Origin of the sequence: Rhizobium sp. PvP014, assembly GCF_017876855.1 — a bacterium.
Lineage (GTDB): Bacteria > Pseudomonadota > Alphaproteobacteria > Rhizobiales > Rhizobiaceae > Neorhizobium > Neorhizobium soli.
This window is the reverse complement of record NZ_JAGIOT010000002.1, coordinates 2908800-3020889: the sequence shown is the minus strand read 5'-3', so window position 1 is coordinate 3020889 and position 112090 is coordinate 2908800. Positions and strand designations below refer to the sequence as shown.

General features: G+C 60.8%; 113 protein-coding genes, 2 tRNA genes and 1 other RNA gene (2 of these 116 only partly in view). 63 read left to right on the top strand and 53 right to left on the bottom strand.

All coding sequences use genetic code 11. From position 1 onward, the window contains the following. The 7 genes from J3A65_RS19125 to J3A65_RS19095 form a co-directional block, all read right to left on the bottom strand. A protein-coding gene (locus tag J3A65_RS19125) for a CpaF family protein (RefSeq protein ID WP_113109333.1) crosses the window boundary here: on the bottom strand, nucleotides 1-1465 show its 5' portion. The gene continues 32 nt to the left of window position 1, outside the view; 1465 of the gene's 1497 nt are visible here — the first part of the coding sequence; the start codon lies at nucleotides 1463-1465; its stop codon lies off the left edge, out of view. Between the two features lie 27 nt (nucleotides 1466-1492). Continuing rightward, nucleotides 1493-2782: a CtpF protein gene (locus J3A65_RS19120; protein WP_209902840.1), complete on the bottom strand. Its 1290-nt coding sequence runs from the start codon at nucleotides 2780-2782 to the stop codon at nucleotides 1493-1495. A gap of 25 nt (nucleotides 2783-2807) precedes the next feature. Continuing rightward, a complete protein-coding gene (locus J3A65_RS19115; protein WP_209902838.1) occupies nucleotides 2808-3524 on the bottom strand; it encodes a CpaD family pilus assembly protein in 717 nt (238 codons plus the stop codon). A gap of 13 nt (nucleotides 3525-3537) precedes the next feature. Next, a complete protein-coding gene (locus tag J3A65_RS19110) occupies nucleotides 3538-5100 on the bottom strand; it encodes a type II and III secretion system protein family protein (RefSeq protein ID WP_062454121.1) in 1563 nt (520 codons plus the stop codon). Between the two features lie 13 nt (nucleotides 5101-5113). Next, a complete protein-coding gene (cpaB, locus tag J3A65_RS19105; protein ID WP_062454122.1) occupies nucleotides 5114-5920 on the bottom strand; it encodes a Flp pilus assembly protein CpaB in 807 nt (268 codons plus the stop codon). A 119-nt stretch (nucleotides 5921-6039) separates the two neighbouring features. Further along, a complete protein-coding gene (locus J3A65_RS19100; protein ID WP_062454123.1) occupies nucleotides 6040-6558 on the bottom strand; it encodes a prepilin peptidase in 519 nt (172 codons plus the stop codon). A gap of 102 nt (nucleotides 6559-6660) precedes the next feature. Continuing rightward, the gene (locus J3A65_RS19095; protein ID WP_062454124.1) at nucleotides 6661-6831 is read right to left on the bottom strand and encodes a Flp family type IVb pilin; all 171 of its coding nucleotides are present in this window, start codon (nucleotides 6829-6831) and stop codon (nucleotides 6661-6663) included. A gap of 415 nt (nucleotides 6832-7246) precedes the next feature. Here J3A65_RS19095 and J3A65_RS19090 point away from each other — a divergent pair, with 415 nt between their 5' ends. The 7 genes from J3A65_RS19090 to J3A65_RS19060 all read left to right on the top strand — a co-directional run bounded on the left by J3A65_RS19090 (nucleotide 7247) and on the right by J3A65_RS19060 (nucleotide 12691). Next, complete coding sequence (locus tag J3A65_RS19090; protein ID WP_092664131.1) at nucleotides 7247-7645, top strand: pilus assembly protein N-terminal domain-containing protein; 399 nt, start codon at nucleotides 7247-7249, stop codon at nucleotides 7643-7645. Between the two features lie 157 nt (nucleotides 7646-7802). Next, nucleotides 7803-8456, top strand: a complete 654-nt coding sequence (locus J3A65_RS19085; RefSeq protein WP_209902836.1) for a TadE/TadG family type IV pilus assembly protein — start codon at nucleotides 7803-7805, stop codon at nucleotides 8454-8456. Continuing rightward, a complete protein-coding gene (locus J3A65_RS19080; RefSeq protein WP_062454127.1) occupies nucleotides 8456-9046 on the top strand; it encodes a TadE/TadG family type IV pilus assembly protein in 591 nt (196 codons plus the stop codon). Before J3A65_RS19085 ends, J3A65_RS19080 begins: the two co-directional genes overlap by 1 nt. Nucleotides 9047-9160: 114 nt before the next feature. Next, the gene (locus J3A65_RS19075; RefSeq protein ID WP_209902834.1) at nucleotides 9161-10381 is read left to right on the top strand and encodes a phosphopentomutase; all 1221 of its coding nucleotides are present in this window, start codon (nucleotides 9161-9163) and stop codon (nucleotides 10379-10381) included. Then, nucleotides 10378-11364, top strand: a complete 987-nt coding sequence (locus J3A65_RS19070) for an adenosine deaminase (RefSeq protein ID WP_209902831.1) — start codon at nucleotides 10378-10380, stop codon at nucleotides 11362-11364. Before J3A65_RS19075 ends, J3A65_RS19070 begins: the two co-directional genes overlap by 4 nt. Nucleotides 11365-11423: 59 nt before the next feature. Beyond that, nucleotides 11424-12053, top strand: coding sequence for a uracil phosphoribosyltransferase (upp, locus tag J3A65_RS19065; RefSeq protein WP_062454129.1), 630 nt, complete (start codon nucleotides 11424-11426; stop codon nucleotides 12051-12053). A gap of 113 nt (nucleotides 12054-12166) precedes the next feature. Beyond that, nucleotides 12167-12691, top strand: a complete 525-nt coding sequence (locus tag J3A65_RS19060; protein ID WP_209903621.1) for a TIGR02281 family clan AA aspartic protease — start codon at nucleotides 12167-12169, stop codon at nucleotides 12689-12691. 3 nt (nucleotides 12692-12694) lie between these two features. On the opposite strand, the gene deoA is transcribed toward J3A65_RS19060, so the two are convergent. From deoA to J3A65_RS19010, 10 genes are all read right to left on the bottom strand, one after another. Further along, nucleotides 12695-14005, bottom strand: coding sequence for a thymidine phosphorylase (gene deoA, locus J3A65_RS19055; RefSeq protein ID WP_209902829.1), 1311 nt, complete (start codon nucleotides 14003-14005; stop codon nucleotides 12695-12697). A gap of 5 nt (nucleotides 14006-14010) precedes the next feature. Then, complete coding sequence (deoC, locus tag J3A65_RS19050) at nucleotides 14011-14781, bottom strand: deoxyribose-phosphate aldolase (protein WP_113166911.1); 771 nt, start codon at nucleotides 14779-14781, stop codon at nucleotides 14011-14013. Nucleotides 14782-14893: 112 nt separating this feature from the next. Then, the gene (locus tag J3A65_RS19045) at nucleotides 14894-15682 is read right to left on the bottom strand and encodes a purine-nucleoside phosphorylase (protein ID WP_062454133.1); all 789 of its coding nucleotides are present in this window, start codon (nucleotides 15680-15682) and stop codon (nucleotides 14894-14896) included. Then, complete coding sequence (locus J3A65_RS19040) at nucleotides 15679-16083, bottom strand: cytidine deaminase (protein ID WP_062454134.1); 405 nt, start codon at nucleotides 16081-16083, stop codon at nucleotides 15679-15681. The genes J3A65_RS19045 and J3A65_RS19040 overlap by 4 nt, the downstream gene beginning before the upstream one ends. A gap of 5 nt (nucleotides 16084-16088) precedes the next feature. Next, nucleotides 16089-17060: an ABC transporter permease gene (locus J3A65_RS19035; protein ID WP_062454135.1), complete on the bottom strand. Its 972-nt coding sequence runs from the start codon at nucleotides 17058-17060 to the stop codon at nucleotides 16089-16091. Between the two features lie 4 nt (nucleotides 17061-17064). Beyond that, entirely contained in the window at nucleotides 17065-18183 is a 1119-nt protein-coding gene (locus J3A65_RS19030) for an ABC transporter permease (RefSeq protein WP_062454136.1), read from the bottom strand. Between the two features lie 76 nt (nucleotides 18184-18259). Then, nucleotides 18260-19780, bottom strand: coding sequence for an ABC transporter ATP-binding protein (locus J3A65_RS19025; protein WP_113109323.1), 1521 nt, complete (start codon nucleotides 19778-19780; stop codon nucleotides 18260-18262). Nucleotides 19781-19858: 78 nt separating this feature from the next. Continuing rightward, a complete protein-coding gene (locus J3A65_RS19020; RefSeq protein WP_209903619.1) occupies nucleotides 19859-20851 on the bottom strand; it encodes a BMP family ABC transporter substrate-binding protein in 993 nt (330 codons plus the stop codon). 253 nt (nucleotides 20852-21104) lie between these two features. Continuing rightward, on the bottom strand, nucleotides 21105-21755 hold the full coding sequence (msrA, locus tag J3A65_RS19015; protein ID WP_062454138.1) for a peptide-methionine (S)-S-oxide reductase MsrA: 651 nt from the start codon (nucleotides 21753-21755) through the stop codon (nucleotides 21105-21107). A 41-nt stretch (nucleotides 21756-21796) separates the two neighbouring features. Continuing rightward, a complete protein-coding gene (locus J3A65_RS19010; RefSeq protein ID WP_209902827.1) occupies nucleotides 21797-22126 on the bottom strand; it encodes a hypothetical protein in 330 nt (109 codons plus the stop codon). A 187-nt stretch (nucleotides 22127-22313) separates the two neighbouring features. Here J3A65_RS19010 and J3A65_RS19005 point away from each other — a divergent pair. After that, nucleotides 22314-22403, top strand: a tRNA-Ser gene (locus J3A65_RS19005). A 48-nt stretch (nucleotides 22404-22451) separates the two neighbouring features. On the opposite strand, the gene J3A65_RS19000 is transcribed toward J3A65_RS19005, so the two are convergent. Next, a complete protein-coding gene (locus tag J3A65_RS19000) occupies nucleotides 22452-23459 on the bottom strand; it encodes an NAD-dependent epimerase/dehydratase family protein (RefSeq protein WP_184654241.1) in 1008 nt (335 codons plus the stop codon). A 63-nt stretch (nucleotides 23460-23522) separates the two neighbouring features. Then, nucleotides 23523-23918, bottom strand: a complete 396-nt coding sequence (locus J3A65_RS18995; RefSeq protein ID WP_062454141.1) for a response regulator — start codon at nucleotides 23916-23918, stop codon at nucleotides 23523-23525. A 191-nt stretch (nucleotides 23919-24109) separates the two neighbouring features. Between J3A65_RS18995 and J3A65_RS18990 the strand changes: the two genes are divergently transcribed. Beyond that, nucleotides 24110-24511, top strand: a complete 402-nt coding sequence (locus tag J3A65_RS18990; protein WP_062454142.1) for a DUF1236 domain-containing protein — start codon at nucleotides 24110-24112, stop codon at nucleotides 24509-24511. Nucleotides 24512-24584: 73 nt separating this feature from the next. Here J3A65_RS18990 and pncB read toward each other — a convergent pair whose 3' ends face one another. The 7 genes from pncB to J3A65_RS18955 all read right to left on the bottom strand — a co-directional run bounded on the left by pncB (nucleotide 24585) and on the right by J3A65_RS18955 (nucleotide 33375). Continuing rightward, nucleotides 24585-25889 (bottom strand): nicotinate phosphoribosyltransferase, encoded by a 1305-nt coding sequence (gene pncB / locus J3A65_RS18985; protein ID WP_062578663.1) that lies wholly within the window; start codon nucleotides 25887-25889, stop codon nucleotides 24585-24587. 158 nt (nucleotides 25890-26047) lie between these two features. Next, the gene (locus tag J3A65_RS18980; protein ID WP_139283899.1) at nucleotides 26048-26392 is read right to left on the bottom strand and encodes a hypothetical protein; all 345 of its coding nucleotides are present in this window, start codon (nucleotides 26390-26392) and stop codon (nucleotides 26048-26050) included. A 109-nt stretch (nucleotides 26393-26501) separates the two neighbouring features. Then, entirely contained in the window at nucleotides 26502-27452 is a 951-nt protein-coding gene (locus J3A65_RS18975) for a glyoxylate/hydroxypyruvate reductase A (RefSeq protein WP_209902825.1), read from the bottom strand. 22 nt (nucleotides 27453-27474) lie between these two features. Then, nucleotides 27475-29103: an ABC transporter ATP-binding protein gene (locus J3A65_RS18970; protein ID WP_209902823.1), complete on the bottom strand. Its 1629-nt coding sequence runs from the start codon at nucleotides 29101-29103 to the stop codon at nucleotides 27475-27477. Nucleotides 29104-29107: 4 nt separating this feature from the next. Then, on the bottom strand, nucleotides 29108-30250 hold the full coding sequence (locus J3A65_RS18965; protein ID WP_209902821.1) for an ABC transporter permease: 1143 nt from the start codon (nucleotides 30248-30250) through the stop codon (nucleotides 29108-29110). Continuing rightward, nucleotides 30250-31332 (bottom strand): microcin C ABC transporter permease YejB, encoded by a 1083-nt coding sequence (locus J3A65_RS18960; RefSeq protein WP_209902819.1) that lies wholly within the window; start codon nucleotides 31330-31332, stop codon nucleotides 30250-30252. Before J3A65_RS18960 ends, J3A65_RS18965 begins: the two co-directional genes overlap by 1 nt. A gap of 201 nt (nucleotides 31333-31533) precedes the next feature. After that, on the bottom strand, nucleotides 31534-33375 hold the full coding sequence (locus J3A65_RS18955; RefSeq protein WP_113109317.1) for an extracellular solute-binding protein: 1842 nt from the start codon (nucleotides 33373-33375) through the stop codon (nucleotides 31534-31536). Between the two features lie 177 nt (nucleotides 33376-33552). Between J3A65_RS18955 and mepA the strand changes: the two genes are divergently transcribed. The 6 genes from mepA (at nucleotide 33553) to J3A65_RS18925 (ending at nucleotide 39564) form a co-directional block, all read left to right on the top strand. Further along, a complete protein-coding gene (mepA, locus tag J3A65_RS18950) occupies nucleotides 33553-34629 on the top strand; it encodes a penicillin-insensitive murein endopeptidase (RefSeq protein WP_209902817.1) in 1077 nt (358 codons plus the stop codon). A 102-nt stretch (nucleotides 34630-34731) separates the two neighbouring features. Beyond that, on the top strand, nucleotides 34732-35106 hold the full coding sequence (locus J3A65_RS18945) for a methylglyoxal synthase (RefSeq protein ID WP_092663925.1): 375 nt from the start codon (nucleotides 34732-34734) through the stop codon (nucleotides 35104-35106). A 16-nt stretch (nucleotides 35107-35122) separates the two neighbouring features. Continuing rightward, nucleotides 35123-36142 (top strand): glucokinase, encoded by a 1020-nt coding sequence (locus J3A65_RS18940; RefSeq protein WP_209902815.1) that lies wholly within the window; start codon nucleotides 35123-35125, stop codon nucleotides 36140-36142. Nucleotides 36143-36276: 134 nt separating this feature from the next. Continuing rightward, nucleotides 36277-38064 carry an ABC transporter ATP-binding protein gene (locus tag J3A65_RS18935; RefSeq protein ID WP_209902813.1) on the top strand — a complete coding sequence of 596 codons (1788 nt, stop codon included), beginning with the start codon at nucleotides 36277-36279 and terminating at the stop codon, nucleotides 38062-38064. A gap of 23 nt (nucleotides 38065-38087) precedes the next feature. Then, on the top strand, nucleotides 38088-38906 hold the full coding sequence (dapB, locus tag J3A65_RS18930) for a 4-hydroxy-tetrahydrodipicolinate reductase (RefSeq protein ID WP_209902811.1): 819 nt from the start codon (nucleotides 38088-38090) through the stop codon (nucleotides 38904-38906). 22 nt (nucleotides 38907-38928) lie between these two features. Continuing rightward, nucleotides 38929-39564 (top strand): 2,3-bisphosphoglycerate-dependent phosphoglycerate mutase, encoded by a 636-nt coding sequence (locus tag J3A65_RS18925; protein WP_062454154.1) that lies wholly within the window; start codon nucleotides 38929-38931, stop codon nucleotides 39562-39564. A gap of 64 nt (nucleotides 39565-39628) precedes the next feature. Here the strand turns inward: J3A65_RS18925 and phnF are convergent, their stop codons facing one another. Further along, nucleotides 39629-40348 (bottom strand): phosphonate metabolism transcriptional regulator PhnF, encoded by a 720-nt coding sequence (phnF, locus tag J3A65_RS18920; protein ID WP_209903617.1) that lies wholly within the window; start codon nucleotides 40346-40348, stop codon nucleotides 39629-39631. A 105-nt stretch (nucleotides 40349-40453) separates the two neighbouring features. Between phnF and phnG the strand changes: the two genes are divergently transcribed. The 15 genes from phnG to J3A65_RS18845 all read left to right on the top strand — a co-directional run bounded on the left by phnG (nucleotide 40454) and on the right by J3A65_RS18845 (nucleotide 52970). After that, nucleotides 40454-40927, top strand: coding sequence for a phosphonate C-P lyase system protein PhnG (phnG, locus tag J3A65_RS18915; RefSeq protein ID WP_209902808.1), 474 nt, complete (start codon nucleotides 40454-40456; stop codon nucleotides 40925-40927). Beyond that, entirely contained in the window at nucleotides 40927-41526 is a 600-nt protein-coding gene (phnH, locus tag J3A65_RS18910) for a phosphonate C-P lyase system protein PhnH (protein WP_174195431.1), read from the top strand. Before phnG ends, phnH begins: the two co-directional genes overlap by 1 nt. Before the next feature lie 19 nt (nucleotides 41527-41545). Further along, nucleotides 41546-42652, top strand: a complete 1107-nt coding sequence (locus J3A65_RS18905) for a carbon-phosphorus lyase complex subunit PhnI (RefSeq protein ID WP_209902806.1) — start codon at nucleotides 41546-41548, stop codon at nucleotides 42650-42652. Beyond that, nucleotides 42649-43533, top strand: coding sequence for an alpha-D-ribose 1-methylphosphonate 5-phosphate C-P-lyase PhnJ (locus J3A65_RS18900; RefSeq protein ID WP_113109309.1), 885 nt, complete (start codon nucleotides 42649-42651; stop codon nucleotides 43531-43533). The genes J3A65_RS18905 and J3A65_RS18900 overlap by 4 nt, the downstream gene beginning before the upstream one ends. Beyond that, nucleotides 43530-44306 (top strand): phosphonate C-P lyase system protein PhnK, encoded by a 777-nt coding sequence (gene phnK, locus J3A65_RS18895; RefSeq protein ID WP_209902803.1) that lies wholly within the window; start codon nucleotides 43530-43532, stop codon nucleotides 44304-44306. Before J3A65_RS18900 ends, phnK begins: the two co-directional genes overlap by 4 nt. Nucleotides 44307-44315: 9 nt before the next feature. Then, entirely contained in the window at nucleotides 44316-45026 is a 711-nt protein-coding gene (phnL, locus tag J3A65_RS18890; RefSeq protein ID WP_209902801.1) for a phosphonate C-P lyase system protein PhnL, read from the top strand. After that, nucleotides 45023-45640: a DapH/DapD/GlmU-related protein gene (locus tag J3A65_RS18885; protein ID WP_209902799.1), complete on the top strand. Its 618-nt coding sequence runs from the start codon at nucleotides 45023-45025 to the stop codon at nucleotides 45638-45640. Before phnL ends, J3A65_RS18885 begins: the two co-directional genes overlap by 4 nt. 113 nt (nucleotides 45641-45753) lie before the next feature. Next, nucleotides 45754-46608, top strand: a complete 855-nt coding sequence (gene phnC / locus J3A65_RS18880) for a phosphonate ABC transporter ATP-binding protein (RefSeq protein WP_209902796.1) — start codon at nucleotides 45754-45756, stop codon at nucleotides 46606-46608. Nucleotides 46609-46690: 82 nt separating this feature from the next. Further along, nucleotides 46691-47596 carry a phosphonate ABC transporter substrate-binding protein gene (gene phnD / locus J3A65_RS18875; RefSeq protein ID WP_062454164.1) on the top strand — a complete coding sequence of 302 codons (906 nt, stop codon included), beginning with the start codon at nucleotides 46691-46693 and terminating at the stop codon, nucleotides 47594-47596. 162 nt (nucleotides 47597-47758) lie between these two features. Next, nucleotides 47759-48679, top strand: coding sequence for a phosphonate ABC transporter, permease protein PhnE (gene phnE, locus J3A65_RS18870; RefSeq protein WP_192087767.1), 921 nt, complete (start codon nucleotides 47759-47761; stop codon nucleotides 48677-48679). Then, on the top strand, nucleotides 48679-50031 hold the full coding sequence (gene phnE / locus J3A65_RS18865; protein ID WP_209902794.1) for a phosphonate ABC transporter, permease protein PhnE: 1353 nt from the start codon (nucleotides 48679-48681) through the stop codon (nucleotides 50029-50031). Before phnE (J3A65_RS18870) ends, phnE (J3A65_RS18865) begins: the two co-directional genes overlap by 1 nt. A 113-nt stretch (nucleotides 50032-50144) precedes the next feature. Beyond that, complete coding sequence (locus tag J3A65_RS18860) at nucleotides 50145-50858, top strand: DUF1045 domain-containing protein (protein WP_209902791.1); 714 nt, start codon at nucleotides 50145-50147, stop codon at nucleotides 50856-50858. Further along, nucleotides 50855-51994 carry an alpha-D-ribose 1-methylphosphonate 5-triphosphate diphosphatase gene (locus J3A65_RS18855; protein ID WP_209902789.1) on the top strand — a complete coding sequence of 380 codons (1140 nt, stop codon included), beginning with the start codon at nucleotides 50855-50857 and terminating at the stop codon, nucleotides 51992-51994. Before J3A65_RS18860 ends, J3A65_RS18855 begins: the two co-directional genes overlap by 4 nt. After that, nucleotides 51994-52587: a phosphonate metabolism protein/1,5-bisphosphokinase (PRPP-forming) PhnN gene (phnN, locus tag J3A65_RS18850; RefSeq protein ID WP_209902787.1), complete on the top strand. Its 594-nt coding sequence runs from the start codon at nucleotides 51994-51996 to the stop codon at nucleotides 52585-52587. The genes J3A65_RS18855 and phnN overlap by 1 nt, the downstream gene beginning before the upstream one ends. An 80-nt stretch (nucleotides 52588-52667) precedes the next feature. Next, nucleotides 52668-52970, top strand: coding sequence for a hypothetical protein (locus tag J3A65_RS18845; RefSeq protein ID WP_209902785.1), 303 nt, complete (start codon nucleotides 52668-52670; stop codon nucleotides 52968-52970). 10 nt (nucleotides 52971-52980) lie between these two features. Here the strand turns inward: J3A65_RS18845 and polA are convergent, their stop codons facing one another. Continuing rightward, nucleotides 52981-55971, bottom strand: a complete 2991-nt coding sequence (polA, locus tag J3A65_RS18840; RefSeq protein ID WP_209903615.1) for a DNA polymerase I — start codon at nucleotides 55969-55971, stop codon at nucleotides 52981-52983. Between polA and J3A65_RS18835 the strand changes: the two genes are divergently transcribed. The 3 genes from J3A65_RS18835 (at nucleotide 55909) to J3A65_RS18825 (ending at nucleotide 58364) form a co-directional block, all read left to right on the top strand. Continuing rightward, nucleotides 55909-56121, top strand: a complete 213-nt coding sequence (locus J3A65_RS18835) for a hypothetical protein (protein WP_209903680.1) — start codon at nucleotides 55909-55911, stop codon at nucleotides 56119-56121. The genes polA and J3A65_RS18835 overlap by 63 nt on opposite strands. A 248-nt stretch (nucleotides 56122-56369) precedes the next feature. After that, nucleotides 56370-56801 carry a MarR family transcriptional regulator gene (locus J3A65_RS18830; RefSeq protein ID WP_062454171.1) on the top strand — a complete coding sequence of 144 codons (432 nt, stop codon included), beginning with the start codon at nucleotides 56370-56372 and terminating at the stop codon, nucleotides 56799-56801. Between the two features lie 174 nt (nucleotides 56802-56975). After that, a complete protein-coding gene (locus J3A65_RS18825; protein WP_113166877.1) occupies nucleotides 56976-58364 on the top strand; it encodes a dipeptidase in 1389 nt (462 codons plus the stop codon). 303 nt (nucleotides 58365-58667) lie between these two features. Here J3A65_RS18825 and J3A65_RS18820 read toward each other — a convergent pair whose 3' ends face one another. After that, a complete protein-coding gene (locus J3A65_RS18820; RefSeq protein WP_062454173.1) occupies nucleotides 58668-58877 on the bottom strand; it encodes a cold-shock protein in 210 nt (69 codons plus the stop codon). A gap of 550 nt (nucleotides 58878-59427) precedes the next feature. Between J3A65_RS18820 and J3A65_RS18815 the strand changes: the two genes are divergently transcribed. Continuing rightward, nucleotides 59428-59907: a YbaK/EbsC family protein gene (locus tag J3A65_RS18815; RefSeq protein ID WP_113166876.1), complete on the top strand. Its 480-nt coding sequence runs from the start codon at nucleotides 59428-59430 to the stop codon at nucleotides 59905-59907. 15 nt (nucleotides 59908-59922) lie between these two features. Here the strand turns inward: J3A65_RS18815 and J3A65_RS18810 are convergent, their stop codons facing one another. From J3A65_RS18810 to J3A65_RS18790, 5 genes are all read right to left on the bottom strand, one after another. Further along, nucleotides 59923-60297, bottom strand: coding sequence for a hypothetical protein (locus tag J3A65_RS18810; protein ID WP_139283901.1), 375 nt, complete (start codon nucleotides 60295-60297; stop codon nucleotides 59923-59925). Between the two features lie 95 nt (nucleotides 60298-60392). Further along, nucleotides 60393-60605 carry a hypothetical protein gene (locus J3A65_RS18805; protein WP_062454175.1) on the bottom strand — a complete coding sequence of 71 codons (213 nt, stop codon included), beginning with the start codon at nucleotides 60603-60605 and terminating at the stop codon, nucleotides 60393-60395. 276 nt (nucleotides 60606-60881) lie between these two features. Beyond that, nucleotides 60882-61079: a hypothetical protein gene (locus tag J3A65_RS18800; protein WP_062454176.1), complete on the bottom strand. Its 198-nt coding sequence runs from the start codon at nucleotides 61077-61079 to the stop codon at nucleotides 60882-60884. A 104-nt stretch (nucleotides 61080-61183) separates the two neighbouring features. Further along, on the bottom strand, nucleotides 61184-61426 hold the full coding sequence (locus J3A65_RS18795) for a hypothetical protein (RefSeq protein WP_062454177.1): 243 nt from the start codon (nucleotides 61424-61426) through the stop codon (nucleotides 61184-61186). Between the two features lie 111 nt (nucleotides 61427-61537). After that, nucleotides 61538-61741, bottom strand: a complete 204-nt coding sequence (locus J3A65_RS18790; protein WP_209902782.1) for a hypothetical protein — start codon at nucleotides 61739-61741, stop codon at nucleotides 61538-61540. 240 nt (nucleotides 61742-61981) lie between these two features. Between J3A65_RS18790 and J3A65_RS18785 the strand changes: the two genes are divergently transcribed. The 4 genes from J3A65_RS18785 to J3A65_RS18770 all read left to right on the top strand — a co-directional run bounded on the left by J3A65_RS18785 (nucleotide 61982) and on the right by J3A65_RS18770 (nucleotide 69204). Continuing rightward, on the top strand, nucleotides 61982-64543 hold the full coding sequence (locus J3A65_RS18785; protein ID WP_209902780.1) for a transglycosylase domain-containing protein: 2562 nt from the start codon (nucleotides 61982-61984) through the stop codon (nucleotides 64541-64543). A gap of 194 nt (nucleotides 64544-64737) precedes the next feature. Further along, on the top strand, nucleotides 64738-66639 hold the full coding sequence (gene dnaK / locus J3A65_RS18780) for a molecular chaperone DnaK (RefSeq protein WP_209902778.1): 1902 nt from the start codon (nucleotides 64738-64740) through the stop codon (nucleotides 66637-66639). 94 nt (nucleotides 66640-66733) lie between these two features. Continuing rightward, nucleotides 66734-67870, top strand: a complete 1137-nt coding sequence (dnaJ, locus tag J3A65_RS18775) for a molecular chaperone DnaJ (protein ID WP_062454181.1) — start codon at nucleotides 66734-66736, stop codon at nucleotides 67868-67870. 155 nt (nucleotides 67871-68025) lie between these two features. Continuing rightward, a complete protein-coding gene (locus J3A65_RS18770) occupies nucleotides 68026-69204 on the top strand; it encodes a low temperature requirement protein A (protein ID WP_209902775.1) in 1179 nt (392 codons plus the stop codon). A gap of 3 nt (nucleotides 69205-69207) precedes the next feature. Here J3A65_RS18770 and J3A65_RS18765 read toward each other — a convergent pair whose 3' ends face one another. Beyond that, nucleotides 69208-69423, bottom strand: a complete 216-nt coding sequence (locus J3A65_RS18765; protein ID WP_209902773.1) for a SlyX family protein — start codon at nucleotides 69421-69423, stop codon at nucleotides 69208-69210. Between the two features lie 188 nt (nucleotides 69424-69611). On the opposite strand from J3A65_RS18765, the gene recF reads away from it, so the two are divergent. From recF to J3A65_RS18750, 3 genes are read left to right on the top strand one after another with little or no spacing between them, the layout of a single operon-like run. Further along, nucleotides 69612-70736 carry a DNA replication/repair protein RecF gene (gene recF / locus J3A65_RS18760; RefSeq protein WP_209902771.1) on the top strand — a complete coding sequence of 375 codons (1125 nt, stop codon included), beginning with the start codon at nucleotides 69612-69614 and terminating at the stop codon, nucleotides 70734-70736. Nucleotides 70737-70773: 37 nt separating this feature from the next. Then, nucleotides 70774-71562 (top strand): molybdopterin-synthase adenylyltransferase MoeB, encoded by a 789-nt coding sequence (gene moeB / locus J3A65_RS18755; RefSeq protein ID WP_209902769.1) that lies wholly within the window; start codon nucleotides 70774-70776, stop codon nucleotides 71560-71562. Further along, complete coding sequence (locus J3A65_RS18750; protein ID WP_209902767.1) at nucleotides 71559-72041, top strand: GNAT family N-acetyltransferase; 483 nt, start codon at nucleotides 71559-71561, stop codon at nucleotides 72039-72041. The genes moeB and J3A65_RS18750 overlap by 4 nt, the downstream gene beginning before the upstream one ends. On the opposite strand, the gene J3A65_RS18745 is transcribed toward J3A65_RS18750, so the two are convergent. Continuing rightward, complete coding sequence (locus J3A65_RS18745) at nucleotides 72038-73042, bottom strand: D-glycerate dehydrogenase (protein ID WP_062454186.1); 1005 nt, start codon at nucleotides 73040-73042, stop codon at nucleotides 72038-72040. The genes J3A65_RS18750 and J3A65_RS18745 overlap by 4 nt on opposite strands. Nucleotides 73043-73206: 164 nt before the next feature. Here J3A65_RS18745 and J3A65_RS18740 point away from each other — a divergent pair, with 164 nt between their 5' ends. After that, nucleotides 73207-73749, top strand: a complete 543-nt coding sequence (locus J3A65_RS18740) for an SH3 domain-containing protein (protein WP_062454187.1) — start codon at nucleotides 73207-73209, stop codon at nucleotides 73747-73749. On the opposite strand, the gene J3A65_RS18735 is transcribed toward J3A65_RS18740, so the two are convergent. After that, the gene (locus J3A65_RS18735) at nucleotides 73742-74734 is read right to left on the bottom strand and encodes an adenosine kinase (protein WP_062578597.1); all 993 of its coding nucleotides are present in this window, start codon (nucleotides 74732-74734) and stop codon (nucleotides 73742-73744) included. The two genes, J3A65_RS18740 and J3A65_RS18735, sit on opposite strands and share 8 nt — an antisense overlap. A gap of 349 nt (nucleotides 74735-75083) precedes the next feature. On the opposite strand from J3A65_RS18735, the gene J3A65_RS18730 reads away from it, so the two are divergent. Continuing rightward, entirely contained in the window at nucleotides 75084-76028 is a 945-nt protein-coding gene (locus J3A65_RS18730) for an AEC family transporter (protein ID WP_209902765.1), read from the top strand. A 25-nt stretch (nucleotides 76029-76053) separates the two neighbouring features. Here J3A65_RS18730 and J3A65_RS18725 read toward each other — a convergent pair whose 3' ends face one another. Continuing rightward, nucleotides 76054-76641 carry a cytochrome c family protein gene (locus J3A65_RS18725; RefSeq protein WP_062454190.1) on the bottom strand — a complete coding sequence of 196 codons (588 nt, stop codon included), beginning with the start codon at nucleotides 76639-76641 and terminating at the stop codon, nucleotides 76054-76056. A gap of 150 nt (nucleotides 76642-76791) precedes the next feature. On the opposite strand from J3A65_RS18725, the gene J3A65_RS18720 reads away from it, so the two are divergent. Beyond that, on the top strand, nucleotides 76792-77550 hold the full coding sequence (locus J3A65_RS18720) for a 3-deoxy-manno-octulosonate cytidylyltransferase (RefSeq protein ID WP_209902763.1): 759 nt from the start codon (nucleotides 76792-76794) through the stop codon (nucleotides 77548-77550). A 12-nt stretch (nucleotides 77551-77562) separates the two neighbouring features. After that, complete coding sequence (locus tag J3A65_RS18715) at nucleotides 77563-78426, top strand: prephenate dehydratase (RefSeq protein ID WP_209902761.1); 864 nt, start codon at nucleotides 77563-77565, stop codon at nucleotides 78424-78426. 18 nt (nucleotides 78427-78444) lie between these two features. On the opposite strand, the gene nudC is transcribed toward J3A65_RS18715, so the two are convergent. Beyond that, complete coding sequence (gene nudC / locus J3A65_RS18710; RefSeq protein ID WP_209902759.1) at nucleotides 78445-79401, bottom strand: NAD(+) diphosphatase; 957 nt, start codon at nucleotides 79399-79401, stop codon at nucleotides 78445-78447. Next, entirely contained in the window at nucleotides 79398-79808 is a 411-nt protein-coding gene (locus J3A65_RS18705) for an HIT family protein (protein ID WP_209902757.1), read from the bottom strand. The genes nudC and J3A65_RS18705 overlap by 4 nt, the downstream gene beginning before the upstream one ends. 85 nt (nucleotides 79809-79893) lie before the next feature. On the opposite strand from J3A65_RS18705, the gene ffs reads away from it, so the two are divergent. The 3 genes from ffs (at nucleotide 79894) to J3A65_RS18690 (ending at nucleotide 82290) form a co-directional block, all read left to right on the top strand. Then, nucleotides 79894-79990: signal recognition particle sRNA small type (ffs, locus tag J3A65_RS18700), an RNA gene on the top strand. 76 nt (nucleotides 79991-80066) lie between these two features. After that, on the top strand, nucleotides 80067-81944 hold the full coding sequence (locus J3A65_RS18695) for a DNA polymerase III subunit gamma/tau (protein WP_209902755.1): 1878 nt from the start codon (nucleotides 80067-80069) through the stop codon (nucleotides 81942-81944). A 22-nt stretch (nucleotides 81945-81966) separates the two neighbouring features. Continuing rightward, nucleotides 81967-82290, top strand: a complete 324-nt coding sequence (locus J3A65_RS18690; protein WP_062454196.1) for a YbaB/EbfC family nucleoid-associated protein — start codon at nucleotides 81967-81969, stop codon at nucleotides 82288-82290. 54 nt (nucleotides 82291-82344) lie between these two features. Here the strand turns inward: J3A65_RS18690 and J3A65_RS18685 are convergent, their stop codons facing one another. Beyond that, entirely contained in the window at nucleotides 82345-82977 is a 633-nt protein-coding gene (locus J3A65_RS18685; protein ID WP_209902753.1) for an MOSC domain-containing protein, read from the bottom strand. Between the two features lie 54 nt (nucleotides 82978-83031). Between J3A65_RS18685 and recR the strand changes: the two genes are divergently transcribed. Together recR and J3A65_RS18675 are read left to right on the top strand one after the other, a co-directional pair. Further along, nucleotides 83032-83637, top strand: a complete 606-nt coding sequence (recR, locus tag J3A65_RS18680; protein ID WP_062454198.1) for a recombination mediator RecR — start codon at nucleotides 83032-83034, stop codon at nucleotides 83635-83637. A 66-nt stretch (nucleotides 83638-83703) separates the two neighbouring features. Beyond that, nucleotides 83704-84885 carry a lytic murein transglycosylase gene (locus J3A65_RS18675; protein WP_245341712.1) on the top strand — a complete coding sequence of 394 codons (1182 nt, stop codon included), beginning with the start codon at nucleotides 83704-83706 and terminating at the stop codon, nucleotides 84883-84885. Between the two features lie 18 nt (nucleotides 84886-84903). On the opposite strand, the gene J3A65_RS18670 is transcribed toward J3A65_RS18675, so the two are convergent. Then, nucleotides 84904-86553, bottom strand: coding sequence for an MFS transporter (locus J3A65_RS18670; protein ID WP_209902749.1), 1650 nt, complete (start codon nucleotides 86551-86553; stop codon nucleotides 84904-84906). 290 nt (nucleotides 86554-86843) lie between these two features. On the opposite strand from J3A65_RS18670, the gene rimP reads away from it, so the two are divergent. From rimP to J3A65_RS18620, 10 genes are all read left to right on the top strand, one after another. Further along, a complete protein-coding gene (gene rimP / locus J3A65_RS18665; protein WP_062454201.1) occupies nucleotides 86844-87446 on the top strand; it encodes a ribosome maturation factor RimP in 603 nt (200 codons plus the stop codon). A gap of 61 nt (nucleotides 87447-87507) precedes the next feature. Beyond that, nucleotides 87508-89124, top strand: a complete 1617-nt coding sequence (gene nusA, locus J3A65_RS18660; protein ID WP_062578575.1) for a transcription termination factor NusA — start codon at nucleotides 87508-87510, stop codon at nucleotides 89122-89124. Further along, nucleotides 89121-89804 (top strand): RNA-binding protein, encoded by a 684-nt coding sequence (locus J3A65_RS18655; protein ID WP_062578573.1) that lies wholly within the window; start codon nucleotides 89121-89123, stop codon nucleotides 89802-89804. Before nusA ends, J3A65_RS18655 begins: the two co-directional genes overlap by 4 nt. A gap of 100 nt (nucleotides 89805-89904) precedes the next feature. After that, nucleotides 89905-92748: a translation initiation factor IF-2 gene (infB, locus tag J3A65_RS18650; RefSeq protein ID WP_209902747.1), complete on the top strand. Its 2844-nt coding sequence runs from the start codon at nucleotides 89905-89907 to the stop codon at nucleotides 92746-92748. Between the two features lie 372 nt (nucleotides 92749-93120). After that, on the top strand, nucleotides 93121-94080 hold the full coding sequence (gene exbB, locus J3A65_RS18645; protein ID WP_245341711.1) for a tonB-system energizer ExbB: 960 nt from the start codon (nucleotides 93121-93123) through the stop codon (nucleotides 94078-94080). 4 nt (nucleotides 94081-94084) lie between these two features. Next, the gene (exbD, locus tag J3A65_RS18640; protein WP_062454205.1) at nucleotides 94085-94591 is read left to right on the top strand and encodes a TonB system transport protein ExbD; all 507 of its coding nucleotides are present in this window, start codon (nucleotides 94085-94087) and stop codon (nucleotides 94589-94591) included. Next, nucleotides 94588-95499, top strand: a complete 912-nt coding sequence (locus J3A65_RS18635) for an energy transducer TonB (protein WP_209902743.1) — start codon at nucleotides 94588-94590, stop codon at nucleotides 95497-95499. The genes exbD and J3A65_RS18635 overlap by 4 nt, the downstream gene beginning before the upstream one ends. Nucleotides 95500-95555: 56 nt before the next feature. Beyond that, nucleotides 95556-96548 (top strand): Ldh family oxidoreductase, encoded by a 993-nt coding sequence (locus tag J3A65_RS18630; RefSeq protein ID WP_209902741.1) that lies wholly within the window; start codon nucleotides 95556-95558, stop codon nucleotides 96546-96548. Between the two features lie 457 nt (nucleotides 96549-97005). Continuing rightward, on the top strand, nucleotides 97006-97632 hold the full coding sequence (locus J3A65_RS18625) for a ribonuclease D (protein ID WP_062454208.1): 627 nt from the start codon (nucleotides 97006-97008) through the stop codon (nucleotides 97630-97632). A 176-nt stretch (nucleotides 97633-97808) separates the two neighbouring features. Further along, a complete protein-coding gene (locus J3A65_RS18620) occupies nucleotides 97809-99701 on the top strand; it encodes a hypothetical protein (RefSeq protein WP_209902739.1) in 1893 nt (630 codons plus the stop codon). Between the two features lie 96 nt (nucleotides 99702-99797). On the opposite strand, the gene rpsA is transcribed toward J3A65_RS18620, so the two are convergent. From rpsA to aroA, 4 genes are all read right to left on the bottom strand, one after another. Next, nucleotides 99798-101501, bottom strand: coding sequence for a 30S ribosomal protein S1 (gene rpsA / locus J3A65_RS18615; protein WP_062578558.1), 1704 nt, complete (start codon nucleotides 101499-101501; stop codon nucleotides 99798-99800). A 156-nt stretch (nucleotides 101502-101657) separates the two neighbouring features. After that, the gene (gene cmk / locus J3A65_RS18610) at nucleotides 101658-102311 is read right to left on the bottom strand and encodes a (d)CMP kinase (protein ID WP_209902736.1); all 654 of its coding nucleotides are present in this window, start codon (nucleotides 102309-102311) and stop codon (nucleotides 101658-101660) included. Next, nucleotides 102308-102949 (bottom strand): FMN-binding negative transcriptional regulator, encoded by a 642-nt coding sequence (locus tag J3A65_RS18605; RefSeq protein WP_209902734.1) that lies wholly within the window; start codon nucleotides 102947-102949, stop codon nucleotides 102308-102310. Before J3A65_RS18605 ends, cmk begins: the two co-directional genes overlap by 4 nt. Nucleotides 102950-102957: 8 nt before the next feature. After that, on the bottom strand, nucleotides 102958-104325 hold the full coding sequence (gene aroA / locus J3A65_RS18600) for a 3-phosphoshikimate 1-carboxyvinyltransferase (RefSeq protein ID WP_209902732.1): 1368 nt from the start codon (nucleotides 104323-104325) through the stop codon (nucleotides 102958-102960). 213 nt (nucleotides 104326-104538) lie between these two features. Between aroA and J3A65_RS18595 the strand changes: the two genes are divergently transcribed. Continuing rightward, a complete protein-coding gene (locus tag J3A65_RS18595) occupies nucleotides 104539-104928 on the top strand; it encodes a TIGR02300 family protein (protein ID WP_062454214.1) in 390 nt (129 codons plus the stop codon). Between the two features lie 154 nt (nucleotides 104929-105082). After that, nucleotides 105083-105158, top strand: a tRNA-Ala gene (locus J3A65_RS18590). Nucleotides 105159-105204: 46 nt separating this feature from the next. Here J3A65_RS18590 and J3A65_RS18585 read toward each other — a convergent pair. The 7 genes from J3A65_RS18585 to J3A65_RS18555 form a co-directional block, all read right to left on the bottom strand. After that, nucleotides 105205-105468 carry a hypothetical protein gene (locus J3A65_RS18585; RefSeq protein WP_156466411.1) on the bottom strand — a complete coding sequence of 88 codons (264 nt, stop codon included), beginning with the start codon at nucleotides 105466-105468 and terminating at the stop codon, nucleotides 105205-105207. A gap of 100 nt (nucleotides 105469-105568) precedes the next feature. Then, nucleotides 105569-106570 (bottom strand): ABC transporter ATP-binding protein, encoded by a 1002-nt coding sequence (locus J3A65_RS18580; RefSeq protein ID WP_092664009.1) that lies wholly within the window; start codon nucleotides 106568-106570, stop codon nucleotides 105569-105571. Between the two features lie 74 nt (nucleotides 106571-106644). Next, a complete protein-coding gene (locus J3A65_RS18575) occupies nucleotides 106645-107709 on the bottom strand; it encodes a Gfo/Idh/MocA family oxidoreductase (protein ID WP_209902730.1) in 1065 nt (354 codons plus the stop codon). Then, nucleotides 107706-108548, bottom strand: coding sequence for a carbohydrate ABC transporter permease (locus tag J3A65_RS18570; protein ID WP_113165757.1), 843 nt, complete (start codon nucleotides 108546-108548; stop codon nucleotides 107706-107708). Before J3A65_RS18570 ends, J3A65_RS18575 begins: the two co-directional genes overlap by 4 nt. Before the next feature lie 13 nt (nucleotides 108549-108561). Further along, the gene (locus J3A65_RS18565) at nucleotides 108562-109515 is read right to left on the bottom strand and encodes a sugar ABC transporter permease (RefSeq protein WP_113165771.1); all 954 of its coding nucleotides are present in this window, start codon (nucleotides 109513-109515) and stop codon (nucleotides 108562-108564) included. Nucleotides 109516-109685: 170 nt separating this feature from the next. Continuing rightward, the gene (locus tag J3A65_RS18560; RefSeq protein WP_062578544.1) at nucleotides 109686-110942 is read right to left on the bottom strand and encodes an ABC transporter substrate-binding protein; all 1257 of its coding nucleotides are present in this window, start codon (nucleotides 110940-110942) and stop codon (nucleotides 109686-109688) included. Between the two features lie 18 nt (nucleotides 110943-110960). After that, entirely contained in the window at nucleotides 110961-111884 is a 924-nt protein-coding gene (locus tag J3A65_RS18555; RefSeq protein ID WP_209902728.1) for an N-acetylmuramic acid 6-phosphate etherase, read from the bottom strand. A gap of 205 nt (nucleotides 111885-112089) precedes the next feature. Between J3A65_RS18555 and J3A65_RS18550 the strand changes: the two genes are divergently transcribed. Further along, nucleotide 112090 carries a 1-nt sliver of an N-acetylglucosamine kinase gene (locus tag J3A65_RS18550; RefSeq protein ID WP_209902726.1) on the top strand. It continues 893 nt past the right edge of the window, so a 1-nt sliver of its 894-nt coding sequence is all that appears in the window; its start codon straddles the right edge of the window (only 1 of its three bases is visible, at nucleotide 112090); the stop codon falls past the right edge of the window.

Genomic DNA, 112090 nt, shown 5'->3' with positions numbered 1-112090 from the left:
CTGCCGCCAGACGGCGCTCCTCGCCGAAGTAGCGTGCGCGATCCCAGAAATGCGGCTTGGCAATACCGGTCGATGCGTGGCGGCCGATCAGGCGACCATTGGCATCCTCGCCTTCGATTTCGTAGCGCATCAGGTCCTGGGTGACGATCACGTCGCCTTCCATGCCGATCACCTCGGTAATCTGGGTGATGCGGCGGGAACCGTCGCGCAGACGTGCCGCCTGGATGATGATGTCGACCGATCCGGTGATGATCTCGCGAACGGTCTTAGCCGGCAGGGTGAAGCCGCCCATGGCGATCATCGATTCCATACGGCTCAGGCATTCGCGCGGCGTGTTGGAGTGGATCGTTCCCATCGAGCCGTCGTGACCGGTGTTCATTGCCTGCAACAGGTCGAAGACTTCAGGTCCGCGCACTTCGCCGACGATGATGCGTTCCGGGCGCATACGCAGGCAGTTCTTGACGAGGTCGCGCATGGTGATCTCGCCCTCACCTTCGATGTTCGGCGGCCGGGTTTCAAGACGCACGACATGCGGCTGCTGCAATTGCAGTTCGGCCGTATCCTCGCAGGTGATGACGCGCTCGTCCTTGTCGATATAGCTCGTCAGGCAGTTCAAAAGCGTGGTCTTGCCCGAACCGGTACCACCGGAAATGACGACGTTGCAGCGGACGCGGCCGATGATCTGCAGAACAGTTGCGCCTTCAGGCGTGATCGCTCCGAACTTGACCAGCTGATCGAGCGTCAGCTTGTCCTTCTTGAACTTGCGGATGGTGAGGGCAGGCCCGTCGAGCGCCAGTGGCGGCGCGATGACGTTGACGCGCGAACCGTCCGGCAGGCGGGCGTCGCAGATCGGCGAACTTTCGTCGACGCGGCGGCCGACCTGGCTGACGATGCGCTGGCAGATCGACAGGAGCTGCGCGTTGTCGCGGAAGCGGATCTCCGACTCGATCGTCTTGCCGCCGACTTCGATAAAGGTCTGGCCAGCGCCGTTGACCATGATATCGGCGATGTCGTCGCGGGCCAGAAGCGGCTCCAGCGGACCATAGCCCAGCACGTCGTTGCAGATGTCCTCGAGCAGTTCCTCCTGCTCGGAAATCGACATCGCGAAATTCTTGATCGTGATGATGTCGTTGACGATGTCGCGGATTTCCTCGCGCGCGCTCTCGGCATCGAGCTTGGCAAGTTGCGACAGATCGATCGTATCGATAAGTGCTGAAAAAACCTGGCTCTTGGTATCGTAATACTGTTCGGTGCGGGCCTGGCGACGGCGGCCGGCAGCCGGTGGCGCAAGCGGTGGCGGTGCGACGGCTTGGCGTACTCCGCCTGTATCGCGCACGGGCTCGGCCAGAATCTCCGGTGCTGTGGATTTCATGGCCGATTGCGGCGTCATGGCAGGCGGCGCAGAGACGGGCTGCATCAAGCCGACGCTCTTCCCAGAACCTTCGTTTCCGCGCTTTCCAAACATTATTTGATCCAGTCCCTAAACGTCTGACTATTTGCGGCCGAGAATTTGCATGACCTTGCCGAGACCGCCCTTTTTCGCCTTCTTCATGGCCACCCGACCGGTGACGATGTGAGCGATCTGCGAGAAGGTTTCGGCCATCGGAGATTTTGCGTCGATCTCCGAGATCATCCGACCGCTGTTTGCGGCATTGCCGAACAACTGCGCATCGAAAGGCAGGATGGCGATCGGTTCGATTTCAAGCGGCTCGACGAAATCGGCAGGCGCAATCTCCGGGCGCTTCGGCATGCCGACCTGGTTGAGGATGAGATGCGGAGCGCGGTCGTTGGGACGCAGCTTCTTCAGCGCATCGATCATGTTCTTGGTGTTGCGCAGGTTGGCAAGGTCGGGAGCCGCACAGATGACCACCTCGTCCACCGACGCGAGAACCGAACGGGTCCATTCCGACCAGCCATGCGGGATATCGAGAACAGCCACGGGCGCCGAGCGCTGCAGGACCTCGATGATCGGCTGGAAAGCCATGCTGTCGAAATCATAGGCCCGGTCGAGCAGCGAGGGGGCGGCCAGAAGCGAGAGGTGTTCGGAGCATTTGGTCAGCAGGCGATCGAGAAAAACTTCGTCGAGGCGCTCGGGTGCAAACACCGCTTCGGCAATACCCTGGGCCGGATCCTGATCGAAATCGATATTGGCGGTCCCGAACGGCAGGTCGAGATCGGCAAGAATGGTTTCGGTGGAGAACAGGCTGGAAATGCCGAATGCGCAGTTATGCGCAATGGTCGATGCACCGACGCCACCCTTGGCGCCGACAAAGGCGATCGAACGGCCCAGAGGCTCGGCTTCCGGATCGACGAAAATGGCCGAAATCGATGCCAGCATGTCCGCCATCTCGACAGGACCGACAAGATATTCCGATATGCCGTTGCGGATCAGTTCGCGGTAAAGCGGGATATCGTTATAGCGCCCGATGACGATCACACGGGTCGTCGGGTCGCAGACTTCCGCAAGCGGTGTCAGCTCGTGCAGCAGGTTTCTTGGCTCCGCATCGGTCTCGAGAATGACCAGATTCGGGGTTGGTGACGACGCAAACATGTTGGCGGCTGCAGCAACGCTGCCGCTTGTGACACGCAGATTGACTTTTGCCATGCGACGGTCGCGGCCCATGCGGTCCATCATCCGCTGCATGGTGTCGCTTTCGCAAAAGGCGTGGATGGAAATGCGCGGCAGAGGCCGCAGGGCCTCCATGTCGCCGTTCCGCTCCGGCTCGGCGCCCGAGATCTCCTCCTGGCCGGAACCGCGAATTTCGTAGTTGATCGCGCTCATGGTTCTCTCCGGTTCAAGGCCGCCGTCAGTTGCCGTTGATGTTGATCGTCGTGCCGCTGCCACTGTCGCTGGTTGTCGTCTCGCCGCGGTAAGTGCGGATCACACCGGCGCGCTGCGTGGCATCGATCGGCGTCATTCCGCGTGGAGCAATCAGGTCCGACGGGTTGGCGATCTGGGCGGCCAGGTTGTTTTGCGAGGCGCAGCCGAAATTGTACCAGTTGCTGTTGTTGTAGGTATCGTTCGACAGGTCTGCCGGCCATTTGCCGCACTGGCCGGTCATCGCCTTTGTCGTGACGAAGGAAAGCCGGATCGGGGCCGCATCGCCGGTCGGCGAGGCTCCATAGCTCGTCATCAGGATGCGCTGTGGCTTGATGCCGTTGGCGATCAGGGTGCGGCGAACGTCGCCGGCCAGATGCGATGCAGCACCGGCATTGTATGAGCCCTGCGGAACCTGGACCTGGATGACGCCGGCAGGCGAGGATACGAACCGCTGTGCGAAACCCTTCACCGTGTCGCGCAGTCCGATCGTCAGGCGAACGTCGCCCGATCCAATCGGAATATCCAGCGACGATTCACCCTCCGCCAGAACGATCGGATGGCGGGTGCGGTAGTCGTCTGGAACCGAGCCGGTCGTCATGTTGTTGCCGCAGGAGGACAAAAGCGCGGCAAGTGCCGCAATGCCCAGGGCAGACCTGATTTGGCGACGCTTTGCAGCGGAGGCCGATGTCGATGTGATGGTCATGATCGATCCCCGCTTACTTGTAGATGAAGCCGACGGAGCCATGATACTGGCTGCCACCGCTTTTGGCCGGCTCATTGCGGCCGTAGATCTTGTTGACACGGTTCAGGAAGAAGGAAGCCGCGTCGTTCTCAGGATTGAAGTTGTCATCCGGGCGGGCGATCTCGTTGCGGGCCACAGGCCTTACGAGATAGGGCGTCGCGATGATGACGAGTTCGGTCTCGTTGCGGATGAAGTCCTTGCTGCGGAACAGCGTACCGAAGACCGGAACCTTGGAGATGCCCGGCAGTCCAGACATCGCCTGGCGGACATTGTCCTGCACGAGGCCGGCGATAACGATCGAACCGCCGGAGGGAAGCTCGACCGTGGTCGAGGCTTCGCGCTTGCGGATCGACATGTATGTGTTGCCCGGAACGCTCAGGCTTGTGCCGTTGCCCGTCGTTACGGAACCCTCATAGGTCGGCTCCGAAACATTGGTTTCGATATTCAAACTGATACGGCCAGGCGACAGAACGATCGGCTTGAAATTCAGCTCGATGCCATAGTCCACGGTGGTGATGGATCGGTTGACCGTCGTCTTGCGGGTTTCGTCGTCAACGTTGACTTCCTGCTCCGCTGGCAGTCGATACTCGCCGCCAACATAGAATTTAGCCTGCTGACCCGAAATCGCCGTCAGGCTTGGTTCGGCAAGCGTGCGCATGACGCCGGCCTGTTCCATGGCATTCATGGTTGTGGCGAGAGTGGCTGCACCAACGGAGCCAGACAATGCCCCCTGGCTTCCCAGACTGACAGCATTCCCCAGATTCGCAGGATTGAAGAAGGAAAAGCTACCCTTGTTGCCGCTGATCGAGCCGTTGAAACCAAGCTGTTTCAGGACCTGGCGGCTGACTTCCGCAACCGTGACCTTGAGCGTGACCTGATCTTCGCCCTCGATCGTCAGCAGGTTGACGATCTGCGACTGCTGGCGGTTTTCGGCGAAGATATCCGCATCGCCGTTATTGCCCTGTGCAGTGATATTGCGGGTGGTTGCCTCACCACCCTTGAGGAATGCGCGGGCCAGTTTTTCAGCCTGCGACGAATCCTGCGGCGTGCGCACCGTGCCCGACAGAACGATGTTGTCGGAGATGATCTCCACCTTGATGTCGGATTCCGGCAGGAACCGGCGAAGGTTCTGCTGCAGACCGGAGATGTCGCGTTCGATCTCGACGTCGAGGCTGACAATTTCCTCACCGTTCGGGCCGAACACGAAGATATTCGTCTGCCCGACGGTCTTCCCGAACAGGTAGATGCGGCGCGAGGTTCGCGTGACCGCATCGGCAAGCGAAGGATCTGCGACCAGGATGTCGTGCGCATCGGCCGGGAGATCGACAACCAGCGCCTTGTTCAAACCGAGTTGGACACGGCGTTTCACGCCAGGGCCGCCTTCGGTGATGCGGATAAGGTTGGCATCGGAAGCGGCGACTGCATCGCGGACCGACAGACCGACCGGCGCGTATCCGCCTGGAAAGCCCGATACCGACAGGCAGAGGGCTATCCCGGCGACCGAGGACCTACGAATTCTGGCTCTTAGCTTGCTCATGTGCCCGCCCCGTTCACTTCGTCTGCTGTGAGGCAGAACTTTTGACGATCGCCCCTGATTTGATGACCTGGACCTCTGCCTTGCCGCCGCCATGCAGCAGATAATCTGCTGCAACCGTATCGGCTTCCTGGGCATCCGCGACCGAACGGAGAGCAAGCGTCAGGCGCTCTGCCATCTGCTGCGCCACCGTGATGATCTTTGCCTGATCGGGGGTCAGTTCCAGCGTGGCGGTCGTTCCGACCACCGACTTGCTGCCATCCGGCGCCTCCTGGATCTGCTGGTCGATCGCGAGCACCCGGACGTTGTTGAGGACGTTTTCGGTGATGAAATTGCCGCTGTCCTTGTTCTCGCGCACCATGATCACATCGACGCGATCATTGGGGAGCACGAAGCCGCCAGCCCCGGTGGCCACGGAAATCTCGGTCGCGACAGCGCGCTTTCCGGACGGAAGCAGCGAGGACATGATGCGGCTGGAGGAGTCTGCAATCTTCTCGGCGCGGATTGGCTCGCCCTTGAAGATCGGCAGGCGCACGACAGAGCCGGCGACATCGGCGATGGCATCCGGCCGGGCGTCGCTCGTGATAAAGCCTTCGACGACGCTGCCGTTCGGCCACTCTACCCACTGGACCGACTTGTCATTGAGCCGGCTGCCGACGGGAATGTTCTCAGCCGAAACGAGAACTTTCGTCGTCGGCTCCCGCTGGATGACCGTCTCGACGAGGTCCGGGCCCTTCTGACCAGTAAGGCGCATCGCCAGCAGGCCGGCAAGACCTGCCGCTACAACTGCGACTGCGAGAATCATAAGACGAGCGGGCTTCATGAGCTTCCTCGGAGGAATACAAATCAATCCTCGAGAGCATGCGCCGGAATGGTGTAATTATGGTTAATAGGAAGCTTACGATTTGGGTTAACGCAATGTTACCCTGCCGTGCGCGTCGATTAGCTTGCGGCCAGAAGCACAAGATTGACGACAGGCGACTGCTGGAAGGTCAAGTAGCCGCCGATCGCGATCGCGATACCATAGGGAATCTTGCTTTCTGTCACCAGCGAAGCCGGCAGGCGTATCCCCATTGCCATTGCTGTATTGGCGTTTGCTCTCAACAGCAGGAAGATGAGTGTAATAAATCCGCCGACGAAGGCGACGGTGACCAGAAACGAAATCAGGGCGGGCGTAAAGCCGAACCAGATTGCCGTTGCCGTCAGAAGCTTGGCATCGCCGCCACCCATCACGTTCATCGCAAACAGCATGAAGCACACAGCAAACACGGCGGAAGCTGCGGCAATACTCATCCCATAGTCCGCCCATCCAAGACCGACCAGCGGTGCGAAGACGAGAAACGAAACGAGGATAGCGGCAGACAGCTTGTTCGGGATCTTCATGGTGAAAAGATCGCTGATGGCAGCGAGCGCAAGACAGAATGGAACGATCAAGGTTACAATGACAACCATTTCAAGCATCCTTTTGGCGCCGCGTCCCTCGATCTTATGTATCAAGGCCTAAAGCTGTAAAACCGCCCCTGGTGGGGCGGTCTACACATAGACATCACGGTTCTTAAGAACTTACTGCTGGTTCAGCTTGGTAGCGAGGTTCTTGAACTGGTTGTTCAGAGCGCCGCCGAGCGTGGTCGCACCGGCGATCAGGGCCACGGAAATGAGAGCTGCGATGAGGCCATACTCGATGGCGGTCGCACCAGACTCATCCTTCATAAAACGAGCAAAAATCTTGGACATGGAATCTCCTATTCCCACCTACGGTTCAGCACTTACCGACAACTGTTTTCCGCTGTTCGGATAACCCAAACTAACCCTAGACGATTGCTATCGACTTAACGAAGAACCTTTCCAAAGTGTTAACTCCGCTGATACGGCACATTGGGTAAACAACCCACCAACAGCATCATTCAAATCGAAAACTGCGTCCCCGAACATTATATTTACCTAATAAAATATCATAAACATGCGGATATGGGATATTTGCAGCCGCATTTTTGCACGGAAATGCCGCTCTTGCTCCTGTCATCATTGGTTAACGTTTCGGAAAGCTCAGCCTCGAGATGTTTACTTAAGGCTTCATTCACCATTCCACGCCATCTTTGAGACACGACTGTTCATCGATTCAAAGGCCACCACGATGGTTGTGCGCAAAATGCTCGTTGCCTTCGCATGCCTTTGCGGCATTGCCACAAGCCTTAGCGGCCCGGCATTGGCGCAGGAAGACGGCCTTGTGCGCGTGTTCATGAATCACGCGCGGGTGCTGAAACTGGATAGGCCAGTGGCCAAGGTGATCGTTGGCAACGCGGAAGTCGCCGACGCGACCGTTGCCGACCCGACAACCATCGTCCTGACGGGCCGTGCGTTTGGAACGACCAATCTCGTCCTGCTCGATGAGGACGGCAATGCAATTGCCGACGAACGTATTCTCGTCTCCATTGACGAAGGCAATACGGTTCGCGTGTACCGTCAGACCGAGCGCTCTGTTCTCTCCTGCACGCCCAACTGCGAGCAGCATGTGGAATTCAAGAATACGGCTGGTGCAACGCCCTGACGGCCTTGATCTGACACGACGCCAGACAGAAAATTGCTCAGCTGCGTCGCCCGACCTGCTCTACGTGGACACAGGTGCCTAAACTCTAATCCCATTCGGCAACGGAATATCAATATTCCCCTCCTAGTATCGCGGCTCGAATGGACCGGGGGCGGCAATGCATCAGAACGATAGGCACACTGACGGCGCTGGCGCGTCGCGCGTGCCGGCGACGCACTCTCGGCGTCCATGGCGCCGGTTCAGCCGGTCCACGGATGGTGCCGCGGCGATCGAATTTGCGCTCCTGGCCATCCCCTATTTCGTGATCGTCTTTGCCATCATCGAAACCTTTGTTGCCTTCGCCGGCGAGCAACTGGTTGCCAATGCCGTCGACACGATGGCCCGCAAGATCAGAACAGGCAACATCACCTACGCTCTCGGCCGTCCCGGCACCGATATGGACCGGACGAAATTCCGGACCGCGTTCTGCGGCGAGATTGCAATCCTGATCAAATGCGATGCATCGGAAATCGCGACCCCGAACAAGCTCTGGCTCGACGTTCGCACCTTTACGACCTTCTCAGCGATCCCGAAGACAGTGCCCCGGACACCCGCAAACACGACATTCGGCGAACTGGATACGGCCTCCATCAACTACTATTCGCCGGGCGGGCCAAAGACCGTCAATATGCTGAGGGCCTATTACAAATGGGAGGTCATCACCGATCTGGTGCGGCCCTACATAACCAATGTCCGGCCAACCAGCGGGACACGGCCCAACTACTTCCTGATCGTCGAGACGGCTGCATTCCAGAACGAGGACTATCCGTGATGGCGACCCCAACAACCAGGCGGGCTGCACAGACCGGATGGCTCTGCCGCTTCAGGGCATTGATCGTTGACACGAAGGGCGCGGGCGCCGTCGAGTTCGCGTTGATCGTGCCGCTTCTGATCTTTCTCTACATCACGGCATTCGAGCTGACGATTGCGCTCAGTGTCTCCAAGCGAACCGCGAGTTCCGCAAGCACGATTGCCGACATCACGACGCAGCAGGCGAGCGTGACACCGACGTGGCTTGCCACAATGAAGGATGTGACGGGCAGCATCTTTGCGCCCTACGCGCCGCAGAACCTGAGCCTGAAGATCACCGGCGTGCAGCTGGACGCAAACAGCAATCCGACGGTTGCCTGGTCGTGGGATCAGTCTAACGGCAAGCCGTACGCGGTGGGCAGCACCGTCAACGTTCCGAGCGACATGCGCACAGCCAGCACGTTTCTGGTGCGTACAGAGCTATCGGTAACGCACAAGTTGCTGATGATCATGCCGGGACTGCTTCCGCCTCAGCTCCAGACGATCACGCTCAGCCGCCAGTACTACTACCGTCAACGCGTCGGAACCAGTATCGACTGTAACGGCTGCTGACGCGGTCCTCTGCTTCCCCTTTGCCAACATGATCGCGCGACTATATGTATCGCCATCCGGGCAGGTGATTTGTGTCACTTGTCCGCACAGGCGATTTCAATTTCCGGGTGACAGATGGCACGGGCCTTCCTCTTCGTTCTCGATTCCTTCGGCGTCGGCGGCGGCCAGGATGCGCAGGCGTATAATGACCTTGGCTCCAACACGTTCGGCCATATTGCCGAATTCTGTGCCGCTGGTGCTGCAGACCGCGCCGGCTTGAGGCAGGGGCCGCTCAGCCTTCCGAACATGTCCTCGCTCGGCCTGCTCGAAATCGCAAAGCTTGCCAGCGGCGACTACCCGATCGGCATGCAGAGGCCCGAACGCGTCTTCGGCCTTCACGGCGCAGCAAACGAACTGTCGCTCGGCAAGGACACGCCGTCGGGACATTGGGAAATTGCCGGCACGCCGGTCACCTTCGACTGGGGTTACTTCCCGACCGAAGGCGATGCGTTTTCGCCCGAACTCGTCGAGGCGATCTGCCGCGAAGCCGATATCCCGGGCATTCTCGGCAACTGCCATGCTTCGGGCACAGACATCATTGCAAAACTCGGAGAAGAGCATGTCCGGACGGGCAAGCCGATCTGCTATACATCGAGTGACAGCGTCTTCCAGATCGCCGCGCACGAGACCCATTTCGGGCTGGAGCGGTTGTTGAAGCTGTGCGAGACCGTGCGGACGCTGCTCGATCCCTTGAATATAGGAAGGGTGATTGCCCGACCATTCACTGGCGAGACGCCGGAGACGTTCGAGCGAACCGGCAACCGGCGCGACTATTCAGTGCTGCCGCCGGAGCCGACATTGCTCGACCGGCTGGTTTCGGCGGGCCGAACCGTCCACGCCGTCGGCAAGATCGGTGATATCTTCGCGCACCAGGGCATCAGCCGCGTGATCAAGGCAAACGGCAACCACGCCCTGATGGATGCGACGCTCGACACGATGGCGCAAGCCGAGCAAGGCGATCTCGTCTTCACCAACTTCGTCGATTTCGACATGCTCTACGGACACCGTCGCGACGTCGCGGGCTATGCGGCCGCTCTCGAAGAGTTCGACCGGTCTCTTCCGGAAGTGCATCGCCGCCTCCAGCCGGGCGATATGGTGATCATCACCGCCGACCACGGCTGCGATCCGACCTGGCGCGGCACCGACCACACACGCGAGCGGGTGCCGATCATGGCGTTCGGTCCCGGCATTCGCTCCCGCTCGATCGGGCTTCGGCCGACTTTCGCCGATATCGGTGAGACAGTCGCTGCCCATCTCCGCATTCCCGCCGGAAGACACGGATGGAGTTTTCTGTGACGAAGAACTTTGTAAAGGCCGAGATCCACTGCCACATCGAAGGTGCCACGCCGCCGCATCTGGCACGGGCGCAAGCCCAGAAATACGGCGTGGACATCGCCCCTCTCCTCTCCGGTGACACCTATACCTGGAAGGATTTTTCCGAGTTCATCCTGAGCTACGACGCCATCGCCTCGCTGTTCCGAACGGAAGCCGACTATGCGCTGCTGACGGAGACCTATCTCTGCGAGCTTGCCGCCTGCAACACGATTTACAGCGAGATCATCGTATCGCCTGATCATGGCGACCGCATCGGGCTCGGTGCCGACGTCTATCTCGCCGGTCTCTGCGACGGTATTCACGCCGCGAAGGAAAAGACCGGGATCGAGACACGCATCATCGTGACCGGCGAGCGGCATTTCGGCCCTGACAGCGTGATTGCCGCCGCGGAATACGCCGCCCGATGCCGGAACCCGCTGATCACGGGTTTCAACATGGCCGGCGAGGAGCGTATGGGCCGCGTTGCCGATTATGCGCGTGCATTCGATATTGCTCGCGACGCGGGCCTTGGTCTGACGATCCATGCCGGCGAAGTCTGCGGGGCATTCAGCGTGTCCGACGCGCTCGATCTCGTGCGTCCATCGCGGATAGGCCACGGCGTTCGCGCCATCGAAGATCCCGCTCTGGTCGAGCGGCTGGTCGAGCTCGGAACCGTGCTGGAAGTCTGCCCCGGTTCGAATATCGCGCTGCAGGTCTTTCCGGATTTCGAAAGCCATCCCCTGAAAGCCCTGAAGGCTGCTGGTGTGCGGGTCTGCATCAATTCCGATGACCCGCCGTTCTTCAAGACTTCGCTTGCCCGGGAATACGACATTGCGGCGGAGGTCATGGGTTTTAGCGATGCCGAAATCGATGCCATGACCCGTGTCGCGATCGAGGCGGCTTTTGTGGACGAGGCGACCCGCGGCGCACTGCTTGCCCGGTTTGACGCTACCGCGGCACAATGACGACTTGCGCGCGCGGTCATTTTCCCGGATGAAGACACGGATAACAGAGAGGTAAAACCATGGACGGCGTGACTGTCATCGATCATCCGCTGGTGCAGCACAAGCTGACCATCATGCGCAAGAAGGAAACCTCGACGGCCGGCTTTCGGCGGCTGTTGCGCGAGATTTCCATGCTTCTCTGCTATGAAGTGACGCGGGATCTCGACCTCACCATGGAGACGATCGAGACGCCGCTGACGCAGATGCAGGCGCCTGTCGTCGAAGGCAAGAAGCTCGTGTTCGTGTCCATCCTTCGCGCCGGCAACGGCCTTCTGGAAGGAATGCTCGAGCTGGTGCCATCGGCCCGTGTCTCGCATATCGGCCTCTACCGGGACCATGACACGTTGCAGCCGGTCGAATACTATTTCAAGGCGCCCGAAAATCTCGATGAGCGATTGCTGATTGTCGTTGATCCGATGCTCGCGACGGGCAATTCCGCGATCGCCGCGATCGAAAAGCTGAAGGAGCGTGGCGCGAAAAACATCCGCTTCCTCTGCCTTCTTGCAGCACCGGAAGGCCTCAAGAATTTCCAGGACGCGCATCCCGACGTGAAGATCTATACGGCTTCGATCGACAGCCACCTCAATGAAAAGGGCTATATCATGCCCGGCCTTGGCGACGCTGGTGACCGGATGTACGGCACGAAGTAACGCAGTTCAGACTTTGCTTACCTAGATTTCATGCCAATGGCCTGCGAAGCTTTTCGCGGGCCATTTTTTCATTGTCCTTTGCTACCTTCAAGGCGAACTCGCAAAGGATGACCATGCTTCTGCGCACCCTTGTTTTCGCTGGCCTCGCAGCTCTGCTTGCAACGCAAATCCCGGCGGTGATGACGCTTGTTGATCGCGTGCCGGAGCCTGCGAGCGGCACTGCGGAAACGCCGAGCTCTGCGAAGGCCCGACCCGCTTCCGTGTCCCCCGGCCGGCTGCGGCTGTTGGCCGATGGCAGAGGCCATTTCAGCGGCCAGTTCCGGATCAACGGCAAGATGGTGGAAGGGCTGATCGATACCGGCGCATCGGCCGTCACCATCAACGAAAGCACGGCCCGCAAGCTGGGCTTCGGGGTCAACAGTCTCGATTTCCGGTATCAGATGAATACGGCGAACGGCAATACGGACGGCGCGCGCGTCATCCTCGATCGCATCGAGATCGGCAATGTCCGGGTCAGACAGGTCGATGCCTTCGTGCTGCGCGACGAGGCGCTTTCCGGCACGCTGATCGGCATGACTTTCCTGAAGAAACTGAAGGCCTTCCAGGTCGAAGATGGAAGCCTGACGCTGATCCCTTAGCGATTACTCGACCCGGCCAAGGATGACCGGCGGCAGAACAGGCGCTTCGTCAGACACTGAATAGCAGGCGGTGACGTCGGCTACGGCGCGTGCTGCATCGTCTTGCGTTGCTGCATGGACCATGGCGATCGGATGCCCCCTGGAGACCTTGGTGCCGAGCGGGAGAAGGGCATCGATACCGACACGGTGGTCGATCGCGTCTCCGGCACGGCGCCTGCCGCCGCCAAGCTCCACCACCGCCATGCCAAGTGCGCGCGTTTCGCAGGTGGCGAGAAAGCCATCGGCAGGGGCCAGAACCGGGCGAATGACCGGTGCGTCGGCAAGATAGACATCCGGCCTCTCGCAGAAATCTGCCGGACCGCCCAGCGCATGGGTCATGCGAGCAAAGCGTTCGAGGGCGGCGCCGGATGCCAGCGCCACTCGCGCAACCTCTTCGGCCTCTGGCATGGTCGCAACGAGATTGCTCAGAACCAGCATTTCCGCAGTTTCGGTAATCACGATGCTTTCCAGCCGCGTCCCTGCTTTCTCTCCCTTGAGCACTGAGAGACAGTTTCTGATCTCCAGCGCGTTGCCGGCTGCATCGGCAAGCGGCTGGTTCATATCCGTCAGCAGAGCCACGGCCTTCAGGCCTGCGCCATTGGCGACATCGACCAGCGAGCGCGCGAGAAGCTCCGCCTCGTCCTTTGACCGCATGAAGGCACCGCTGCCGACTTTCACGTCGAGGACCAGAGTTTCGAGACCGGCCGCAAGCTTTTTCGAGAGGATCGAGGCTGTGATCAGAGAGACGGCTTCGACCGTCGCCGTGACATCGCGGATCGCGTAGAGCCTGCGATCGGCCGGTGCCAGTTCCTGTGTCTGGCCGACGATGGCGCAACCGATATCCCTGACGACGGCACGCAGGCGCGTTTCGTCCGGCATCACGTCGTAACCGGGTATGGCCTCAAGCTTGTCGAGCGTGCCGCCGGTATGGCCAAGGCCGCGACCGGAGATCATCGGAACGGCGAGGCCGCAGGCGGCCGCAAGCGGTGCAAGCATCAGCGAGACATTGTCGCCGACGCCACCGGTCGAATGCTTGTCGGCCACCGGTCGCCCGGCATCCGACCATTGCAGCACACGACCGGAATCGCGCATCGCCAGCGTCAGCGCGATCGTTTCGTCCCGCGACATGCCCTTGAAAAAGACGGCCATGGCGAAGGCTGCAACCTGCCCTTCGGAGATCGTCTCATCCGTCATCGCCGCGATGAAGGCGGCTATGTCATTCGAGGACAGAACCTCGCCATCGCGTTTGCGACGGATGATCTCCTGCGGGATCATGGCGCCTAGTAGCCGGTGGAAGCGCGGGATGCGGGTGCGCCGCTCAACACGCCCAGGATATCGTCGAGAAGGCTGGACGCGCCGAAGCGGAATGTCGATGGCATGAGCCAGTTCGGGCCCATGGTCGATTCGGCAAGCCGGAGGTAGAGATCCGCATCCGCCATTGTGCTGATGCCACCGGCCGGCTTGAAGCCGATGCGCTTCTTGGACGCCCGGATGGCACGCAGCATGCTATCGGCCGCTTCCAGTGTCGCGTTGACGGACACCTTGCCGGTGGAGGTCTTGATGAAATCGGCACCGGCAGCGATCGCGAGTTCCGAACCGCGGCCGACGAGCGATGCGTCCTTCAATTCCCCGGTCTCGAGAATGACCTTGAGGCAGGATTGCGGGCAGGCCGCGCGCACGGCCTCGACCATGTCGGTTACCGCCTGTTCGTCGCCCGCCATCAGCTTGCGATAGGGAATGACCAGATCGATCTCGTCGGCGCCATCTTCCACCGCCTTCCGGGTCTCTTCGACCACGGCGGCGACCGGCAGGTCACCACCTGGAAAATTCACCACCGTGGCAATGCGAACCTTGTGCCCGTGCCCCAGGATCCCGCGCGCATGGGCGACAAAGCGTGGCCAGATGCAGATTGCGGCCGCGGCCCCATACGGGGTCTGCGCCCGCGTGCACAATGTCTCGATCGCGGCATCGTCGCAGTCGTCGCGCAGGTTCGTAAGGTCAAGAAGCGAGAGCGCAAAGGATGCTGCTTCGCGTGGACTATGCAGTTCCATGATCTGCCTCCCTTAAAGAGCGGACATATTTATCGTTGAAAGGATTATATGCAAGCCGTCGGGACCCTAGTGGTCGCCGACGGACAGCTATCCAGCTGAATTGAAACGGGAATCAGGCCAGCATTTCCTTGAGGACGGCAGCCAGCCGCTGGCCGCCGACCGGGGCCATATCCTTGGTTTCATCGTGGCTCAGCTCAGCGCCCGTCATGCCTGCGCCGAAATTCGTGATCACGGACGCTGCTGCGACCTTCATACCGAAATAGCGGGCGAGGATGACTTCCGGCACGGTGGACATGCCGACGGCATCGGCACCGAGCGTTCGTGCCATGCGAATTTCCGCAGGCGTTTCGAAGCTCGGGCCTGAGAACCACATGTAGACGCCGGAAAACAGCGGAATGCCGGCTCGTATCGCGGCATTGCGCATATCCAGCGTCAGGCCCGCATCATAGGCCGAGGTCATGCCGACGAAGCGCTGGTCGCCGCGTTCGCCGATCAACGGGTTCATGCCGGAATAGTTGATGTGATCGGAGATCTGCATGACCGAACCCGGCGGCATGTCTTCCCGGAGCGAGCCTGCGGAATTGGTGAGGATCATGGTCTGGACACCCAACCCGCGCATGACCTCGATCGGAAAGCGCATCGCCTTGGCATCGCCGTGCTCGTAATAGTGGGCACGGCCGGACAGCATGATCACAGGCTCTTCGCCGAGGTACCCGGCAACCAGTTCGCCGGCATGGCCCGTGACGCCGCTGACGGGAAAGCCCTCCAGCATCGTATAGGGAATACGAACCTGATCGCGGACTTCCTCCACCAGCGTTCCAAGGCCGGAGCCCAGCACGATCGCATGGCGCGGAATGAGGCCGTCCAGCCGATCGACGAGCAGATCGATGACGTCTCTCATCCGATCGTATCCGTCTCAAAGGCGTAGGGCAGAAGTTCTGCCATAGTCACGGTCTTCTGCACGCCGGCGTCATCGCAGAGATAGATGAGCGTATCGGCAGAGGCGAATTCGGAGATCTTCTGGCGACAGCCGCCGCAGGGCGTGCAGAGCGGAAGCTTTTCGGCAATCACCGCAAGCGACTTCACCTTCTTGCCGCCGCCCATGATCATGGCGCCGATTGCCGTCGGTTCGGCGCACCAGCCTTGAGGGAAGGACAGGTTTTCGATATTGGCGCCGAGATAGACCTTGCCGTCATCGGCAAGGATGGCGGCGCCGACCGGGAACTTGGAATAGGGCGCATGCGCTTTAGACATGGCATCGCGGGCGGCTTCGAACAGGTCGTGTGGCGAAAATTCGGACATCGCGATTAGCGCTCCTTGGTATAGGGGACACCGCCGGCCTTGGGCGGGCGGGCAATGCCGATAAAGCCGGCGAGTAGCACGCAGGTGAGGATATAGGGCAGCGCCTGGAAAATCTGCACCGGCACCTCGCCGATCAGCGGCAGCGACTTGCCCTGCATGAAATTCGCGAAGGCATCGAGGAAGCCGAACAGCAGGCATGCGAACATGACCGGCACCGGTTTCCACTTGGCGAAGATGAGTGCTGCAAGCGCGATGTACCCCTTGCCGGCCGACATGTTGTTGATGAAGGCCGCCGACTGCGCGATCGCGAGATAAGTGCCGGCAAAGCCTGCGAGGAAGCCGGTGACGATCAACGCCCTGTAGCGCAGCCAGCTGACCGAGATGCCGGCCGTATCGACCGCACCGGGATTTTCACCGACGGCACGAAGACGAAGGCCGAAGCGCGTACGGTAGAGGATCCACCACGACAGCGGCACCATCAGGAAGGCGATATAGGTGAGGATATTGTGGCCGGAGATGACGTTCGCATAGAGCGGTCCGATGATCGGCACCTCCCGCATCATGTCTGCGCCGGGAAGCGTGATGCTTGAGAAGCGGCCGGATGCAGGAACCTGTCCCGTGCGTCCGCCCTGGCTGAACCAGGCCTGGCCGAGCACGATGGTGAGGCCCGCCGCGATGAAGTTCAGTGCCACGCCGGAGACGATCTGGTTGCCGCGGTTGGTGATCGAGGCAAAGCCGTGCAGCATGGAGAACAGGATGGCGGTGACGATGCCTGCGCCAAGTCCGGCCCAGGCGTTGCCGGTGTAATAGGCGACGCAGGCCGAAGCGAACGCCGATACCAGCATCTTGCCTTCAAGCCCGATGTCGAAAATACCGGCGCGCTCGGAAAACAGGCCAGCGAGTGCAGTAAACAGCAGTGGGATCGACAGGCGGATCGCAGAACCGAGAATGCTGATGAAAACTTCGAAATAATCCATGCGCCTATCTCCCCCCTGCCGGCGATCGGGCAAACTGCTGGTAGGCACGCACGATGGCCGGTCGAAGCATATATTCGAGCGCTCCGGCAAACAGGATGACCATGCCCTGGATGACGACGATCATGTCGCGCGTGATCGCCGGCATGTCGAACGAAAGCTCGGCACCGCCCTGGTAGAGGATGCCGAACAGCAGCGCCGAAAGAACGATACCGGCCGGGTGATTGCGTCCCATCAGGGATACCGCGATGCCGACGAAGCCTGCGCCACCGACAAACTCGATCTGCAGACGGGCGGATGCCCCCATGACCGGGTTCAGCGCCATCATGCCGGCAAGGCCGCCGGAGATCAGCATCGTGATCATGACGATCTTCGAATACCCGATACCGGCATAGCTTGCGGCGGATGGGCTGATGCCGAGCGTGCGCATTTCATAGCCGAGCTTGGTGCGCCAGATCAGAACCCAGACGAGGAAGCACATGATGAGTGCGATCAGGAACGAGAAGTTGAGCGGAGCCGCACCGAGCTTGCCGCCGAACATGGCGATCAGCCAGTCGAGCTTTGGCAACTGGCCACCCGGCAGAAAGGTGCGGCTTTCCGGTGCCATCTTGCCCGGAACGATCAGCATATGCACCAGCACGTAGTTCATCAGCGACGACACGATGAAATTGAACATGATCGTGGTGATGACGACATGACTGCCGCGCTTTGCTTGGAGCCAGGCGGGAATTGCAGCGCAGGCGGCACCGAAGAGTGCTGCCCCGATCACCGCAAACGGCATCGTCACATACCAGGGAACATAGGCATCGAGCGAAAGCGCCACCAGCGCGGCGCCGAGACCGCCCAGATAGGCCTGGCCTTCCGAGCCGATGTTGAAGAGGCCGGAATGGATGGCGACTGCGACCGACAGGCCGGTGAAGATGAAGCTCGTGGTGTAAAACAGGGTGAAGCCAATGCCTTCGCCGCGGCCAAGCGCACCGACCAGAAGCAGCTGCAGCGCTTCGAACGGGTTTTCGCCGATCGCCCACACCACGATACCGGAGAAGAAGAACGCGAGCGCGAGGTTGATCAGCGGGATGACGCCGTAATTGATCCAGCCAGGCAGGGGCACGGATGCGGTGCTCATGCGCCCTCTCCCTTCCAGTCGTTTGCAGGGAGAAGCCCAGGCATCGTAAACTCCAAAAATATCATTCCAGGCCGGATCATGCTGCGATCCCGGCCATCATCAGGCCCAGTGTCTGCTCGCCCGCCTCGCCCGACTTTTCACCGACGACCTTGCCGGCAAACATGACGAGGATACGGTCCGACAGGGAGCGGATCTCGTCGAGTTCGACGGAGACCAGAAGCACGGCCTTGCCGGCATCGCGCGTATCGATGATGCGCTTGTGGATGAACTCGATCGCGCCGATATCAACGCCGCGGGTGGGCTGGCCAATGATCAGCACATCCGGATCGCGCTCGATCTCGCGGGCGACGACGATCTTCTGCTGGTTGCCACCGGAGAAATTGGCGGTCTTCAACCGCGCATTCGGCGGGCGGATGTCGTATTTGACGATCTGTTCCTCAGCCTGCTTGCGGATCGCATCGAGATCCAGCATCGCCCCGCCATAGCGGCGGTCGCGATGATAGCCCAAGATGGAGTTCTCATATTCCTCGAATTTGAGGACGAGGCCCATATGATGGCGGTCTTCCGGAATGTGCGCGAGGCCGAGCGCGCGCAACATGGCGGGATCTGAACCGGCAATCGACTGGCCGTTGACGATAATCTCGCCGGAGGACGGCTTGCGGATGCCGGCGATGGCCTCCAGCAGTTCCGACTGGCCGTTTCCAGCGACACCGGCAATGCCGACGATCTCGCCGGCGCGCACCTCGAACGACACGTCGTCGACCATGGTCACGCCGCGGCTGTCCTTGACGGTGAGGTTCTTGACCGACAGCAGAACCTTGCCCGGATCGGCCTCGCCCTTTTCGACACGCAGCAAAACGCGGCGACCGACCATCAGTTCGGCAAGTTCTTCCACCGTCGTCTCAGCAGTCTTGCGCGTGGCCACGATCTCGCCGCGGCGCATGACGGAGACCGTATCGGTGATCGCCATGATCTCGCGCAGCTTGTGGGTGATGAGAATGATCGTCTTGCCCTGGTCACGCAGCACGCGCAGGACCTTGAACAGGTGGTCCGCCTCGGGCGGTGTCAACACGCCGGTCGGCTCGTCGAGAATGAGGATTTCGGCGCCGCGATAGAGGGCCTTCAGGATCTCGACACGCTGCTGGCGTCCGACCGGCAATTCCTCGATGACCGCATCAGGATCGACGTCGAGGCCGTAATCGTCCTCCAGACGCTTCAGCTCCTTGCGGGCACTGGCCACGCCCCGGCGCAGCAACTGGCCGCCCTCGGCGCCCAGCATGACGTTTTCGAGCACCGTGAAATTTTCGACCAGCATGAAGTGCTGGTGCACCATGCCGATGCCCGACGAGATCGCGGCCTGGCTGTCGCGGATCGTCACCGGCTTGCCGGAGATGCGAATCTCGCCCTCATCGGCCTGATAGAATCCGTAGAGGATCGACATCAGCGTCGACTTACCGGCGCCGTTTTCGCCGATAATGCCGTGGATCGAGCCTTTGGCAACCGTGAGGTTGATGTTCTTGTTCGCGTGCACAGCGCCAAACTTCTTGTCGATCCCGACAAGTTCGATCGCCGGCTCTTTCGCAGGTTCGAAGCTCAATGATCCGCCCTTCCACTGGATATACAAAAAGGGCGCATGACGACATCGATCGCCATGCGCCCTTTGATGGTTACCTGCTTACATCGGGCAGGCGTTGTCCGACATGTAGTCGTGAACCTTGACGGTGCCGGCAATGATGTCAGCCTTGGCCTTGTCGACGGCTGCCTGCATTTCAGGGGTGATCAGCGACTTGTTGCTGTCGTCGATCGCAGCCGAAACGCCGTCTTCCTTGACGCCGAGCGACTGGATGCCGGCCGTGAACTTGTCGTCCTTCAGATCCTTGTAGGCATTGTAGACAGCCAGATCGACGCGCTTGACCATCGAGGTCAGGACCGAACCCGGATGAAGGTGGTTCTGGTTGCTGTCGACGCCGATCGAGAACTTCTTGTTGTCGGCCGCCGTCTGAAGCACGCCAAGACCGGTCGCACCTGCTGCCGCGTAAACGACGTCGGCACCCTGATCGATCTGGTTCTTGGTGAGCTCGCCACCGCGAACCGGGTCGTTCCAGGCAGCGCCGGTCGTGCCGGTCATGTTCTGGAACACCTGCGCATCAGGCTTTGCTGCCTTGACGCCCTGGGCATAGCCGCAACCGAACTTGCGGATCAGCGGAATATCCATGCCGCCGATGAAGCCGACCTTGCCGGTCTTCGAGGCGAGGCCTGCGAGAACGCCGACGAGATACGAGCCTTCCTCTTCCTTGTAGAGAACGGAACGCACGTTCTTCAGGTCAACGACGGAATCGACGATGACGAACTTGGTGTCCGGGAATTCCGCGGCAACCTTCTCCATCGCCGAAGTCCAGGCAAAGGAAACGGCGACGACCGGGTTATATCCGCGGCTTGCGAAGTTGCGGATAGCCTGCTCGCCCTGCGTATCGTCCTTCGGCTCGAAGTCGCGATAGTCGGTGCCGGTTTCCTTTTTGAACTGCTCGGCGCCGGCATAGGCTGCTTCGTTGAACGATTTGTCGAACTTGCCGCCGGTGCCATAGACGAGCGCCGGCTTGACTTCGGCGGCGATCGCTGTCGACGACAGCGCGGCCACGGCGATGAGGCTCAAAAGTGTTTTTTTCATCATTCAGCCCTGTTTTTTTAAGTTAGGTCCTCCCGCAGCGCCTCACAAAGGTATCGCTCACGGTCACCTGCCCCCCTCTTCGAAGGCTTGGCTGTCGAATACTCTTGCATGGGTGTTGGAAAATTTCACGAGATTTTTTTCGTTTGGTAAAAAACCACAGGCAGGTCGCAACCCTGCTCAAGGCTTCACCAAATTCGCGCCGGCGTCGCTCAAATCCATAGCGGCCTGGGATGATTTTAGGCAGCCAGCCCGGCTAGGCGACGGGACAGCTCACCCCTGTTCCGCGCAAGCCGCAATAGCCGCCGGGGTTCTTCGCCAGATACTGCTGATGGCACTCCTCGGCGTAGTAGTAATTGCCAATCGGCGCGATCTCGGTCGTGATCGAGACGTCACGCCCCGCAGCAGTCAATGCAGCCTGAAACGCGGCAAGCGCCTTGCCGGCCGCAACCACCTGCTCTGCCGACGTGGTATAGAGCGCGGACCGATAGGTCGTGCCGATATCATTGCCCTGCCGCATCCCTTGCGTCGGATCGTGCTCCTCGAAAAACAGCTTCAGAAGCTGACGGTAGGAGACGATCTCCGGGTCGAACACGACTTTCACGATTTCCGCGTGACCGGTCAGCCCGGTTGTTGTCTCGTGATAGGTCGGGTTCGGGGTCAAGCCGCCCGCGAAGCCGACCGAGGTGACATGAACGCCCGGGACTTGCCAGAACAGCCGCTCGGCGCCCCAGAAGCAACCCATGCCGAAATACGCCACATCCAGACCTTCCGGATAGGGTTCCTTCAGCGCGCGGCCGTTGACGAAATGATGGTCCGACGTTGCGACCGGTGTCTCTCTGCCGGGCAGGGCCTTTTCAACCGATGGCATGACAGTTTTCTTGCTGAACATATCGATCAAGAACATTTCAACCTCCCGAGTGAGGCGCGCCTCGCCTGCCTCTTGCCCTACCTAGCAGAAAAACGCCCGAACGGCGCGGGTTTCCTGTATCCGACCATCCAGAAAAACAGTGCCAGCCCGAGAAAGATCACAAAGGCCGGCTGCGCCAGAACCGGGGCCACGTAGGGACGCCAGATATCCGAGCCGACATAGGAATTGGCAGAAATCTCCGCCATCGTCAGGCCTTCGGGATCGAAGTTCAGCCAGGCATTGCCGAGGCTCGTCATGACGACCGAGGAGGAGGAAACCGAATTGACCGAGTCCATCGTGCCGGCGACGACGGCTGCGATGAGCGCCGCGAGGCTCAAAGCCCGCATCAGAAACCTTACTGTCCTCATCGCAGGCTCCCCTGATGGCACTCAATCGCTGCAGGAAGCAAAATAGTGGCAAGCCTGATCCGTGACAACGCATGACATAAGATTTGTGCAACTGGCGCAAATCGTCCAGATTCCGGTTGATCCTTGGAAATTCATTGGTATATATCGCGCCGACCGCTGCTTCGCCCAAGGCTTGCGTCGGTTTTAAGGACAGGTGGCCGAGTGGTTGAAGGCGCACGCCTGGAAAGTGTGTATACGTGAGAGCGTATCGCGGGTTCGAATCCCGCTCTGTCCGCCATCACTTCCCAACCCAATCTTCAGACTTCCCCGTTGAACATTCCGAGCGCTAGTCGATCTGGCTGCGGTGTTCCAGATACCATTCGACGAAAGCCCCGACGCCCTCGTTGAGGCCGATCTCGGGTTTGCGGCCGGTCAGTGCGAGCAGCAGGTCGGGGCTTGCGAAGGTGCGGGGGACGTCGCCCTGCTGCATCGGCAGCATTTTCCGTTTGGCCGGTTTGCCCATGATCTTCTCGATCGTTTCGACGAAATCCATCAGACCGGCAGGCTGACCACCGCCGATATTGACGATGCGGAACGGACCCTGATGCGACAGCGTGTCGATACCGGCGACGCGGTTGTCTTCAGACGGAATGATCGACGCGAGATCCACGATCGAATCGACGAGGTCGTCGATATAGGTGAAATCGCGGCTCATCTTGCCTTCGCCGTAGATCTCGATCTCCTGATCCTCGATCATCGCCTTGACGAATTTAAACAGCGCCATGTCCGGCCGGCCCCAGGGGCCGTAGACGGTGAAAAAGCGGAAGGCCGTGGTCGGGATCTTGTAGAGATGGGCGTAGCTATGGGCCATCGCCTCCATTGCCTTCTTGCTGGCCGCATAGAAGGTGAGCGGCTCGTCGGCCTTGTCGGTTTCGCGGAAGGGAATATCCGGATTGGCACCGTAGACCGAGGAGGTCGAGGCCAGCAGAAGGTGGCCGACATTGGCTTCGCGGGCCGCTTCGAGCACGTTCCACGATCCGATCAGATTGCTATCGAGATAGGCCTTGGGGTTTTCGAGACTATACCGGACGCCCGCCTGGGCGGCGAGATGGACGATCACGTCAGGTTTGAATTCGCGGGTTGCCGCATGCAGCGTTTCCCGGTCTTCCAGCATCGCCTCGACGGGGCGGAAGGAGGGAAACTGCACGAGGCCGGCGACGCGGGCTTCCTTAAGCTTGAGGCTGTAATAGGGCGTCATTCCATCGAAGCCGAGAACCTCGTGACCATCCTGGAGCAGACGCCGCGCCAGATGGAAGCCGATAAATCCCGCCGTGCCAGTGATGAAATACCGCATCAATCGTCCCGCAATTGCTTTGCGTAACGTCATAACCGCTTGATGCGGCTATGGACAGACCAATTAGTGGAACAGCCGCAGCCTTGCCGGCGGCGTTCCCTGACGGCCATTCTTGCGATCCACCGCAAACTGGATGAGATCCATGGAGGCCTGATCGGTCAGGGGCTTTGCCATAACGCCCACAACGCCTGAAACTCCGGATGCGACAAGGCCCGGATTGCCGGTGATCATGATGACGATGATGCCGAATTCGGCAAGCGTCTTGGCGATTTCAGGACCCGTCTCGCCGTCTGCCAGCCTGACATCCACGAAAGCGATGTCGGTCTCTCGGGTGTAGTTCAAGGCAACGGTCATGTCGGGTGCAATGCCCACGACGTCGTGCCCGCTGCGATGGACGGCATCCTCGATGTCCATGGCGACAAGCAAGCTGTCTTCGACAATCAGAAATCGGTATTCCACATCAAATTCCTCTGCGCGTTGAAGGAAAACATAGGCGGAAGCGCGGCAGAGGCAAGCCCTGCTCCACATCCGCCGATGCCAAGAGCGCCGCACAACGTTACATCCGGTTACGAAAGGTGACAACCGCTCCGGAACGAGTTTGCGAGTTCTACCGTTGTTAGGCCCGAGCGTATAGAAAAAGGAGAACCACCATGAAGAAGCTGACATTTGCTTCCTGCATCATCCTCGCGACAGCCTTTACCGGCCAAGCCTTTGCACAGCAGGGTACTGTTACAGGCGCCGCAGGCGGCGCGGTCACCGGCGCGATCGTTGGCGGCCCGGTTGGCGCTGCAGTTGGTGGCGTTATCGGCGCCGTTGCCGGGACAGCAATCGACCCACCACCGCGCGAAGTCGTGACCTACGTCCAGGAACAGCCGCTGCCTACCACCGCCTACCGGGTCGAGCAGCCGATCGCCGTCGGCAAGCGGATCCCGCAGACCGTCGTCGTGACCCCTGTGCCAAGCAATCCGAAATACGCGTACACGGTCGTCAACAACCAGCGCGTCATCGTTGATCCGGAAACCAACACCGTGGTTCAGGTGATCGAGCAGTAAGTTCGGTCTGACATCACCAGACCGACAAGGCCCGGCGAGCTTCCTCGTCGGGCCTTATTGATTGCGGAAATGACTAGACGACGACCTTTTGGTCGACCCGGTCTTCCTGACCGAAGAATTTGAGATAGCGCTCGACTTCCGACGGTTCGCCGGTAGCCTTGCGGGGATTGTCGGAAAGCTTGACGGCGGGGCGGCCATTCGCTTCGGTCACCTTGCAGACGACCGAGATCGGCTTGAGACCGGCGATTTCCTGTGGCGCACAATCGGCAAAATCATTGGTGAGGTTTGTCCCCCAGCCGAAGCTCATGCGTGCCCGTCCCTCGAAATGGCGATAGGTATCGACGATTGCTTCGACATCCAGACCGTCCGAAAAGATCAGCAGCTTTTCTCTCGGATCACGCCCCATCTTGTTCCACCAGGCGATGATCTTTTCGCCGCCTTCAATGGGCGGTGCGCTGTCCGGCCGGAAGCCGGTCCAGTCGGCAACCCAGTCCGGCGCGTCGCGCAGGAAGGCGGCCGTGCCGAACGCATCGGGAAGCACGATCAAGAGGTTGCCGTGATAAAGCCGGTTCCAGTCTTTCAGCACCTGATAGGGTGCCTGACGCAGGTCCTCGTCGGTCTCCGCCAAGGCTGCGGCAACCATCGGAAGTTCGTGCGCGTTGGTGCCGACGGCTTCGAGATCGGAATCCATTGCCAGGAGCACGTTGCTCGTCCCGGTAAAGGCGCCGCCGATGCCTTCCTTCAGGGCCTCGACACACCAGCGCTGCCACATGAAGCTGTGGCGGCGCCGCGTGCCGAAATCGGAGATACGAAGACCGGGAAGCGTGCGCAGACGCTCGACCTTCTCCCACATCTTGGCCTTGGCACGGGCATAGAGCACATCGAGGGTGAAATAGCCGAGCGTCCGCATGGCGGAGCGGGACCGCATTTCGTTGATGATCGCCAATGCGGGGATTTCCCACATCGTCGTCTCCATCCACTTGCCGTGGAAGGTCAGCTCGTATTGGCCGTTATGCTTGGAAAGTTCGTATTCCGGCAGTTTAAAGGTCGACAGCCAGGTCAGGAATTCCGGCTCGAAAATCTGCTTCTTGCCGTAGAAGGTGTTACCGGTGAGCCAGATCATTTCCTTCTTGGAAAGACCGACAGTGCGGGCATGATCGAGCTGCTCGCGCAAGGCAGCCTCGTCGATTTCCTCGGCGAGTTTCACGCTGGTCGTCCGGTTGATGACCGAAAAAGTCGCGTTGACGTCCGGATAAAGTTTCCAGATCATCTGCAACATCAGCAGCTTGTAAAAATCGGTGTCGATCAGACTGCGTATGATCGGGTCGAGCTTCCAGGTGTGGTTATAAACCCTGGTCGCAATATCAGTCTTCGTCATGCCTGCCCCTGCCCGGCCAGACGGCCGGCTCCACCACATCGGCGTCTCGCGAGATTTCGAAACCCTGCGCCAATCCCGGGCAAAGTCTTATCGGCAAATGACTTGGCAAGTCCAGAACGCAATTCGGCCGCGAGATCGCGGCCGAACGAGACGGCCAATCATGGATTTCCGGAGGGACGATCATTGGTTGTCGGGGCCTGCGGCTGGGTGACCGGTGCGTTGCTGGGTGCTGCGCCGGTGGAGTTGCCAGGTGTCGTGCTACCAGCCGGCGGCGTGGCGGTTTGCTCCGTCGGAGCATCTGTCGATTCGCCCCACCACTCGGCGCCGCTCCAGGCGACGACCGCAAGAACGAGACCGCAAACCAGCACGATCAGCATCGGCTTGCCGTAGGAACCCTGCCGCGCTTCGGTCGCAGTTTCCTGAACCGGTGCGCCGTTCGGGTTGGAACTTGTGCCGCGCGAGACGTTCGGTGTGGGTTTGTCGGCATCGAAACGGGTGTTCATGATCACTCCTCCATTGCCGGCATCATCGTCGTCACGCCGGTCCATGCCAGCTAAACCGCGGGTTGGTGCGAATGGTTCCGTTTCGGCCCTTCGGGATCGGGAACATGGCCTAATAGCCGGCTGTGCGGTCCACGACGTGCTGCAGTGCCTCACCGGCTTCGAACCGCTGCATCTGCACCTCGGCATTGCGAAACAGTGCGCGGATATCCGACGCGGAGGCTGCATGCGGCGTCACGATGACGTTGTCCATGGCCCAGAAAGGGCTCTCCTTCGACAACGGCTCCTGTTCGAAGACATCCAGCGACGCTCCGCCCAGCATGCCACTCTCGAGCGCTGACACGAGATCGGCCTCGACCTGGCTGCCGCCGCGGCCGGCGTTGATGAAGACCGGTTTGCCAAGAGCGCCACCTTGACGGAGTTTCGCAAACAGCGACGAATCGAACAGGCCGCGGGTCTCCGGCGTCAGCGGCAGGAGGCCGACAAGGATATCGGTGCGGCCGAGAAATGTATTCAGCCCATCGGCATCGAACGTTTCGACGCCTTCGATGACCTTGGGGCTGCGTGACCAGCCGACGACGTTGAAGCCCATGACCTTGAGCTTGGCGACGGAATCCAGACCGAGCTTGCCGAGGCCCATGACACCGACCGTGAGGTCCTTTGCCTCCGGCTGGGCGAGCTCACGCCATTCGCTGCGACGCTGCTGGGCAAGGTAGGTCGGCATCTGTCGCAGGTGGCTCAGCGCCTGCAGGACAACCCATTCGCTCATGCGTGTCGTCAGGCTCTGATCGACGAAGCGGACGATCGGGCGATCCGGCAGTCCGGGTGTGGCCAGGATTGAATCGACGCCGGCGCCGCCGGAAAAGAGCACGTCGAGGTTCGGCGCGCGCTGGAAGAGATCGACATCCGGCTTCCACATGACCGCATAGCGCGCCTGGGACAGATCCGCCGACTTGTCTGCGGCATGCAGGATGGTTCGCCCGGGAAACGCTCCCTCAAGGGCCGCGTGCATTTCACGCTGCTCGAATTTGAGATCGATGACGACCGCGCCTTTTTCGGACATGTCCTGTTCCCGGATTTTGAGATTACTGATTGATGGCGCCGGCTTCGACGGCTTCCAGGTTGAAGGCGGCGGCCATCAGGGCGCGGGTATAATCCTCGCGGGGTGCCCGGAAGATCTGATCGGCCGGGCCCTCTTCGACCACCTTGCCGAGCCGCATGACGATGACGTGGTTGGCGAGCGCCTTCACCACCTTCAGGTCATGGCTGATGAAGAGGTAGGCGAGGTTATGCTTCTTCTGCAGGTCGCGCAGAAGATCAACGACCTGCGCCTGCACGGTCATGTCGAGCGCCGATGTGGGTTCGTCGAGCATGACGAAGCGCGGCTTCAGCACCATGGCGCGGGCAATCGCGATACGCTGCCGCTGGCCGCCGGAGAATTCGTGCGGGTAACGCCAGCGCGTGGCCGGATCGAGCCCTACTTCGCCAAGCGCCCAGACGACGCGGGTATCGCGCTCATCGGCCGAAAGCTGGCTCTCGTGAACCTTGAGGCCTTCGGCAATGATTTCGCCGACCGGCATGCGCGGGCTGAGCGAACCGAACGGATCCTGAAACACGACCTGCAATCGATCGCGGAACGGCCGCATCTGCTTGAAGGTATATTTGCCGATATCGTTGCCGATGAAGACGATGCGGCCTTCGGACGAAATCAGCCGGGCGAGCGCCAAGCCCAGCGTCGTCTTCCCGGAACCGGATTCGCCGACGACGCCGAGCGTTTCACCGGCGCGCAGCGTCAGGTCGACACCATCGACCGCCTTGACGTGATCGACCACCCTGCGCATGAAACCGGCCTTGACCGGGAACCAGACACGGATGTCCTTGCCTTCCATTACCACAGGGCTTTGCGGATCGACGACCGGCGGTTCGCCGCGCGGTTCGGATGCCAGGAGATGCTGGGTGTAAGGGTGCTGCGGCTTGGTGAAGACGTCCTCGACGCTGCCGGCCTCGACAATCTTGCCCTTCGTCATGACGCAGACACGATCGGCGAATTTGCGCACGATGCCGAGATCGTGGGTGATGAACAGCATCGACATGCCATGCTCGCCCTTCAGCGCGCGCAACAGATCGAGGATCTGTGCCTGTACCGTGACGTCGAGCGCCGTGGTCGGTTCGTCGGCGATCAAGAGTTTCGGCCGGTTGGCAAGCGCCATGGCGATCATCACGCGCTGGCGCTGGCCGCCCGAAAGCTCGTGCGGATAGGCCTGTAGGCGCTTTTCCGGATCGCGGATACCGACCTGGTTCAGCAGTTCCAACGTACGATCCCGCGCCGTCTGGCCGGAGACGCCCTGATGCAGGTCGAGGATCTCGCCGATCTGCTTCTCGATCGTGTGAAGCGGATTGAGCGAGGTCATCGGCTCTTGAAAGATCATCGTGATGTCGTTGCCGCGCACTCGGCGCAGGTCCGGCTCCGATGCCTGGAGGAGATCGCGGCCATCAAACAGGATCTGGCCGGAGGGATGGCTGGCCGCTGGATAGGACAGGAGTTTGAGGATGGAATTGGCGGTTACAGACTTGCCGGACCCGGATTCGCCGACAAGCGACAGAACCTCGCCAGGTTTGATGTCGAACGACACCTTGTCGACGGCAAGCGTCGTTGCGCCGCCCTGATGGAAGGCGACGGAGAGATCACGCACGGAGAGAAGCGGTTCGGTCATGGTTTCACCCAAACGTCTTTCTCGGATCGAAGGCATCGCGCACCGCCTCGCCGATGAAGATCAGCAGCGACATCATGATCGACATCGTGAAGAAGGCCGTGAGGCCGAGCCATGGCGCCTGAAGGTTGTTCTTGCCCTGGGCGATCATTTCACCGAGCGACGGCGATCCGGCCGGCATGCCGAGGCCCAGAAAATCGAGCGAGGTCAGTGTCGCAATCGAGCCCGACAGGATGAAGGGAAGGAAGGTCAGGGTTGCGACCATCGCGTTCGGCAAAAGGTGCCGATACATGATCGTGGCATTGCCGACCCCCAGGGCGCGGGCGGCCCGCACATATTCGAAATTGCGGGCGCGCAGGAATTCCGCCCTGACGACGCCGACAAAGCCTACCCAAGAGAACAATAGCATGATGCCGAGCAGCACGAAGAAGCCCGGCGGCAGAATGGCGGCGATGATCAGCAGGATATAGAGCACCGGCATCGACGACCATATTTCGATGAAGCGCTGCATCAGGAGATCGACCCAGCCGCCGAAATAGCCCTGAATGGCGCCTGAGGTCACGCCGATGACGGCCGAACAGATGGTGAGCGCAAGGCCAAACAGGACGGAGAGACGGAACCCGTAGATCATCCGCGCCGTCACGTCGCGCGCCTGGTCATCCGTGCCGAGCCAGTTGAGGTTGCCGAGGCTGCAATTGGGATCCTGTGTGCCCTGCGGATAGGCCTTGCAGCGTTCATCGGCAGACATCAGCCAGAAGGGTTTTGTCGGCGCCGAATGGGGGATCTGCGAATTCACCGTTTGATAGGAATAGCGGATCGGCGGCCAGATCATCCAGCCATTGGCCTCGATTTCCTGCTGGATGAAGTCGGAGCGGTAATCCGTCGTGGCGAGAAAGCCGCCGAATTTCTCTTCCGGATAATCGATCATCACAGGATAGAGGATCTCGCCCTTGTAGGACGCAATGATCGGCCGGTCATTGGCGATCAACTCGGCGGACAGCGCCAGAACGAACAGGACCATGAAGATCCAGAAGGACCAGAAGCCGCGCTTGTTGGCACGGAAATTGGCCAGCCGTCGTCGATTGGTCGGCGACATCAGCGGGCGCTTTACGGGGATTGTCTCGGACGGTGTCACGGCAGGTGTCTGCATCACACGTCCCTCCGCTCGAAATCGATGCGCGGATCGATCCAGGTATAGACGAGGTCGGAGATCAGGCTGACGACAAGGCCCATCAGCGAGAAGATGTAGAGCGTGCCGAACACGATCGGATAATCGCGGTTGATGATGGAGAGGTAGCCGAGGCGGCCAAGCCCATCCAGCGAGAAGATGTTCTCAATGAGCAGCGAGCCAGTGAAGAAGGCCGAGATAAAGGCGCTCGGGAAACCGGCGATGACGATCAGCATGGCGTTGCGGAAGACGTGGCCATAAAGCACCTGCCGCTCGTTGAGACCCTTGGCGCGGGCGGTCGTGACATACTGTTTCTTGATCTCGTCGATAAAGGAATTTTTGGTCAGAAGCGTTGTCGTGGCAAAGGCCGATAGCGACAGCGCGATCAGCGGCAGCGTCAGGTGCCAGAAATAGTCGATGATCTTCTGCCACCAGGTGAGCTGGTCGAAATTATCAGAGACGAGGCCCCGCAGGGGGAACCAGTCGAGGAAGGAACCGCCTGCGAACATCACGATCAACAGGATGCCGAACAGGAAGCCCGGAACCGCATAGCCGACGATGACGATGCCCGACGTCCAGACGTCGAAGGTCGAGCCGTCCTTGACCGCCTTGCGGATGCCGAGCGGGATCGAGATCAGATAGGACACGATCAGGATCCAGAAACCGAGCGAGATCGACACCGGCAGCTTGTCGATGATCAGGTCGATCACGGACGTGTTGCGGAAGAAGCTTTCGCCGAAATCAAAGCGCGCGTAGTTCCACATCATGTCGAGGAAGCGGGTGAGCGGCGGCTTGTCGAAACCGAATTGCTGCTCGAGCTTCTTGATAAATTCCGGATCGAGCCCCTGAGCGCCGCGATAGCGCGATTCATCGCCACCGCCGCCCTGCCCGATCATATCGCCACCACCGGACAGGCGGTCGCCGCTATCCTGTCCCTGAACCTGCGCAATAATCTGCTCGACAGGCCCGCCGGGTGCGAACTGCACGACGAGGAAGGAGATTGCCATGATGCCGACCAGCGTCGGGATCATCAGCAGCAGGCGACGAAGAATATAGGCGCCCATCAGAGAACCCTGCTTTTCGGCTGTGGCCCGATGTCGGACAAAACTCCGGACGCACGTCCGCTTCGCACGTCTGCTGGGACTGCTCTCGCATCACCGAAATCCGGCGCAGGGGTCAAACGGCAATCCTCATCGTAGGTGCGAATCAATCGGGTCATTTGGAACAGGTGCGCAGAAGCCACGCAAGCCCGTCAGTTTCTATGATCACTTCTTGGCCGCGGTCGACGACCATGTCGAGGGGAAGCCGATACCATATTCCGGCAGCTTTGCAGGATGGGTGATCCGGTTCCAGTAGGCGATCTTGGCTTCGCCGGAGTAAAAGAGTGGAACCACGTAACGTTTTGCCAGCAACACGCGATCCATCGCCTTGACCGCAGCGACCTGGTCGTCACGGTTCGGCGCGAAGACGATTTTCTTGATCAGGGTATCAACGGCCGGATCGGCGATGCCGGCAAAGTTGCGCGATCCATTGCGATCGACCGACTCCGATCCCCAGTAATCCGCCTGTTCGTTGCCGGGGTTCATCGATTGTCCCCATACGTTCCAGATCATATCGTAATCGAAGCTGCGGGTTCGATTGATATACTGCGAGGAATCAACGGTGCGAAGCCGTGCCTCTACCCCGATCTTTTTCAGACTTGCCACGAAAGGATTGACGGTACGCTCCAGCGAGGCGCTGCCGAGCAGGATCTCGAAACTCATCGGCTGTCCGGTTTTGGCATTTACCATCCGGTTGCCTTTCAACTCCCAGCCCGCCTCTTTGAAAAGGCTGATTGCCTTGCGCAGATTGTCACGAACCTTGTTGGGGTCGCCACCGACCGGATTTGTAAACGGGGTGGTGAAGACCGATGGGGGAACCTGGTCCTTCACTTCGTTCAGGATCTCAAGCTCGCGTCCCTGCGGCAGACCGGACGAAGCAAGTTCGGTTCCCCAGAAGAAACTATCGACACGCTTGAGACCACCAAAGGCGAGGTTCTTGTTCAAATCTTCAAAATCGAGCGCGTAATTCAGTGCCTCACGGACCCTCGCGTCCTTGAACATATCGCGCCGGCCATTCGGCACGAGCGCCTGCATGATGCCGCTTGCCCTGAATGGATTGGCGAGCGCTTCCTTTTTGATGCGCCCGTCCTTCACAGCGTCGAAATCATAGCGGGTGACCCACCGGCTGGAACTGTTTTCCTGCCGGTAATCGATCGTGCCGGCTCGGAAAGCCTCGAACTCGACATCGGCATCGGAGAAATAGGTGTAGCTGACGGTCCTGAAATTATTCTGGCCGAGGTTGATGGGCAGGTCTTTACCCCAGTAGTCGTCGCGCAGTTCGAAGCGGATGGCGGATCCGGGCTGCACCGAAGCGATCTTGTAGGGCCCGGACGCCATCGTGGGCTCAAGCGTCGTGCGGGAAATGTCGCGTTGCTTGCCGGCCGCATCCTTGCCTTCCCACCAATGTTTCGGGAGGATGGGGAAGTCACCGACGATAGATGGCAGCTCGCGATTGTTTTCCTGGTCAAACCGGAAGGTTACTTCGCGGTCGCCGGTCTTCTCGACGCTTGCGACATGGCGATAATAGCCGGAATACATGGCACTCAGCTCCTTGAGCTTCGCCATGCTGAAGATAACGTCCTCCGGCGTGACCGGCTGACCGTCAGCCCATGTCGCTTCCGCTCGCAGCCTGAACGTAGCAGTCGACATGTTCTCCGGATAAGACACCGCTTCGGCCAGGAGACCATAGGTGCTGAAGACCTCGTCCTCGGACCGTTTCATCAGCGTGTCGTAAATCATACCGACACCGGCTGCGGAAGCTCCGCGGTCTATCGCCGGGTTGAGGTTGTCGAACGTCCCCTCATCCGCCAGACGCAGTTCGCCTGCCTTCGGAGCGTTGAGATCCACATAGGGCAGTTGCTTGAAATCTGGGGGCAGAGCAAGATCGCCGATGACGGCGATCCCATGCCGCCATCTGGTGCCTGCATCCTGTGCCGCAACGGATGTGCCAATGACCGCGACGGCTGCCACGGTTACAAAACCCATCTTCCACCAAGCCAAGCCCATGCAACATCCCTTTGTCATTCGTGTTGCAGTGAAGCATAGGGCAAATAACAGCAAAAGACAGGCAGCCGCTGTCACAAGCGATTTATCCGCGAAATCCGGCAGCGGATGCGATCTCCATTTCAACAAAATCGCATTCCACGGTAGAAGAAGGACTGATTTGATTTGCGGCGGATGTGCATGAGACCGATTTCTAAGACCATTCTGGGCCTGGCTGCTGCCGCTTTGTTCTGCGGTGCGATTTCCGAACCGACGTTCGCCCAGGAGGAAAGGACTGCCAAACAGCTGTTCGGATCCGTGAAACTGCCCAATAGAGGCGATGCCGAACCGCTCGGCTTTTATGCCAAGGGCTGCCAGTCCGGCGCCGTGGCCTTGCCGACGGACGGGCCGACCTGGCAGGCGATGCGCCTTTCGCGCAATCGCCGCTGGGGCAATCCGGCGATGATCTCCCTGCTGGAGCAGTTCTCACGCGATGCGGCAGGTCTCGGCTGGGGCACGGGCATTCTGGTCGGCGACATCTCGATGCCGCGCGGGGGGCCGATGCCAAGCGGCCATGCCTCGCACCAGATCGGCCTGGACGCAGACGTCTGGTTCACGCCAAAGCCGCAGCGGCCGCTGTCGCCGGCGCAGCGCGAAGACATTCCGTTCACCTCGATGCTGGACAAGAGCAAGTTCCTGACCGTCGACAGCCGCCGCTGGAGCACCACCCATGCCCGTCTGGTGATGCAGGCGGCGAGCTATCCGCAGGTGCAGCGCGTTTTCGTCAATCCGGCAATCAAGAAGAAGCTTTGCGAGACCTGGTCCGGAGACCGCAGCCTGCTCGGCAAGGTGCGGCCGGTCTATGGCCATGACGAACACTTTCATATCCGCATGAACTGCCCGCCGGGCGCTGCCGGCTGCGAACGCCAGGCATCGACGCCTTCCACCGACGACTGCAACAGCAAGGCGCTCGCCTGGTGGTTTACCAAGGAGCCTTGGGCGCCGCCGAAGCCTGCGGATCCGAACAAGAAGCCGGTAAAGCCGCGCCAGGTTATGCTGTCCAACCTTCCCAGGGCCTGCGCTGCGGTTCTTAGCGCCCCCTCCCGCTCCGAGCAGGACGCGACTTTCCAGGGTGGTGGCCAGGGTGGCGGCGGGATGGCCTACTCTCCATCGGTACCGCTTCCTGCCGCGGCCAGCAGTCTGGATACGATGACGGACGGCGAGATGCCCGGCCCGGGCTCCAACGTTCCACTGCCGAGCCCGCGTCCTTCGCGCTGATCGGGATTCCGTCGGGACCATCTTTTCTTCCCGCCGGAGGCAGGCTAGAAGGCCAAGCATCAATCGCCAGCAATCCGATCTATGGCTTTGCAGAGGAATTCCATGTCGACGCTTCCCTGCATCGCGCTTATTGCCCACGACCTGAAGAAGGACGAGATGGCGGAATTTGCGCGCCGGCATCAGGCGGCGCTGTCCCGCTTCCGTATCGTCGCCACCGGCACGACCGGTGGCCGCGTTCTTGAAGCTGCTCCCAATCTCGATGTCACCCGTTTGAAAAGCGGTCCGCTTGGCGGTGACCAGCAGATCGGCGCGATGATCGCAACCGGCGAAGTGGGCATGCTGATCTTCTTCATCGATCCTTTGAGTGCCCTTCCCCATGACGTCGACGTCAAGGCGCTGACCCGGCTTGCAACCGTCTACGATATTCCGATGGCGCTCAACCGCGCCACGGCAGAAAAGCTTGTTGATTTCCAGTAGGAGGAGAGAATTCGCCATGGCTGAAGTGCAACCGCACACATTCGCCTTCCCGATCCTGATCGGCGATATCGGCGGCACCAATGCCCGCTTCTCCATCCTCGTCGATGCAACGAGTGCGCCGGATCAGTTCCCGCATGTGCAGACGGCAGACTATGAAACGATCGACGATGCGATCGCCGATGTCGTCTTGAAGAACTCCGTGCACAAGCCACGCAGCGCGATCCTTGCTGTCGCCGGCCCGATCGATGGTGACGAGATCGACCTCACCAACTGCGACTGGATCGTGCGTCCGAAAAAGATGATCGGCGAACTTGGCTTCGATACGGTTCTCGTGCTCAACGATTTCGAGGCCCAGGCACTGGCCGTTGCCTCGCTGTCTGCAGCCGATCGCCAGCCGATCGGTCCGATCGCCGAAGCGACCGAGGCTTCGCGCGTCGTGCTGGGTCCCGGAACCGGTCTCGGCGTCGCAGGGCTCGTTCATGCCCGTAACACCTGGTTCCCAGTCCCCGGCGAAGGTGGGCATGTGGATATCGGTCCGCGTTCGAAGCGGGATTTCGAGATCTTCCCGCATCTGCGCCGCATCGACGGCCGGGTGTCGGCCGAAGAAATCATTTCCGGCCGCGGTCTTCTCAACATCTACAACGCCGTTTGTGCTGCCGATGGCATCGCTCCGAGCCTGGATGCTCCGCCCGAAGTGACCGAACAGGGACTTTCCGGCGAAAACCCGCAGGCGACGGAAACGATCGAGCTTTTCGTCCGCTATCTCGGTCGCCTTGCCGGTGACCTCGCGCTCATCTTCATGGCACGCGGCGGCGTCTTTCTCGGTGGCGGCATCTCGCCGCGGATCCTTGATGCATTGACGAAGCCCGCGTTTCGTGAAGAGTTCGAAGACAAGGCGCCGCACAACGAGCTGATGAAGACCATTCCGACCTTTGTCGTCACGCATCCGCAGGCGGCCCTTGCCGGTCTCGCCAGCTTTGCGCGCTCGCCTGCGACCTACGGAATTGCGCTGGAAGGCCGTTGCTGGCAGCGGTAGTTGCGCCGGGCCGACGTGCCCGAATGCAACAGCGCGATGGAATCACCCGCGATTGGCTGGCAAAAGCCTGCCCAAGCGTTTAATAGCGCCTTCGGAAATATACTCCGGCATGACGCCGAAACGGGAACGCCCTATTGAACGCCGCAAAAGACAAGAAGCGCCACGTGGATTCCGTCACCATCGTGAGTGTGCTCAAGCGGGTGATCGCCGAGAATGGCCGGGATCACGTGCGATCCTATGCGTTTGCGATCTCCTGCCTGGTCATGGTCGCCCTTTCGACAGCCTTCACGGCGTGGATCATGGAGAAGGTCGTCAACGAGGCGTTCGCCAACAAGCGGGCGGATATCGTCTGGCTGATCTGCGGATCCATTCTTGCCGCCTTCGTGCTGCGCGGCTTTGCCACTTACGGCCAGGCTGTGACGCTGTCGAAGATCGGCAACAATATCGTTGCCCGTTATCAGCGCCGGATCTACTCGCATCTGATGTCGCTGTCGGTTGGCTTCTTTGCCGAAGCCCGATCCGCCCATCTTGCTGCCCAGATCAGCCAGAACATCAACGGCGTTCGTGACGTCCTCAACCTGACGGTCACCTCCACGGCGCGCGATCTCCTGACGCTGGTCGCGCTGATTGGGGTGATGGTGACGAAGGACTGGGTCCTGTCGCTCATCGTCTTTGCAGTCGCACCGCCGCTTCTTTATGCGCTGCGCTATGTTTCCAAGCGCCTTCGCGCCGCCACAAGAGAGGCTGTTGAACAGAACAGCCGCGTGCTTGGCGCCATGCAGGAAACCATCCAGGGCATCGCCGTGGTCAAGGCTTTCACGATGGAAGGCGAACTCGACAGCAAGGTGAGCCGCATCATCAAAGCGGCAGAAGGCCGCGCCAACCGTATCGCCCGTCTGTCGGAGCGCACGTCGCCGCTGACGGAAACCTTTGCCGGCTTTGCGATCTCCAGCGTGCTGGCCTATGCGGCGTTCCGCTCGATCTATGACAACGTACCTCCAGGCGCTTTCTTTGCCTTCGTCACCGCGCTGCTGATGGCCTATGACCCGGCACGACGGCTGGCCAAGCTGCAGGTGCAGCTCGACCGTGCCGTCGTCAACGCGCAGATGATTTATGCCCTTCTCGATATGCAGCCGGCACAGCGGGAAATGGCCGGTGCCAAGGACCTCGTCGTCGACAAGGCGCGCGTCGAACTGAAGAACGTCGTGTTCTCCTACGGCAGTGGCAGCCCGATCCTGCGCGGTGTCGATCTTGTGGCCGAAGGTGGCCAGACGACGGCGCTTGTCGGTCCATCCGGCGCCGGAAAATCGACGATCATCAGCCTCATTCCCCGTTTCTACGACCCGGCGGAAGGCGCAATCCTGATCGACGGGCAAAACATTGCCGAGGTCACCAAGTCGTCGCTGCGCCATCAGCTCGCCTATGTCTCGCAGCAGCCCTACCTGTTTGAAGGCACCATCCGCGACAACATCCGCTACGGCCGGCCGGAAGCGACGGATGCCGAAGTGGAAGAGGCGGCAAGACTTGCCTATGCCCACGACTTCATCCTGGCGCAGCCGCTTGGTTACGAAACGCCTGTCGGCGAAAACGGCATGAGCCTGTCCGGCGGCCAGCGGCAGCGGCTTTCGATTGCCCGCGCATTGGTGCGGAATGCGCCGATCCTGCTGCTCGACGAAGCAACGTCTGCGCTCGACAACGAGTCCGAGGCCGCCGTTCAGAAGGCGCTCGATACCGCCATGCGCGGACGCACCGTCATCGTCATCGCGCATCGTCTTTCCACCGTCGTCAAGGCCGACAAGATCATCGTGATGCATGAGGGCCGGGTGATGGAAGAAGGCACGCATGAGGTTCTTGCGCAGCGCAAGGACGGGCTCTACGCTCGCCTCAACAACCTGCAACTGCCCGTCAAAGATTTTTCGTAAACCCTTTAGGAAACCCGTCGCCCATGGCCGCAAACGACATGAAGCTTGTAGTGGTTGGCGCGGCAGGCCGTATGGGCCAGGCCCTGATCCGGATCATCCACGAGACCGACGGTGTCACGCTGCATGCCGCGATCGAACGGGACGGCTCAGCTTTCGTCGGCAAGGATGCCGGTGATCTTGCAGGAACCGGGCCGCTTGGCGTCATCGTCACCACCGATCCCCTGAAGGCGTTTCTCGACGCCGATGGCGTTCTGGATTTCACGGCACCCGCAGCAAGCGTGACGTTTGCCGGGCTCGCCGCACAGGCGCGCATCGTGCATGTGATCGGCACGACCGGCTGCGGACCGGAGCACGAGGAAAAATTCGAGGCTGCCGCCCGGCATGCACGGGTCGTGAAGTCCGGCAACATGAGCCTTGGCGTCAATCTGCTCGGCGTGCTGACGCGCGATGCGGCGAAAGCGCTTCCTGCTATTGGCTGGGATATCGAAATCGTCGAGATGCACCACAAGCACAAGGTGGATGCGCCATCCGGCACCGCGCTGCTGCTTGGCGAGGCAGCGGCTGCCGGGCGTGGCATCGATCTTGCCACGCAATCGGTTCGGGTGCGCGACGGCCATACCGGCCCCCGCCCCGCCGGCACGATCGGCTTTGCGACGCTTCGCGGCGGCTCCGTTGTCGGCGATCATTCGGTCATTCTTGCCGGCGAAGGTGAGCTGGTGACGCTGTCGCACAGTGCCCGCGACCGTTCGATCTTCGCGCGCGGCGCGGTGACTGCGGCCGTCTGGGCGCGCGACGAAAAGCCGGGTTTCTATTCCATGCTCGACGTTCTCGGGCTTTCTTGACACTATCGGAGGAATTCAATTCATGAGCGGTACACTCGTCCTCGTTCGCCACGGCCAGAGCGACTGGAACCTGAAGAACCTTTTCACCGGCTGGAAGGACCCCGAGCTTACCCCGCTCGGCATTCAGGAAGCCGAGACCGGCGGCCAGGCGCTTGCCGATACCGGCATCAAGTTCGATATCGCCTTCACCTCCGACCTAAAGCGCGCCCAGGATACGCTGAAGATCGTGCTCGACAAGCTCGGCCAGACCGACCTTGAAACCATCCGCGACCAGGCCCTGAACGAGCGCGACTACGGCGATCTCTCCGGCCTCAACAAGGACGACGCTCGCGCGAAGTGGGGCGAGGAACAGGTGCATATCTGGCGCCGTTCCTACGACATCCCGCCACCGGGCGGCGAGAGCCTGCGCGACACCGGTGCCCGGGTATGGCCCTATTACATGACCGAGATCCTGCCGCGCGTGCTGCGCGGCGAAAAGGTGCTTGTTGCTGCCCATGGCAATTCGCTGCGCTCGCTGGTGATGGTTCTCGACCGTCTCAGCAAGGAAGAGATCCTCAAGCTCAACCTCGCGACCGGCGTGCCGATGGTCTACGTGCTGAACGCGGATTCGACCGTCGCTTCCAAGAAGGTTCTGGGCGACATGTCCGCCGCCCACTAAGACGCGCCAAGTCTTCAAGATCGCGCCGGCTCGCATGAACAATGCGGGCCGGCGTTTGCATTTGTCAGTTCTCGATCGTGAACTGCACCATGTCGGCCGGGAAGCGGCTGATTGCATATTGCACGGGCACGCCGTCCGGATCTGCGTTCAACGCGCGCGTGACCAGCATGATCGCACCCGGTGACAATTCCAGATCTGCAAGGTCGCCGCTGTCTGCGTGAACTGCCGTAACCTCGGTCGAGACGCGGAGATAGTCGGTCAGGCCGATTGCCGCGAAGGCTGCGGTTATGGAGCCGCTCTCGCGATAGGCCTCTGCGATCCCTGAAAAGCGATCGGCCGGGAACCAGGCGGTTGCCCGTGATACCGGACGGCGATCCGCTTTGCGCAGGGTTTCAAGCCGGATCACGGCAGCGCCGACCGCAAGCTGCAGGCGCGACGCCAGGTCCGGTGTCGCCGGTTCCTCGGATGCGGCCAGTAGCAGACCTTCCTTTTCTTTCGCCTGATCGCCGATGCCCTCGCTGAACCTCGTGCGCCTCGAAATCGGGAAATTGAGCCGCTCCTTGCGCTCGATCAACGTTCCCCGTCCCTGAACGGCCCGGACGATGCCTTCCTGCGCCAGCGCTGCCAGCGCGCTTCTGACCGTATGACGGTTCACGCCGAACTCCGCCGCCAGCGAGATCTCCGGCGGCACCTTGCCGGTCGCGTCGTAGTCGCCGTTTGCGATCGCCGTGCGGATACGGTCGGCTATCTGCCGCCACAACGCGACGCCACTCTGCCTTTGCACAATCACCCGGTCAGTACCCCTGTCACACGCTTGTTATACGCCAGCTTTATTGGTACATGTAATTTGTATGGTTGTCTATATAAATAGACATTTAGGAGATGACCGATGGATCTTGCGGGAAATCACAAGGCGCTGGCGGAACCGGAACAGCGGCGCCGCTGCATCGAACTTCTGGCGCAGACTTCGTGCGACGAACTGAAGGCCGCGTGGAACGGGCTATCCGAAAAGCAAACCGTCAAGCCGGTGCGTGGACCGGAAACCGGTCTGGTGATGGTTCGCGGCCGGATCGGTGGCGGCGGTTCGCCCTTCAATCTGGGTGAAGCAACAGTCACCCGCGCAACGATCCTTCTTGCCTCCGGCACGGCGGGCCATGCCCAGGCGCTCGGCACCGACAAGGAAAAGGCGTGGCTGTCTGCGATATTCGATGCCCTGTGGCAGGAAGCAGAGACGCGCAATTTCGTCGAAACGGCGCTTCTTTCACCCACGGAAAGCCGCATCGCCGCTGAGGACAGACAGAACGCCGAAGAGACCGCGGCAACCCGCGTCGACTTCTTCACAATGGTACGGGGAGACGATTGATGGCCGTTCATGCACAAGCACTCGCCGGTGGGTTCACCGATCCGGTCTTCCAGTCCCAGACCATTTTCAAAACGCTGATGGACGGAATGGCGCGGCCCGGAACGATCAGCAGCACCGAACTTCAGGCCGGGCAGCCGGAACCGCTCGGCAATGCTGCCGGCGCGATTGCGCTCACGCTCTGCGATCACGATACCCCGGTCTGGCTGAGCAACGGTCTTGCAAAGTCTGCGATGCCGGAATGGATCGGTTTCCATACGGGTGCACCGATAACCTGCGAGAAGGCGCAGAGCAGCTTTGCCTTTATCGAAGCCGGGACAGCGCCCTCTTCCTTCGGCCTGTTTGCCGCCGGTACCCAGGAATACCCTGACAGGTCCACGACGCTGATCCTCGAAGTCGCCGCTCTTGGCGAGGGTGAAAAACTGAGCCTGACCGGACCAGGGATCCTCGGCACCAGGACGGTCGCAGTCTCGGGACTGCCGGATATGTTTCAGAGGCTCTGGGACGACAACAGGGCGCTCTTTCCCCGCGGAGTCGACGTCATCCTCACCGCCGGAGCGCAGTTCCTGTGCCTGCCGCGCACCACCCGGATTGCCGGCTAAGCCGAAGGAGATCAAACCCATGTATGTTGCAGTCAAGGGTGGCGAGGCCGCCATTACCAACGCTCACGCATTGCTTGCCGACCGCCGTCGCGGCGACCGGGCGCTTCCCGCACTCACGATCGAGCAGATCGCCGAACAGCTTGGCCTTGCCGTCGATCGGGTGATGGCGGAAGCCTCGCTCTATGATCGGTCGCTGGCAGCGCTTGCCGTGCGCCAGTCGCGTGGCGATCTGATCGAGGCGATCTTTCTGCTTCGCGCCTACCGCACTACGCTGCCCCGCTTCGGCTCTTCCGTTCCGGTGGATACCGCGGCCATGAAGGTCGAGCGGCGCGTCTCGGCGACCTACAAGGACCTGCCGGGCGGCCAGCTGCTCGGCCCTACTTTCGACTACACGCACCGGCTTCTCGATCCCTCGCTGCTGACGGATGAGGTGATCGCCGATCCTGCACGCAAAGAGGCGTCCGGCGAGGAGATCATGCGCGTTTCCGACATTCTCGCACACGAAGGACTGATCGAGCCGGATGGCGACCTGCCCGATGACCACGCGGCAGGAGACCTGACCCGCGAGCCGCTGGAATTTCCGATGGGTCGTGACCTCAGGCTGCAGGCACTCGCCCGCGGCGACGAGGGCTTTCTGCTGGCGCTCGGCTACTCGACGCAGCGGGGCTACGGCCGAAACCACCCGTTCGTCGGCGAAATCCGGATCGGCGAGGTGGAGGTGGAGGTAGACATGCCGGAACTCGGCTTCCCGGTCTCGCTCGGGCGCATCCAGCTGACCGAGTGCCAGATGATCAATCAGTTCAAAGGCTCCTCCATCGCGCCGCCGCAGTTTACCCGCGGCTACGGGCTCGTGTTCGGGCAGAGCGAGCGCAAGGCGATGTCGATGTCGCTGGTGGATCGTGCGCTTCGTGCGGAAGAGCTTGGCGAAGACATTACGGCGCCGGCGCAGGACGAGGAGTTCGTCATTTCGCACTCCGACAATGTGCAGGCGACCGGCTTCGTCGAACACCTGAAACTGCCCCATTATGTCGACTTCCAGGCGGAGCTTGCCATGGTGCGCAAGATGCGCGCCGAGATTGAGGCCGCTCGCCACGGCGATACCGAGATGAAGGATGCTGCCGAATGAGTGCCGATCTCGCCACCTACAATTTCGCCTATCTGGACGAACAGACGAAACGGATGATCCGCCGGGCGATCCTGAAAGCGATCGCCATACCCGGCTATCAGGTGCCGTTTGCTTCGCGCGAAATGCCGATGCCCTATGGCTGGGGTACCGGCGGCGTGCAGGTGACGGCCGCGATCATCGGTCCGGACGATGTGCTGAAGGTCATCGACCAGGGTGCCGATGACACGACCAATGCGGTCTCGATCCGCGCCTTCTTCCAGAAGGTCGCCAATGTCGCGGTGACCACCCACACCAAGGATGCGACGATCATCCAGACGCGCCATCGCATTCCCGAGCAGAAGCTGACCGAGGGCCAGGTGCTGGTCTACCAGGTGCCGATCCCGGAACCGCTGCGTTTCCTCGAGCCGCGCGAAACCGAGACCCGGAAAATGCATGCACTCGAAGAATACGGGCTGATGCATGTGAAGCTTTACGAGGACATTGCCCATAACGGCCGCATCTCCAAGACCTATGCCTATCCGGTCAAAGTGGACGGTCGCTACGTGATGGATCCCTCGCCGACACCGAAATTCGACAATCCGAAAATGCACATGTCCGATGCGCTGCAGCTGTTCGGCGCCGGACGTGAAAAACGGATCTATGCGGTTCCGCCGCATACCGAAGTGGTCAGCCTGGATTTCGAGGACCACCCGTTCGAGATCCAGACATTCGAGCAGGATTGCGCACTCTGCGGCGCACACGGCGTTTATCTCGACGAAGTGGTGCTCGACGACCAGGGCGGACGGATGTTCGTCTGCTCGGACACGGACCATTGCGAAGACCGCCGCGAACATGGCCATGTCGGCGAGATGCTCGCCCCCAACAAGGAGGCTGCGGAATGAGCGACAATCCCCTTCTCAAAGTCAGCGGCGTTTCGAAATTCTATGGTAGCCGGATCGGTTGCCAGGATGTCAGTTTCGATCTGTGGCCGGGCGAAGTGCTCGCCATCGTCGGCGAATCCGGTTCGGGCAAGACGACGCTGCTCAATTGCCTGTCGACCCGGCTGATACCGAGCGCCGGCAGCGTCGAATACCGGATGCGCGACGGCAACTTTCGCGATCTCTATCACATGAGCGAGGCCGAGCGGCGTTTCCTGATGCGCACCGACTGGGGTTTCGTTCACCAGAACCCGGCCGACGGTTTGCGCATGACGGTATCGGCGGGCGCGAACGTCGGCGAACGGCTGATGGCGGTCGGTGACCGCCACTACGGCAAGATCCGCGAAACGGCGACCGACTGGCTGGGACGCGTGGAAATTTCCGCCGACCGCATCGACGACCAACCCCGCGCCTTTTCCGGCGGCATGCGCCAACGTCTGCAGATCGCCCGCAATCTCGTGACAGGTCCGCGCCTCGTGTTCATGGACGAACCGACCGGTGGCCTCGACGTCTCGGTGCAGGCAAGACTGCTCGACCTTGTGCGCGGGCTCGTCAACGATCTCGGCCTTTCGGCCATTGTCGTCACCCATGATCTCGCGGTCGCCCGCCTTCTCTCGCACCGGATGATGGTGATGAAAGACGGTCATGTGATCGAACAGGGGCTCACCGACCGTGTCCTCGACGACCCCCGCGAGCCCTACACGCAGTTGCTCGTTTCCTCGATTCTCCAGGTATAGGACAGACCGATGGCCACTCCACTCGTCGTCTCGGAAGTCTCCAAAAGCTTCATCATGCACCTGCGCGACGGCATCAAGCTGCCGGTCGTCAACGACGTAAACTTCTCCGTGGCCGGCGGCGAATGCGTCGTGCTCGGCGGACCCTCGGGGATCGGCAAGAGCTCCATCCTGAAAATGCTCTACGGCAACTATGCCGTCGATGCAGGCCAGATCCTGGTGAACCACCAGGAGAAGATCGTCGATATCGCGGCAACGGATCCGCGCACGATCATCGAGGTTCGCCGGCATACGATGGGTTACGTCAGCCAGTTCCTGCGCACCGTGCCGCGTGTGGCTGCCGTCGACGTGGTCGCAGAGCCGCTCGTTGCCCGCGGTATCGATGCGGCGGAAGCCAAGGACAGAGCGGTCGAACTCCTCGCCAGGCTCAACCTTCCGCACGAACTCTGGTCGCTTCCGCCTGCCACCTTTTCCGGCGGCGAGCAGCAGCGCGTCAACATTGCCCGCGGGTTCATCACCAGCCACCGTATCCTGCTTCTCGACGAGCCGACCGCATCGCTCGACGCCACCAACCGGCGGGTGGTGATCGAGATGATCGCTGCCAAGAAGGCCGAGGGGGTTGCCATGCTCGGCATCTTCCACGACGAAGAGGTGCGCGAGGCCGTTGCGGACCGTATTCTCGATGTCAGTGCGTTTTCACCACGAAAGGCAGTTGCCGCATGAGTGCCAAGGTCGGTATCAACCCCGTTATCCACGCGACGGCGAGCGTCAGCAATTCGACGATCGGTCGCTACACGGAAATCTCCGAGCGCTGCCGCATCGACGAGGCCGAGATCGGCGACTACTCGTATATCATGCAGGATGGCTCCATCTGGTGCGCGACGATCGGCAAATTCGTCAACATGGCCGCTTCCGTCCGCATCAATGCAACGAACCACCCGACATGGCGGGCCACGCTGCATCATTTCACCTACCGTGCCGCCAACTACTGGGACGATGCGGATGACGAGACCGACTTCTTCGAGTGGCGCCGCGACAACCGCGTGACGATCGGCCATGACGTCTGGATCGGCCATGGTGCCACCGTGCTGCCGGGCGTAACGGTCGGGAACGGGGCGGTGATCGGCGCCGGAGCCGTGGTGTCGAAGGATGTCGCCCCATACACGATCGTCGGCGGCGTGCCGGCCAAGCTGATCCGGGAACGCTTTACGAGGGAGGTCGGTGACGGCATGGATCGCCTCGCGTGGTGGGACTGGGATCACCTCAAGCTGCGCACCGCACTCGATGACTTCCGGGCGCTTTCGGCTGAGGACTTTCTTGCGAAATACGCGGCTTAGCAAAGCATTCCAGCAGCGCAAAGATGTAACAAAACCTACATAAAACCGACATTCAGGGTTCATCAACGAAGTCTAATCCGATCCTCACCAGGCAATGGGACGGATTGAAAAACATGAAGTTTGAACTGAGGAATGTCACCCGACGTTTCGGCGATCATATCGCAGTCAACGCCGTCAGCGTGGAGATCCCTCAAGGTCAGATGGTCGGCGTCATCGGTCGCTCCGGCGCCGGCAAGTCGACCCTCCTGCGCATGATCAACCGCCTGCAGGAGCCGAGCTCCGGTTCCATCCGGTTTGGCGATCTCGAGGTTTCCGCTCTCAAGGGCGCCGGCTTGCGCAACTGGCAGCGCGATTGCGCGATGATCTTCCAGCAGTTCAATCTGGTGCCGCGCCTCGACGTCATGACCAATGTGATGCTTGGCCGGTTGAACCACCGATCCACCATCATGAGCCTTCTCAACATCTTTACCGACGACGAGCGGATGGCTGCGATCGGAGCGCTCGAGCGTCTCGGTATCGAGCAGACGGCCATGCAGCGCGCCGGCACGCTTTCCGGCGGTCAGCAGCAGCGCGTCGCCATCGCCCGCGCCCTGATGCAGGCCCCGAAAATGCTTCTGGCCGATGAGCCGATCGCATCGCTCGACCCGCTCAACGCCAAGATCGTCATGGACGCGCTGCGCGACATCAACGAGCGCGAGGGCATCACCGTCATCACCAACCTGCACACGCTCGATACGGCGCGCGCCTATTGCGAGCGGATCATCGGGATGGCAGGCGGCCGCGTCGTCTTCGACGGCACGCCGTCGCAGCTGAACGCGCAGGCCGTCAGCGAGATCTACGGATCGGACCGCGACGGTGCCGGCATCGACGAGACGATGACCTCGACCAGCATCAACAATCCCGCGGCCCCTGCGACTGCGGCCAAGCAATCGGCCGGAATAGGCAGCCTGGCAAGCGCCAGGGCCTGAGCCGCATCCAGATCGTCTGCCCACGTTAAGGGCGCGTTGCTTCACGACCCAACTCCGGATGATCCGGAAACAGGAGATCACCATGTTCAGAAAAACTATGCTTGCTGCCGCGACGCTCAGCCTGCTCGCCGGTTCCGCCCTTGCCCAGGACGTCAAGGTTTTGCGCATCGGTCTCGATGGCTCGGAAAACGAAGCCGACCAGATCCGCAACACCCAGTGTGTTGCCGATGGCCTAAAGGCTGCGACCGGCGTATCCGAAGTGAAGCTGTTCCCGTCGCCGAACTATAACGGCGTTATCCAGGGCCTGCTCGGCGGCACGATCGACATTGCTTCGATGGGTGCGGCTTCCTATGCAGCCATCGCGCTCAAGGACGACAAGGCCGTTGACCCGATCCTGACCTACACGGGTTCCGACGGCTCCAGCGGTTACTACTCGATCATGGTTGCCCGCAAGGACAGCGGCATCAAGACGCTGGCTGACCTCAAGGGCAAGAAAATCGGCTTCGCCGATCCGGATTCGACCTCGGGCTATCTCGTCCCGAACGTCGCGCTGCCGAAGGAAATCGGCATGCCGGTCAAGCAGTATTTCTCCGAAACCGGCTTCGGTGGCGGCCACGAGAACCTGGTTCTCGCCGTCCTCGACAAGAAGTTCGATGCCGGCACGACGTTCGGTTCGGGCGTTGGCAAGTGGGAAGAAGGTTATAGCGGCGGCAACCTGCACCAGATGGTCGCCAAGGGTAACCTCGACATGGACGATATCGTCCAGGTCTGGAAGTCGCCACTGATCCCGAACGGTCCGCTGATGGTCTCCAACAAGGTTCCGGCCGACATGAAGGCCAAGGTCAAGGCCTTCTTCATGGAACTGCCGAAGAAGAACCTCGCCTGCTTCCAGTCCTTCACCCAGGGCAAGAACAAGGACTACATCGAAGTCAATCCGGCCTTCTACCAGACGATCGTCGACGCCCGTAAGTCCGTTATCGGCGGCTGATCATCCTTCAAAAGACCTGGCGGCGGCATCTGCAGAAGGTGCCGCCGTTCTGCAACGAGAGACACGGGCATGGCGACGATCAGCAAACAGACGACCGGACATCTCGGCGGCAATCTCGACGGCGCCCCCGGCAGCCGACTGGGACCAGCGGCATCCCTGATGATGCAGCATTACCGGCAGCAGCTGCGAACCCGCCGCGTCTATACCGCTATTACGATTGGCGTGTTTCTGGTCGTGCTGTTCGCCTCGCTGAAATTCGCCAATGACGCCAATGCGGGCAAGTTCTTCGAACGCCTGCCCTATATGTTCGATTTCATTCGCAGCTTCGTGCCTGACAGCCCGATGGAAATCATCCGGGCGATGTTCGACCTTCCCTCCCCCTATGCCGACGGCTCGCTGAAATATGATTACACGGCCGATCGCCACTATATTACCGAGACGTTCTACATCCCGAATTTCTTCTACCAGCTGATCATCACCATCAACATCGCGCTGGTTTCGACGATTATCGGTTCCGCCATCGCCTTTCTGCTGTGCTTCTTCGCGTCCACCAATCTTGTCGGCGCCGGGCCTGTGCGTTTCGTCGTTCGCCGCATCATGGAAATCCTGCGTGCCTTTCCGGAAATCGTCATTGCCGGACTTCTGACGGCGATCCTGTCGATCGGGCCGATCGCCGCGATCATTGCGATTACCGTCCACACGATCGGCGCGCTCGGAAAGCTGTTCTTCGAGGTGGTCGAGAATTCCGACATGAAGCCGGATGAAGGTTTGCGGGCCGCCGGTGCATCCTGGGTCGAGCGGGTGCGTTTCGCGATCGTTCCCCAGGTGCTGCCGAATTTCGTGTCCTACACGCTGCTGCGCGCCGAGGTAAACGTGCGCGCCTCGACCATTATCGGTGCGGTCGGTGGCGGCGGTATCGGCGAGGTGTTTCGCCTGGCGATCGGTCGCGATCATGCGGCCAAGACCTATGCCATCATCATTCTGCTCCTCGTCAGCGTCATTGCCATCGACCAGTTCTCGTCCTGGCTTCGCCGCCGGCTGATCGGCCAGCAGTCCTTCGAACTTGGCAGGGGAGCAGCCTGATGCCATCGGTACCTGCCATCAATGCATCCGACAGAGAGCGCTTGCGCGAAACCTATCCGCAGGTGTTTCAACGGTCCTTCCTGCAGCGCTACGGACTGGTGATCGGCTCCGGACTGATCCTCGCCTATCTGGTTGCCTGCTTTTTCGCCTTCAATGTCGGTCCCGCCTTCAGGAACGGCCAGTGGGACCGAGCATCGCTCTATCTCCAGGACTGGTATTCCTGGCGCGCCCAGCCGCGCCTGCGTTTCCAAGACGACGGCACCGTCAAGCCGCAGTGGTCGAGCCGCGGGCAGTATGCCGAAGGTTCCGACATCTCCTGGCTTAAGCCAACCGAAGGCGGCGGTTACCGCGTGACCTATGGCAGTGATGCGGATCGTCTGGATGTGACGCCGGGCCGGGTCGATGTCTATCTGAACGGCACGGTCTATCCAGTCACGATCGACAGCAACGCAGCGACGGCGCCAGCCGATGCGCCTTCGGCCCTCCGCCAAGACGGAGCCAAGGTGCTGGTCGATTACGGCTTTGAGGGTCAGGCGGAAATCCGCCCGGCGCAGGTCTATGTGCAGCGTCGCTTCCTTGGATGGGCAAACTTCCTGTTCGACACCAAGTCGGCATTCTGGGGCAAGAGCTGGGGCGAGCTTGCACACCTTGCAACGATCGGCGAGCGGCTGGATCCGGCACGCTCGAACATCGGCCACATGCGCGACGACTTCCTTGGCAATAATGTCTGGCAGCATGCGGACATTCTGTCGAAACTGCTTCAGACGCTGGTCATGGCCTTTGTCGGCACGCTGCTCGGGACGCTGTTCGCCTTCCCGCTCGCCTTCATCGCGGCGCGCAACATTACCCGCAACCGGGCCGCCAACTGGGGCATGAAGCGGTTGTTCGACTTCCTGCGCTCCGTCGACATGCTGATCTGGGCGCTGTTCTTCACCCGCTCCTTCGGCCCCGGACCGATCCCCGGTATCGCGGCGATCTTCTTCACGGATGCCGGTGCGCTCGGCAAGGTCTATTCGGAAGCCGTCGAGAATGTCGACGACAAGCAGCGTGAGGGTGTCAAATCGGTCGGCGCACCCTCCGTCATCGTCAACCGCTTCGGCGTCGTGCCGCAGGTGCTGCCGGTGTTCATCTCCCAGTCGCTGTATTTCTGGGAATCGAACACCCGTTCGGCGACTGTTATCGGCGCCGTCGGTGCGGGCGGCATCGGCCTCAAGCTGCTCGAAGCGATGGGCACCAATGCGGACTGGGACAAGGTTGCCTACATGGTTCTACTGATCCTGATGGTGGTCTTCCTGTTCGACAATGTGTCCAACGCGATCCGCTCACGTCTGATCGGTGGCCCGACACATTAAAAGGTTGCCGCATCATCATTCTGTCATGGAAATCTTTTAGCCGAAGGCTGTCTCGAGGCGCGACAGATGGTTAGTCTCGGACATCGCCCTTTTCCTGATTCCGGAACCATGCCTTGCGATATGCTCTCTACTTTTCGCCCGCAGCGGATCATCCGCTGACGAAGACCGCCTCCCGTTGGCTCGGCCGCGATGCCTTCCGCGGGGAGCGCTTCGAGACAGCGGTCGTGGATGGCATTCCCGAAGAGGATGTGCACGCGCTGACGGCCGATCCGCGGCGCTACGCCTTTCATGCGACGCTGAAGGCGCCGTTCGAGCTTGCTGAAGGACGCAGCGAGGCCGAACTGCTCAACGCTTTCGAGAGGTTTGCGGCGGCGACACCGGGTTTCGACATTCCGAATGCCGTCATCGGCCAGCTCGGCCGTTTCTTCGCTCTGGTGCCTGACCAGGTCCATCCGGAACTGCAGGCCTTTGCCGCCCGCGTGGTCCAAGATTTCGAGCCGTTCCGCGCGCCGCTTTCGGATGCCGATATTGCCCGGCGCAAACCGGAGAACCTTTCACCCGAACACCGCGACAACCTGATGACCTGGGGCTACCCCTACGTCATGGACGAGTTCCGCTTTCACATGACGCTGACCGGACAGGTCCCGCCCGAACAGGCGCCTGCCATGCGCACGGCACTTGAAACCAGATTTGCAGATTTTACCAACGCACCGCTCTCCATCAACGGAGTTGCGCTCTTCGTAGAGACCGAGCGGGGCGCAGATTTTACAGTTCACCGCTGGCTGCCCCTGGCGCCGGCCTCCGATATCAGAAAGACGACCCCATGACCGTCGAGACCGTATTCACAAATGCCCGCATCGTGCTGGAGGACAGCATCGTGACCGGCTCCATCCAGATCCGGGACGGCAAGATTGCAGACATTTCCGAGGGGTCCGCACAGGTCGGCGAGGACTTCGAGGGCGATTATCTGATCCCCGGGCTTGTCGAACTGCATACCGACCATCTGGAACAGCACTATTCGCCCCGTCCGGGCGTGCGCTGGAATGCGACGGCAGCGATCCAGGCGCATGACGCTCAGATCGCTTCTTCCGGCATCACCACCGTGTTCGATTGCCTGCGGATGGGATCCGACGAAGACGGCGGCTTTGAGCAGGGCGAGATGCGGGCGATGGCAGACGCCATCCAGGCGGCAGAGCGCCAGGGCCGCCTGCGGTCCGAGCATCTTATCCACCTTCGCTGCGAAGTTTCGGCAGACAATGTGCTGGATCACTTCGCCGATTTTGCCAACGACCCTTTTGTCAGGCTCGTTTCGCTGATGGATCACGCCCCTGGCCAGCGCCAGTTCCAGACGATGGACCAGTACATCTTCTACTACCAGAAAAAGCGCGGGCTTTCCGACGAAGCCTTCAAGATCTTCATCGACAAGCGTGTGGAAGAGTCCGAGCGCAATTCAACCCCGCACCGCATCGCCATCGCGAAGGTCTGCGCCGATAACGGCATTACGGTTGCAAGCCACGACGATGCGACGCTTGCGCATGTGGACGAGGCGATCGGCAATGGTGTGAAGCTCGCCGAATTCCCGACCAGTCTCGATGCCGCCAAGGCCTCGCACCAGGCCGGCATGAGCGTGCTGATGGGCGCGCCCAATATCGTGCGGGGCAAGTCGCATTCCGGCAATATTGCCGCCCGCGATCTGGCTGAGAAAGACGTGCTGGACGTGCTTTCGTCCGATTACGTGCCGCTCAGCCTTCTCTACGCGCCGTTCATTCTGGCCGATGACGTCGACAGCATTTCGCTTCCGAAGGCGATCGCCATGGTGAGTGCGACGCCGGCCCGCACCGTCGGGCTCGACGATCGCGGCCGGATCGCCACCGGCCTGCGCGCCGATCTGGTCCGGGTCCATCGTCCGGAGGGCGTGCCGGTGGCGCGTGCCGTGTGGCGCGAAGGTCGGCGGGTCGCCTGATGGACGGCCGCCCGGCGAATAGCGACAGTGGCAAAAGCGGCGTGATCGTCGTCGTGGTCGGCCCGAGCGGTGCGGGCAAGGACACGCTGATGGCGGAGGCTGCGCGGCATTTTGCGGGTCGTGACGACGTGGTGTTTGCCCGCCGCACAATCACCCGGGACCCGGCTTCCGGCGGCGAGGACCACGACGGCGTCTCGGAGGACGAGTTCGCTGCGTTGGAAAAAGCCGGACGCTTTGCCGTGTCCTGGAATGCGCATGGGCTATCCTATGGCATTCCCAGGGATACGCTCGATGCCGTCGAAGATGGCCGTCTGGTCATCGCCAATGGCTCCCGTTCGGCGCTTGCACACTTCCACTCAGCGTATCCGGCCACACTGGTCATCAACGTCATTGCCTCGCGCGACGTGCTCGCCGCGCGGCTCGAAGCGCGGGGACGGGAGTGCCGCGAGGACATCCTGCGGCGTCTCGAGCGCGGCTCCCTCACTGTCGATGGCGACTATTCGGTCGTGACGATCGACAACAGCGGGTCCCTGAGCGAAGCCGCCCGGACACTGATCGACACGCTGGAACGACGTCTTTTCCGGCGCGTGTGATTTTGCGACTATCTTCACGACGGGCACTTTACAGTCCCGATTTTGCCTCTATGTGGACTTTCTAACATAAGAGGCGCAGCATGGACCAAACGCGAAGGCTTGATGACTTAGACGACGGGAAGGCTGCGGGAACGGCAAGGCTCAATCTGGAAGCCCGGATGACCGTGCTCGAGATCGTGTCCATCACCTCGCTCGCCATGGCGTTGGATACCTCCGAAAACGCGAATGTTGATCATGCCAAGGGCATTGCCAGCCTGATCCTCGACACCGTCCACCACCGCTGTCGTGAACTGGGCATGACGGATGAAGGCAGCCAGTCGGCGCACCGATACGCCGACGAGCTGCTATCGACAGCTCTTCTGTCCCTTTACCCCAACGGCTGATCAAGCCAGATCAGTGCGCCTCGTCCCAGTTCGCGGCGGCGCGCGCGTCCACCTTCAGCGGCACCCGCATCGAGACAGCCGGCATTGTCGCCTCTTCCATAGTCGATACGATCAGCGGGATCGCTTCTTCGATCGCAGCATCCTCGACTTCGAAGATCAGTTCGTCATGCACCTGCAGCAGCATGCGGACCTTTTCGTCGAGACCGGCCTTCTTCAGGGCAGGCTCCATCCCGATCATCGCACGGCGGATGACATCAGCGGCCGACCCCTGGATCGGGGCGTTGATGGCAGCGCGTTCATTGAAGGCGCGCATCGACGGGTTGGACGACTTGATATCGGGATAATGGGAGCGACGGCCGAAGATCGTTTCCACATAGCCATGCTCACGGGCAAAGGCCTTCGTCTGCTCCATGTAGTCCTTGATACCGGGAAAGCGCTCGAAATACCGCTTGATGTAATCGCCTGCTTCCGAGCGATCGATAGACAGCTGGTTGGCAAGACCAAAAGCGGAAATTCCGTAGATGATGCCGAAGTTGATCGCCTTTGCGCGGCGACGGACCTCACTCGACATGCCCTCGACGGGAACGCCGAACATTTCCGATGCGGTCATCGAGTGAATGTCGATGCCATCCGCGAAGGCCTGACGCAGCTGCGGAATGTCGGCGACGTGGGCGAGGACGCGCAGCTCGATCTGGCTGTAATCCGCGGAGAGAAGCTTGTGGCCGGGGGTCGCGATGAATGCGGTGCGGATCTTGCGGCCTTCGGCATTGCGGACCGGGATGTTCTGAAGATTGGGTTCCGACGAGGAAAGACGCCCGGTCGTGGTCGATGCCAGCGAATAGGACGTGTGGACGCGCTTGGTCTGCGGATGGACGTAGCCTGGAAGCGCATCGGTGTAGGTGGATTTCAGCTTTGTCAGCTGGCGCCAGTCGACGATCTTGCGCGGCAGATCGTGACCAGTCGCGGCCAGATCCTCCAGCACGCTTGCCGAAGTCGACCACTGGCCGGTCTTGGTCTTGGCACCGCCGGGCAGGCCCATCTTGCCGAACAGGATATCGCCGAGCTGCTTGGGAGAGCCGATGGTGAATTTTTCGCCGGCGAGCGCATAGATCTCGTCTTCGAAGGCCGCCGCCTTCTGCGCAAGCTCGCCGGAAAGGCGCGACAGGATCTGCCGATCGATAGTGATGCCACGTTCTTCCATATCGGCAAGAACAGAGACCAGCGGTCGCTCGAGCCGCTCGTAGACGCGTGTCAGGCCGGCTGCCGCGAGCTGCGGTTTCAGCACCATCCAGAGACGCAGCGTGACATCCGCGTCCTCGGCCGCATAGGCAGTCGCCTTCTCGATATCGACGTAATCGAACGTCACCCCGCTCTTGCCGGAGCCAGCGACGTCCTTGAACGCGATCGGCTTATGATTGAGCCAGCGTTCGGACAATGCGTCCATGCCGTGGTTGGCCTTTCCGGCCTCCAGCACGTAGGACATCAGCATCGTATCGTCATGGGCCTGGACGGTTATGCCGTGCCGCTTCATGACGAGGTAATCGAACTTGAGGTTCTGCGCGACCTTGAGGACGGTCGGATCTTCCAGCAGCGGTTTCAGGCGATCCAGCGCTTCGCGGCTGGCCATCTGGTTTTCGGCCAGACCACCGCCTAGGAGATCGCCGACACCGGTCTTGTGGGTGAGCGGAACATAGGCGGCGCGGACTTCGAGACCGGACGGGCTTTCGGTATTGTCGGCGATCGCCAGCGAGAAGCCGACCAGTTCGGCCTGCATCGGGTCGAGCGAGTTCGTCTCCGTGTCGAAGGCGACGAAACCGGTCTCGCGCGCCGCGCGGATCCAGTCATCAAGCACTTCCACATCGCGGATCGTGACGTAGTTTTCCATATCGAGCTTGGCCTGCCCGAACGCGGCGATACGAGCTTCGGCAAAGGAGGCTGGCGTCGCTTCGCCGGTTACCTTTGCGACCGTTGAAACCGCTCGCTCGGCGGGCGCCGGAGCTGTGGCCTCTCCCGTATCGGCCTTCGCCGCCTCGCCCGCATCGAGGTCTGGACCGCGGGCGGCATCGTCCCATTCGACCTCGACATCCGCCGCTTCTATTTCATCGGCGTTGCAGTCGCAGGCTGTGGCAACCCTTCGCGTCAACGTTCCGAAGTTCATGGCCTTGAGGAAGCCGATCAGCTTTGGTCCGTTCTGGGGTTCGAGAACCAGCGCATCGAGTTCGAGCTCCAGGGGAACATCGGTGCGCAGCTCCACCAGTCGCCTCGACAGGCGCGCCTGCTCGGCAAAGGCGATGATGCTTTCGCGGCGCTTGACCTGCTTGATCTCTCCGGCGCGGGAAAGAAGCGTTTCGAGATCGCCGAACTCTTCCAAAAGCTGCGCTGCCGTCTTCGGCCCGATGCCCGGAATACCCGGCACGTTGTCGACCGAATCGCCGACCAAAGCCTGGAGATCGATCATCTTTTCAGGCGCTACGCCCCACTTTTCGACGACGTCGGGCACGCTGATCTGCTTGTCCTTCATGCTGTCGTACATGTGGACCATCGGCGTCACCAGCTGCATCAGGTCCTTGTCGGAGGACACGATGGTGACGTCGGCGCCCGTCGCTTCGGCCTGGCGGGCATAGGTGGCAATGATGTCATCCGCCTCGAACCCCTCCGTCTCGATGCAGGGGAGGTTGAAGGCGCGGGTCGCCTGGCGGATCAGACCGAACTGCGGAACGAGCTCTTCCGGCGGCGCGGACCGGTTGGCCTTGTACGCATCGTAGATCTCCTTGCGGAAGGTCTTCGAGGAATAGTCGAAAATGACGGCGAAATGCGTCGGCGTGACGCCGACAGACGTATCGCGCGCATCGGTCAGAAGCTTCCACAACATGTTGCAGAACCCCGACACGGCGCCCACCGGCAGCCCGTCTGATTTGCGGGTGAGCGGGGGCAATGCATGAAACGCCCGGAAGATGAAACCGGAGCCGTCGATGAGGAAGAGATGATCGCCTTTTTTCATGAGGATGGAATACCCCGAGGCATCTTCGGCGTCCACGAAAAGTTCGCCGGCAGCGCCACCGAACGCTCACCGCAACGTTACCGATTTGTAATAGACCAATCCCTTGAAAAGCCGCATTCCGCCGCACATTTCAAGCTTACCGGCGATTGATCACGCCGCAGTCTGGCACCCGGCTTGCCCCCTGCCGCGTCAGACCGGACAAAGGCTCACCCCCCTCTCCGGGCCTTTGTTCTTCTATCATGCCGCCACGACCGCTCCCCTCCCGGTCGTGGCGGTTTTTGTTTGCGGCTCACAGCATCTAGCGAAGCGTTGCAGGGTTGGCGAAAGCACGGCGTGCGATATATCCTTCCGGGCAAGGTCTGTTTGGACTTTCAACCGGGAAGCAAGATACCGAAGCCATGGCATTCGATCGCTCTCATTCCGCAACCTATCTCGCCAATCAGCTTGCGAAGGGTTTTGCGCGATCCCTGCAACAGCGCTCAAGCAGCCTCGGCTTTTCCCCGGGCCAGTTTCCCGTTCTCCTGGAACTCTGGCAGCAGGATGGCCTTACCCAGAAGCAACTCCTGGACAAGCTCGAGGTGGAGCAGGCGACGGTTGCCAATACGCTCGCGCGGATGCAGCGCGACGGTCTCATCGAGCGCATCCCCCATCCTGACGACAAGCGGGCAAAGATCATTACCCTGACGGCGCTTGGCCGCAGCCTGGAGGCCCGTGCGGTGGAGGCGGCAGCGGAAGCCGACGCGGCCCTGTTTTCCGGGTTCAAGCGATTCGAGCGTGACCTGATGATCGAATACATGCGGATGATTTTGGAGAACGCCCGCAAGCTCTAGGGGGCGCCAGAGACTTGTCAGTGCAAGGTTGCAGTCGACGTTACTGCCCGCTAGTTGTCCTGCACCAATCAGCCTTTTCCATTGTACGGTGACATAAAGGCTTGCTAGTTTCCGGAACGAGCGTCGCAAGCCACGTCTACAGCGGCGCCGAGCATCCACACACAGGATATTGTTATGACCGAACTTTCCCCCGTTCTTGACCGTGCCGATCAGAACCTCAGCGCCAGCATCGATCGGATGTTCGATCTCGTGCGCATCAAGTCCATCTCGACTGATCCGGCCTTCAAGGACGATTGCCGCAAAGCTGCTGAGTGGCTTGTCCAGGAATTGACGACGCTGGGCTTCGAAGCATCCTTGCGCGACACCCCCGGTCATCCGATGGTGGTCGGTCATCACGCGGGAGCAACGCCGGATGCGCCGCACGTTCTGTTCTACGGTCACTACGACGTGCAGCCGGTCGATCCGATCGAGCTCTGGGAACATGATCCTTTCGATCCGAAGCTGAAGGAGCTCCCGGGTGGCCGCAAGATCATGACCGGACGCGGGACATCCGACGACAAGGGCCAGTTGCTGACCTTCGTCGAAGCCTGCCGCGCCTACAAGGACGTGCATGGCGCGCTGCCGATCCGCATCACCATCCTGTTTGAGGGCGAGGAAGAATCCGGTTCGCCGTCGCTGAAGCCTTTCCTCGAAGCCAATGCCGAAGAGCTCAAGGCCGACTTCGCCCTGGTCTGCGATACGGGCATGTGGGACACCGACACACCGGCAATCGCTGCCGCCCTTCGCGGCCTGGTCGGCGAAGAGATCACTGTCACCGCTGCCGACCGCGACCTGCATTCCGGCCTTTACGGCGGTGCTGCCGCAAACCCGATCCACATTCTCACCGGTATCATCGCCGGCCTTCGCGACGACACGGGCCGCATCACCCTTGAAGGTTTCTACGACGGCGTCGAGGAAACGCCTGAAAACATCAAGGCAAGCTGGGAAACGCTTGGTCGCTCGGCCGAAAAGTTCCTCGGCGAAATCGGGCTCTCAGAGCCGGCCGGCGAAAAGGGCCGTTCGGTTCTGGAAATGACCTGGGCCCGACCGACCTGCGAGGTCAACGGGATCTGGGGCGGTTACACTGGCGACGGCTTCAAGACCGTCATTGCGGCCAAGGCTTCGGCAAAGATCTCGTTCCGCCTCGTGGGAACGCAGGACCCGGACAAGATCCGCGACGCGTTCCGCGCCTATGTGACATCCAAGATCCCGGCGGACTGCAACGTCGAGTTCCACCCGCATGGTGGCTCGCCCGCGATCCAGCTTTCATACGACTCACCGGCCTTGACCAAGGCGAAGAGTGCACTTTCGGACGAATGGGCAAATCCAGCCGTCATCATCGGCATGGGCGGCTCCATTCCGATCGTCGGCGATTTCCAGAAGATGCTCGGAATGGATAGTCTGCTGGTCGGCTTCGGACTCAATGACGACCGGATCCACTCGCCGAACGAGAAGTATGACCTGAAGTCCTACCACAAGGGGATCAGGTCCTGGGTCCGGATCATCACGGCCCTCGCAAAGTGAGGGCATCGGCGGGGCGCAGCAGACAGCGCCTTTGCCGATACACGTCCAGCTCATACGAAACGAAAAAGGTCGGGCTAGCCCGACCTTTCTGATCCCAATCACAAGTGCCAGTACATCCGTGGTCACTCTTATGGGCATGCAATGCGAAACAGCCGCCGTCGACGACATTGGCTCTAATGTTCATCGTCTCGCGAATTGGTTAATATTTGGTTAACGGCGCTCTGTGCCTTGCTCGAAACGCATCGTCGGAACGCAAAAAGGCCGGTCGATGACCGGCCTTCATGAATAAATGAAACGAGTATCTTAGACGGCGCGGAGGCTGTCAGCCGATTCCTTGCCGGAACGGCGGTCGGTCGTCAGTTCGAAGCCGATCTTCTGACCGTCCTGCAGCTGGCCGAGGCCTGCGCGCTCGACCGCGGTGACGTGAACGAAAACGTCCTTGCCACCGTCGTCAGGGGTGATGAAGCCGTAGCCCTTGGTTGCGTTGAACCATTTTACAGTACCAGTCGCCATAACGATGCCTTTCTCTTGCAAATGACCGACTGCCCCGTTCGGAATTTCCCGGGGCGTTTGTGTTTCGTATTTGAAGAAAGATCGTCGCAGGCGGGGCAGTTTAGCCACGTGCTGGCTTGTCAAACAAATATCGATGCAGAGGATTTAAGGTCTGGCCGTTTTGGCGTCAAGCCTGCAGGACCGGGCGCAAATCGATCGATCCAGACGCGATCGTGGTGCCCTGCATCCGCTACATCGACGCAAGTTCTTGGAGTTGCGGGCCTTTTCGAGAGCTTCAGGCGCTTAAGATATCTCATCGCTCCAGCCCCTCAGCAAACAGAAAAGCCCGACGCGGGAGGAGGTGCGTCGGGCTTCTGAAACTGGCCAACAACTGGGAGGAGGAGTGTTGCCGGCCCCATCGGGGACGCTGGGAGGAGGAGTGCGTCCGTCGATGATTTAAACATACAGCGGAAACGCACAAAAAACAGACGTAATTTCGCACCGCAGCATTGCAAGAATTGCATGCCTCGCGAGACTTGCCCGCTGGATGCGCTTCGGTCATGCTGCACCCATGAGCCTTGAATCCGTACGCAGCTTTTTCGCGACCCACGCGCCTGACATCGAGATCATCGAGACCGAACAGAGTTCGGCGACCGTTCCGCTTGCAGCACTCGCGCATGGCGTCGATCCTGACCAGATCGCGAAGACAATCTGCCTGCGAGCGGGCGACGTCATGCTGTTGGTCGTAATGTCGGGAAACAGTCGCATCGACAATAAGAAGTTCAGGTCGGTCTTCAGCGCCAAACCGCGGATGCTGTCCGGCGATGAGGTCATGGCAGCAACTGGCCATCCGATCGGAGGGGTGTGCCCGTTTGGTCTTGCGACTGAGCTCCAGGTCTATTGCGACCTTTCGCTAAGGGATTACCCTGAGGTCGTGCCCGCAGCTGGAGCAACGAATGCTGCGATCAGGATAGACCCGGAACGACTTGCAGAACTCACCAAGGCCTTCTGGATCGACTGCGCCAGCCGAACGGATAGTTCGGCCGGCTAGACGGATAAGGTATTCTTAGAAGCGGTCGTTGATGTAACGCTGATACCAGGCCTGCTTGCTGTCGACGGACGCGTTGGCGACGAGATAGCCGATCGCAAAGCCGATACCGCCAATCAGGGTGATCAGGGTCGTGGTTGCTGCAGGATGCTCGCGGACAGTGGCGGCCACGGAATTTGCTTCTTCCGAAACGTAGCTTGCGGCATCGGACGCGCGGCTTGCAACGCGGTCATAAGCAACGCTGCCTTTTTCTGCCAACAGATCACGCAAATTGGCGATCTCGGACTTGAGGCTGGCGATCTCGGAATTAAATGCCGAGTTTTCGCTCGGCACATGATCGAAGGATGGCGACTGGGATTCGGTTGGCTTCAGGCTCTTTACGGATTCTGCCATTTTGGCCTCCTGTCTGTTGTTGATCGAGAGCACGGTCAACTTTCGAAGACAGGATATGTTCCTTGAATGGCCCGAATGTCTGTTCGACCCGGAATCTACCGCGCCTTGGCGAGAGTTTCCGCCAATGCAGCCAGTTTCTCTTTTTCGTCGGCGCCCTTTTGAAGCGAGTTGACGAGAATGAGCGCCAGTGCTTCTGCATCTGGACTGCTTTTATCGATGTGGTGCTCGGAGCAGGTCTCGTCGAAGACTTGCTGCAATAGGTTGAGCTGGCCGGAACTGACCGGCTTGCGGATAAGCTGACTTGGCATTTGCCCCTCACGTGCGGATGGCGAGGCTCCTCCCCATACCCCTGGGAGCCGCGATCAGGCTAAAAGACTTATCCGCTTGCAGCCTCCAAACCTCAGCGAAGGAAACGAGTGGATGCAGCCGGCAGTGTGAGATCTGACTAATTGAATAGCAATAACAAGATCGCACGGGTGCAATTTAGGGGGTTATTAACAATAGCCACACCCTTATCGCGAGCCACGCCGCCCGGCGCGCTTGTCACCGGAAGGCGTAGATCATCAATTTCTTCGGACCACGAATCAGGCAGCGCCTGCCGGGTCTCCCGTCGGCATCAGAGCCGGCTCCAATGTGGGATCCTGCGGGTTTTTCGTATCCCCCGGATCCTGCGTCGGGGTCAGCGGCGGCTTTTCCTGCGTGCGGTCGGGCACTCCGCCAGTCCCCACGGGACCACGGGGAGTCTCGACGCCGGGAGTTGGCAATGGGTCACGATTCGGCATGAATGCCTCCTTTGTCTCCGGGTAGGTCTAGAGGAAACGGCTATAACCAATGATTGTTCCGGTCCGCTCATCGGGCAGGGCTAGCGCTGGACGCGGATCGCGGGTCAAAGCCAGCGTTGCCTGTCGTGGGGCCGGGACGAAACGCCTAGCAGATAACCGAGTAGAAATGCCGCCACGCCGATGGATGCGGCAACGGATGCAGTAGCGGCCGGGTGATCCACAGCATGCGCTGCGACCATTCCCGCTTCGTCCTTCACCTTCGCGGCTGTGGATTTTGCTTTTTCAACGACGCCCGTTTCAGGGTCGATATCACCGGTGAAGCCGACATTGAGTGGTTTTCTCGCCATGGTCATCTCCTTTTGAAGACAATCCACGGGCCGGAATGAAGTTCCGTCCGCAAGACGCGACTGGGCATGCAGCGCCGCCGTAGCGGGTTTGCGGGCAAGGCCACCGAGCTTCTACATGAGCTGCAACTTCGACAGCGCCTCTCGCGTCAGAAACACATCGGTCTTTCCAGCCTCATAGGCCGGATGACTGAATTCAAACATGCCGCTGGAAAAGACACCGTTATGTGGCATCTCGAGCGCCTGCTTGACGCTGACGAGACCGACCGGAACACGCCGGTCGCCATTGATGACCACAGCCTCAACGATCCTGATCATGCACTCCCCTCCTCCAAGGTGGAACTCAAACCGATCCGACAGGCAAATTACCGTATATAGAAAGCAACTGTTTTACGTAGAAATCCAGCCTTTTTTAGGCGGCACTCATATTAAATAGCGTCCGATCGGATTTTACATCTCCTTAAATCGCCGCATTTACACTGCAGCGAGATAACTCGGGCGACAATTTGTGAGAACAGCGCATTCAGGATGCGCGTAACGGGGATATGCCGGCTCATCATGGCAGCCAGAAAATCGGACAAACGCGTCGAACCGTCTTTTGGCGGATCGCAGGACAAAGATGACTTCCGTCTCGACGCGGACGACCGCATCATTGGCAATGGACGCTCCACCCGGCGTGCGCAGAAGGCCGAAGACGACTACGACGATCTCCCGCCCCGCAAGAAACGCAAGCAGTCCGACCCGTCCAACGACCGCGACAGGTCTTCGCGCAAGGCATCGTCAAATCGCGGTGGCGACAATGGTGGCTTCTTCGCGCCCCTGAAACGACTGGTTTACTGGTGCGTCGTCCTGTCGATCTGGGCAGCGATCGGCATCGGTGGACTTGTTCTCTACTACGGCGCGCAGATGCCGTCTGCCAGCAGCTGGACCATTCCAGACCGTCCGCCAAACATGAAGATCACCGCGACCGATGGGTCGGTCATCGCCAACCGCGGCACGACTGGTGGCGAGGCGCTGGCGCTGGAAGACATGTCGCCCTACCTGCCCCAGGCCGTCATGTCGATCGAGGACCGGCGCTTCTATTCCCATTTCGGCGTCGATCCGCTGGGTCTGGCGCGCGCCTTCGTCAACAACCTGACAGGCCAGCCGATCCAGGGCGGTTCGACGATCACCCAGCAGCTTGCCAAGAACCTGTTCCTATCCCCGGACCGCACGTTCGAGCGCAAGATCCAGGAAGTGCTCTTGTCCTTCTGGCTGGAGACGAAATTCACCAAGGACCAGATCCTGGCGATGTACCTCAACCGGGTGTACTTCGGCGCGAACGCCTATGGTGTCGAGGCCGCTTCGCGTCGCTACTTCAACAAGTCGGCACGGGACGTCAACCTCGGCGAGGCGGCAACGCTTGCGGGTCTCTTGAAGGCGCCCTCGCGGCTTTCGCCTGCCAGAGATCCGAAAGCGGCCGAAGAGCGGGCACAGGTCGTTCTCGGCACGATGCGGGAAGAAGGCTACATCACTGACAGCGACCTCAAGACCGCGATGGCGCAGCCGCCTTCCAACGCCAAGAGCTCCTGGAACGGCGCCCAGCACTATGCCGCAGACATGGTGGTCGATGAGGTCAAGCGTCTGATCGGGGAGCCGAAGGTCGATGTCGTCGTCGAGACCACCGTCGATCTGCGTCTTGAGGAAGCCGCCGAAAAGGCTTTGAAAGATGTGCTGACCAAGGAAGGCGGCAAGCTGAACGCCTCGCAGGCGGCGCTTGTGTCCGTCGATGCGACTGGCGCCATCCGCGCAATGGTGGGCGGCCGCGATTATGCGCAGAGCCAGTTCAACCGGGCCGTCAAGGCCAAGCGCCAGCCAGGCTCGGCGTTCAAGCCGTTCGTCTATGCCTCGGCTCTCGAAGCGGGCTACAATCCGGACACGATCGTCAACGACGCGCCTGTCCGGATCGGCAACTGGACGCCGGAGAATTACGAAAAGGAATACAAGGGGCCGGTTCCGCTTTCCTATGCGATGGCTCATTCGCTCAACACCGTCGCCGCTCAACTGGTGATGGCGGTGGGACCTGAAAAGGTCGTGTCGATGGCGCATCGGCTCGGCGTCGATTCCGACATCCAGCCGAACGCCTCGATCGCGCTCGGGACATCGGAAGTCTCGCTGACGGAGCTCACCTCGTCCTATGCGGCCTTCATGAACGGCGGCTACAAGGCGACGCCTTATATCGTGAAGCGGATTGCCGATACGGACGGCAAGGTTCTCTATGAGGCCGATTACACCAACCCGCCGCGGGTTCTCAGCGCGCCAGTTGCGGCTGCCATGAACAGCATGATGTCGGGCGTCGTCCGTGACGGCACCGGCCGGGCCGCGCGCCTCGACGGCTGGCAGGTTGCCGGCAAGTCCGGGACGACCCAGTCGTTCCGCGATGCGCTGTTCGTCGGTTATACCAGCATCATGACGACAGGGATCTGGTTCGGCAACGACGACGGCGCCTTCATGAAAAAGGTGACGGGTGGCGGCCTGCCGGCAAAAGCCTGGAAGGAATACATGACGGTGGCAATGAAGGGCTATACCCCGACGCCACTGTTCGGTTTCAACAGCGGCCTTCAGCTGCCACCGCCCGTTGAGGAAGAACAATCGCCATCGACATCGATTGGCGACATCATTTCCGGCATCATACCGGGGGCGAGCGATCAGCGTGAAGCGCCTGCGCCCGACAATTTTCCGCCAGCTCCGCGTGCGCCGGTCCAACAGCCGGCACCTCGTGGAGAAGCCTCTCTTGAACAGCCGGCGCGCAGGCCTCCGCCCGCAACGCGCCAGCAAGTCCAGCCTGCCCCACCGGGCCAGCCCGATTGCGCCTATGGTGACAACGCGGTCTGCAACACCGGGACGGTTTATGACAACAGACCGCCGCCGCGACAGTATCGCGAAGGCGGTTCTGCCAACCGGGCGCAACCCGGAGAATACAGGGATTACCGCGAATATCGTGCCCCTTACGATAGCCAGGCACCGGTGCCGCCCGGCGATGTCGGCGGCCGTCCGATGCCGCCTTCGGACGTCGGACAAGTCTACCAGCCGCAGGAAACGCGTCGCACGACGCTGTACGATATCCTCATGGGCCAGTAGCCCGTTAGAAAGACAGAAGGAAAATTGCATTTTTTTGCGTGAATGCAGGCGAATTCCCGCCTTGCAGTCCGAAAAACCCGTCCTTATATACCCCGCATGACAGCAGCCGGTGCTGCGAAAATTCCCAGTCGAGGAACTGTCAAAGGAATGCCTTTCACGGGGTTCCGACAGTTCGCTTAAAGGAGAGAGAAGATATGGCAAAAGTAATTGGCATCGACCTTGGCACTACCAACTCCTGCGTCGCCATCATGGACGGCAAGGATTCCAAAGTCATCGAGAATGCGGAAGGCGCGCGCACGACGCCGTCCATGGTCGCATTTTCTGACGACGGCGAACGTCTCGTCGGTCAGCCGGCCAAGCGCCAGGCTGTAACCAACCCAACCAATACGCTCTTCGCAGTGAAGCGCCTTATCGGCCGCCGCTACGAAGACCCGACCGTTGAGAAGGACAAGGGCCTCGTACCCTTCGACATCGTCAAGGGCGACAACGGCGACGCTTGGGTGAAGGCTCAGGACAAGGCCTACTCTCCGGCCCAGATCTCCGCGATGATCCTTCAGAAGATGAAGGAAACCGCAGAAGCCTATCTCGGTGAGAAGGTCACGCAGGCTGTCATCACGGTTCCCGCATACTTCAACGATGCCCAGCGCCAGGCAACCAAGGATGCCGGCCGCATTTCGGGTCTTGAAGTTCTGCGCATCATCAACGAGCCGACGGCTGCAGCACTTGCCTACGGCCTCGACAAGAAGGAAGGCAAGACGATTGCCGTTTACGACTTGGGCGGCGGCACGTTCGATATCTCGGTTCTCGAAATCGGCGATGGCGTCTTCGAAGTGAAGTCGACCAACGGTGACACCTTCCTCGGTGGTGAAGACTTCGACATGCGTCTCGTCGAATATCTCGCAAACGAGTTCAAGAAGGAAAACGGCATCGACCTGAAGAACGACAAGCTCGCTCTGCAGCGCCTCAAGGAAGCATCCGAGAAGGCAAAGATCGAACTGTCGTCGTCGCAGCAGACCGAAATCAACCTGCCGTTCATCACGGCCGATGCTTCCGGTCCGAAGCACCTGACCTTGAAGCTGACCCGCTCGAAGTTCGAAAGCCTGGTCGACGATCTCGTCCAGCGCACTGTCGCACCGTGCAAGGCAGCCTTGAAGGATGCCGGCGTGACTGCCGCTGAAATCGACGAAGTCGTTCTGGTCGGCGGCATGAGCCGCATGCCGAAGGTACAGGAAGTCGTCAAGCAGCTGTTCGGCAAGGAGCCGCACAAGGGCGTCAACCCGGATGAGGTGGTTGCCATGGGCGCCGCGATCCAAGGCGGCGTTCTGCAGGGCGACGTCAAGGACGTTCTCCTTCTCGACGTGACCCCGCTGTCGCTCGGCATCGAAACGCTCGGTGGCGTCTTTACCCGCCTGATCGACCGCAACACGACGATCCCGACGAAGAAGTCGCAGACCTTCTCGACCGCCGACGATAACCAGTCGGCCGTGACGATCCGCGTTTCGCAGGGCGAGCGTGAAATGGCGCAGGACAACAAGCTGCTCGGTCAGTTCGACCTCGTCGGTCTGCCGCCGGCTCCGCGCGGCATGCCGCAGATCGAAGTCACGTTCGACATCGACGCCAACGGCATCGTCCAGGTTTCGGCCAAGGACAAGGGTACCGGCAAGGAACAGCAGATCCGCATCCAGGCATCTGGTGGTCTGTCCGACGCCGACATCGAGAAGATGGTCAAGGACGCCGAAGCGAACGCCGAAACCGATAAGAAGCGTCGTGCCGGTGTGGAAGCCAAGAACCAGGCCGAAAGCCTCATTCATTCCAGCGAGAAGTCGCTGGCTGAATATGGCGACAAGGTAACCGAGACCGACCGCAAGGCGATCGAGGATGCCATTGCCGCGCTCAAGGCTTCTGTCGAGGCTCCCGAGCCTGATGCAGATGACATCCAGGCGAAGACCCAGACCCTCATGGAAACATCCATGAAGCTTGGTCAGGCCATCTATGAGGCCCAGCAGGCTGATGGTGGCGCTGCCGAAGCCGGCAGGGACGACGGTGTCGTCGATGCCGACTACGAGGAAATCAAGGACGACAAGAAGTCGGCCTAAGTCTGGTTCCGTTGACGGATACCGCTAGATAGTCGACTAAGATATCCGGCTGCCATCGTGCAGCCGGAACCCTTTCTGGAGCCGGTTACCGCTTATGGCCAAAGCAGATTTTTACGAAACGCTGGGTGTCGGCAAATCCGCTGACGAGAAGGAGCTGAAAAGCGCCTTCCGTAAGCTTGCGATGAAATACCATCCCGACAAGAACCCCGGCGATGCGGAAGCTGAGAAGAAATTCAAGGAGATCGGCGAAGCTTACGAGACGCTGAAGGATCCCCAGAAGCGCGCGGCCTATGATCGCTTCGGTCATGCTGCCTTCGAACAGGGTGGCATGGGCGGCGGCGGTGGCGGCTTCTCCGGCGGCGCGGGAGCAGGTGGCTTCTCCGACATTTTCGAAGACATTTTCGGCGACATGATGGGCGGCGGCCGTGCGCGCCGGTCGTCCGGCGGTCGCGAACGTGGCGCCGATCTTCGCTACAATATGGAGATCACCCTCGACGAGGCCTATGCCGGCAAGACGGCGCAGATCCGGGTTCCGTCCTCGATCACCTGTGACGTCTGTTCGGGTTCGGGCGCCAAGCCCGGCACCCAGCCGAAGACCTGCGGCACCTGCCAGGGGTCCGGGCGCGTCCGTGCATCCCAGGGCTTCTTCTCGGTCGAACGGACCTGCCCGACCTGTCATGGCCGCGGACAGACCATCACCGATCCGTGCACCAAATGCCACGGCCAGGGTCGCGTCACCGAAGAGCGTTCGCTGTCCGTAAACATTCCATCGGGCATCGAAGACGGCACGCGCATTCGCCTGCAGGGCGAAGGCGAAGCCGGTGCGCGCGGTGGCCCAACCGGGGATCTCTACATCTTCCTGTCGGTCCGACCGCACGAGTTCTTCCAGCGTGATGGCGCCGATCTCTACTGCGCCGTGCCGATCTCCATGACGACGGCAGCGCTTGGCGGCACGTTCGATGTCGGGACGCTGGATGGATCGAAGTCACGTGTGACCGTTCCTGAGGGCACACAGGCCGGCAAGCAGTTCCGCCTCAAGGGCAAGGGAATGCCGGTGTTGCGGTCTTCACAGACGGGTGACCTCTACATTCAGATCCAGATCGAGACGCCGCAGAAGCTGACCAAGCGCCAGCGCGAGCTGCTGCAGGAGTTCGAGGACATCTCGTCCAAGGAGAACAATCCGGAATCGACGGGCTTCTTTGCCCGGATGAAGGAATTCTTCGACACCTGATGGCTGTCGCAACGACGAAGATTGCAAAACGCCGGCCCTGCGCCGGCGTTTTTCTTCGTTAAAACCCTTATAGACACCGCAATCTGCCCAGCCATTATTATAGAGCTGAACAAGCCCGCTCTGTAATTGCGGGACTGAAACAATCGAGACCAGACATGACGGACGGTAAACACTACTGGCTTCGCAAAGACGACAAGCAGGCGACCAAGGCCAACTTCCCGGAACTGTTCTTCGACCTGGTCTTCGTCTTCGCCTTCATCCAGTTGTCGGAAACGCTGGCCGCGGATTTCTCGCTCGGGATCGCCGCCGAAGCGCTGATTTTCATCTTCGCGCTCTGGTGGGTCTGGATCCACACGACCTGGGTCACCAATCTTCTCGATGCCGAAATAGAGCCCGTGCGGATCCTGCTGTTCGGCCTGATGTTTCTCGGCGTCATTCTGGCAATTGCCCTGCCGAGGGCGTTTCAGGACATGGGCCTGACCTTCGCGCTCGCCTATTCGGCCATGCAGATCATTCGATCGCTGTTTGCCCTCTACGCCTTCCGACACGCCGATCGGGCCTCCTATGTCACCTTCCAGCGGATTACCGTCTGGCTTTCGGTTTCAAGCGCTTTGTGGATCGCCGGCGGCCTCAGTGAACAGTCCGTCCGGGTGTATTTCTGGATCGCTGCGCTGGCGATCGAATATATCGCACCGATCCTGCGTTACCGGGTGCCCGGGCTAGGTGCCGCGCCTGCGGAAACGCTTGATATCAACGGCGAGCATATGGCCGAACGCTGCGCGCTGTTCGTCATCATCGCACTTGGGGAAACGATCCTCACCACGGGCAAGAATGCGTCCAGTCATCTGGAAAGCAGCTTGACGCCACTCGTGCTGTTTGTAGCCTTCCTTTCGACCGTGCTGATGTGGTGGATCTACTTCCATGACGGGCAGGAAAAGGCAGCCGACAAGGCGGAAGAAAGTTCAGAGCCGCAGGCGACCGCGAATCATCTTTTCACCTACGGTCATCTGCCGATTATCGCTGGCATCATCCTTACTGCAGTCGGTGAAGACTTCGCCCTGTCGCATGCGCACGAGCATGCAACGCTTGCTCAGGCTTTCGCGCTTCTAGGCGGTCCGATCCTGTTCTTAAGCGGCATGATCTGGGTAAAGACGCATTCGACAATGCATGTGCCATGGTCGCATTGTGCCGGCATTGCCGTCCTTGTTACCTGCTTTCTGCTCGTTGCGAGCCTGACAACCGTCCACATCCAGATGCTTGCGACGGGTTCGCTTCTTGCCGTCGCAATCTGGGAATATGTGGCCCTGAGGCGCTTTGCCCGCGCCGCCGCGTGACGGTCAGTAGTGTGGCGGCCTGGTGTTGGCCGGCGCTTCCAGCGAGGTTTCCTCGAGGGACAGAAAGCGTACGGTCAGCCGGTCGAGCTTCGAGCGGGTCTGCTCGACGACCGTCCACTGTTCGGCAAGCTGGTCGGACAGTTCCTCGATGACCTTGGCCTGATGCGCCGCCAATTCCTCCAGCTTCAAAATTCTATCGTCTTCGGTCACACTATTCACTCGCACTCGATTTCGGGCATTCGCCGGATCCTTCCGGCTGGGGCTTTCTCCGAGACTACAGCGTTTGGAACGGGAAGAAAACGGCGGGCACGGCCTGCAACTCGCCAAGGGTGATGTCAGTTACAGACCTGCGCTTGCCTTCTTGGCGCGAAGTCCTTAGCTCCTACGTGGAAACAACGCGATACAAGATGGCGCAAAAGACCTTCCTTTCCCGGTTGAAGCTGACCGACTTTCGAAATTACACCCAGGCTTCGCTCGATCTCGACGGCCGGCATGTCGTCCTGACCGGCGAGAACGGTGCAGGCAAGACCAACCTTCTCGAAGCCGTGTCCTTCCTGTCTCCCGGCCGTGGCCTGCGCCGCGCCGTGCTGAGCGATGTCACGCGCGTCGGTGCTGCCGCAGGTTTCAGCGTCTTTGCGGATGTGGACGGGATGGAGGGCGAAGTTTCGCTCGGCACCGGCATCGAAGCGAATGACGGCGACGGTGTCAGCCGTAAGCTCCGGATCAACGGCACGCCGGCAAAATCGACGGAGGAACTTTCCGACCATCTTCGTGCCCTGTGGCTGACGCCGGCGATGGACGGCCTGTTTACCGGCCCTTCGGCCGACCGTCGCCGCTTTCTCGATCGACTGGTTCTCTCGCTCGATGCAGGCCACGGTCGGCGGGCGAGCGATTTTGAGCGCGCCATGCGCAGCCGCAACCGGTTGCTGTCCGAAGGACGGTTCGACCCTGCGTGGCTTTCCGCAATCGAGGCCCAGATGGCGGGTCTCGGCATATCCATGGCAGCGGCCCGGCACGAGATGCTGGGACTGCTGAAGACGCTGTCTGCCAATCTCGGCGACACGCCGTTTCCGACGCCAGAGCTTTCGCTGGAAGGGTTTCTGGACGGTGCCATGGATCGGCCAGCGGCGGACCTCGAAGATGAATATCTCGCCATGCTCGCGTTAGGGCGTGGCCGCGACGCTGCAGCGGGACGAACACTGGATGGTCCGCACCGTGTCGACCTAACCGTTCGTCACCGCGAGAAGGACATCGAGGCTTCGCGCTGCTCGACCGGGGAGCAGAAAGCCCTGCTGATCGGGCTCGTGCTTGCCCACGCCCGCCTGACGGCGGATATGACTGGCCATGCGCCAATCCTGCTTCTGGACGAGATTGCAGCACATCTGGACGAGGGACGGCGCGCGACATTGTTCGATCTCGTGCATGGACTGGGCGGGCAGGCCTTTATGACCGGCACCGATCGCCACATGTTTGCAGCGCTTGCCGATCGGGCGCAGTTCCTGACAGTTTCCCATGGCGGCATAACCCGCTGAACCTGCTTACACTCGATTTCTGCGGTGCTATGATCCCATGATGGAAAACCAGAATTCGGACACGCTCCGCCCAGATGAAATCGAGCGCTATCGCCGCCATATCCTGCTGCCGGAGATCGGCGGTCAGGGCCAGCAGAAGCTCAAGAGCGCACGCGTTCTGGTGATCGGCGCCGGCGGCCTCGGCGCGCCCATTCTCGAATACCTCGCAGCGGCCGGCGTTGGCACGATCGGCATCGTCGACGACGACCGGGTCTCGCTCTCCAACCTGCAGCGACAGGTGATCCACGATACCGGCACGATCGGCGAGATGAAGACGAGAAGTGCGAGGGAAGCGATCGCGCGGCTGAACCCCAATACGAGGGTGATGGATTTCGAGGAGCGCTTCTCCGCCGAATGGGCTCAGATGCATCTTTCCCGCTTTCGCTTGCTGATCGATGGCTCAGACAATTTCGATACGCGGTACGCGGCGGCGGACGCGGCGGAGGCGGCACGCATCCCCTTGGTCACGGGTGCGGTTGGACGCTTCGACGGGTCGGTGACGGTGCTGAAACCCTACGAGGCCGGCGAGGACGGAGAGCTCAACCCCACCTACCGCGACCTTTTTCCCGAACAGCCGCCGGAAGGCCTCATCCCCGCCTGCGCGGAGACCGGCGTCGTCGGCGCGCTCACCGGCGTGATCGGGACGCTGATGGCGATGGAAGCGATCAAGTTGGTGACAGGGATTGGCGAACCGCTGTTTAGGCGCCTGTTGCTCTACGATGGACTGGCAACGCGGTTCGATGTGATCAAGTACAAGCGCCGTGCGAAACGGACGGCTACCGAATGACTGAGATCGTTCGCATCGACGAGAGTTTCACCGGCTGGGAAGACCTGCTGACGCTGATCATGTCATCCTTTGCCTATATGGACGGGGTGATCGATCCGCCCTCCTCTGCCCACCGGTTGACAGCTGTTTCGCTCGAGCAGAAGGCGCGCGATGAAATCGCGTTCGTCGCCATGGAAGAGGGCGAGCTTGCAGGTTGCGTGTTTCTGAAGCCTGAACCCGGGTGTCTCTATGTGGGCAAGCTGGCAATATCGCCTGCGTTCCAGAACCGAGGCATCGGCCGGCAGCTGCTTTCCGTGGCGGAGGATATCGCCCGGCAAAGAGGCCTGCCTGCGCTCAGGCTGGAGACCCGCATCGAGCTTACCGGCAATCACACGACCTTCGCCAGGTGGGGCTTCGTGAAGACGGCCGAGAATGCCCATGCGGGCTATGCCAGAACGACATCGATCGAGATGCGGAAGCGGCTTTCGCAGACAACCTAATTCCGGCCGGGCAGGACCCGGTTCGGTGGGCGATGGCCGTCGAAATACGTCCGGATATTGATGATCACCTTGTCGCCCATGTCGATGCGGCCTTCGATCGTTGCCGAACCCATATGCGGCAGGAGCACGACACGTCCTTCACGGGCGAGTTTGACCAGCTTCGGATTGACGGCCGGTTCGTTCTGATAGACGTCGAGACCTGCGCCGGCAATTTTTCCGTCACGCAGAAGCTGCACCATCGCGACCTCGTCGATGATATCGCCGCGGGCGGTGTTGACGATGATCGAACCAGGCTGCAGCAAGGCCAGCCGACGGGCCGAGAGAAGGTGGAAGGTCGCCGGCGTCGACGGGCAATTGATCGAGACGATATCAACGCGGGCAAGCATCTGGTCGAGGCTGTCCCAATAGGTCGCCTCGAGCTCTTCCTCGGTGGCCGGGCTGACCGGTTTGCGATTGTGATAATGGATGGCGAGGCCGAAGGCCTTGGCCCGGCGCGCCACGGCACTGCCGATGCGGCCCATGCCGACGATGCCGATACGCTTGCCCCAGATCCGCCGGCCGAGCATCCAGGTCGGGCTCCAGCCTTCCCAGTCACCGGGCTTGTCGGTGAGGATCCGCGATCCTTCCGCCAGGCGACGGTTGACGGCAAGAATCAGCGCCAAGGTCATGTCGGCCGTGTCTTCGGTCAGGACGTTCGGCGTGTTGGTGACCGTGATCCCCTTCTTGGCGGCCGCATCCACATCGATATGATCGGTACCGTTGGAAAAACTGGCGATCAGCTTCAGCTGCGGGCCTGCTTCCGCGATCAGCCCTGCGTCGATCCTATCGGTAACCGTCGGTACCAGCACATCGGCGGTCTTCATCGCAGCGATAAGCTCTTCGCGCGAACGGGGACAATCGTCGATATTGAGCTCTGCGTCGAAAAGCTCGCGCATGCGCGTTTCAACGGCGTCCGGAAGTTTGCGAGTGATGTAAACCTGGGGTTTTTTCTTCGCTGTCATGGTTTCAAAGCCGCATTGCAATCAGCTGCCATTAGGACGTCCTTAACCAAGGTGCGCAATAGTCGGAGGCATCCAGGGCGTTTTCTTAACAGACCCGTCGGCGAAGACAAACAAAACCTCGCATGGACAGGAACGCTTGTGGAATTTCAGCCGGAATGAGATTCATGCGCAGAACATTCTTTACATCCTTCCTTGCAGCCTCGATCGGGCTCCTCACCTGCCTTTCCGGCGCCGACGGCGCACTTGCACAGGGCGTTGCCAAGGGCGCAAGCGGTCTGCCGCTTCCCCGTTTCGTCAGCCTGAAATCGAGAAAGGTGAACATCCGCATCGGTCCGAGCACGGATTATGCGGTGTCATGGATGTACATGAAGTCGGGAACCCCGATGGAAATCATCCAGGAATACGACAACTGGCGCCGTGTTCGCGATGCCGAGGGCACGGAGGGCTGGGTCAACCAGGCCCTGCTATCGGGCGAGCGCACGGCCGTTGCAGCGCCGTGGATGCGCGGCAAGGGCAAGGACATCTATGTCAACATGCGCAACGAACCGCAGCAATCCGCGGGCCTCACTGCAAAGCTCGAGCCCGGCGTGATGATCAAGATCAGCGAATGCAATGGCGACTGGTGCCATGCGGAAGCGAATGGTGCAGAGGGCTGGATCGCCCAGGCGGAAATCTGGGGCGCTTACCCGGGAGAGGCCTTTAAATAAGGCCTCTTTCCTTCGCCGCCTGCGCGAGCGAGACCATCGGCCGCGGCCCGATCTGCTGAATGACGATGGCCGCGACCAGGCAGCCAAGCTTGCCGCAATCCTCAAGCGAACGATCTGCGGTATAGCCGTAGAGAAAGCCGGCGGCGAACAGATCGCCGGCACCGGTCGTATCGACGAGTTCCTCGATGGCATAGGCCGGGATCGCGATCCGTTCCTTGCCACGCACGAGAACAGCACCTTCCTCGCTCAGCGTGATGGCCGCCAGCTTGCAATCGTGAGCGATCTTGCCGAGGGCGAGCTCGAAATCGTCCGTCTCGTAGAGCGACAGAAGTTCCTGCTTGTTGGCAAAGACGATATCCACGGTGCCGGATTTCATCAGCTCCAGGAATTCCTCGCGGTAGCGGCCGACGCAGAACGGATCCGACAGCGTCATCGAGACTTCACGACCATGCGCATGGGCGATGCGGGCTGCTTCGCGGATCGCATCCTTGGCGCGCGGCGGATCCCACAAGTAACCTTCGAAATAGGTCACTTTCGATTCGGCCACCACGTCTTCCTCGACATGTTCAGGACCGAGTTCGACGCAGGCGCCGAGATAGGTGTTCATCGAACGCTCGCCATCCGGCGTCACGAAAATCATCGAACGGGCGGTCGGTGGATGAACACCGTCAGGCTTTGTTTCGTAGTGGACACCCTGGGCACGGATATCATGCTGGAAAATGGTGCCGAGCTGATCGTTGGCGACCTTGCCGAAGTAGGCAGCCCTGCCGCCGAGACTGGCAACGCCGGCCGCTGTGTTGCCGGCGGAACCGCCTGAGGCTTCGACCGCAGGACCCATCTTCGAGTAGAGAAGTTCGGCGCGCTCGGCATTGATCAGGTTCATCGCACCCTTGATGATCGCGTTGTCGCCAAGGAATTGATCGTCGCAGCGCGCGAGGATGTCCACGATGGCATTGCCGATGGTTAGCACGTCGAATTTCGGCATCCGGCTCTGATCCTCTTTCGAATGAATGGATGAGAGAACGGGTATTCGCCTTTAGCCGTGATTGGAAGCAAAAAACGCTGTCGGCACTAAGGCTCCAAAAATCCGCAGCTGTCATTCTCCCGTCATGGTGAGCCGCTAGATAACGATCATCCGATTGCTGATGTCGACCACGGATGAACTGGCGACGAAGCGTTTGGACACCCCTGGCTGGACCGGGGAAGGAAGCGGGGATCAAGCCCCGCTTTTCTGTTTTCGGCTTTCGCCTGCAACGGGTTTGCGCCCGACGCATTTGTCGTTCAGCCAGATCTGCGCTAGACGCAGATAACAGTCTCCTCCGAAAGCCGCCTCCGTGTCGTCAGTCTTCGCCAATGTGCTGCCCGTCTTCATCCTGATCCTGATGGGCTGGCTCGCCGCCAAAACCGGGCTTTTGAAGGCCGAAACCGGTGACGCGCTGGGGGAATACGTCTTCAAGATCGCGGTTCCGATGCTGATCTTCCGGACGGTTGCGGACGCCCATTTTGGCGGCGTCTCTCCCTTCGGGCTGTGGAGCGCCTATTTCATTGCCGTTGCCGTCACATGGACGACCGGGCATCTGATGGCCACGCGGTTCTTCGCAAGGGATGCTAAGGTCGGCGTCATCGCGGGCATGTCGAGTGCGTTTGCCAACAACATCTTCATCGGCCTGCCGTTGATCGATCACATGGTCGGCAAGGAAGGGCTTCTTGCCGTCTCGATCCTGCTCGCCATCCATCTGCCGATCATGATGATCGCCGGCTCGATCCTGATGGAGGGGGCAACTGCGCGGGTCGACGGCACACAGAAGCGCACGCTTTCCGTGGTTCTGCGGCAGGTCGCCCGCAACCTGGTCCGCAATCCGCTCGTGATCGCGATCGCGATCGGGATACCGTTCAATCTTCTGGGCTTCTCGATCCCCACGTCCGTGCTGCCTGTCGTCAACCAGATCGCCGCCTCAGCCGGGCCGGTGGCGCTGATTTCAATCGGCATGGCGCTGACCCGTTATCCGATCCGTGGCGATATCAATCTCGCCACGGCCGTTGCAGTCCTGAAGCTTACCCTGATGCCGGCGATCGTGTTCGCCACAAGCCATGCGATCGGGCTGCCGCGGGACTGGGCGGCCGCTCTGGTTTTGACCTCTTCTGTTCCAACGGGCATCAATGCCTGGCTGATTGCCCAGCGGTTCCGGTCCGGGCAAAGCCTTGCGGCCTCGACCATCAGCATCACGACAGCGTTCGGCCTTATCACCGTAAGCTTCTGGGGTTGGCTGCTGTCGTGATTGGAATGTCTGCCGCCGGGTGGGATCAGTTCGTCGGGGCGGGAGCGGGTGCAGCGCCGGGTTCAGGCAGTGGCGCAGGGCTATCAGACTGTTCGCGGATATAAGCAAGCAGGTTGCCGCGTTCCTTGTCGTTCTTCAATCCGGCAAAGCCCATCGCTGTCCCCTTCACGTAGGCCTTGGGCGCAACGAGGAAGTGGTTGAGGTGATCGAACGTCCAGGTCTCCGCGCCGCCCTTGGAGAAATCCTTCATGGCAGCAGAGTAGGAAAAGCCCTCATGGCTGGCGATCGGACGGTTTACAACACCCCATAGATCGGGACCCACCTTGTTGGGGCCTCCCTTTTCAATGGAGTGACAGCTCTGACACTTCTTGAATACCGTTGCGCCGGCAGCGGCATCGGCACCTGCCATCAGCTGACCAACAGGGACAACTTCCGCGGCACCGCCACCGGCAGCCGCTTCGCCGCCGGCTGGCTCTTCCAGCGCGGCGATTGCAAATCCTTCCTTCTCAGGCGACGGCGAGTGGAAAATCCCCTCCGACGCGATCGATACGGACATCATCACGAAAACCGTGGCAAGCAATGCGCCTACCGACATGTTTACATAGGGATTCATCAGCAAATTCTCCTCACCGGCCCGCCGTCCCAAAGCAGGCACCTTGAATTTGTTTGGAAGCTATGTCTTTTGCAGAGGCCTTGCAACACGATACGCTCGTTCTGCTTGAGACTTTTTGCCACTGCGCAGGCTGGATTGGAAGGTTTTACGATGACTTACACGGCTTTCAACCGGACGCTCGTCCTCATTCCGGCTCGAATGGCGTCGACGCGCCTTCCCGGCAAGCCGCTCGCAGACATCGCCGGGCTGCCCATGATCGTGCAGGTCGCAAAGCGCGCCGAGGAGGCCAATGTTGGTCGCATCGTCGTTGCCGTGGACCATCAGGACATTTTCGATGTGGTGAAAGCTGCAGGCTTCGAGGTGGTCATGACCCGCGAAGACCACCAGTCGGGTTCCGATCGGATCTTTGAAGCGCTGACCAAGGCAGACCCCGATGGCAAGGTGGAATACGTCATCAACGTGCAGGGCGACTTGCCGACCGTGGAAGCCGACGTCGTGCGCGCCTCGCTCAAACCGCTGCTGGACAGCCCGCAGACGGATATTGCCACGCTGACCGTCGAAATCACTGACGAGCATGAGAAGACCAATCCGAACGTGGTCAAGATCGTCGGATCGCCTCTCTCGGATACGCGGCTGAAAGCGCTCTACTTTACCCGCGCCACGGCCCCTTACGGCAATGGACCGCTTTACCATCACATCGGGCTTTACGCCTACCGCCGCACTGCACTCGAGAAATTCGTGGCGCTCGGCCCTTCGGTGCTCGAAAAGCGCGAATCACTCGAACAGCTGCGGGCACTTGAAGCCGGCATGCGCATCGATGCCGAAATCGTCGCGTCGGTGCCGCTGGGCGTCGACACGCCGGCCGACCTTGAAAAGGCACGCGCCATCCTCTCCTCCCGCGGTTTGTAACGGATCAGCCTCATGAATGCCTCGACCAACCGCATTTCCTTCCAGGGCGAATTCGGCGCCAATTCCGATATGGCGTCCAGGGACATGTTTCCGGATATGGAACCCCTGCCCTGCCCGACCTTCGAGGATGCGTTCCAGGCGCTGGAAAACGGCGATTCGGATCTCGCGATGATCCCGATCGAAAACACCATCGCCGGCCGTGTTGCCGACATTCACTACCTGCTGCCGGAATCGCGTCTGCATATCGTCGGCGAATATTTCATGCCGATCCGGTTCCAGCTGATGGTGCTGCCGGGTGTGGAGCGCGAGGAGATCCGCACCGTCCACAGCCATATCCACGCGCTTGGCCAGTGCCGCAAGATCATCCGCGCCAATGGCTGGAAGGCCGTTGTTGCCGGCGACACGGCGGGTGCTGCGAAACTCGTTTCCGAAAAGGGCGACCGCTCGATGGCGGCCCTTGCGCCACGGCTTGCGGCCAGTCTCTACGGGCTCGACATTCTGGCTGAGAATGTCGAGGACACGGAAAACAATGTCACACGGTTCGTGGTCCTGTCGCGCGACGAGAAGTGGGTGCAGCGCAACGAGGCCGACGACGTGATCGTCACCACCTTCGTGTTCAACGTGCGCAACATTCCGGCTGCGCTCTACAAGGCGATGGGTGGATTTGCCACCAACGGCATCAACATGACGAAGCTCGAAAGCTATCAGCTGGGCGGCAAGTTCGTGGCGACGCAGTTCTACGCGGATATCGAGGGGCATCCGGACGATGCCCCTGTGCGCCGTGCGCTCGAAGAACTGCGGTTCTTCTCCGAGAAAGTCCGCATCCTCGGAACCTACAAGGGTCATCCGATGCGCGGCGCGCTGCAGAAACGCTGACGGGCGGAAGCGCTCCTTTCAGCGCTTCCAGTCGATCCAGTCGCGCATCAGCCGATAGGCAATCGCTCCCTTGGCGGGGCCGAACGGCTTGTCATCCGGGCCTGCCTCCAGCATCGCCTGCACCTCGGCGCGCGAAAACCAGCGAACGTCAGACATTTCGTGGGCATCGATGGTGATCTCCGTCGACGTCGCCTCGGCGAAACAGCCGATCATCAGCGAATGCGGCATCGGCCAGGGCTGCGACGCGTGATAGCGCACCCGACCGGTTTCGATCGCTGACTCCTCCAACGTTTCGCGCCTGACGGCCTGTTCGATCGTTTCGCCGGGTTCGACGAAGCCCGCGAGGCAGGAATACATGCCCTCCTGGAAATGATGGCTGCGTCCCAGCAGGCAGCGGTCGTTTTCCTCGTCGATCGTCATCATGATGACGACGGGGTCGGTGCGCGGAAACATCATGTGCTGACACTTCGTGCAGACGCGCTTGTAGCCGCCGATCTTCATTTCGGTGGGTGAGCCGCATTTTCCGCAGAAGATATTGGCGGCATTCCAGTTGAGCAGTGACACAGCCTGGGCGACCTCGCCCTGAAGCTCGTCATCGAGCAGGCCTTCCCGGAAAAGAGCGCGCGCCTCGGTCGGCTTGTAATGGCTTGCGAGCTCGTCATCGGCGATCATGACCGGGACGGCAATGCGCGGCTCTCCGTTCTCGTGATGGCCGAGCAGCACGGCGCGGTCGAAATCCGGCTTCAGCTCCGCCAGCTCGTAGGCGGCAAACAGCGGATCGAGGATCTGGCCGTCATGCTTCAGAATGACCCGGCTGCCGGAGAAGGCGAGGATATGGGTGCCATCGACGGACAGCGCCTTCTCGATGCAGTCGTCTTCCCGGTTTTCCGCCTGCCGGTCGAGCTTGTTGCCGGAGAACGCCGTGAGACTGCTTGGGTCTGGATGGGGTGTATCGGTATCGAATATGCTGCTCATCGGGAAAGCTTTTCCATCAGTCTGTTCATCAGGGCCTGCATCTTTTCGCCATCATACGGTTCTGCGGATCCGTAGCCCCAGATCGGGCCCGGCCAGTTCGCATCGCCTTCGAAGCGGGCAATCACATGAACATGGAGCTGCCGGACGATGTTGCCAAGCGCACCGACATTTATCTTGGTCGCACCCGTTATGGCTTTCAAGGCCGCCGCAACATGATTGACCTCGGCCGACAGGAGCGCCTGATCGGCCTCCGAAAGCTCGAAGATCTCGGTCATGTCGGCCCGCTGCGGCACCATCACCAGCCACGGCCAGCGGCTGTCATTCTGGATCCGCAGCTGGCAGAGATCGAGGGTGGCGATGAGATCGGAGTCCCGCGCAATGCGCCCGTCCAGTTCGAACTCGCTCAAGCATTCCTCCTAATGTTTTTATCTGGTCGTAGTTTTTTACAGGCTTGGCTTGCATTTGGAAGCGTTATTGACGATATGAGCGGTGGGAGGTTGGTGGTGGACGAGCCACTCGCCAACCGGGTCAGGTCCGGAAGGAAGCAGCCCTAACGAGCCAGGCACGGGTCGCCGTGCCAGCCTCCCACCCTCTCATCTTGGTCAGCATCCGGCGCGCTCAGTCTCTGACGGCCGGAATGGCCCGTACAGGCTGGCAGGATTTTCATGAGCGACGACGGGCCGACATATTCCAGCAACCCGACTGCGCCCACGCCTTCCGGCAGTGGCTACCGGGTTCTCGCCCGCAAATACCGTCCCAAGGATTTTTCCGACCTGATGGTCGGCCAGGAGCCGATGGTGAGAACACTCACCAACGCCTTCGAAACAGGCCGCATCGCCCAGGCCTACATGCTAACCGGTGTGCGCGGTGTCGGCAAAACGACGACTGCCCGCATTCTGGCACGTGCGCTCAATTACAAGACTGCCGAAATCGACCGCCCGACGATCGATCTGCGCATTCCCGGCGAGCACTGCCAGGCGATCATGGAAGGCCGGCACGTCGACGTCATCGAGATGGATGCGGCCTCCCATACCGGCATCGACGATATCAGAGAGATCATCGAGCAGGTGCGCTATCGTCCTGTCTCGGCGCGCTACAAAGTCTACATCATCGACGAAGTGCACATGCTCTCCACGCAGGCCTTCAACGGCCTGCTGAAGACGCTGGAAGAGCCGCCGGAGCATGTGAAGTTCATCTTCGCGACGACGGAAATCCGCAAGGTGCCGATTACCGTCCTGTCGCGCTGCCAGCGCTTTGACCTCCGCCGGATCAGTGCTGCCGATCTCGTCGGCCTGTTCACGACCATCCTCGAAAAGGAAGGTATTCCGGCCGAGACCGAGGCACTGTCGATGATCGCGCGCGCGGCTGAAGGCTCCGCTCGCGACGGACTGTCCCTTCTCGACCAGGCGATTGCCCATGGCGCAGGCCATGTGGTGGCCGATACCGTGCGCGGCATGCTGGGGCTTGCCGACCGCGCCCGCATCGTCGATCTGTTCGAACAGATCGTGCAGGGCGACGTGACGGCTGCCCTTTCCGAATTTACCGCCCAATACGAGGCCGGCGCCAACCCTGTCGTGGTTCTGACCGACCTTGCAGACTTCACCCATCTCGTCACGCGGTTTAAATATATCCCGGAAGCTGCGGACGATCCTTCGCTGAGCGAAGTGGAGCGTGTGCGCGGTCGCGAATTTTCCGAGACGATTGCGGTCAGCACCCTGTCGCGGATCTGGCAGATGCTGCTCAAGGGCATTCCGGAAGCGGAGAACTCTTCCCGCCCCGCCGGTGCCGCCGAAATGGTGCTGATCCGCCTCACTCATGCCGCCCACCTTCCCTCGCCGGAAGACGCGGCGCGGCGGCTTGCCGACCTTTCCGGTGGCGATGGCCAGCGCGGCGCGCCCAATGGGAACGGCGGCGGCAATGGCGCAGGCCAGACTTCGTCATCGCAGCCGCCGCTTAATGCCCGCGGGATCGATATGCAATCGCAGCGGATGCCGTCAGGCGGACCGACCGCGATGCTGAAAGCCGTGCCGAACGACAACCCGCGCGAGATGCCGGTCGGCCGTGTCGAGGAGAAGCCCGAGCCCAGCGTTGCGGTGCGCTCGCTGGCCGACATCGTCGATCTCTGCTCCAAGAACCGTGACGCGAAGCTGAAGGCGCTCGTGCGCAATTTCGTGCGTCTGGTGAAGATCGAGCCGGGCCGGCTCGACATGCGCCTGACCGACGGCGGACCAACGACGCTGCCAGGCGAACTCGGCGTCAAACTGAAGGAATGGACCGGCATCCACTGGATCGTCTCCCTCAGCAAGGAAGACGGTTCGCCGACATTGGTCGAGGCAGAGGGAACGGCGCGCGAAGCGCGGCTGACCGATGCCCGCTCCGACCCGGATGTCGCGGCGATCCTGTCGCAGTTTCCCGGCGCAAAGATCACCGACGTCCGGATCCGCGTGAGCGAGGACGAAATCGACGCAGACGAATTGCCGCCGCCAGCCGTGGTGGAAAGCGCCGAGGGCGATATCCTGCCGGGCGGCGACATCGAACTTTAAAAATCAGGAAGAGGAGATCCCGATGCGCGACATCATGGGCATGATGGGCAAGGTCAAGGAAATGCAGGCCAAGATGGAGAAGATGCAGGCGGATATCGCCGCTCTCGAAGTCGAAGGCACGGCCGGTGGCGGCCTCGTGACGATCCGGATGAACGGCAAGGGCGACATGCTGGGTCTGAAGATCGATCCGTCCCTGTTCAAGGAAGACGAATCCGAGATCCTCGAAGACCTGATCATTGCAGCGCACAAGCTGGCCAAGGATCGGGCAGAAGAAATCACTGCCGAAAAGACCAAGGAACTGACCGCCGGCCTGCCGATTCCGCCCGGCATGAAGCTGCCGTTCTAAGCCGAGACCGGCGTTCCCTCTGGGAACCGTCTGCCGGCAAGACCTGCCTATTCGCTAGAACTTGGCGGGTTTGCCGGCTTCGATCGCCTCTCGCATATCGGCATGGATGGGTGCGGATAGAAACCGCTGCCGGTCGTCATCTCCCAGACGCTTGCCGAATTTGGTCAGCAGTTCCGGGATGGAAACCCTCGTTCCTTGGTACGCACTGAATTCAACGGCATCGCCCGCCGACGCAAAACCCGGCGTCAGCACCCGGCAGTAGATGCCGGGGCGAGCAGCCGTTCGGTAGGCTTTGACGAAAGTCGGATCGCCCATCTTGGCGGCAAGCGTCGCGCAGGGTGTGCGGGCGGATGTCGCCTGCAGAACAAGCTCGGCACCGATGCGGAAACAATCGCCCGCGGCCACGTCGCGGTTGTCGAGCCCTTCGATCACGAGGTTTTCGCCAAACGTGCCATCCGGCAAATCACGGCCGAGTTGCGACCGCCACCAGTCGAGCGTCAGGCTGCCTTCGAGCAGGATCGCCTGCTCAGGGCCACCATGATATTTCGTATTGCAGACGGCATCGCCGACCAGGCCTTCCACGTCGATCATGACCGGATTTCTCATCGGCATCTTGTTGATGCCGGTCTTGTAGCTCTTGCCCGGAAGCTTTTCCGGATGACCAAGGCAGAGGCTAAGAAGTTTCATTCGGCTGGTCCTTCGTCGATTCCGTTTCCCCTGCATATGGGCTAAAGGAGAACCATGGCAAAGCGAGTCACCGGCCCCGAAATCGAAAAACTCATCCAGCTTCTGGCGAAAGTACCGGGTCTCGGCCCCCGTTCGGCCCGCCGGGCGGCATTGCATCTTATCAAGAAGAAGGACCAGCTGCTCGGTCCGCTGTCGAATGCGATGGGCGAAGCCTATGACAAGGTGAAGATCTGCTCGCGCTGCGGCAATGTGGATACGTCCGATCCCTGCACCGTCTGCACCGATATCCGACGCGACCAGTCGACGCTGATCGTCTGCGAAGATGTGTCCGATCTCTGGGCGCTGGAGCGCGCAGGCGCGATGAACGCGGCCTATCACGTGCTGGGTGGCACGCTGTCTCCGCTCGATGGCGTCGGACCTGATGATCTTAACATTCGCGGCCTGATCGACCGGGTGAGCGAAGGCTTGGTCAAGGAAATCATCATCGCCGTCAACGCCACGGTCGAGGGACAAACCACAGCACACTATATAACCGACCAGCTGGCCGGGATCGATGTGAAGATCACCCGGCTGGCGCATGGCGTTCCTGTCGGCGGCGAGCTCGACTATCTCGACGAAGGCACGCTGACGGCGGCACTTCGAGCACGAACGGCGATCTGAGGAGATATCATGCGCAAGACACTCATCGCCTTTGGAGCCATCCTCTGTCTGCTTCCCCTACCCGTCATGGCGCAGAACAAGCCCGATGTGGAAAAGCAGTTCCAGCGATGGATCGCCAGCGATCTTGGGCCGGAAGCCCGCAAAGCCGGCATTTCCGAGCGGACACTGAAAACCGCCTTTAACGGGATCTCGCTCAACTGGAGCATTCCTGATCTGGTGCCGCCGGGGTCAAAGCCGCCGAAAAGCCAGGATCAGAGCCAGGCGGAGTTCTCTTCCCCCGGCGCCTATTTCTCCGAAAAGCGGCTGCAAGGACTGGCGGCAACGGGTCGCGGCCTTGCGTCGACACATGCCGCGACGCTGAAGCGGATCGAGGCCGCCTACGGCGTTCCCGGTGAGATCGTGGTCGCCATCTGGGGTCGCGAGTCCGGTTTCGGCAAGGCACGGCTTCCCTATTCGGCACTCGAGGTTCTCGCGACCAAGGCCTTCATGTCCACACGCAAGCCGATGTTCCGTGAGGAGTTGATTGCGGCGCTGACGATGATCGAGCGCGGCGACGTGGATGCGGCGACGATGAAGGGTTCGTGGGCGGGCGCTCTCGGCCAGCCGCAGTTCATGCCGACCAGTTACCTGAAATACGCCGTCGACTTCGACAAGGACGGGCATCCGGATATCTGGAATTCAGTCCCTGACTCACTGGCCTCGATCGCCCACTATCTTCAGAAGGAAGGCTGGCAGCGCGGTCGTGACTGGGGCTTCGAGGTTTCCATTCCTGCCAAGGTTTCCTGCGCCCAGGAAGGCCCGGATCTGGCAAAGCCGATCTCCGCCTGGGCGGCGACCGGGATCACCCGCGTGTCGGGCAAGCCTTTTCCCTCCGCCGATCTCAAGGCATCCGGCATGATGCTGGTACCTGCCGGCCGCAACGGACCGGAATTCGTCGTCACGCCAAATTTCTACGTGCTGAAGGAATACAATAACTCCGACCTCTATGCGCTGTTCATCGGCAATCTTGCTGATCGTATCGCCCATGGTGCCGGCGCCTTCGAGGGCTCATGGGGTGACGTCGGCAAGATGCTTCGCTCCGACGTGCTCGCCATGCAAAAGGCGTTGGTGGCCAAGGGTTACGACGTCGGAAACGTCGATGGTCTGCCGGGTTTCAAAACCCGCCGGGCGCTTGGCGACTGGCAGGCCAAGAATGGCCTGACGCCGACCTGCTATCCGGATGCATCGCTGAAAACCCGGCTCAAGTAACGGACCACAGCCTTCGCCTTAGTGGTGAAGGTCGATATGCGGCTTGTGCATGATGTCGGAGGGCGGCGGGATCGTCTGACGCTCGATCATGCGATGAACCTTCGGTTCTTCTTCACCCTGATGCAGCTTGCGGATCGCGTCCCAGATCTCCGCATCCATCTGCATGCGCCGCTGGTTGTGGCGCACGTAATCTGCCCAGGTGGCGGTATGATAGGTCTCCGTCCAGACGTCGGGATGTTCGAGATCGCGCATCAAGGCCCACTGCCTTGCACCATCGCGGATCCGCACCCGTCTGCGGCGTGCCATCAGGGTCAGGAATTCGGGGATGTCGGCCTCGCCGATGAGGTAGTCGATCTGCAGTACGATCGGCCCGCTGCGTGGCTGCAGCGCGAGGCTCAGAAGCGGCGCGTTGAAGCGGTTGAGCGGATCGAGATTGACATCGCCGAACTGTGGCAGCGGCATGCGCCATCCGACGAGAGCGCCGACGAGCATGGCCAAGCTCGCGATGGACAGTGCAACCGATGCGCCAAAGTTTTCGGAAAGTAGACCCCACATCCAGCTGCCCGCAGCAATGCCGCCGAAGGTTGCCGTCTGGTAGAAGGACAGGGCCCGCCCCACGACCCAGCGCGGGGTGGAGAGCTGGACGGTGGTGTTGAACAGCGATAGCGCGAGAACCCAGCAGGCGCCTGGGAACAAGAGCGCAATCACCGTCAGTGTCGTGTTCGTGCTTGCGCCGATCACGGCGGAACTTGCGGCAAAGCCGACGAACGCGAACCGGACGATCCATTCGCTCGAGAACTTTTCCCTGAGCCTCGCATTGGCAATGGCACCGGCGACGGCGCCGATGCCGAAAGCGCCCAGCATGATGCCGTAGGTGAACGGGCCACCGGAGACGAGATCGCGGGCAACGATCGGCAGAAGGGCCAGAATAGCGCTTGCGGTCAGACCGAACAGCAGGCCGCGCAGCAGCACATTCAGAATATTCGGCGACATCGCGACGTAGCCAAGGCCGGCAGACAGTGCCCGGAGCAGGGTTTCACGCGGAAGCGAATCGTCGGCACGCTGCGGTTTCCAGCGAACCAGTGCGTAGATGATGGCGAAATAGCTCATCGCGTTGACCGCGAAGGCGGCGGCAGCCCCTGCTGCTGCGACGATCGCGCCGCCGATCGCCGGGCCGACGCTGCGGGTGATGTTGAAGCCGACGCTGTTCAACGTCACTGCGGTCGGCAGGATTTCGCGTGGTACGATATCGCCGACCGAGGCCTGCCAGGACGGGTTATTGAGCGCCGTGCCGCAGCCAATCAGGAAGGTGAACATCAAAAGAAGCCAGGGCGTCAGCAGGCCGAGATAGGCAAACACCGTCAGTGCAATCGACACGGTCAGCATGAAGACCTGCGCCGTCAGCATTAGGCTTCGGCGATTGTAATTGTCGGCCAATGCGCCGGCGACCAGCGAAAACAGCATGATCGGTAACGCGTTGGACGCCTGCACCAGCGCCACCATATCTTGCGAACTGGCGATCGCCGTCATCATCCAGGCGGCACCGACGGCCTGGATCAACCCACCGAAATTCGACGCGATGCTGGCAATCCAGATCATTCGGAACGTCGGCAGCCGAAACGGCGCCAGCGTCGAAATCCGATCGGGCAAGTCTCTTCCTCCCATCATGGCACTGTCACCAAAGGGTTATAGACCTGAAGACCACAAATTCCACCCGCGTCATGTCCTAAAATGCCCGATGATGGAGATCTGCTGTCACCAACCCCATCACGGACCGGAGCGAATGCGACGAGTCTTGCGGCGGTCTTGCAATCGCCGGTGTGAAAGCGTATATGCAGGCCATATTCTTGATCGTCCGATGAAGAGTGGGCCCTCCCGGACCCGCTCTTTTTTGTTAGGCGATCGCTTTTCTCCCTCTCTTCCGGAAACCGGACAGGGAGCACGAATTCGGAGGGCGCATGCCACAAACCGACAGCGAACCGCGCCTGATCGTCGAGACCGGGCTTGAACTCAGAGTGGCCGAGATCATCGAGCCCGTTCTGACATCCATGGACTTCCGCCTCGTGCGCGTCCGGATGCTCAATCAGAATGGCGCGACGCTGCAGATCATGGCCGAACGCAACGATGGCACGATGGATGTCGAGGGCTGTGAAGCCGTCTCGATGGCGATCTCGCCCGTTCTCGATGTGGAAGATCCGATCGATCGCGAGTATCATCTCGAAGTATCGTCGCCCGGCATCGATCGCCCGATGGTGCGCAAGTCCGATTTCGAGCGCTGGAACGGCCATATCGTGAAATGCGAGACGTCGATCCTGGTCGACAATCGCAAGCGTTTTCGCGGCAAGATCACCGACGTCACGTCCGAGGGCTTCACGATCGACCGCGATCAGGTCGCCGATGGCGAAACACAGCATTTGCTCATTCCGTTTACGGCGCTGTCCGAAGGAAAGCTTGTCCTCACCGACGAACTGATCCGCGACGCGTTGCGGGCTGACAAGGCGGCCAAGCAGCAGGCCGCCAATCAGAACGACGAAACCGACGAAGACACTGACGAAGAATAACCGACAGCACGCCTTCCTTTGAGAAGGTCGCACATAGCTCGACTTACGGAGACCAACGACAATGGCAGTGAGCGCAAACCGGCTTGAACTTCTGCAGATCGCAGATGCAGTAGCCCGCGAAAAGGTCATCGACCGCGAAATCGTGCTGGCTGCGATGGCCGACGCCATCCAGAAGGCCGCCCGCTCGCGCTATGGTTCGGAAACCAACATCCGTGCCGACATCAATTCCAAGACCGGCGAGATCCGCCTCCAGCGCCTGCTGGAAGTGGTCGACGTCGCCGAGGATTACGGCACGCAGATCCCGCTGACGCTGGCACTCGATCGCAACGTTGACGCCAAGATCGGCGACTTCATCGCCGATCCGCTGCCGCCGATGGATTTCGGTCGTATCGCTGCCCAGTCTGCCAAGCAGGTTATCGTCCAGAAGGTGCGCGAAGCGGAACGTGACCGTCAGTTCGACGAGTTCAAGGACCGCGTCGGCGAAATCGTCAATGGCACCGTCAAGCGCGTCGAATATGGCAACGTCATCGTCGACCTCGGTCGTGGCGAAGGCATCATTCGCCGTGACGAGATGATCCCGCGCGAAAACATGCGCTACGGTGACCGCGTTCGAGCCTATGTCTACGACGTGCGCCGCGAACAGCGTGGCCCGCAGATTTTCCTGTCGCGTACCCATCCGCAGTTCATGGTGAAGCTGTTCACCATGGAAGTGCCTGAAATCTACGACGGCATCATCCAGATCAAGTCCGTTGCCCGCGATCCGGGCTCGCGCGCCAAGATCGCTGTCGTTTCCAACGACTCGTCGATCGATCCGGTCGGCGCCTGCGTCGGTATGCGCGGTTCGCGCGTTCAGGCCGTCGTCGGCGAGCTGCAGGGCGAAAAGATCGACATCATTCCGTGGAGCCAGGATCCGGCATCGTTCATCGTCAACGCGCTGCAGCCGGCTGAAGTCTCCAAGGTTGTTCTCGACGAGGACAGCGAGCGGATCGAAGTCGTGGTTCCGGACGAACAGCTGTCGCTGGCGATCGGTCGTCGTGGCCAGAACGTGCGCCTTGCATCGCAGCTGACCGGCTGGGATATCGACATCATGACGGAAGCCGAGGAATCGGAGCGCCGCCAGAAGGAATTCAACGAGCGCACCAACCTGTTTATGGACGCGCTCGATGTCGACGAGATGGTTGGCCAGGTGCTGGCGTCCGAAGGCTTTGCCGCGGTTGAAGAGCTTGCCTATGTCGAGCTCGACGAAATCTCCTCCATCGACGGTTTCGACGAAGATACCGCGACCGAGATCCAGACCCGTGCCCGCGAATATCTCGAGCGGATCGAGTCTGAAAACGATGCAAAGCGCGTCGCACTCGGTGTTGCCGACGAGCTGAAGCAGATCGAAGGCCTGACCGGTCAGATGCTGGTCGCGCTTGGCGAAGACGGCATCAAGACGATCGAGGATTTTGCCGGCTGCGCGGCCGATGATCTTGTCGGTTGGAGCGAGCGCAAGGACGGCGAGACCAAGAAGTTCGAAGGTCTGTTTTCGAAGTTCGAAGTTTCGCGCACCGAAGCTGAAAACATGGTCGTGCAGGCCCGCCTGCTGGCTGGCTGGATCACCGAAGCGGATCTTGCCACCGAAGAAGCACCAGAGGCCGAAGACGCCGAGGAGGCGCCTGCCGCCGAGCGGGAATGATCCCGATTGGCAATGAACCAGACGACGATGCAGACGACGAGCTTATCGTGAATGACCGTACCTGCATCGTCACCCGTGAAGCCGGATCACCGGAAACGCTGATCCGCTTCGTGGCCGGGCCTGATGGCCAGGTTGTTCCCGATCTCAAGCGTCGCCTTCCCGGGCGGGGCTGCTGGGTAAAGGCCGAACGGGCGTTGATCGACCGGGCGGTCCAGAAGAAATCCTTCGCCCGCGCGTTGAAGACCGACGCAAAGGCGGATGCCGATCTGGGTGCGACGGTCGACAGACTGCTCGCGGCCGATCTGATCGGCATGATGAACATGGCCCGCAAGGCGAGCCAGTTTATTTCGGGCGCGACGAAGGTCGATGCCGCAGTTCGCTCCGGCGGCGCGATTGCCGTCTTTCATGCCTCAGACGCTGCGGCAGACGGTATCCGGAAGATCGATCAGGCCCGCAAGGCCTTCAAATTCGGCTCGAATGCCGAGGAAGAAATTCCATCCTTTTTGCTCTTCACGGGGGCCGAACTGGACGAAGTGATGGGCCAGAATGCTTTTATCCATGCCTGCGCGCTTGCGGGACAGGCGGGTGAAGGTGTAGTGAAACGCGCAAACCTACTTGAACAGTACCGCAAGGGCGGTCTGTCCCAGACAAAAGGTGTCGCTGACATGCCGAAACAATGACGCGGTTACCGGTTTTTGCCGGACGCACATCGATATGTACGAATTGAACGACAGGCACTGATGGCTTCCATCTGTTCCTGTCCGAAGGAACAGGAACGGAATGACTGATAACAACGACGACAAGACACTGGGCGTGAAGAAGACCCTTACCCTGAAACCATCGGGTGTGACCCAGGGTACTGTGCGCCAGGACATGGGTCGCGGCCGGACCAAGGCGGTCGTCGTCGAGACGGTCAAGCGCCGCCCGACCCGTCCGCTCGACGAAAAGCCAATTACACCGATCGCAGCACCGGCCCCTCGGCCAGTCGAGGCAGCCGCTCCTGTAGCGCCACGCCCGCAGCCGGCAACCCCTGCAGCGCCGGCACCAGCCGCCCCTGTGGCCGCCGCCGCACCTGCAACCCTCGCCCCTGCTGCACCCGTCAGCCAGCCTAGCCCGCCGCAGCCGCGCGTCCAGCAGCCTTCATCGCAGGGATACCGCCCCGGTTCTTCGCAGGGCCAGCGCCCTTCGTCATCGCAGGGTCAGCGTCCCTCGTCGCATCAGGGCCAGCGTCCGCAGCAGCCGTCACAGCCGCAGCGCCAGCCGCAGCGTTCGGGTGGTGCTGTCCTGCACGACCTGTCCGCAAGCGAGATGGATGCACGCCGTCGCGCACTCGTCGAAGCCCAGGCGCGCGATGTGGTCGAAGCCAAGCAGCGCGTCGAGGATGATGCACGCCGCAAGGTAGAAGACGAGCGCCGCAAGGTCGAAGAAGCAGCCGAAGCAGCACGTCTGGCAGAAGAAGCCAAGGCACGCGCCGCCGAGGAAGCTCTGCGTCCGGCACCGGTTGCGCCAGCGCCAGCCGCTGCAGATCGCAACGCCAATACCCAGGACAACCGTAACTCGCCTCGCCCGACGCCTGGAGCTGCACCTGTTGCCGCGCCCGTCATCGGTCGTGGTCGCCGCAACGACGAGGAAGAGGATCGCGCACCTGCCCGGACCATTCCAGGTCGCGGCCGCGTTGCAGCGCCCGTTCCTGCCAAGCCACCAACACGCCCGAAGGTCGAAGAAGGCCGTCGCCAAGGCAAGCTGACAATCACTGCTGCCAGCACCGATGATGACGGCACCGGCCGCGGTCGTTCAATGGCTGCCATGCGCCGCCGGCAGGAAAAGTTCCGCCGCAGCCAGATGCAGGAAACCCGCGAAAAGGTTATGCGCGAGGTCATCCTGCCGGAAACCATCACCATTCAGGAACTGTCGCAGCGCATGTCTGAACGCGCCGTCGACGTTATCAAGTACCTGATGAAGGAAGGCCAGATGATGAAGGCCGGCGACGTTATCGACGCCGATCTCGCTGAAATCATCGCTGGTGAATTCGGCCATACGGTCAAGCGCGTTTCGGAATCGGACGTTGAAGAAGGTATCTTCAACCAGATGGACGACGCTGGCGAAATGGTCTCGCGTCCTCCGGTCGTGACGATCATGGGTCACGTCGACCACGGCAAGACCTCGCTTCTCGACGCGATCCGCCAGGCCAACGTAGTTTCGGGTGAAGCCGGTGGCATCACCCAGCATATCGGTGCCTATCAGGTCGAACAGAACGGCCAGAAGATCACCTTCATCGATACCCCCGGTCACGCCGCCTTTACGGCCATGCGTGCCCGTGGTGCGCAGGCGACTGACATCGCGATCCTCGTGGTTGCAGCCGACGACAGCGTGATGCCGCAGACGATCGAATCCATCAGCCACGCAAAGGCTGCCGGCGTTCCGATCATCGTGGCGATCAACAAGATCGACAAGCACGAAGCCAACCCGGACAAGGTGCGCCAGCAGCTGCTGCAGCACGAAGTGTTCGTGGAATCGCTGGGCGGTGAAGTTCTCGACGTCGAAGTTTCGGCCAAGAACAAGACCAATCTCGACAAGCTGCTCGAGGCTGTTCTGCTGCAGGCCGAAATTCTCGACCTCAAGGCAGATCCGGTCCGTACGGCAGAAGGCATCGTTATCGAAGCCCAGCTCGACCGTGGCCGTGGTGCGGTTGCAACCGTGCTCGTCCAGAAGGGCACGCTGAAGCCTGGCCAGATCATCGTTGCCGGCGATCAGTGGGGCCGCGTCCGCGCGCTCGTGACCGACAAGGGTGTTCACGTCAAGGAAGCCGGCCCGGCAATGCCGGTCGAGGTGCTCGGTCTTTCCAGCACACCGGCTGCCGGTGACAAGTTCGCCGTCGTCGAAAACGAGAGCCGCGCCCGCGAGATTTCCGAGTATCGCCAGCGGCTTGCCCGCGACAAGGCGGTTGCTCGCCAGTCCGGTCAGCGCGGTTCGCTCGAGCAGATGATGAGCAAGCTGCAGAATACCGGCTACAAGGAATTCCCGCTGCTCATCAAGGGCGACGTTCAGGGTTCCGTCGAAGCCATTATCGGCGCTCTCGACAAGCTCGGCACCGACGAAGTCCGCGCCCGCATCGTCCATTCGGGCGCAGGTGCGATCACCGAGTCGGATCTGGCGCTTGCCGAATCCTCCGAAGCAGCGATCATCGGCTTCAACGTCCGTGCCAACGCACAGGCGCGCATAGCGGCCGATCGTGCCGGCACCGAGATCCGCTACTACAACATCATCTACGATCTGGTGGATGACGTGAAGGCAGCAATGTCGGGTCTGCTTTCGCCAGAACGTCGCGAGACCTTCCTTGGCAATGCCGAAATCCTCGAGGTGTTCAACATCACGAAGACCGGCAAGGTTGCAGGTTGCCGCGTCGTCGAAGGCAAGGTCGAGCGTGGTGCAGGTGTTCGCCTGCTGCGCGACAACGTTGTCATTCACGAAGGCAAGCTCAAGACGCTCAAGCGCTTCAAGGACGAAGTTGGCGAAGTGCCGATGGGTCAGGAATGCGGTATGGCGTTCGAAAACTACGAAGATATCCGCGCAGGCGACACGATCGAGTGCTTCCGCGTGGAGCACATTACGCGCACGCTGTAAGTTTAGCGCTGCCGAAACCATCAACCGCCGGAGAGAAATCTCCGGCGGTTTTTTCGTTTGCGGAGCTTTGGGAGACAGGCTGCAGCTGGCAGCATGGCCACGCGGAGAAAATCATGACGGACGCAGTCAAATTTAAGCGATACTCTCCCGATTATAGTTGCCAACGGCACTCATGTTTATTATCGCATAGCGGCAAGCCGCCGCCCTCAGTTTTCGGACCGGCTGAATGATATCGAGCCGTTGGGCCACCTGAGCCTTCCGGCGACCAGTCGGAGTATCGCTGCCATGTCCGTTGTCCCGAAGTCTCACCTCTACAGGAAGCAGTTGCGCGTTGCCGGGCCCGGCCCCCTCGTGACAACGATTGCGGCCTTGATGCTGATGACGACAAATGCGGTCGCGCAGGTCGAGGCGCCTGCACCGGAAGCGCCTGCTCCGGCACAACAGACGGCGCCGGCCCTTGCTCCTCCAAGCGCTGCTCCTACGACACAGCAGACCCCGCCACCCGTTCAAGACGCAACCCCGGCAGAACCTGCTGCTCCCTCCGTGACGCCAATCGAGCAGGCTCCGGCTGCAACGGGTGCACCTTCCCCCGAAGCACGCGCCGATATTCCTCACAATCTTTCGCCCTGGGGAATGTTCATGGCGGCCGACTGGGTGGTGAAGGCCGTGATGATCGGCCTTGCCATTGCGTCGCTTCTCACATGGACCATCTGGATCGCCAAGACGCTGGAGCTGATGGGCGCCCGTACCCGCGCCAGGCGCGTCCTCAAGATCATCCAGGGCGCGCATACGCTGCCGGAAGCGCTTGAGACGACAGGCAGCCGCGGCGGGCCTGCGGCCCTGATGCTGCGCGCGGCGACGGAAGAGGTGGAGCTTTCCGAAGCCGCTCTCGATTACGCCCATACCGGTGGCGTCAAGGAGCGCGTGTCTTCGGCTCTGTCGCGCATCGAAGCCTATTCCGGACGGCGCATGGCCCGCGGCACGGGCATTCTCGCCTCGATCGGTTCGGTCGGTCCGTTTGTCGGGCTGTTCGGCACGGTCTGGGGCATCATGAATTCCTTCATCGGCATTTCGCAGTCCAACACGACCAACCTTGCGGTCGTGGCACCCGGCATCGCCGAAGCGCTGCTTGCGACCGCCCTTGGTCTGGTCGCCGCAATTCCTGCTGTCATCATCTACAACGCCTTCGCCCGCTCGGTCACCGGCTACCGCCAGCTGCTGGCCGACGCTGCTTCCGGTGTCGAACGACTGGTCAGCCGCGATCTCGATTTCCGCAAGGTGCCGCCAGGCGGACGCAGGCCTGCGTCGATGTCTCTGGTCGCGGGGGAATAAACCCATGGCAGGCGGCATTCGCGAACATCACGGCGATGAACTTCCCGAAAATCACGAGATCAACGTGACGCCGTTTATCGACGTCATGCTGGTGCTCCTGATCATTTTCATGGTGGCCGCGCCGCTGTCGACGGTCGACGTCAATGTCGATCTGCCCGCATCCAGCGCGAAGCCCGCGGAACGACCGGACGAACCGCTCTATGTGACGGTCAAGGACGACCTGTCGCTCAATATCGGCAACGATCCGGTTGCGCGCGAACAGTTTGCAGCAAATCTCGACCGCCAGACCGAGGGCAACAAGGATACGCGGATCTTCCTGCGGGCCGACAAGGCTGTCGATTACGGGCAGTTCATGGAAGTGATGAACCTGCTGCGCGATTCCGGCTACCTGAAGATTGCGCTGGTCGGGTTGGAGGCCGCGTCGGGTGCCCAACAGGCGCCAGCGTCTACACCCGCCGCACCAGCAGCGCCTGCACCAGCCGCTTCGCCGGCCACCGGAGGCGCTCCATGAGCCTTGCCATGCAGCGCAGAGGATATGCGAGCAGGATCGGCGAGATCGCGCTGTGGGGATCTGCCGCTATCCTTGTGCTCACGGTCCACATTGCCGCCGCAGCGCTTCTGATGAGGCAAGAGCCGGAGGAACTTGCCGACAACGGTCCGCTGGCCGCCATCATGATCGAGCTTGCGCCGGAGCCGGAGGCGGCGATCCCGGACGAAGAGCAGATCGCTACCGACACCGAAGACCGGCAACTGGTCGAGACCCAGCAGACCGAGCCGGTCGAAGAGGTCGAACCCGTCGAGGAGCCGCCACCGGTCGAACCGCCACCGGAAGTGGCTGAGGAGACACCCGAACCGCCGCCGGAACCCGTGATCGAGACGCCGCTGCCGGAGGAAACGCCCCCGCCGCCGGAGATCGTCGAAACGCCGCCGCCCGAGCCTGTCGATCCGATCGAGCAGAAGGTCACCGCAGCGTTGGAGAACGTGGAAGTCCCGCTGCCGGTCACTCGTCCACCACCACCGAAGCCGGTCCAGAAGGTAGAAAAGCCACGGCGTCAGCCGCAGGCGCAGAAGGAAAAGGCGCAGGCAAAGGTTCAGGCAAAGCCGTCGGAGCGCACGGCCGCTGCGCAGACCTCGAGCGGATCGGTGGCCTCGACGATGTCACCGTCCACCTGGATGACCCGCGTGCGCACGAAGATCGCCCGTAATGCCCGCCGCTGCCCGTCCAACCAGAAGGGGATCGTGACGATCAGCTTCAATTTCGACAGCGATGGCAATATCGGGCGCGTGTCCGTTGCCAGATCGTCTGGAGATACGCGTATCGACGACTACGTCGTCTCAGCCGTTCGACGCGCATCACCTGTTCCGATCGCACCGGCAGGTGTTGCAAGCCTCGTCACTCAGTCGGTAGAGTGCAAGTAGCCGTGCTTTCGGGTTCGGTTGCCCTCCTTAACACTCGCTCCCGGAACAGCTTGTCCATGCAAATTACCCTTGAAGAAGCCGAAACGCTGGTGAGCGGCGTTTTCGAAGCCAACGGCGTGCTTGATAGCACCGCACGCTCGGTTGCCCGCGCCCTGGTGCAGGCGGAAGCCGCCGGCCAGTCCGGTCACGGGCTTCGCCGCATCCCGGCCTATGTCAAACAGGTGCGGACCGGCAAGGTCGACGGCAGTGCTCGCCCTGAGGCGAGCAGGCCAAGACCAGCAGTTCTCGCAATCGATGCGAACTTCGGTTTCGCCTATCCGGCGCTCGATCTCGCTGTCTTGGAACTTCCAGCGATTGCGCGCGAACAGGGCATCGCCTTTGCCGCCATCAACCGTTCGCACCATGCAGGCGTCATGGCGTTGACCGTGGAGCGCTTTGCCGAGCAGGGGCTGGTTGCGATGATGTTTGCCAACGCACCCGCCTCCATGGCCCCCTGGGGTGGCAAGGTGCCGCTGTTCGGCACCAATCCGATCGCTTTTGCGGCGCCTATTGCCGGTAACGAGCCGCTGGTCATCGATCTAGCACTCTCCAAGGTTGCCCGCGGCAAGGTGATGGAAGCGACCCAGAAGGGCACCAGTATTCCCGACGACTGGGCGTTCGACACCGACGGCAATCCGACAACCGACGCATTTGCCGCGATCAAGGGAACGATGGCGCCATCCGGGGGCGCCAAGGGGGCAGCGCTTGCACTCATGGTCGAAGTGATGGCGGCCGGCATCGGCGGTGCGCAATACTCCTACCAGGCCAGCTCGCTGTTTGACGAGACCGGATCTCCGCCGGCGCTTGGCCAGTCGCTGATCGTCATCGATCCGGATGCCACGACGGGTGGCGGCGCGGCAGAACGCTTTGCGGCATTGGCGAGCGAAATGGCAAAGCAGGACGGTGTCCGCCTGCCCGGCCGGCGCGGCCGCGGTCTTCGCGCCGAAAGCATCCAGCACGGTCTCAAGATCGACGACGACGTGATGAAGGCGATAGAAGCTCTGGGCTGACCTGCAGATCCACCTTTATGCCAGACAAGCCAGTGCAGCGATGCGCTGGCTTTTCCTTATTGCGCAGCAAGCGTTCTGCGGAGGCTGAGCCGGTCATACAGAGGATTTTAAGGGATATAAAACGAGAAAAGCCTGGCGCGGGAGGAGGATGCGCCAGGCTTTAAACTTGATCAACAACTGGGAGGAGGAGGGTGTTGTTGATCCGTATCGAACGACACTGGGAGGAGGAGGTGCGTCGTTCGATGACCAAACTTCTAGCCATATCTTCCCGGTGCGCCAAGAGGCTCTGCTGCAATGCAGCAATGCGTTTGCTGCATTGCTGGGCAATTGCTCACGCGTTCGTGCTTAGTCGTCGCCAAGCGATAGCCATTGTCCGGGATAAGACGATGCGGCCGCGTGCTTCCACCGGAGCTTTCCTCTAGGTTATCCCGCATAGAGCCTGACAGCGGAGACACGCATGAAGACGTCGATACGGTACCATCAAGGAGATATTCCAGCCTCTGACGCTGCGCGCTACACAGGCGCGATCGCAATCGATACGGAAACGCTCGGCCTCGTCCCGCGCCGCGACAGGCTTTGTGTCGTGCAGCTCTCACCAGGCGACGGAACCGCGGACGTCATCCGGATCGCAGCCGGGCAGAAGCAAGCTCCCAATCTCGTCGCACTGCTTGCCGATCCCGCCCGGCAGAAGATCTTTCACTACGGCCGGTTCGATATCGCGGTTCTGTTTCACACGTTCGGGGTTACGACCACGCCTGTCTTCTGCACCAAGGTCGCATCGCGGCTCGTGCGGACCTATACGGATCGACACGGCCTCAAGGACAATCTGAGAGAGTTGCTGGACGTCGACATCTCCAAGGCGCAGCAGCAGACCGACTGGGCTGCCGAAACCCTGTCGCAGGCCCAGCTTGAATATGCGGCGTCCGACGTGCTTCACCTCCATGCGCTCCGCGACAAGCTGACCGAGCGCCTTCTTCGCGACGAGCGTATCGAACACGCGACGGCGTGTTTCGAGTTCCTGCCGACCCGAGCCAAGCTCGATCTGCTCGGCTGGGGTGAGACCGACATTTTTGCGCATAGCTGACGACCGGTCGGGCCTGCCAGCGATTAGCGATGATTTAACCATCGCGCGCTTAAAATTGCTGATCGGCAAATCGTGCGCCATGAGATGGCGGCACAGTTTCGGCGTGCTCCTTGCGCGTGCGGTCGTGTGCGGCCGAGTTGTCCCCTCCCTTCACACGCGAGAGATGGAAGCACGCCATGCTGACCCCCGTCGGTGCTACGCAAAGCATGCAGGCCGACCCACTCTCTTCGGCACGTCCGATTGCGGCAACGCGTTCCATCGCTGCATCCGCAGAAGGTGATCCCGCAATCTCCTCCAGAGGCGGAATGCTTACGGGGGACCGCCTGAACCTACTCTCGCTGTCTGGACAGTTGCAGCTCGCCTACGGGTCGTCCATCTTCGCGGAAACGATCGGCCAAATCCTGCAGATACCACGAAACGACGGCGAGACGCTGGCAGACTACGCGGAGCGACTGACTGTCACCGTGCAGTCCATGAATGCGGACGACATTGCAGCGCTCGAGAAAACGCTAAGCCAGCTGGTGAAGGGCATGTCCGTGTCGCTGCTGGCTGAAATTCTCAAGAACCCGGCAGGTCTCGATGCAGCACGGCTGATCCTGTCGCTCGAAGCAGCGCTTGTCGCGGATAGCGATCAGGCGGAGAATGCAGCGGTCAGCTCGTATCGACAGAATGAAATCGCCAGCCTTCCAAAAGACGGTGCGACACCCTCTCCTGCGACGCGGCCCGGCCCCCCGCCGGCAGTTGCCCAGACTGGCCCCTCCTTGCCCGGCCCATCATCGCCCGCGCCGTCAGCGCTCCAGCCCTCGACGCCCAGCCCCGCATCGCCGGTAGTGCCTCTGCCAGCTTCTGCTCCGGACACAGCAAGTACAGAGACCCCCAGGCCATCCCCCGGTGCTTTGCCTGATATCGGAGCAAAATCGCAGTCGGTGACGTCGCCCGCCACCAGCGCAACGCCGCCCGCCACCGGTGCAGCGGCACCAGCTATCGCTCCGTTCTCGCCACCCACGAGCGGGTCAGCCGCCGCGGCTCCTGACACTAAGGTTCCCGGTAAGGAGCTTCAAAGACCCCAACTGCTGCCGCCCCTCGTTGACTTGCAGGAAGAGCCGACCCGCGAGGCGATCCTTGCGCGGCCGATGCCGGTCCGATCAGAAGGTCCCGCGACGGCAACCTCCGACCTGCAAACCAAACCCGCCACGCCGTCTCCCGCCGTCCCAAACGCGGTTCCGATCAAGCCGGACGCGAGCCCGGCGCCTGCGCAAGCCGCACCGATCTTGGCTGCAGATGCGAAGCCGGTGCCGCAAGTCTTGCCAGGAGCCCTGCCGCGGACCGCCGTGCCGGGCATCGCGACCGTGACGAATACCGGGGCTCTGGTCGCAGCGGTTATCGACGCCTTCGACAACGAATTGAAGATCCCGCAGTTTGGAGACGCCACGACGGCGCCGAAACCCGCTGTGGAATGGCCCAGCAATCTCGCGCAACTCGTGTCTGCGATCGCACCAAGCGCGCTTCAGGCGGCGCTGCTCGCGACAGGAGCTCCGGTCGAGAATTCGACAGCGGCACTGTTCAAGAACCTGTTTGGCGGCGGGGGCAGTGGAACGGTGGCACATGCCGGCAGACAGGGACAACCTGCCCCGGCTGCTCCGGACATAGACGCAATGCATACGGCCGGGATAACGCATCCCGAGGACGATCTGCTGCGCATTGCAGAACGTCACACCACGGCCGCAAAAGCCAACGGAGCCCCGGAGGGCGTGCCAGACCCCGACATCCAAGCGATGCCAGTGCCGCTGCCGCTCGTGCAGCGCGAGGCGATTGGCCTGCCCTTTGTCCCCTACCCAATGGCGGACGACGAGCCGCGGCGCGAAAACCGCAAGACGCAGCCGGTGACGGCGATCGACGAGGATGGCGAAGGCGACCACAGCCAGGGCCAGGCGTTCGACCACCCCGACGACGGGAAAGATCCTTCCGACGACGACAATCTCGGCGATGGCGAAGCCGCGTCTGCGGACGTCAGCAATAAGGAAAGCCGTCCGAACGACCTCTACTGGCGCATGGCTGGATGGACCTGAGCCGACGGTTCGAGACCCGGCCGAGATAAATAGCGGGCATGAAAAAAGCCGCCGGATCTTTCGATCCGGCGGCTTTCGAATTTCAAGCTACAACGATTACTCGCCGCCGCGGTTCTTCAGAGCCGCGCCGAGGATGTCGCCGAGCGAAGCGCCGCTGTCGGACGAACCGAACTGTGCAACTGCTTCCTTTTCTTCAGCGATCTCGAGAGCCTTGATCGACAGCATGACCTTGCGATCCTTCTTGGAGAAGTTGGTGACGCGGGCGTCAAAAACCTGACCAACCGAGAAACGCTCCGGACGCTGATCGTCGCGATCGCGTGCCAGGTCGTTGCGGCGGATGAAGGACGTGATGTCTTCGTGAGCCACGAGCTTCACTTCGACACCACCGTCGTTGACGGCGATGACTTCGCACGAAACGACAGCGTTCTTGCGCAGTTCGCCGGATGTTGCGGCTTCGCCGACAGCATCCTTGCCGAGCTGCTTGATGCCGAGCGAGATACGCTCCTTCTCGACGTCCACATCCAGAACGACAGCCTTAACGACGTCGCCCTTGTTGAACTCCTCGATGACCTGTTCGCCTGGACGGTTCCAGTCGAGGTCGGAGAGGTGAACCATGCCGTCAACGTCGCCGTCGAGGCCGATGAACAGGCCGAATTCGGTCTTGTTCTTGACTTCGCCTTCGACTTCAGTGCCGGCCGGATGGCTGAACGCAAATGCCTGCCATGGGTTCTCGAGGGTCTGCTTGAGACCGAGCGAGATGCGGCGCTTCGACGGATCGACTTCGAGAACGACAACGTCGACGTCCTGCGTGGTCGAAAGGATCTTGCCAGGATGTACGTTCTTCTTGGTCCAGGACATTTCCGAGATGTGGATCAGGCCTTCGATGCCTGGCTCCAGCTCGACGAATGCGCCGTAGTCCGTGATGTTCGTGACGGTACCGGAGATCTTCTTGCCAACCGGGTACTTGGCAGCAATGCCATCCCACGGATCCGACTCGAGCTGCTTCATGCCGAGCGAGATGCGGTGGGTTTCCTGGTTGATGCGGATGATCTGAACCTTGACCTGCTGGCCAATGGACAGGATTTCCGACGGATGGTTGACGCGGCGCCATGCCATGTCGGTCACGTGCAGCAGGCCATCGATGCCGCCGAGGTCAACGAACGCACCGTAATCGGTGATGTTCTTGACGACGCCGTCAACAACCTGACCTTCTTCAAGGTTCTGAACGATTTCCGAGCGCTGTTCTGCACGGGACTCTTCGAGAACCGTACGACGCGAAACAACGATGTTGCCGCGACGCTTGTCCATCTTGAGGATTTCGAAGGGCTGCGGGTTGTGCATCAGCGGGGTCACGTCGCGGATCGGACGGATGTCGACCTGGCTGCGCGGAAGGAAGGCAACAGCGCCGTCGAGATCGACCGTGAAGCCGCCCTTGACCTGGTTGAAGATAACGCCTTCAACGCGTTCGCCAGCTTCGAACTTGACTTCGAGCTTGACCCAGCTCTCTTCGCGGCGAGCCTTCTCGCGCGACAGAACTGCTTCGCCAAGCGCGTTTTCGATGCGCTCGACATAGACTTCGACTTCGTCGCCGACCTTCAGCGAACCGTCTTTGCCCTTGACGCCGAATTCCTTCAGCGCGATGCGACCTTCGACCTTGAGGCCGACGTCAACAACGGCCATGTCCTTTTCGATCGCCGTTACCAGACCTTTGGTAACGTAGCCTTCGGCCAGATCATTGGTTGCGAAGGATTCTTCGAGAAGGGCTGCGAAGTCCTCCCGCGACGGGTTAGTTACTGCCATGAAATCTCCTGGTCGTGTCCAGTCAAGGACACATTGCGCCGTGGGTTCGTGTTGATCACACCCGAAATCCAAGCCCGCCTCGTCATGTTCAGAGGCAATCCGGCGCAAGGACTAAGATATCGGGCTCGAATGCGCCGCCGGTTATCCGGTCGGTCATCATCCTTTCAGGGCGGCGTCGATAATCGCCTTCGCGGCCTGAAACGCGGCCTCTATACCCATTTCTGACGTATCAAGCAAGTGCGCGTCTTTCGCAGGCTTCAAAGGGCTGTCGGCACGCCCCATGTCACGCTCGTCGCGCTTTCGCACATCGGCAAAAATCTCATCGAAATCTGCGGCATCGCCGCGGCCGACGATCTCGTCGTAACGGCGTCTGGCGCGCACTTCCGGCGATGCGGTCACGTAAAGTTTAACGGGTGCATCGGGGCAGACGACGGTGCCGATATCGCGCCCGTCGAGGACCGTTCCGGGCTTGCGCCTCGAAAACGCCTGCTGCGCTTCCACCAGCGCCCGGCGCACGGCGGGCATGACGGCGATCTTCGAGGCCGCTTCTCCAATCGCATGGGCCGAGAGAATTTCGCGGTCGAGACCTGCCAGTTCAACGTCGCGCGCCATCGTCTCGGCAACGGCCTCGTCGTTGAGGGGCAGACCCCGGTCGAGCAGCGCCTTGGCCGCTGCGCGGTAGGTGAGGCCCGTATCGAGATGCTGGAAGCCGTAGGTTTCGGCGATCTGGCGCGACAGGGTTCCCTTGCCGGCTGCGGCAGGGCCATCGATTGCGATCACCAGTGGCGTAGTGTTGTCTGCAGGATTCATGTCAGGCGGGAAGCTCCGTAGCGGCGTACAAGATCGGCCATTGCGTTCTGACCGGGCATATCATCAAGTCCGGAGGCAACGCCTTCACGATCGCCGACCGGGCGGTTCTGACTGACCTTCCACTTTCCTCCGATCGCCGAGATTTCGATCTCGATACCGACGATACCCTTCAACTGGGCGGAGATGAAATCGTCTGGCGCATCGTTGACGGACCAGGGCATCGGCCGGCTGTTTTCATGCTGGCTGGTGATCGCCTCGATCTGGGAAAGCAGCCAGCCGGCGTCTTCGACGATGCGGGCCGGACCGCGGGCCTGAACGATGGCGTAGTTCCAGGTGGGCACGACCTTACCCGTCTCCTGCTTGGTCTTGTACCAGGACGGTGTCACGTAGCTGTCGGCGCCCTGGAATACAGCAAGGACGCTCGCGCCGTCGCGGATGTCTTTCCACTGGCTGTTCGCCCGGGCGAGATGCAGCCGCAGCACGCCTTTTTCTGCCGCTTCTCCATCGAGGTGAAACGGCACCGGATTAGCCAGCAGGCCGGAATTTCCCGATGTGATCAGCATGCCCAGCGGATAGGCCCGGATCAGCGCATGCTGGGTGCCGAGATCGTCTTCGCGGAAATGCGGCGGCTGGTACATGGGGCGCCTTAAATCTTTCCGTCGATGTGGTTCTCGATCTGCGCGCCGAGACCGGTCATCAGATCCATGAACTCCGGAAAGCTGGTGGCGATGATCGAGGCGTCGTCGACAGTGACTTCGTGTTCCGATGCGAGACCGAGAACGAGGAAGCTCATGGCGATGCGGTGATCGAGATAGGTGACGACGGCAGCGCCGGACGGATTGCCGTAGCCCTTGCCGCCTGGACGGCCGCGCACCACCAGCGTTTCCTTGCCTTCATCGCAATCGACGCCGTTCAGCTTCAGACCTTCAGCGACGGCCGAGAGACGGTCGGACTCCTTGACGCGCAGTTCCTCGAGACCGAGCATCGTCGTCGTTCCCTCCGCAAAGGCTGCGGCGACCGCGAGGACGGGATATTCGTCGATCATCGATGGTGCACGATCGGCGGGAACAGTGACGCCCTTGAGGTCGGAGCCGCGGACGCGCAGGTCGGCCACATCCTCGCCACCGGCGCTGCGGGCATTCATCACCTCGATATCCGCGCCCATTTCCTGCAGCGTCAGAATAAGACCGGTGCGGGTGGGGTTCATCAGGACGTTCATGATGGTCACGTCCGAACCCGGCACCAGGATGGCGGCCACAAGCGGGAACGCGGTCGAGGACGGATCGCCGGGCACGTCGATCACCTGCCCCTTGAGAGCGCCGCGACCTTCCAGCCGGATCGTGCGAACGCCGTCGGCATCCGTCTCGACGGTCAGATCGGCGCCGAAACCCTGCAGCATCTTTTCGGTATGGTCGCGGGTCATCACCGGTTCGATCACCGTGGTGACACCAGGCGTGTTGAGGCCGGCAAGCAGCACCGCGGACTTGACCTGCGCCGAGGCCATGGGCACGCGGTAGACGATGGGGTTGGGCGTGCGCGGACCACGCAGCGTGACGGGCAGCCTGTCGCCGGCCATCGACGTCACCTGGACGCCCATCTCGCGCAATGGATCGAGCACCCGGCCCATCGGCCGCCTGGACAGCGAGGCATCGCCGATAAAGGTGGACTCGAAATCGTAGACGCCGACCAGACCCATCGTCAGGCGGCAGCCGGTGCCGGCATTGCCGAAATCGAGAGGCGCCTGCGGTGCCAGCAGCGCGCCGTTGCCGGTGCCCTGGATGATCCACTCAGCGCCGACCTTGTCGATCTTTGCGCCCATAGCACGCATCGCCTTGCCGGTGTTGATGACGTCTTCGCCTTCCAGGAGGCCGGTGATCCGCGTCTCTCCGGCAGCCAGGCCTCCGAACATGAAGGAACGATGCGAGATGGACTTGTCGCCCGGGATGCGGACGGTCCCGGTGAGGTTTGTCGATCTTCTCGACTTTGCCGGTTTGAGGGCAATCCCATGCGACATGATCGGTCCTTGCTCGTATGCCTTTGATTTCCGCCGTCGTTATCACAAAGCAAAAGGCGGGTCATTAGCCTGCCTGCCAAGGAATTCAGGAAAAGTTAGTCTTTGACATGGAGCCCGCCAGGCCTTATGGGGACCGGCTTAGATTTTTCACCCATTGATTGCCGCTTTATGCGGCTTCGCCGACCTGTTCGGCCATCTCATGAGGCTTTGATAGTGGCTAAAGCGGAACTCGGAACCAAGCGCACCGACCCGGATACCGGCAAGAAGTTTTACGATCTGAACCGCGATCCCGTCGTTTCCCCCTATAGCGGCAAGTCCTGGCCGTTGTCGTTCTTCGCCGAAAACAGCGCCGCTGCAAAACTGGAGCAGGCGGAAGAAGAAGATGTCGAGGAAGTCGACGTCGAGAACCCAACTGTTGAGCCCGTCGCAACCGACGACGCCGACGATGCGGCAACCGGCGACGACATCCCGGATCTGGGCGACGACGATGATGTCGATATCGGCGACGATGACGACAACACGTTCCTCGAAGCCGACGAAGACGATGAAGACGACGACGTAACCGGGATTGTCGGCGTTGGCGGCGACGACGACGAGAATTGATCTTTCGACCTAAAGCCCGGTAATTTGAAGAAAAATTGCCGGGCTTTGAAAAACAGGCTTGCACTCTCCGAAAACCGGACGTAATAAGCCGCCACTCCGGTCAGCATCGCTGCTTCGGAGTTCCCAAGGACCGGAACACCCGGACCACCCTGATGGGGCTATAGCTCAGCTGGGAGAGCGCTTGCATGGCATGCAAGAGGTCAGCGGTTCGATCCCGCTTAGCTCCACCAAATCTTTCTCGCAGTAAACCGACTGCTGAATAGAGGCCGACAAAGCTTAATTCGCGAAGTACGCGGCTGTGCTGTGCGCAGCTTTCGTCTGATGAATCCGGGTGCGGCGGGCGGCGAGTTTGCGGGTTTTGTGGGCCGCGTGCCGGAAGCGCTTCTTGGTGCGCTCGACTTCGCGCAGATAGCCGAGATCTGAGGCCAGAACCTCGTCCTGGTACTGCTGGCGGCGAGCATCCGCGATCTGGCGAACCACCAAGGCGCCGGTCCCTGCGAGAGTGGCGACCGCTGCAATCAGAATTAAAATTACCGTCATTGCCGTTTCCTCCATCCCCATAACGCGGAAGGAGCGCAAAGGTTCGCTTTCCCGCATTGGAGGTAGTGGAACACGAAACTGGTTACAGCCGATTTAAAGGTTAACCGATCGCCTGATCGTTTTCGTCGAACCGGTGCAGCGAGGCCTTGTCTGGTGTGGCAAAGACGATGTCGTCTGGACCATAGCGATGCTCGCCGAACAGACGGACCGTGATGAGGCCCGCCGTCTCGGTTTCGAGATAGAGGATGGTATCGGCGCCGAGGTGCTCGGCATGGACTACCTTGGCCTTCCAGTCGCCGCTTTCGCGCGACAGAGCGATATGCTCCGGCCGGATGCCGATGGTCTTGATGCCGCTTTCGGAAAGCGTCTCGCCCGGGATAAAGTTCATCTGCGGCGAGCCGATGAAACCGGCGACGAAGACGTTGGCGGGCTTGTTGTAGAGCTCCATCGGAGACCCCACCTGCTCGATCGCGCCGGCGCTGAGCACGACGATCTTGTCGGCGAGCGTCATCGCCTCGACCTGGTCGTGCGTCACGTAGATCATCGTCGCCTTCAGCCGCCGGTGCAGGCGGGCGATTTCAAGCCGGGTCTGCACGCGCAGAGCCGCGTCGAGGTTGGACAACGGCTCGTCGAACAGGAAGAGTTTCGGTTCACGCACGATGGCACGACCGATCGCGACGCGCTGGCGCTGGCCGCCGGACAGTTCCGCCGGGCGACGGGCGAGATAGGGATCGAGCGAGAGAAGCGACGAGGCGTTCGAGACGCGTGTCTCGATCTCTGCCTTGTCGGTTCCGGCCTGCTTTAGACCAAGGCCCATATTGTCCTTCACCGTCAAGTGCGGGTAGAGCGCATAGGACTGGAAGACCATAGCGATGCCGCGCTTGGCCGGCGGGGTGGTTGCCATTTCCTGGTCGTCGATCCGGATCGAGCCGGATGACGCATCTTCAAGGCCTGCAATGACCCGCAGCAGCGTGGACTTGCCGCAGCCGGAAGGGCCCACGAAGATGACGAACTCGCCATCCTGAACCTCGAGGTCGATGCCCTTCAGCACTTCATGATCGCCGAAGGCCTTTCGGATGGATTTCAGTTGCAGCGAACCCACGAGCGTATTCCCACTTCTGTCGTTTGGTGCAATCGCGGACGTTTGTCCGCCCGGCTGTCTTGCTTGCGTTGCTTTCAGAGATAGATTGGCTTGCCGGTCCTTGCGCTTTCATCCGCCGCAAGGCAGATGCGCAGCGATTGAACCGCGTCGTCCATGTGCCTGGTTAGATCGATATCCTCGCGGATCGCCTTCAGCATATAGGCCTGCTCGAAATCGCAAAGCTCCTGATGGCCGGGCTCACCCGCCATCGTCATATCCTCGTCGGGCCTGATGAACCTGCCGTCCGGGCCGGTCTCGGCGTTGTGAAGGCGAATGACAGAGGTTTTGGTATGCGTGTCAATATCGTCGGACTTGGCATTGGGGTCCATGACGATGGAGACCGAGCCTCTCGGCGACATCACGTCCTTCACGAAGAACGCAGTTTCGGAGATCATCGGCCCCCAGCCCGCCTCGTACCAGCCGACCGACTTGTCATCGAAGATCACCTGAAGGTGGCCGTAATTATACAAGTCGGGCGCAATTTCATCGGAAAGGCGCAGGCCCATGCCGCGCACTTCCACCGGCTTGGCATCGGTGATCTGGCACATGACATCCACATAATGCACGCCGCAATCGACGATCGGCGGCGTCGTCTGCATCAGGGCCTTGTGGACATCCCAGGTGGGGCCTGACGATTGCTGGTTGAGGTTCATGCGAAAGACATAGGGCGGGCCGAGCTTGCGGGCTTCGGCAATCAGGCGGATCCAGGACGGATGATGGCGCAGGATATAGCCGATCACCAGTTTCTTGCCCGCGACCTTGGCGGCGGAAACGACGCGCTCGGCATCGGCAACCGTGGTTGCCAGTGGCTTTTCGACAAACACGTCGCAGCCGGCCTGGAGGGCGGCAACTGCATAGTCCGCATGGCTGTCGGAATAGGTGCAGATGGCGCAGAGGTCCGGTTTCAACTCGGCAAGGGCTGTCAGGAAATCGGCGTGGATCTCGTAACCGGCAAGGGCCGGATCGAGCGTCGGCTTCGAGCGGTTGACGAGACCAACGATCTCGAAGCCCGGGTTGTTGTGATAGGCGAGCGCATGGCTACGGCCCATATTGCCGAGGCCTGCGACAAGAACGCGGATCGGCTTTTCGGTTGAACTCACTTGACGGCTCCAGACGTGATGCCGCGGATCAGTTGCCGCGAGAAGATGACGTAAAGGACGAGGATCGGCAGGATTGCGAGCGACAGGGCTGCCAGCACCGCGTTCCAGTTGGTGACGAACTGGCCGATGAAGATCTGCGATCCGAGCGTTACCGTCTTGGTGGCCTCAGACGGTGCAAGGATCAGCGGGAACCACAGGTCGTTCCAGATCGGGATCATGGTGAAGACGGCAACCGTTGCCATGGCCGGCCTGATCAGCGGCAGGACCAGGCGGAAGAAGATCGCATATTCCGAAAGACCATCGATCCGGCCGGCATTCTTGAGGTCGTCGGAAACCGAGCGCATGAATTCCGACAGGATGAAGATCGCAAGGGGGATGCCTTGCGCCGTATAGACGAGGATCAGCGCTGTCAGCGTGTTGACGAGGCCCGATGCGACCATGCCCTGCAGGATCGCGACCGTGCCGAGCCTGATCGGGATCATGATGCCGATCGCCATGTAGAGGCCGAGCAGCGTGTTGCCGCGGAAGCGATACTCTGACAGCGCAAAGGCGGCCATCGCGCCGAACAACAGCACGAGCGCGATCGAGGCGACCGTGACGATCATGCTGTTTTGGAAATAGCCGATGAAATCCGCCTGGCCGAGAACCGTCTGGTAGCCGATCAGGCTGAAGCTCGACGGTGTGGGAACCTGCATCGGATTGCGGAAGATCGAATTGCGATCCTTGAACGAGTTGATGATGGTGAGAAAGACCGGAAACAGCGCAATCAGCGTGTAGGCGATCAAAGCCAGATGCACGAGGCTTGAGCGGATCGGTGAAGAGCGTGCCTTGTTGGACATGTCTGGACGCCCTCTAGAACTGGTAGCGGCGCATGCGCCGCTGGATGGCAAAAAGGTAAAACGAGACGCCGGCGAGAATGATGACGAACATCACCGCTGCGATCGTTGCCCCCATGGAGCGATCTCCGAGTTGCAGCTGGAAACCGAAGAAGGTGCGGTAGAGAAGCGTGCCGAGAATATCCGTCGACATATCAGGGCCCGCAAGCGCGCCCTGCACCGTGTAGACCAGATCGAAGGCGTTGAAATTTCCGACGAAGGTCAGGATCGAGATGATGCCGATCGCCGGCAGAATGAGCGGCAGCTTGATCTTCCAGAACTGGCTCCAGCCGGTAATGCCATCGCATTCGGCAGCTTCGACCACCTCTTCCGGGATGCTGAGCAACGCCGCATAGATCAGCATCATGGGTATGCCGACATATTGCCAGACCGAAATCAGGGAAACCGCGATCAGCGCCGGCCCGGACTGACCGAGCCAGGGCGCAAACAGCCATTTGGCACCGGCAAGGCTCATCAGCCAGGGCGCAACGCCCCAGATGGGCGAGAGGATGAGTTTCCAGATAAAGCCGACGATGACGAAGGACAGAAGCGTCGGGAGAAAGATCGCGGTGCGGTAAAAGGCGGCAAACCGCAGTTTGGGCAGCGACAGCAGCGCCGCGAGTGCAATGCCGATCGGGTTCTGCACGCACATGTGGATAGCAAAGAAGATCAGGTTGTTGGTGAGCGCATTCCAGAAATCGCGCGCCCAGCGGACATCACCGAAGAGGACCTGGTAGTTTGCAAAGCCGACGAAGGACTGAGCACCATCGACAGTGTTGTAGAACGAAAGCCTGAGCGTCTCGATCAGCGGCAGGATCATGATCGCCGTGTAGACCAGCAGCGCCGGCGCCATGAAGACGACGATATGCCAGCGGAACGGGCGCTTGATCGATACCGGCTGCAGGGCAGATGAAGGGTGGATGTCGCTCATGGCTTTGCCTGTTTTCTTGTGCTTGCGCTGGCGCAGCATGATCACGATACCTCCCCCTTGAAGGGGGAGGTCGCAGCGAAGCTGCAGGTGGGGGTGACACCACACGCACAAGGATCACCCCACCCCGGCCCGTCGGGCCGACCCTCCCCATCAAGGGGAGGGTAAGCTTGTCACTTACCTGGCTTGTACCAGCTGTCGAGGCCCTTCTGGAGCTTTTCGGCGGCAACGGCCGGGGTATCGGTGCCGTTGATGACGTTGGCCGATTCGACCCAGGTCTCGTTTTCGAGGTTCGGGGTGCCGCGCGACAGGATCTGATAGGTCGAGCGGACCGTCGGCTTGTATTTTTCACGCCAGGAGACGAATTCCTGCGCCATCGGATCTGCCATCTTCACAGGCGACGAATTCAGACTGAAGAAGCCCGGAAGCGAATTGGCGTAGATCTCGGCAAATTCCGGCGAAGCAACCCAGGTCAGGAACTTCTTGGCTTCTTCCGGATGCTTGCTCTTGGTGTTCAAGCCAACGCCGATATCCGGATGGTCGGAGATGTAGCCGGTTTCGCCAGCCTTAAGCACCGGCGGCGGGAACGCGCCCATCTTGAACTGGGCCTGGCTGGTGAAAAGCGCGATTTCCCATGAACCGGCAGGGAAGATCGCCGCGCGGCCGAGCGTGAAGAGGTTCTGGCTATCGGCATAGGTCTGGGCTTCGAAACCGTCGCCGAGATAAGGCTTCCACTTGGCCAGCTCTTCGTAGGGCTTGACCCATTCCGGATCGGTCAACTTCTGCTTGCCCTCGATCAGCGCCTTGCGGCCTTCCTCGCCCTTCCAGTAGTTCGGGCCGATGTTCTGGTAGCCCATCGTTGCGGCTTCCCAGAGATCCTTGGTTCCCATGGCAAGCGGAATGAACGTGCCGTCGGCCTTGATCTTGTCGAGCGCGGCGTAGAATTCCTCGTTCGTCTTCGGCACCGCGATCTTCAGCTGGTCGAAGGCGTCCTTGTTGTAGATGAAGCCGTGGATGACGGATGCCATCGGCACGCAGAAGGTGGACTTGCCGTCGTCTGTCGACCAGGCGGCCTTGGCGACCGGCGAGAAATTGCTCATGCCCGACAGGCTGGTGAGATCGACGAGCTGCTTCTTGTTGAAGAGTTCGAGCGAGGCATCGAACGGACGGCACGTGATGATGTCACCGGCAGAGCCTGCATCGAGCTTGGCGTTGAGCGACGCATTGTACTCGGTCGGTGCGGTCGGCGAGAAGTTGAGCTTGATGCCGGGGTTCTTCGCTTCGAAGGCCGGGATCAGCTTTTCTTTCCAGATCGCCAGATCGTCATTGCGCCAGCTCTCGATGTTGAGCGTGACATCGGCCGCAGACGCTGCGCCCGCAGACGCGATCACCGTCGTGGCCAAAAGAATTGTTTTCAACAGGCTGTTCATGCTGTTCTCCCTTTTTGGTTAGCGCCTTGCGGCGCGAGTCTCGGTCGTTTCCGTCATCTTCAGTTCCGCAAGTGCTTTCCTCAACACCTGATCGGAACGAATAAGCAGCAATTGTGCGGCGTCGATATCGGGGGCGCCTTCAGCCAGAAGCACGGCGATCTTCACCGATCCGTCCGCCACCTGCAGATATCTTACCGCCTCGTCGGCAGTCACGCCTGCGATATCGGCAACCATGCCGGCGGCGCGGGTGCGCAGCTTGGCATTGTCGGCGCGCAGATTGACCATGTGTCCGTCATGCACGTGACCGAGCTTGATCGCAGCCAGCGTCGACAGCATGTTGAATGCAAGCTTCTGTGCGGTCCCCGCGCCCATGCGCGTCGATCCAGCCACCATTTCCGGCGGCGTTTCGAGGAGGACGGCGACATCGGCATGATTGAAAAGGGGTGCATCGGGATTGTTGGCGAGTGCCACGACCCTGGCGCCACGGGCCCGCGCGAGCTCGGCGATCTTCAGAACGTAAGGCGTCGAGCCGCTTGCAGAAACGGCGAGAACGCAGTCTCCCGCCGCAATGACCGCTGCATCCTGATCGGCCAAGGCGACATCATCCTCCGGCGCGCCTTGTAGGTCGGCCAGAACGGACGTTCCGCCGGCAAGAAGAAGGACGATCTGCTCGCGTGCAATGCCGTAGGTTCCGGGAAGCTCGAGCGCATCGGCCATGGCCATCAGGCCGGAGCTGCCGGCGCCTGCATAGACAAGCTTTCCGCCACGCCTCAGAGCCGACGCAACGAGTTCCGCGGCATCCGCAAGAGCGGGGATCGCCGCATCGACGCTCTTGGCCGCCTGCTGCTGACCGGACGCCAGAAGCCGAAGGATTTCGGTCGGGGCGCGCGTATCGAGCCCTTCCGTATTCCCATGCCTGGCTTCGGTGGCTGTTTGGCTCATCCGTTTCTCCCTCAAGCAAAATGATGCCAAAAAAATACCAATTGTCCAGCAGGAAATTAACGAAAGTTACCAACTGAAACATGGCAGCTGGCGTTTAGGACTAATAATCGAGTTAAAATAGCGTGTTAGCGCCGCTCTGTCCGCATCAATAATTTCGCGCTTGGTAAATGGTATTTTTTTGGTATCATTCTTCGTGGAGGTATCCA

Excerpts from the sequence above, each read along its gene's own strand:
- polA (WP_209903615.1), bottom strand. The coding sequence starts at position 55,971 with ATGAAAAAAGGCGATCATCTCTTCCTCATCGACGGCTCCGGTTTCATC.
- J3A65_RS18560 (WP_062578544.1), bottom strand. The coding sequence starts at position 110,942 with ATGAACAGCCTGTTGAAAACAATTCTTTTGGCCACGACGGTGATCGCG.
- nusA (WP_062578575.1), top strand. The coding sequence starts at position 87,508 with ATGGCAGTGAGCGCAAACCGGCTTGAACTTCTGCAGATCGCAGATGCA.
- J3A65_RS18785 (WP_209902780.1), top strand. The coding sequence starts at position 61,982 with ATGGCAGCCAGAAAATCGGACAAACGCGTCGAACCGTCTTTTGGCGGA.
- J3A65_RS18750 (WP_209902767.1), top strand. The coding sequence starts at position 71,559 with ATGACTGAGATCGTTCGCATCGACGAGAGTTTCACCGGCTGGGAAGAC.
- J3A65_RS18740 (WP_062454187.1), top strand. The coding sequence starts at position 73,207 with ATGCGCAGAACATTCTTTACATCCTTCCTTGCAGCCTCGATCGGGCTC.
- J3A65_RS18620 (WP_209902739.1), top strand. The coding sequence starts at position 97,809 with ATGCTGACCCCCGTCGGTGCTACGCAAAGCATGCAGGCCGACCCACTC.
- mepA (WP_209902817.1), top strand. The coding sequence starts at position 33,553 with ATGAGACCGATTTCTAAGACCATTCTGGGCCTGGCTGCTGCCGCTTTG.
- J3A65_RS18810 (WP_139283901.1), bottom strand. The coding sequence starts at position 60,297 with ATGGCAGAATCCGTAAAGAGCCTGAAGCCAACCGAATCCCAGTCGCCA.
- J3A65_RS18715 (WP_209902761.1), top strand. The coding sequence starts at position 77,563 with ATGAATGCCTCGACCAACCGCATTTCCTTCCAGGGCGAATTCGGCGCC.
- J3A65_RS18900 (WP_113109309.1), top strand. The coding sequence starts at position 42,649 with ATGAGTGCCGATCTCGCCACCTACAATTTCGCCTATCTGGACGAACAG.
- J3A65_RS18570 (WP_113165757.1), bottom strand. The coding sequence starts at position 108,548 with ATGTCCAACAAGGCACGCTCTTCACCGATCCGCTCAAGCCTCGTGCAT.
- phnE (WP_192087767.1), top strand. The coding sequence starts at position 47,759 with ATGCAGCATTACCGGCAGCAGCTGCGAACCCGCCGCGTCTATACCGCT.
- J3A65_RS19020 (WP_209903619.1), bottom strand. The coding sequence starts at position 20,851 with ATGAAAAAAACACTTTTGAGCCTCATCGCCGTGGCCGCGCTGTCGTCG.
- exbB (WP_245341711.1), top strand. The coding sequence starts at position 93,121 with ATGCTGATGACGACAAATGCGGTCGCGCAGGTCGAGGCGCCTGCACCG.
- rimP (WP_062454201.1), top strand. The coding sequence starts at position 86,844 with ATGCCACAAACCGACAGCGAACCGCGCCTGATCGTCGAGACCGGGCTT.
- J3A65_RS18605 (WP_209902734.1), bottom strand. The coding sequence starts at position 102,949 with ATGTACCAGCCGCCGCATTTCCGCGAAGACGATCTCGGCACCCAGCAT.
- J3A65_RS19035 (WP_062454135.1), bottom strand. The coding sequence starts at position 17,060 with ATGGATTATTTCGAAGTTTTCATCAGCATTCTCGGTTCTGCGATCCGC.
- J3A65_RS19060 (WP_209903621.1), top strand. The coding sequence starts at position 12,167 with ATGCTTCTGCGCACCCTTGTTTTCGCTGGCCTCGCAGCTCTGCTTGCA.
- J3A65_RS18835 (WP_209903680.1), top strand. The coding sequence starts at position 55,909 with ATGAAACGCCCGGAAGATGAAACCGGAGCCGTCGATGAGGAAGAGATG.
- moeB (WP_209902769.1), top strand. The coding sequence starts at position 70,774 with ATGATGGAAAACCAGAATTCGGACACGCTCCGCCCAGATGAAATCGAG.
- J3A65_RS18845 (WP_209902785.1), top strand. The coding sequence starts at position 52,668 with ATGGACCAAACGCGAAGGCTTGATGACTTAGACGACGGGAAGGCTGCG.
- J3A65_RS19080 (WP_062454127.1), top strand. The coding sequence starts at position 8,456 with ATGGCGACCCCAACAACCAGGCGGGCTGCACAGACCGGATGGCTCTGC.
- J3A65_RS19090 (WP_092664131.1), top strand. The coding sequence starts at position 7,247 with ATGCTCGTTGCCTTCGCATGCCTTTGCGGCATTGCCACAAGCCTTAGC.
- J3A65_RS18725 (WP_062454190.1), bottom strand. The coding sequence starts at position 76,641 with ATGAATCCCTATGTAAACATGTCGGTAGGCGCATTGCTTGCCACGGTT.
- J3A65_RS18955 (WP_113109317.1), bottom strand. The coding sequence starts at position 33,375 with ATGGGCTTGGCTTGGTGGAAGATGGGTTTTGTAACCGTGGCAGCCGTC.
- dnaJ (WP_062454181.1), top strand. The coding sequence starts at position 66,734 with ATGGCCAAAGCAGATTTTTACGAAACGCTGGGTGTCGGCAAATCCGCT.
- J3A65_RS18905 (WP_209902806.1), top strand. The coding sequence starts at position 41,546 with ATGTATGTTGCAGTCAAGGGTGGCGAGGCCGCCATTACCAACGCTCAC.
- phnC (WP_209902796.1), top strand. The coding sequence starts at position 45,754 with ATGAAGTTTGAACTGAGGAATGTCACCCGACGTTTCGGCGATCATATC.
- J3A65_RS18830 (WP_062454171.1), top strand. The coding sequence starts at position 56,370 with ATGGCATTCGATCGCTCTCATTCCGCAACCTATCTCGCCAATCAGCTT.
- J3A65_RS18735 (WP_062578597.1), bottom strand. The coding sequence starts at position 74,734 with ATGCCGAAATTCGACGTGCTAACCATCGGCAATGCCATCGTGGACATC.
- J3A65_RS18630 (WP_209902741.1), top strand. The coding sequence starts at position 95,556 with ATGCAAATTACCCTTGAAGAAGCCGAAACGCTGGTGAGCGGCGTTTTC.
- J3A65_RS18770 (WP_209902775.1), top strand. The coding sequence starts at position 68,026 with ATGACGGACGGTAAACACTACTGGCTTCGCAAAGACGACAAGCAGGCG.
- J3A65_RS19045 (WP_062454133.1), bottom strand. The coding sequence starts at position 15,682 with ATGAGAGACGTCATCGATCTGCTCGTCGATCGGCTGGACGGCCTCATT.
- J3A65_RS18685 (WP_209902753.1), bottom strand. The coding sequence starts at position 82,977 with ATGAAACTTCTTAGCCTCTGCCTTGGTCATCCGGAAAAGCTTCCGGGC.
- J3A65_RS18805 (WP_062454175.1), bottom strand. The coding sequence starts at position 60,605 with ATGCCAAGTCAGCTTATCCGCAAGCCGGTCAGTTCCGGCCAGCTCAAC.
- J3A65_RS18585 (WP_156466411.1), bottom strand. The coding sequence starts at position 105,468 with ATGACGGTAATTTTAATTCTGATTGCAGCGGTCGCCACTCTCGCAGGG.
- cpaB (WP_062454122.1), bottom strand. The coding sequence starts at position 5,920 with ATGAAGCCCGCTCGTCTTATGATTCTCGCAGTCGCAGTTGTAGCGGCA.
- J3A65_RS18825 (WP_113166877.1), top strand. The coding sequence starts at position 56,976 with ATGACCGAACTTTCCCCCGTTCTTGACCGTGCCGATCAGAACCTCAGC.
- phnG (WP_209902808.1), top strand. The coding sequence starts at position 40,454 with ATGGATCTTGCGGGAAATCACAAGGCGCTGGCGGAACCGGAACAGCGG.
- J3A65_RS18980 (WP_139283899.1), bottom strand. The coding sequence starts at position 26,392 with ATGAACACCCGTTTCGATGCCGACAAACCCACACCGAACGTCTCGCGC.
- cmk (WP_209902736.1), bottom strand. The coding sequence starts at position 102,311 with ATGAATCCTGCAGACAACACTACGCCACTGGTGATCGCAATCGATGGC.
- J3A65_RS18885 (WP_209902799.1), top strand. The coding sequence starts at position 45,023 with ATGAGTGCCAAGGTCGGTATCAACCCCGTTATCCACGCGACGGCGAGC.
- msrA (WP_062454138.1), bottom strand. The coding sequence starts at position 21,755 with ATGTTCTTGATCGATATGTTCAGCAAGAAAACTGTCATGCCATCGGTT.
- J3A65_RS19120 (WP_209902840.1), bottom strand. The coding sequence starts at position 2,782 with ATGAGCGCGATCAACTACGAAATTCGCGGTTCCGGCCAGGAGGAGATC.
- J3A65_RS18855 (WP_209902789.1), top strand. The coding sequence starts at position 50,855 with ATGACCGTCGAGACCGTATTCACAAATGCCCGCATCGTGCTGGAGGAC.
- J3A65_RS18790 (WP_209902782.1), bottom strand. The coding sequence starts at position 61,741 with ATGATCAGGATCGTTGAGGCTGTGGTCATCAATGGCGACCGGCGTGTT.
- J3A65_RS19075 (WP_209902834.1), top strand. The coding sequence starts at position 9,161 with ATGGCACGGGCCTTCCTCTTCGTTCTCGATTCCTTCGGCGTCGGCGGC.
- J3A65_RS18745 (WP_062454186.1), bottom strand. The coding sequence starts at position 73,042 with ATGACAGCGAAGAAAAAACCCCAGGTTTACATCACTCGCAAACTTCCG.
- J3A65_RS18975 (WP_209902825.1), bottom strand. The coding sequence starts at position 27,452 with ATGTCCGAAAAAGGCGCGGTCGTCATCGATCTCAAATTCGAGCAGCGT.
- recR (WP_062454198.1), top strand. The coding sequence starts at position 83,032 with ATGGCAAAGCGAGTCACCGGCCCCGAAATCGAAAAACTCATCCAGCTT.
- J3A65_RS19085 (WP_209902836.1), top strand. The coding sequence starts at position 7,803 with ATGCATCAGAACGATAGGCACACTGACGGCGCTGGCGCGTCGCGCGTG.
- J3A65_RS19040 (WP_062454134.1), bottom strand. The coding sequence starts at position 16,083 with ATGTCCGAATTTTCGCCACACGACCTGTTCGAAGCCGCCCGCGATGCC.
- J3A65_RS19115 (WP_209902838.1), bottom strand. The coding sequence starts at position 3,524 with ATGACCATCACATCGACATCGGCCTCCGCTGCAAAGCGTCGCCAAATC.
- J3A65_RS18945 (WP_092663925.1), top strand. The coding sequence starts at position 34,732 with ATGTCGACGCTTCCCTGCATCGCGCTTATTGCCCACGACCTGAAGAAG.
- phnL (WP_209902801.1), top strand. The coding sequence starts at position 44,316 with ATGGCCACTCCACTCGTCGTCTCGGAAGTCTCCAAAAGCTTCATCATG.
- J3A65_RS18925 (WP_062454154.1), top strand. The coding sequence starts at position 38,929 with ATGAGCGGTACACTCGTCCTCGTTCGCCACGGCCAGAGCGACTGGAAC.
- nudC (WP_209902759.1), bottom strand. The coding sequence starts at position 79,401 with ATGAGCAGCATATTCGATACCGATACACCCCATCCAGACCCAAGCAGT.
- dnaK (WP_209902778.1), top strand. The coding sequence starts at position 64,738 with ATGGCAAAAGTAATTGGCATCGACCTTGGCACTACCAACTCCTGCGTC.
- J3A65_RS18990 (WP_062454142.1), top strand. The coding sequence starts at position 24,110 with ATGAAGAAGCTGACATTTGCTTCCTGCATCATCCTCGCGACAGCCTTT.
- upp (WP_062454129.1), top strand. The coding sequence starts at position 11,424 with ATGGACGGCGTGACTGTCATCGATCATCCGCTGGTGCAGCACAAGCTG.
- J3A65_RS18670 (WP_209902749.1), bottom strand. The coding sequence starts at position 86,553 with ATGATGGGAGGAAGAGACTTGCCCGATCGGATTTCGACGCTGGCGCCG.
- J3A65_RS18635 (WP_209902743.1), top strand. The coding sequence starts at position 94,588 with ATGAGCCTTGCCATGCAGCGCAGAGGATATGCGAGCAGGATCGGCGAG.
- J3A65_RS18720 (WP_209902763.1), top strand. The coding sequence starts at position 76,792 with ATGACTTACACGGCTTTCAACCGGACGCTCGTCCTCATTCCGGCTCGA.
- J3A65_RS18800 (WP_062454176.1), bottom strand. The coding sequence starts at position 61,079 with ATGCCGAATCGTGACCCATTGCCAACTCCCGGCGTCGAGACTCCCCGT.
- recF (WP_209902771.1), top strand. The coding sequence starts at position 69,612 with ATGGCGCAAAAGACCTTCCTTTCCCGGTTGAAGCTGACCGACTTTCGA.
- J3A65_RS19100 (WP_062454123.1), bottom strand. The coding sequence starts at position 6,558 with ATGCTTGAAATGGTTGTCATTGTAACCTTGATCGTTCCATTCTGTCTT.
- J3A65_RS19010 (WP_209902827.1), bottom strand. The coding sequence starts at position 22,126 with ATGAGGACAGTAAGGTTTCTGATGCGGGCTTTGAGCCTCGCGGCGCTC.
- J3A65_RS19000 (WP_184654241.1), bottom strand. The coding sequence starts at position 23,459 with ATGCGGTATTTCATCACTGGCACGGCGGGATTTATCGGCTTCCATCTG.
- J3A65_RS18795 (WP_062454177.1), bottom strand. The coding sequence starts at position 61,426 with ATGGCGAGAAAACCACTCAATGTCGGCTTCACCGGTGATATCGACCCT.
- phnD (WP_062454164.1), top strand. The coding sequence starts at position 46,691 with ATGTTCAGAAAAACTATGCTTGCTGCCGCGACGCTCAGCCTGCTCGCC.
- J3A65_RS18940 (WP_209902815.1), top strand. The coding sequence starts at position 35,123 with ATGGCTGAAGTGCAACCGCACACATTCGCCTTCCCGATCCTGATCGGC.
- deoA (WP_209902829.1), bottom strand. The coding sequence starts at position 14,005 with ATGATCCCGCAGGAGATCATCCGTCGCAAACGCGATGGCGAGGTTCTG.
- pncB (WP_062578663.1), bottom strand. The coding sequence starts at position 25,889 with ATGACGAAGACTGATATTGCGACCAGGGTTTATAACCACACCTGGAAG.
- infB (WP_209902747.1), top strand. The coding sequence starts at position 89,905 with ATGACTGATAACAACGACGACAAGACACTGGGCGTGAAGAAGACCCTT.
- J3A65_RS18820 (WP_062454173.1), bottom strand. The coding sequence starts at position 58,877 with ATGGCGACTGGTACTGTAAAATGGTTCAACGCAACCAAGGGCTACGGC.
- J3A65_RS18690 (WP_062454196.1), top strand. The coding sequence starts at position 81,967 with ATGCGCGACATCATGGGCATGATGGGCAAGGTCAAGGAAATGCAGGCC.
- J3A65_RS18565 (WP_113165771.1), bottom strand. The coding sequence starts at position 109,515 with ATGAGCGACATCCACCCTTCATCTGCCCTGCAGCCGGTATCGATCAAG.
- J3A65_RS18675 (WP_245341712.1), top strand. The coding sequence starts at position 83,704 with ATGGCGCAGAACAAGCCCGATGTGGAAAAGCAGTTCCAGCGATGGATC.
- phnK (WP_209902803.1), top strand. The coding sequence starts at position 43,530 with ATGAGCGACAATCCCCTTCTCAAAGTCAGCGGCGTTTCGAAATTCTAT.
- J3A65_RS18555 (WP_209902728.1), bottom strand. The coding sequence starts at position 111,884 with ATGAGCCAAACAGCCACCGAAGCCAGGCATGGGAATACGGAAGGGCTC.
- phnH (WP_174195431.1), top strand. The coding sequence starts at position 40,927 with ATGGCCGTTCATGCACAAGCACTCGCCGGTGGGTTCACCGATCCGGTC.
- J3A65_RS18815 (WP_113166876.1), top strand. The coding sequence starts at position 59,428 with ATGAGCCTTGAATCCGTACGCAGCTTTTTCGCGACCCACGCGCCTGAC.
- exbD (WP_062454205.1), top strand. The coding sequence starts at position 94,085 with ATGGCAGGCGGCATTCGCGAACATCACGGCGATGAACTTCCCGAAAAT.
- J3A65_RS18960 (WP_209902819.1), bottom strand. The coding sequence starts at position 31,332 with ATGGGCGCCTATATTCTTCGTCGCCTGCTGCTGATGATCCCGACGCTG.
- J3A65_RS19110 (WP_062454121.1), bottom strand. The coding sequence starts at position 5,100 with ATGAGCAAGCTAAGAGCCAGAATTCGTAGGTCCTCGGTCGCCGGGATA.
- rpsA (WP_062578558.1), bottom strand. The coding sequence starts at position 101,501 with ATGGCAGTAACTAACCCGTCGCGGGAGGACTTCGCAGCCCTTCTCGAA.
- J3A65_RS18625 (WP_062454208.1), top strand. The coding sequence starts at position 97,006 with ATGAAGACGTCGATACGGTACCATCAAGGAGATATTCCAGCCTCTGAC.
- J3A65_RS19095 (WP_062454124.1), bottom strand. The coding sequence starts at position 6,831 with ATGTCCAAGATTTTTGCTCGTTTTATGAAGGATGAGTCTGGTGCGACC.
- phnE (WP_209902794.1), top strand. The coding sequence starts at position 48,679 with ATGCCATCGGTACCTGCCATCAATGCATCCGACAGAGAGCGCTTGCGC.
- J3A65_RS18655 (WP_062578573.1), top strand. The coding sequence starts at position 89,121 with ATGATCCCGATTGGCAATGAACCAGACGACGATGCAGACGACGAGCTT.
- J3A65_RS18970 (WP_209902823.1), bottom strand. The coding sequence starts at position 29,103 with ATGACCGAACCGCTTCTCTCCGTGCGTGATCTCTCCGTCGCCTTCCAT.
- dapB (WP_209902811.1), top strand. The coding sequence starts at position 38,088 with ATGGCCGCAAACGACATGAAGCTTGTAGTGGTTGGCGCGGCAGGCCGT.
- aroA (WP_209902732.1), bottom strand. The coding sequence starts at position 104,325 with ATGTCGCATGGGATTGCCCTCAAACCGGCAAAGTCGAGAAGATCGACA.
- J3A65_RS19030 (WP_062454136.1), bottom strand. The coding sequence starts at position 18,183 with ATGAGCACCGCATCCGTGCCCCTGCCTGGCTGGATCAATTACGGCGTC.
- J3A65_RS18965 (WP_209902821.1), bottom strand. The coding sequence starts at position 30,250 with ATGCAGACACCTGCCGTGACACCGTCCGAGACAATCCCCGTAAAGCGC.
- J3A65_RS18695 (WP_209902755.1), top strand. The coding sequence starts at position 80,067 with ATGAGCGACGACGGGCCGACATATTCCAGCAACCCGACTGCGCCCACG.
- deoC (WP_113166911.1), bottom strand. The coding sequence starts at position 14,781 with ATGGAACTGCATAGTCCACGCGAAGCAGCATCCTTTGCGCTCTCGCTT.
- phnN (WP_209902787.1), top strand. The coding sequence starts at position 51,994 with ATGGACGGCCGCCCGGCGAATAGCGACAGTGGCAAAAGCGGCGTGATC.